Origin of the sequence: Pseudomonas sp. CJQ_9, assembly GCF_043106615.1 — a bacterium.
Lineage (GTDB): Bacteria > Pseudomonadota > Gammaproteobacteria > Pseudomonadales > Pseudomonadaceae > Aquipseudomonas > Aquipseudomonas juntendi.
This window is the reverse complement of record NZ_JBICMS010000012.1, coordinates 1-92489: the sequence shown is the minus strand read 5'-3', so window position 1 is coordinate 92489 and position 92489 is coordinate 1. Positions and strand designations below refer to the sequence as shown.

Genomic DNA, 92489 nt, shown 5'->3' with positions numbered 1-92489 from the left:
CCGAAACAAACGTAGGAGCGGGTTTACCCGCGAAGCGCCGCGCGGGCGGCGCTCGGTCTCCCAGGCGCTGCATATCTTCTGACAAACACCTGTCAGCCCTAATGCGATCCCTGTGGCTTCCCTGCGATGGGCCGCAATGCGGCCCCAGTTGCTTGAGCGAGCAGCATTACCGGTTTACCGGGGCGTTTTTATTGGCCGCTCCATGCCCTCGGCGTGCAAGCCTGAACGGGCGATAAGTCCGCTGAATACCTGCCCAAACCCGCCCCTGCCGCCGTGTCCATCAGCCATGTCGCTTTTTGTCGCAGTCTTTTCGACGGCAATTGTTTCCATCACCTTCAAATGCGTAGCGTTACCGGCTAGTCTCGCAGGCATCCATATCGCCGTAGTCTTCCAACCAGAACGAGCCGGCCATGACAGAGTTGTCCCGCACGCATGGATTCGCGACTCAGGCCTTGGGCCTGCTGGACGGGCGTTTCTTCCGGCCGCCATTGCCGGACGGGCACGTGCTGCGCCCGCGTTTGTGCCAGCGCTTGCACGCCGGCCTTGGTGGGCGCTTGCTGCTGGTCAGCGCGCCGGCCGGCTTCGGCAAGAGCTCGCTGGCCATCGAGTTCTGCGAGGCGCTGCCCGATCACTGGCGCAGCCTCTGGCTGGGCCTGAGCCAGCGCGATGCCGACCCTGGGCGCTTTCTCGAGCGGCTGCTCGAAGGCCTGCAGCAGTACTGCCCGGCGTTGGGCGGCCAGGCCATGGGCCTGTTGAAAATGCGCCAGCGCCATCAGCCATTCGCCTTCGAGGAGTGGCTCGATGGCCTGCTCGACGAGCTGGCGCAGTACCTGCGTGCTGATACGCCGTTGCTGCTGGTGCTCGACGACTATCACCTGGCCCAGGGGCCGGTACTCGACCGCTGCCTGCAGTTTTTCCTCAACCATTTGCCGCCGGGCCTGGTGTTGCTGGTTACCAGCCGGCAGCGGCCGGACTGGCACCTGGCACGTCTGCGCCTGTCACGGCAGTTGGTCGAGCTCAACGAACAGGAGCTGCGGCTGACCGCCGAAGAAGCGCTGGCGGTGATCGGTCGCCAGCCCAACGGCTTGCGAGGCCAGGCGCTGGACAACCTGATCCAGCGCAGCGACGGGTGGGTGGCGGGGTTGCGCTTCTGGCAACTGGCGGTCAGCGAGAGCGCCGACGAACAGGCTCTTCCGCAGGCCCTGCACGGGGGCGAGGGCCTGATCCGCGACTATCTGCTCGAAGAGGTCATCGACATGCTGCCTGCCGACGTGCAGGCCTTCCTCGATGAAACCGCCTGCCAGGAGCGCTTCTGCGCCCCGCTGTGCGATGCGCTGCGGGGGCGCGACGACAGCGCCGCGATCCTGCGCTTCTTGCAGGCACACCAGGTGTTCCTGGTACCGCTGGACGAGCATGGCCACTGGTTCCGCTACCACCACCTGTTCTCCGACCTGCTGCGCAGCCGCCAGGCCAGTGAGCCACTGGCCGACCTGCACCTGCGTGCCTGCCGCTGGTTCGAGCGCCAGGGGTTGCTGGATGAAGCCGTGGAGCAGGCCCTGCGTGCCGGCCACCTCGATGTCGCTGCCGACCTGGTACAGAGCCTGTCCGAGGAACAACTGCTGGCCGAACAAAATGTCGGCATGCTGCTGCGCTGGAAGATGGACCTGCCCGACAGCCTGCTGATCAGCACCCCGCGGCTGATCGTGCTGTACAGCTGGGCGCTGGGCCTGGCCTGCCAGCTGGATGCGGCTGAAGAACTGGCAGGCCACCTCAGCCGCTTCCTGCCTGCACCTTCGGCGACCGCGCAAAAGTCCATGCTGGCCCAGTGGTTGGCACTGAGCGGTGTCATCGCCCGTGGCCGCGGTGATCGTGAGCGCACCCTGGCCTATTGTGGCGAAGCCCTGCAGAGCCTGCCCGGCAAGCGCTATGGGCAGCGCCTGGTCTGTTTGTCGACGTTGTCCAACCTGGCGATTGCCGATGGCGACTTCTGGCGCGCCCGTGGCTGGAACCGTGAGGCGCTGGAGCTGGCCCAGCGGGTCGGCAACCCGTTGTTCGAGGCGTTGGCGCATTATGACCGGGCGCGGGTGTTGCACGCCCGTGGCGAGGTGCTGCGCGCACTGGATGAAGTGCGCCAGGGGCTGCAGCGCCTGCAAGGGCTCTCGGCGCAGCGGCTGTATGCGGTGCGCGCCCGCCTGACGCTGTATGAAGGCTACCTGCTGGTCTCGCGCCTGCAACCGGCCCAGGGCCGGGCACGTTTGCGCGCGGGGTTGGGTGAGGCACGTGCCTGCCGCGACATCAGCGTGCTTATCGGCCACTGCGTGATTGCCACCCTCGATGGTCGCGAAGGGCAGTTCGCCGAGGCCTTTGCCGAACTGGCCGAGGCGGAACGGCTGATGCATATCTGGGACGTGCCGCCGGTTTACTACCTGGCCATGATCACCCTGGTCAAATGCGAGCTGTGGCTGGCCCAGGGGCGCGTCGACCTGGCCGAGTCCTGGTTGCTGCGCCTGGGCCAGACCTATGGCGGTGAGCAGCCGGCGGCGGCGCCAGAGTTTCACCCGCTGCTGCCGGTGCATATCGCCCTGCAGCAGGCGCTGCTCGAACGGGTGCTGTCACGTCGCACAGAGGCGCTCGAGCGCCTGGCCGGGCTGGTCGAACGCGGCCAGGCCAGCGGCGGCATGATGCTCACCGTCAGCGCGCTCAGCCAGTGGATGCTGCTGTTGCTGGACGAAGGCCGCGATGGCCAGGCCGCGCAGTTGTTGCCCGGCTTGCTGGAGGCCGCACGCGGGGGCGTGCTGCAACCGTTCCAGCCGTTGCTGCAGCGGCACCCGCAGTGGCTGCAGGACCAGTTGCTGGCCAGGGCTGGCTGCCCGGTGCAGGTCGACCTGTTGGGGCATTTGCCAGCGTTGCCAAGCGCCCCAGGCGGTTGCTGCGAGGCCCTGAGCGGCCGTGAGCTGGCTGTGCTCGAACTGATCGCCCAAGGTTGCTCCAACCAGCAGATCAGCGAGCGCTTGTTCATTTCCTTGCACACGGTCAAAACCCACGCCAGCCATATCAACAGCAAGCTGGGCGTGGAGCGGCGGACCCAGGCGGTGGCCAAGGCCAAGTCACTGGGGTTGCTGGCGTAGTGCTGGCGGTGCTGGCTACCGCCCGTTAAAGTAATGGCCTCGGGCCATGTTCGCGGCCGATAATGCTCGATGCTCATCTTTCCCGGCCAGCTGCCGATACAGCGATCGGTGGCATCGCCTCGCGCGATTTTTCAATCATTCCAGGGCAGGTCGTGTTGATGCTGCAGTACGGGCAAAAGAGCTTTCTGATCGTCGACGATTTCACCGACTTTCGCACGTCGACCCGTTCCATGTTGCGTGAGTTGGGTGTGCGCGACGTCGACACCGCCGACAGCGGCGAGCAGGCGCTGCGCATGTGCGCGCAGAAGCGCTATGACTTCATCCTGCAGGACTTCCACCTGGGCGATGGCAAGAAGAATGGCCAGCAGGTACTCGAAGACCTGATCATCGACAAGCACATCAGCCATGAGTGCGTGTTCATCATGGTCACCGCCGAGAGCAGCCAGGCCATCGTTCTCAGTGCCATCGAGCACGAGCCCGATGCCTACCTGACCAAGCCGTTCAACCGGGTGGGGCTGGCCCAGCGGGTCGAGAAGCTGTTCCAGCGCAAAACCCTGCTCAAGCCGATATTGCAGGCGCTGGACCGCAACCGCCCGGGCGAGGTGCTGGCGGCATGCGCCGAGCTGTGCAAAAGGGACCCGCGCCTGGCACCCCTGTGCCTGCGCTACCGGGCCGATGCCTTGCGCAACCTCAACCGCTTCGATGAGCTGGAGAAATTTCTCAAGGCCATTCTCGCCAGCCGCCCGCAACCGTGGGTGTACGCGGCGCTGGGGGCCTTGATGCACAAACGTGGCCAGAATGCCCAGGCCCAGGGCGTATACGAGCAGGCGCTCAAAGCCTTCCCGATCATGCCAGCCTTGTACGATGGCATGGCCGAAGTGCTGGTGGCCCAAGGCGAAAGCAAGCGTGCGCAGAGCCTGCTGGAAGAGGCAGTGCGCCTGTCGCCATTGTCGGTGCGGCGGCAGTCGACCCTGGGCAAGCTGGCGCTGGAAAACGAAGACTTCGAAAGCGCTTCCAAGGCCTTCCGCCATGCGGTGAACCAAGGGCAGAGTTCGCGCTACAAAGACCCGGAAAACAACTTGGGCCTGGTGCAGGCGCTGATGAGCAAGAATGCAGGCTTTGGCCTGGACGCCCGTACCCGCGTCGAGATCAACACCACGCTCAGTGAAGTGGCCAAGGAAAACCCCGAAGACCAAGGCTTGCAGGTGCGTGCGCGGATGATGAAGGCCGCCAGCCTGCAGCAGGCCGGTGACCCGGAAACGGCTGCCAAGCTGACCGATCAGGCCATTCTGCGCCTGGACAAGATGAACCAGTTCTTCTCGGTCGATTCGGCCCTCACCGTCGCCGCGCAGTTGCAGGCGATGGGCCAGGAGGCCGCCGCCATCGGCGTACTGAAAAGCTGTGTGGAAAGTTATGGCGATGACCCCAAGGTCATGGAAAAAGTGGGCAAGCTGACGGACGACCCGAGTGTGCTCAACGCCATTACCGAAGCGGTCACCCTCAATCGCCAGGGTGTGCGCAGTTACCAGGGAGGGCAGCTCGGCGAGGCGTTGCAACTGTTCCGCAAGGCGCTGGGTCTACAGCCCAGGAACATCAGCATCGCTCTGAACACCGCCCAGGCGCTGCTGCGCATTGGTGGTGAAAACCCCCAGCCCGCGATCATGCAGGAATGCCGCGACGCCTTGACCAGCGTGGCCGGTATCCCTGCCAGCGACAATCGCTATGACCGTTACCGCAAACTGCACATCCGAGTGTTCGGCGCATGAATCAAGACAATCAGGGGCTGGATTTTTCCACGGTGATCGCCTCCACCGTGCACGACCTCAAAAGCTCCCTCGCGGCGTTGATCCAGTGCCACGGCCAGTGGGTGGAGCGCCTGCCCGAGGAACTGCGCGGCGGCGCCGAGCAAGGGATCATGGAGCACGAGTTTCGTCACCTCAACGGCATGCTGGTGCAGCTGCTGGGGTTGTACAAGCTTGGTGTGAATCAGCTGCCGGTGTGCCCGGACTACCACGAACTGGACGATTTCATCGAGGCCCAGCTGGCGGCGCACGAGGAAGTGCTCAAGCACAACGATATTCTCGCCACCTGGCGCATCGACACCGATAACCCGCTGGGTTTCTTCGACCGCGAGCTGGTGGCCTCGGTGATCGCCAACGTCATCACCAATGCCACCCGCTTTGCCGGGCATGCCTTGTTGATCAGCATCGAAGAGGCCGACAACCAGCTGGCCATTTGCGTCAACGATGACGGCCCGGGTTATCCACAGCGCATGCTCGACCGCCAGGAGGAATATACCCAGGGTATCGACTCGACCAGCGGCAGCACCGGCCTGGGGCTGTACTTTGCCGCGCGCATTGCGGCGCTGCATGAAAGTGGCGGGGTGCGTGGGCGCATCGAGATCTCCAATGGCGGTGCACTGGGCGGTGGCTTGTTCAAGTTGTTTCTGCCGTAGGGATTTGGTGCACCTGCCTGCTTTTCCTGGCAGGCTTTGCGCAGAAACCCGGCTTTACCTGCGAGAACACCATGACCCAACCCCTGCCTGCGCTCATCCGCGAAACCTTCCCTGTCGGGCCTTTGCAGTGCAACTGCACGCTCATCGGCGACCCGTTGAGCAAAAAAGCCATCGTCGTCGACCCGGGCGGTGATCCAGACAAGATCCTTGCTCGCCTGCAGGCCCATGGCCTGACGCTGGTGAGCATCATCCACACCCACGCCCACTTCGATCATTTTCTTGCCTCGGGCAAGCTCAAGACGCTGACTGGCGCCACGCTGCATCTGCACAAGGATGATCAGGCACTGTGGGACAACCTGGAGATGCAGTGCCAGATGTTCGGCGTGCCCTATACCCCGGTGCCGTCGCCTGATCGCTGGCTGGCCGATGACGAAGAACTGGCGTGCGGCTGCGGCGTGGCCTTGCACACCCCCGGGCACACGCCTGGCTCGATGAGCTTCTGGTTCGCCGACGCCAAGCTGTTGATCGCAGGTGACACCTTGTTCCGCCGGGGCATAGGCCGCACCGACTTGTGGGGTGGCGACCAGCGGGCTATCGTGCGCTCGATCAAGGAGCGGCTGTACCGGCTGGACGAGGAGGCCACCGTGGTCACCGGCCATGGGCCTGATACACGGCTGGGTGACGAGATGCGCGAAAACCCGTTCGTGCGTGCCTGACGGCACATGAAGGCGCTTTCATGGAATTTTTCGTTGCCGGTGCGTTCCAAGGCTGGCATAGATGCATTTGCGATCTGTCGCATTCATGAATTGAGTAGGAGCTTGTCCATGTTCACCATGCGTCGTCTGATTATCGTCGCAACTGCCGCTGCCCTGATGACCGGCTGTGCCAGTCAGAACCCTTACGACAACCAAGGGCAGGCGCAGGGCTCTACCGGGATGAGCAAGACTGCCAAGTACGGTGGCCTGGGTGCGCTGGCCGGTGCGATCGCCGGTGCCGCCATCGACCACAACAACCGTGGCAAGGGCGCCCTGATCGGCGCTGCCGCCGTGGGCGCTGCCGCCGCCGGTTATGGCTACTATGCCGACAAGCAGGAAGCCGAGCTGCGCGCGCAAATGGCCAACACCGGTGTGGAAGTGCAGCGCCAGGGTGACCAGATCAAGCTGATCATGCCGGGCAACATCACCTTTGCCACCGATTCGGCCAACATCGCGCCAAGCTTCTACCAGCCGCTGAACAACCTCGCCAGCTCGTTCAAGCAGTTCAACCAGAACACCATCGAAGTGGTCGGTTTCACCGACAGCACCGGCAGCCGCCAGCACAACATGGACCTGTCCCAGCGCCGGGCGCAGGCTGTCAGTACCTACCTGACTTCGCAGGGTGTGGATAGCTCGCGCCTGTCGGTACGTGGCATGGGCCCTGACCAGCCAATCGCCAGCAACGCCGATGCCAATGGCCGTGCGCAGAACCGCCGTGTCGAAGTGAACCTGAAGCCGATTCCAGGCCAGCAGTATGACCAGCAGCAGGGCCAGGTGCAGCAGTATCCCTGAATAGGCATGGGGCCGCGTTGCGGCCCCGTTTGTTTCAGCGCCCTACGCTGGCCTGAATCGCCGTCAGGGCAATGGTATGGACGATATCGTCCACCTGCGCCCCGCGTGGCAGATCGTTCACCGGCTTGCGCAGGCCCTGCAGCATTGGCCCCAGGCTGACCCCGTCGGCACTGCGCTGTACCGCCTTGTGCGTGGTGTTGCCGGTGTTCAGGTCGGGGAATACGAAGACCGTGGCGCGCCCGGCCACCTGGCTGGTGGGCGCCAAGTCCCGGGCAATTGCCGGGTTGGCTGCAGCGTCGTATTGCAGCGGCCCATCGATCAGCAAGCCTTGCGTGGCGGCCTGCGCCAGGCGGGTCGCCTCGCGCACTTTCCCCACTTCCTCATCGCTGGCCGAATCGCTCGAATAACTGATCATCGCCACCCGTGGCGCGATGCCGAAGGCTTGCGCCGATTCGGCACTTTGCCGGGCAATCTCCGCCAGTTCGGCGGCGCTTGGGTGAGGGTTCATCACGCAGTCGCCGTACACCAGTACCTGCTCGGGGAACAGCATGAAGAATACCGACGATACCAGGCTCGCCCCCGGCGCGGTCTTGATCAACTGCAGGGCAGGGCGGATGGTGTTGGCGGTGGAATGCACCAGCCCCGACACCAGGCCGTCCACCTCATCCAGGGCCAGCATCATGGTGCCGATCACCACCGGGTCTTCCAGTTGCTGCTCGGCCATTGGCGCGTTGAGGTTCTTGCTTTTGCGCAGCTCCACCATCGGTTCCACATAGCGCCCGCGAATCAGCTCCGGGTCCAGTATTTCCAGGCCTGGTGGCAGGGTGATGCCCTGCGCGCGGGCGACCGCGTCGACATCCTCGGGCTTGGCTAGCAGCACGCAGCGGGCGATGCCACGGGCCTGGCAGATGGCCGCTGCCTGCACCAGCAGCGGCTCTGCACCTTCTGGCAGAACAATGCGCTTGTTTGCCTGCTGCGCGCGCTGGATCAATTGGTAGCGGAACACCGCCGGTGACAGGCGCAGCTCGCGCGGGGTGCCACAACGTTGGTGCAGCCAGGTTGCGTCGAGGTGGCTGGCGACAAAGTCGGTGATGAACTCGGCGCGTTCGCGGTCGTCCACCGGGATTTCCCGGTTGAGCGAATTGAGCTGGTTGGCGGTGTCGTAGGAACCGGTACTGACCGACAGGATCGGCAGGCCCGCCTGCAGCGCCCCGCGGCACAGCCCGAGGATGCGAGCGTCCGGTTTGCTGTCACTGGTCAACAACAGGCCGGCCAGCGGTACGCCATTGATCGCAGCCAGGCTGACGGCCAGGATGATGTCGTCGCGGTCGCCCGGTGTGACGACCAAGGTGCCGGAGGTGAGCAGCGGCACGGTATTGGCCACGGTGCGCGCGCAGATGATGATCTTGCTCATGCGCCGTTGTTCGTAATCGCCGGCATTGAGCACCTGGGCGCCAAGCAACTCGGCCACGTCGCGGGTGCGCGGTGCGTTCAGCTCGGGCTGATAGGGGATGCAGCCCAGCAGGCGAAAGTCATTGCCGCGCAGCAGCGGCGAGTGTTCGCGCAGGCGGGTGGCGAAGTCGGCCATGCTTTCGTCGGTGCGGACCTTGTTGAGGATCACCCCCAGTACTTTCGGGTCGCGTGGGCCGCCAAACAGTTGCGCCTGCAGTTCGACCCGCCCGGACAGCTCGCTGAGCACTTCGTTTTCCGGCGCCGAGACCAGGATCACCTCGGCATCCAGGCTCTTGGCCAGGTGCAGGTTGACCCGCGCGGCATAGCTGGCGTGGCGCGTGGGCACCATGCCTTCGACCACGACCACGTCATTGCCGATGCAGGCTTGCTGGTAAAGCCGGATGATTTCTTCCAGCAGTTCGTCCAGTTGGCCATCGCCGAGCATGCGCTCGACCTGGGCCAGGCTCATGGGCACGGGGGGCTTGATGCCGTGGGTACGGGCGACCAGTTCGCTGGAGCGTTCGGGGCCGGTGTCGCCCGGGTGGGGCTGGGCGATGGGCTTGAAGAAACCCACCTTCAGCCCGGCCCGTTCCAGGGTACGCACCAGGCCCAGGCTGATCGACGTCAGGCCGACACCAAAGTCGGTCGGCGCAATGAAAAATGTCTGCATGCGTGCTTCTCGAAATAAGCGGTGCAAGAAATTAACGGCCAAGGGTAGCGCTATCGGCCCCTTGTGCGCACCAGCCACATGCGAACGGCTGGCCGATACGTTGCAGGCGCTGGGCCGGGTCGAGCACCCACGGGCGTGCCTGCCACGGCGGTTGGTGGCGCAGGTGCTGGGTGTGGCCGCAGGACAGCTCGGCTACCCAGTGGCCTTCTTCGTCCTGGTGAAAGCCGATGATCCGACTGATGGACCGTTGCTGCACGCCAGTGCGTTCGCAATCGGGCGGTGGCTTGGTTACACTGGTGCGCTCTACATTCTTTTGCAAAAGGTCTTGCCCCATGCTGATCGCCGCCAACAAGGCTGTCTCCATCGACTATACCCTGACCAACGACGCCGGGGAGACCATCGACAGCTCCGCCGGTGGCGCGCCGCTGGTTTACCTGCACGGTGCCGGCAACATCATCCCAGGCCTGGAAAAAGCCCTGGAAGGCAAGCAAGCCGGTGACGAACTGGAAGTTGCCATCGAGCCGGAAGACGCCTACGGCGAATACCTGGCCGAGCTGGTCAGCACCCTGAACCGCAGCCTGTTCGAAGGCGTCGACGAGCTGGAAGTGGGTATGCAGTTCCACGCTTCGGCGCCGGATGGCCAGATGCAGATCGTGACCATCCGCGACGTGGACGGCGACGACATCACCGTTGACGGCAACCACCCGCTGGCTGGTCAGCGTCTGAACTTCAAGGTCAAGGTCGTCAACGTGCGTGACGCCAGCGACGAAGAAATCGCTCACCGTCACATCCACGGTGAAGGTGGCCATCACCACTGATTTTCTGCGCTAAGCTCAGAAAGTCGCCAGGCGCTCGGGCAAGCCGATCTGCCTTCCTACGGGAGGTGGGCGGTTTGAACGGGCGCCTTTTTAGTGGGCGCGATTTGCCTGCGCGGCAACCCGGAAGCTGAGAGGGGGTTCATCATGAGTGCATTTCACGAGCTGAAACTGGAGGCGCTGAACGGCGGGGAACTGCCCCTCGCACCGTTCAAGGGCCAAGTGGTGCTGGTGGTCAACGTGGCTTCCAAATGTGGTCTCACACCGCAATACAAGGCGTTGGAAAACCTCTACCAGGTCTACAAGGACAAAGGCTTCAATGTGCTTGGCTTGCCGTGCAACCAGTTTGCCGGGCAGGAACCTGGCAGCGCAAAGGAAATCCAGGAATTCTGCAGCCTCAACTACGGGGTGAGCTTCCCGCTGGCGGGCAAGCTTGAGGTCAACGGGGCGCAGCGCCATTCGCTGTATCGCCTGCTGGCGGGTGAGGGCGCCGAGTTCCCCGGCGACATCACCTGGAACTTCGAAAAGTTTCTGGTGGGCAAGGACGGCCGGGTGCTGGCGCGTTTTTCTCCCCGCACGGCGCCAGATGACCCGGCGGTGGTGCAGGCCATCGAGAAAGCGTTGGCCTGACGCGGTCCCTGTGTAGGAGCGGCCTCGTGTCGCGATCGGGCTGCAGAGCAGCCCCTCGATAGCTGCAACAATGCCGATATCCGGGGGCCGCCTTGCAGCCCGATCGCGACACGAGGCCGCTCCTACACAGATCGCATAGCACCCAGCCTCGAAGCTGGTGAAGTCGCAGCCTGGTTCCGGGCCGCATGCAGATACCCCTCGAACTGTTCGACAATCGCCGGCCAGCCCTGGCGGCTGGCATGCTGCCGTGCATTCAGGCGCACGCGACGCAGCGTTTCCTCTTCCTCCAGCAGCCAGCAGGCGGCTTCGATGAATGCGGGCTGGTCGCCCGGCATGGCCAACGCACCGTTGTGGCCATGGTGGATATGTTGCGCAGCTGCCGCCTGGTCACAGGCAACCACCGCCAACCCCGAAGCCATGGCCTCGAGCACTACGTTGCCGAAGGTTTCGGTTGTGCTGGGGAACAGGAACAGGTCGCCACTGGCGTAATGTTCTGCCAACAGTTCGCCGCGCTGGGCGCCGCAGAAGAGCGCCTCGGGGAGCTGCTGCTGGAGGGCGGCGCGCTGCGGGCCGTCACCCACCAGGACAAGGCGCAGGCGTTTGTGTGGGTAGGTTTGCTGCAAGGCCTGCAGGCAAGGCTGTAGCAGGCGTAGGTTCTTTTCTGCCGCCAGGCGCCCGACGTACAGCACGGCGATGTCGTCTGCCCCCAGCCCCCAGCTTTCGCGCAAAGCCTGGCTGCGCCGGGCTGGGTTGAACAGGCAGGCGTCGACCCCGCGGGCCAGCAACCCCAGGTGCTGGAAGCCGCGGCGCTCAAGCTCAAGGCGCTGGCTTGCGCTGGGCACCAGGGTGACCGCCGTGCGCCGGTGGAACCAGCGCAGGTAGAGGGTGAGCAAGCGGCTCAGCAAGCCCAGGCCGTAGTGGCCGGAGTACTGCGGGAAGTTGGTGTTGAAGCCACTGACCACCGCCAACCCCAGGCGCCGGGCAGCGCGCAGCGCGCTCAGCCCCAACGGCCCCTCGGTGGCGATGTAGAGCACATCCGGGGGCTGCCGGCGCCAGCGGCGTAGCAGCGTGTGCATCGACACCTCGCCCCATTGCAAGCCTGGGTAACCCGGCAGGCCCCAGCCGCGGCACAGCACCAGCTGTGGATCATGCTGTGCGTGGTTATCGCCGGCCTGGCGTGGGCGTACCAGCTCAACCTGATGGCCGCGCTGGCGCAACCCTTCGCTCAAGCGCCCAAGGGTGTTGGCCACGCCGTTGATTTCGGGTGGGAAGGTTTCGCTGACGAGGGTAATGCGTAGTGCAGGTGTGTTCATGGCAAAAGTTTCTGCCTGCCCGATTGCGTCAATGTGACGGTCACGTGGCGCGCAGGTGACAGCTGACCATCGGCTTGTGCAGCGTGCAGATTATTTCCTGGTGCGCCGCTCAAGGGGCCGTGCCGTCGGCCGATGAAGATGCATTCGACCACCTGTTGCGCTCCAGGAGAGCGGTGATGTTCAACAACAAGCTCAAGCAAGAAAACCGGCAACTGCGCGAAGACCTGATGTGTATCGAACAGGTCAAGAGCAGCCTCGACAGCGAGATGCTGGTGCTGCAACTCGACCCCCAGGGACGGATCGAGATGGTCAATGGCAACTTCGAGAGCGAGATGCTCTACCGGGCCGACCAACTGCTTGGACGCAACATCGAGGACATCGTCCCCGCCCATGTGCGATCGCTGGACTTCTACCAGCGGATGAAAGTTGCCATCACCCGTGGCGAGCACCTGAACGGTGCTTTTCGCCTGTTGCGCGGCAATGGCCAGGAAGCCTGGCTGCGCTCGATCCTGCAACCGGTCAAGAACAGCGAGGGGCGCATTCGGTACTTCACCCTGCATTCCAGCGACCTGACCCGCACCATCGAGGCTTCGCGCGAACATGAGAGCCTGATCAAGGCGCTGATGCGCTCCACGGCGGTCATTGAGTTCGACCTCGACGGTAACGTCCTCACCGCCAACGAGCGCTTCCTGGCCACGGTCGGCTACCGCCTGGAGCAGATTCGCGGCAAGCACCATCGTCTGTTCTGCACGCCGGAAGAGGCCAACTCAACCGCTTACCAGGCATTCTGGGACAGGCTGCGTCGTGGCGAGTACGTGGCTGACCGCTTCAAGCGCATCGATGCCCACGGCCGGGTGGTCTGGTTGGAGGCCTCCTACAACCCGATCTTCGATGCCCACGACGTGCTGTACAAGGTGGTCAAATTCGCCACCGTGATCACCGACCAGGTCAACCAGGAACAGGCGGTGGCCGAAGCGGCGGATGTGGCCTACACCACCTCGCTGGGCACCGATGCCAGCGCGCGCAAGGCTACCGGGGTGGTCACCCAGAGTGTCAGCGTGATGCGCGGCCTGGAAGCTTCGATGCAAGAGGCGGCCGAGGGTATCCAGGCGCTGGACACGCAGTCGCGGGTGATCGGCTCGATCATCAAGACCATCAGCGATATTGCCGGGCAGACCAACCTGTTGGCGCTCAACGCGGCCATCGAGGCCGCCCGTGCAGGCGAGCAGGGGCGCGGGTTTGCCGTGGTTGCCGACGAAGTCCGGCAACTGGCGTCGCGTACCAGCAGCGCCACCGAGGAAATCGCCCGGGTGGTGCAGCAGAACGAGCAGTTGGCGCAAGCGGCGGTGACGATCATCGACACCAGCAAGCGCCAGGCCGAACAGGGGCTGGCGCTGGCCGATCAGACGGGCAACGTGATTGTCGAGATCCAGGACGGGGCGAAGCGGGTGGTGGATGTGGTGGGGCAGTTTTCCAGCCGGTTGGGGCACTGAAACCCAAACCAGACGCGCTCTGCTTTTTGTAGGAGCGGCCTTGTGTCGCGATAGGGCCGCAAAGCGGCCCCAACAATTTGTGCATTAACGTTGAGATCCTGGGGCCGCGTTGCGGCCCTATCGCGACACAAGGCCGCTCCTACAGAGATCGCATAACGCCCAGGGATCAGTCCCGCTCCCGCACCCAGAACAACGTAGCCCCGGCCACCGCCGCCGGCATCATCAGCACGTTCACCCCCGGGATCAGCAACGCCAGGTACGTCACCCCGCCAAAGCCCAGGCTCTGCCAGCGCTTCTGGCGCAGCCAGGCGAGCATGTCCTGCCAGCTCATCTTGTTGTTGTCTGCCGGATAGTCGATGTACTGGATGGCCATCATCCATACACCGAAGATCAGCCACAGCGGCGCAGCTACCACGTTGACCACCGGAACCAGCGAGAGGATGAACAGGCCGATGGCCCGTGGCAGGAAGTAGCCCAGCTTGCGCATTTCGCGACTGAGGGTACGCGGTACCATTGCCAGCAGTTCGCCCCAGCTGAACGCCGGGAAGTTGTCTTCGCCACGTACCACCACTTCAACCTTTTCGGCGAGAAAGCCGTTGAACGGCGCGGCGATGACGTTGGCGGCAAGCGTGAAGGTGAAGAACACCATCAACACCACCAGGGCGACGAACAACGGCCAGAGAATGTACGTGAGAAAGCTCAACCAGCTGGGCAAGGTCGGCATCAGGGTATCCACCCACAGGCTGAACTGGTGCCCGGCGAAGTAGATCAGGCCACCGAACAGCAGCAGGTTGACCGCCAGCGGCAGCAGCACGAACAAGCGCAGGTTGGGGCTGAGCACCAGTTTCAGGCCTTCGCGCAGGTATTGGGGGCCAGAGAGGACAGGGGCTTGCATCAGGGTACTCCGCAGAGAAGGGAAACGCGCTGACCTTACCGAGTTTGGCGTGCCGACGAAAGGCAGCATGGGGTCGGGAAACCGGCTGTAACAAAAGCATCGACAGTATGATCACCGATGAAATCGCAGCATAGACGATGCCTATGAGGTGGATTGTCGAAGGATATTTCCTTAATCTTTGCGACCTCGCTACAGTGCGTTCAACTTTCCGCTTTCTGGGCCTGCGCGTTGTAGCCTTCCCCAAGTGCTGCGTGGGTCCTTTTAAATTTTCCAGCTGGCGCCGCCGGTGTATCGAGACCGGCCCGCTCGACAGGAGTTCGACATGTCTGAAGTACGTCATTCGCGCGTCATCATTCTGGGTTCCGGCCCTGCCGGTTACAGCGCTGCGGTCTATGCCGCCCGTGCCAACCTCAAGCCGCTGCTGATCACCGGCATGCAGGCCGGTGGCCAGCTGACCACCACTACCGAAGTCGACAACTGGCCGGGCGACCCGCACGGCCTGACTGGCCCGGCCCTGATGCAGCGTATGCAGGAGCATGCCGAGCGTTTTGAAACCGAAATCGTGTTCGACCACATCAACGCTGTCGACCTGGCCAACAAGCCGTTCACCCTGCAGGGTGACAGCGGCAAGTACACCTGCGACGCACTGATCATCGCCACAGGCGCCAGCGCCCGCTACCTGGGCCTGCCGTCGGAAGAAACCTTCATGGGCAAGGGCGTTTCGGCCTGCGCTACCTGCGACGGGTTCTTCTACCGCAACAAGCCGGTCGCTGTGGTGGGCGGTGGCAACACTGCCGTGGAAGAGGCTTTGTACCTGGCCAACATCGCCAGCAAGGTGACCCTGGTGCACCGCCGCGAAACCTTCCGCGCCGAGAAGATCCTGGTCGACAAGCTCAACGCCCGTGTGGCCGAAGGCAAGATCGAGCTCAAGCTCAACGCCACCCTGGACGAAGTACTGGGTGACAACATGGGCGTGACCGGTGCGCGCCTGAAGAACAACGACGGCAGCAGCGATGAAATCAAGGTCGATGGCGTGTTCATTGCCATTGGCCATACCCCGAACACGTCGCTGTTCGAAGGCCAGCTGACCCTCAAGGACGGCTACCTGGTGGTCAACGGCGGCCGTGAAGGCAATGCTACCGCCACCAACGTCGAAGGCGTATTCGCGGCCGGTGACGTGGCCGACCACGTGTACCGTCAGGCGATCACCTCGGCCGGTGCTGGCTGCATGGCAGCGCTGGACGTCGAGCGCTACCTGGACGGGCTGGCCAACGCCTCGTTTTGATTCGCCAAGCGCCCCAACAGGAAATCGGCTCGAAAGCCTGATGCTGTCCACTCAAGTGTGATCGCAGACTGATTGGGGCTGCTGCGCAGCCCATCGCGACACAAGGCCGCTCCTACAAAATGTGGGAGCTGGCTTGCCTGTGATCAGCTCACAGGCTCAGCCGCATCGACAGGTCGACCGCCTTCACATCCTTGGTCATCGCCCCGATCGAGATGTAGTCCACGCCTGTTTCGGCAATCACCCGCAGGGTGCTCTCGTTGACCCCGCCGCTGGCCTCCAGCTTGGCCTTGCCTGCCGTGATGCGCACAGCCTCACGCATTTCTTCCAGGCTCAGTTCGTCGAGCATGATGATGTCGGCCCCCGCCGCCAGCGCCTCGCGCAATTCGCCAAGGCTTTCCACTTCTATTTCCACCGGTTTGCCCGGGGCAATGCGCTGCGCGGCCGCTACGGCTTGAGCCACGCCGCCGCTGGCGGCGATGTGGTTCTCCTTGATCAGGAAAGCGTCGTACAGGCCGATGCGGTGGTTGTCGCAACCGCCACAGGTCACCGCATACTTTTGCGCCAGGCGCAGGCCAGGCAGGGTTTTGCGCGTGTCCAGCAGGCGCACCTGGGTGCCTTCTACCAGGCTGGCAAGAAAGCGCGCACGGGTGGCGACACCCGACAGCAGTTGCAGGAAGTTCAGGGCACTGCGCTCACCGCTGAGCAGCGAACGGGCCGGGCCTTCGAGGTGAAACAGGGGCTGGTTGGCGCTGGCACGGTCACCGTCAGTGACTTCCCAGTGCACCGCCACCCGCGGGTCGAGCTGACGGAACACCGCATCGACCCAGGCAGTGCCGGCAATCACACAGTCCTCGCGGGTGATGATGGTCGCCTTGGCCAGGCGCTCGGCCGGGATCAACTGCGCGGTGATGTCGCCACTGCCGATGTCCTCCAACAGCGCACGGCGCACGTTGGCTTCGATTTCAGCGGTCAGGTCGGCTAGGCGTAGGTTCGGCATGGTCGGCTCCACAAGCAAGATGCCGGCGATTATAGGGCAGGGGGCTGGTGTGTACAGCCGCCTTGGCGACGACCTTTGGTCGGCGGGTGGCGGGCGCCTGCCTGGGCTGAATCCGTGCTGGCAGCGCTGCGGGTTTTTGCTGATAATGGCGACCAGTATTTGGCGTCATAGCTTTGACGACACCTGCTACGGCGGGCCACACACCCTGCAAGGAGTCCAGGATGCATGAAGAAGGCAAGGTGGTGCCCCTGGCGGCAGCCATCGACCGAGGCCGGCGTGCGCCTCTGCCTTGCCTTCCGGTATTGCTGTTGCAAGTACGCGACAAGGCCGCCCTGCAGTTGCGGCTGGGCTTGCAGGCGCTGTTCGACAACGCTGACGACACCCTGTTCGAGATGGCTGACAAAGCCTTCGAGCACGCCGACCAGAACTTGTATTTCGAGGCCATGCGCGACCTGCGCCTGAAGCGCAAAAGCATCGAGCGTGGCTTTCTCGACATCTTCCATGCCACCTTCGCCCGCATCGGCCAGGCGGACCTGTTGCAGTACCTGGCCCTGCCGGGGAACACATGCGGCAAAGCGCAGGCCGAGCGGGGCGCTGCTGTCGAAGGCATGGTGGAGCGGGTGCTGGCCCGTCACCGCCCGGCCTTGCAACAGCTGGGGCTACGCTTGCAGGTGGTGCTCGACCGCCCCGTGTACGAGCGCGACAACCCGCTGGGGCCCGCTGCATTATGCGGTTACTTCCTCGATGCCGGGCGTAGCCTGGGGGTTTGCCTGCGGGTGAAGCTGGTGTTGCTCACGCTGTTCGAGCGCTATGTGCTCAGTGATGCCGATGTGATCTACGGCGAGGCCAACCAGCTGCTGGCGGCCGCCGGTGTGCTGCCCGAACTGCAACCGCTTCCGCGCCGGCCTGCCGAGCAGCGGCGCATGGGCGCGCGACGCTGCCCGCCCATGCCAGGCCAGGATGTGGGCGCGGACGCGGCCGGGCAGGCGTTTTTTGCCTCGTTGCAAACCCTGCTGGCGCCGGTGCGGGGGCAATTTGCCCCACGTTTGCAGGCGGTGGCTGCCGCCCAGCCGATCAGCACTGCCGACCTGCTGCGGTTACTGACCCACTTGCAGCACTACGTGCCTGCCACGCACGAGGCAGATGATTTCGAGCTTGGCCAACAGCTTGAGCAATTGCTGCTGCGGGTCAGCGTGCGCAGTGGTATACGCAGGCGCATCGCGGTCGCCGACGAAGACATGATCAACCTGGTGAACCTGCTGTTCCGGTTCATTCAGCAGGACGACAACCTGCCGGCCAGCCTGCGGGCGCTGATCATCCGGCTGCACATTCCCCTGCTGAAGGTGGCGCTGCTGGACAAGGGGTTGTTCAGCCGGGCTGGCCACCCCGCGCGTCGGCTGCTCAACGAAATCGCAGCGGCAGCGATCGGCTGGGAGAGCGGCCGCGAAGATGTGCGTGACAGTCTGCACGTGCGGGTGGCGCTGATCGTGCAACGCGTGCTCAGTGATTTTGACGAAGACACCCGCGTGTTCGACGACCTGCTGCAAGATTTTCTGGCGTTCAGCCAAGAAGAGCGGCGGCGCAGCGATTTGCTCGAGCAACGTACCCGCGACGCCGAAGAGGGCCGCGCACGCACCCTGCAGGCCAGGCACCAGGTGCAGCAATTGCTCAACCAGCGTCTGCGCGGCCAGGTGTTGCCCCAGGTGGTGGTGCAGATGCTGGTACAGGCCTGGAGCCAGGTCCTGTTGCTGGCCTGGCTGAAGCACGGCGAGGGCTCCAGGGCGTGGTGCGATGCCGTGCAGACCATGGACACCCTGCTGCACAGCGTGACCCCGGGGCGTGAGCCGCAAACCTTGTTGCAGCAGGTGCCAGGCCTGCTCAAGGCGTTGCGCGACGGCCTGGCCAGCGTGGCGCAGGACTCGCTCACTACCCGCGCGTTCTTCCAGCAGCTTGAGCGGTTGCACCTGTGCGCCTGCGGGGGAGGCCAGTGGCAACCCCTGGACCAGGTGCGGGTGACGCAAGCGATTGTCCTGGCAAGTGCCGAAGAACCAGGCTGCCCGCCGCCAGGGGGCGACAGCGGGCACGCTGCGGCAGTGCGCCAGGCGCAGCGCCTGCGCGTCGGAACCTGGGTCCAGGTGCTGGATGAAGACCCACCGCTGCGCTGCAAGCTGGTAGCACGTGTCGAGAACAGCGACAGGCTGGTGTTCAGCAACCGCACCGGCCTGAACGTGCGAGAGTGGAGCAGCGCCAGCCTGGCCAGGGCACTGCAGCGCGGCGAAGTGCGGGTGCTGGGTGACGGGCTGTTGTTCGAGCGTGCACTGGAGGCCGTACTTGACGGCCTGCGCCCGTGATCTTTCACCTGCACAGGGCGTGAGCCGCAAGGCATACTGTTGTCCTGTTCAAGGCGTTTTCAGGATCTGCCCCATGCAATTGGACCGTGCCACTGGCTGGTTCCACGGAAACGGAATCACCCATTGCCCTTCGCCCAACTTCAATGCTCGGCCGGAAGGTGAAGCGATTTCCCTGCTGGTAATTCACAACATCAGCTTGCCGCCGGCGTGTTTCGGTACCGGCAAGGTTCAGCAGTTTTTCCAGAACCGCCTGGACCCCCAGGAACACCCGTACTTTGCCAGCATCAGCCACCTGACCGTGTCTGCCCACCTGTTCGTCGAGCGTGATGGCGCGGTGACTCAGTTCGTGTCGTTGTGCGACCGCGCCTGGCATGCAGGTGTTTCGTGCTTCGACGGCCGCGAGGGCTGCAATGACTTTTCCATCGGCATCGAGCTGGAAGGCACTGACGACCTGCCCTATACCGATGCCCAGTACACTGTCCTGGAACAGCTCACCCGGCACATCTGCTGCGCCTGGCCGGCCATCGACCTGGGCCGTATCCAGGGTCATAGCGACATTGCCCCGCAACGCAAGACCGACCCCGGCCCGGCATTCGACTGGCCGCGCTACCGTGATGCGCTGCAGCACAACGAGGACAAGGCATGAGTTTTCTGGTGTTGGTGCTGGCGCTGTGGGTCGAGAAGTTCTCGGCCCTGCGCCATCAGGTGCAACGTGACGGTTTTTTCCTTGGTGAGCTGGTGCGCCTGGAGCGCAGCGGCAAGGTTCACCCGTGGTGGACGCTGACGCTTCTGGTGCTGGCACCGGTCGCCCTGCTGGTCTTGCTGTTGCACGTACTGGAGCCGGTGGCCTATGGCCTGCTGGCGCTGCCGGTGCATCTGCTGGTGTTGGTCTACAGCCTGGGCCGCGGTGACGCCAAGGCGTCGCTTGGCCCGTTCCGTGACGCTTGGCGCCGGGGCGATGACCAGGCCGCCTTGCACGGGGCAGAGCGCGACCTTGGCCTGGCGGCCGATGAGCCGCACACGTTGTTGGTGCGGGTGCAGGGCCACTTGCTGTGGCAGGTGTACCAGGGCTTCTTCGCCGTGATCTTCTGGTATTTCGTGCTGGGGCCGGGGGCAGCGTTGGCGTATCGGTTACTGGCGCTGTGCGCTGGGCACAGCGGGCAAGCGGTGCTGAAGGCGCGCGCCGAGCAGTTGCGACACATCATGGACTGGCTGCCGGTGCGCGTGCTGGCGTTGAGCTTTGCCTTGGTGGGTAATTTCCTGGCGGTGACGCGGGTGATGCTGCACGAGGTGCTCAACTGGCACATCAGCGCCGCACACCTGGTGGCCCGGGTCGGGCGCGTTGCCGACGACATTCCCGACGATGAAGACAGCCAGCGTGGGTTGGGGCGCCTGGACAGCCTGTGGGAGCTGCTGCTGCGCTGCGCGGTGTTGTGGTATGCCGCGTTTGCGCTGTGGACGGTGCTGGCCTGAAATCAGGCGGGCGGCAGCGCGGCTACCAGCCGAACAGCTCACACGCGTTGCGGGTACTCGCTGCAGCCAGCTCGCCGGCCTCGACACCCATCACTTGCGCCAGCGCACCGGCTATCTCGGGCAAATGCTCCGGGCTGTTCCTTACCCCTGGGAACATGGCCGGGGCCATGTCTGGCGCATCGGTCTCCAGCACCACGCTGTCCAGCGGCAGGCGCGCCAGGGTCTTGCGCAGCCGCAACGCCTGCGGCCAAGTCGCTGCACCGCCCAGCCCCAGCCGAAAGCCCAGCTTGATGTACTCGCGGGCCTCTTCATAACTGCCGGCAAAGGCATGCACCACCCCCGCCCGTGCCGGTTTGTAGCGCTTGAGCGTGGCAATTACCTGGGCATGGCTGCGGCGCACGTGCAGCAGCGCCGGCAGCTGGAAATCACACGCCATCTGCAGTTGTGCTTCGAACAACGCCTGTTGGCGGGCCTTGTCCAGGTGTTCGAGGTAATAGTCCAGGCCAAATTCGCCCACTGCACACAGCTGTGGGTCACCGCGCAGGCGCTCCAGCCACTCGCGCAATTGCTGCAGGTGCTCGGGCCGATGCTGCTCCAGGTAGACCGGGTGCAGGCCCAGCGCGGCGAACAGGCCTGGTTCGCCGCTGGCCAGCGCCCACACCCGCTGGAAGTTCGCCTGGTACACCCCAAGCACGACCATTCGTTTCACCCCGCGGGCCGCCGCGTTGGTCAGCACGCGCGGGCGGTCGGCGTCGAAGTCGGGGAAGTCCAGGTGGGTGTGGGTGTCAATCAGCTGCATGTTCAGCCTGCGGCGATACGTTGTTTGAACGTACGGCCTATGGCATGCACGCCAGGTTCGTAGCGTTTTTCCTCGATGGCGGCCAGCGCCAGTTCCAGCGCGGTGGCGGCGATCAGGCCGTGCTGCTGGGCCATGGCATTGACCGGCAGGGGCAGGAAGTCGAGCAGCTGGTTGTCGCCAAACGTGCCCAACTGCAGCTGTCGGGAGTCGGCGGGGCGCGCTTGCAGCGTGTCGAATACCCCTTGCAGCAGCACATACGAGGTGGTCACCAGGGCATCGGGCAGGCCCCCCAGGTCGTCGATCAATTGCTGCATCAGGCGCTGGCCGCATGCCCGGCTGAAAGCTTCGCCCTGGTAGCGGCGCACGTCACCGGCATAGCCTTGCAGTGCTTCATCGAAACCACCGGCACGGGCCTGGCTGACCGACAGCTCCGGGCGGGCGCCGAGCAAGGCAATGCTGCGTGGCGCAGCGCGCAGCAGGCTGGCGGCCAGCTGGCGGCTGGCGTCGCGGTCGTCGCTGATCACCGAACAGAAATGCGCAGGGTTCAGGCGGCGGTCGATGGCGATCACCGGCATGCCTTTGTTCTGCAGTTCGCGGTAGCTGTCATCTTCGGCTGGCAGGCAACTGGCAACGAACAGCGCATCGCAACGACGGGCGCGGAACAGTTGCTGCAACTGGCGTTCGCTTTCGGGTTGGTCATCGCTGCTGGCGATCAGCAACTGGTAGCCGCGGGCGCGGGCGCCCTGTTCCAGTTGCTTGGCAATGCGCGCGTAGCTGGGGTTCTCCAGATCCGGGAGAATGAACCCCAGGGTACGGGTATGCCGGCTGCGCAGGCCAGCAGCCTGTGGGTTGGGGGTAAAGCCGTGGGCCTCGACCACCGCGCGCACCCTGTCGACCGTGCTGCTGCTGATGCGTTGCTGTTCAGCCTTGCCATTGATGACGTAGCTGGCGGTGGTCACGGACACACCGGCCAGACGGGCGATATCGCTGAGTTTCACCGAATTTTCCTTGTTGTTACCGGGGCTGGCGGGCAGGCCGGGCCGGCTAGTTTGACCGGCTACCGGCCATCCGCGCAGACGACTATTGTCGCAATTGTCCGACAAGATGGGGCTTTTTCCTTGGCAGATTATCGAGTAACGTGGCCGCCTGGTCAGATTAAACGTTTCAGCTGCCGATTTTCTGCCTCGGCCGAGAAAGCTGCAAGCGTTAGGCTGGCAGCCCCAAGCTGCAAATTTCAACTTGCAAGCTATAAGAAAAAGCGTGTCGGTGCACTGCCTGCTTTCGCTTGCAACGCGCAGCTCGAGGCCTGCAGCCAGCCCCTGGCCGTTACGTGAATTTCACAACAATACTCCAGTACCCCCAACGGGAACTGCATAAGGAGAAGGTCATGCTCGAGCTCGCCAAGGAGCAGATAGCCATGGGTCAGACGGCAGCCGACAAGGCTGAGGCCCTGCGCCTGCTGGCCGACCGGCTGGTTACCGATGGCCTGGTTGCCGACGGGTACTTGCAAGGGCTGCAAGCCCGTGAGGCGCAAGGCTCTACCTTCCTTGGCCAGGGCATCGCCATTCCCCATGGTACGCCGCAAACCCGTGACCTGGTGTATGCCACCGGCGTACGCCTGTTGCAGTTCCCTGAAGGGGTGGACTGGGGTGATGGGCAGATGGTCTACCTGGCCATCGGCATCGCTGCGCGTTCCGATGAACACCTGCGCCTGCTGCAACTGTTGACCCGTGCACTGGGCGAAACCGACCTGGCCGAAGCGCTGCGCCGGGCCAGCTCCGCCGAGGCGTTGCTCAAGCTGCTGCAAGGCGCGCCGCAAGCGCTGGCCCTGGATGCGCAACTGGTCGGCCTGAACCTGCCGGCCGAAGACTTCGACGAGCTGGCCTGGCGTGGGGCCCGGCTGTTGCAGCGCGCCGACTGCGTCGACAGCGGTTTTGCCGCCGTGCTGCAGCAGGCCGAGCCGCTGCCGCTGGGCGAAGGCCTGTGGTGGTTGCACAGCGAGCGCCAGGTGCGCCAGCCAGGCCTGGCCTTCGTCACCCCGCAACAGCCGCTGCGCTACCGTGACCAGCCGCTCAATGGGCTGTTTTGCCTGGCCAGCCTCGGCGCGGCCCACCAGGCCTTGCTGGAGCGGCTGTGCGAAGTGCTGATCGAAGGCCGCGGGCAGACGCTCTACCAGGCCACCAGTAGCCGTGCGGTGCTGGAGGTTCTGGGAGGCGAGGCGCCGCCAGACTGGCCCTGCGCCCGCGTGGTGCTGGCCAACCCGCATGGGCTGCATGCCCGCCCGGCCAAAGTGCTGGCGCAACTGGCCAAAGGCTTTGAAGGGGACATCCGCGTGCGCCTGGCCGACAGCGCCCAGCCAGCGGTGTCGGTGAAGAGCCTGAGCAAGCTGCTCAGCCTGGGCGCCCGCCGTGGCCAGGTGCTGGAATTGCTGGCCGAACCCGCGGTTGCCGCCGATGCCTTGCCAGCGCTGCTGGCCGCCATCGAGCAGGGCCTGGGCGAGGAAGTCGAGCCGCTGCCACAGGGCACCAGCGCTGAACCGGAGGCCGCGCCCGAGGAGGTACAAGCGCCACCGGCCGGGAGCCGCATTCAAGGCGTGGGCGCCGCCCCAGGCATCGCCAGCGGCCCCGCGCACGTGTGTGTCGAGCGCGAGTTCGACTACCCCCTGCGTGGCGAGTCGTGCACGCAGGAGCGGCAGAAGCTGCGCGACGCCCTGGCGGTCGTGAGCAGTGAACTGCAGGCGCTGGTGCAGCGCAGCGACAAAGCCATTGGCGAGATTTTCGTCACCCACCAGGAGATGCTTGCCGACCCCGCCCTGACCGACGATGTCGAACAGCGCCTGGCCCAAGGCGAGAGCGCCGCCGCCGCGTGGATGGCGGTCATCGAGGCTGCGGCCCGCCAGCAGGAGGCCTTGCACGATGCCTTGCTGGCCGAGCGCGCCGCCGACCTGCGTGACGTGGGCCGTCGCGTGCTGGCGCAGTTGTGCGGGGTGCAGGCGCAAGTGGAACCCGAGCAGCCCTACGTGCTGGTCATGACCGAAGTGGGCCCCTCCGATGTCGCCCGGCTGGACCCGAGCCGGGTGGCCGGTATCGTCACCGCCCAGGGCGGCGCGACCGCGCACAGCGCCATCGTCGCCCGGGCCCTGGGTATCCCCGCCGTGGTTGGCGCAGGGGCCGCAATACTGCTGCTGCAAAGCGGTACACCGCTGCTGCTCGATGGCCAGCGCGGTACGGTCAGCGTGGCGCCGCCGGCCGATGAGCTGCAACGCGCGCTGGCCGAGCGCGACCAGCGCGAGCAGCGTTTGCAGGCTGCCTGGGCCAGCCGTTTCGAGCCCGCGGTTACCCGTGATGGGCATGCAGTCGAGGTGTTTGCCAACATCGGCGAAAGCACTGGCATCGCCAAGGTGGTGGACCAAGGTGCCGAGGGCGTGGGCCTGCTGCGCACCGAGCTGATTTTCATGGCGCACCCTCAAGCGCCGGACGTGGCCACCCAGGAGGCCGAGTACCGCCGTGTGCTCGATGGCCTGGACGGGCGACCGCTGGTAGTACGTACCCTGGATGTCGGCGGTGACAAACCGTTGCCCTATTGGCCGATTGCCGCCGAAGAAAACCCGTTCCTTGGCGTGCGCGGCGTGCGCTTGACCCTGCAGCGCCCGCACGTCATGGAAGACCAGTTGCGCGCGTTGCTGCGGGCCGCCGACCAGCGGCCGCTGCGTATCATGTTCCCCATGGTCGGCCAGGTGCACGAATGGCGTGAGGCGCGGGCCATGGTCGAGCGTTTGCGTGCCGAAATCCCGGTCGCCGACCTGCAACTGGGCATCATGGTCGAGGTCCCCTCGGCAGCCCTGCTGGCGCCACAGCTGGCCCGCGAAGTGGACTTTTTCAGCATCGGCACCAACGACCTGACGCAGTACACCCTGGCCATCGACCGTGGCCACCCGAGCCTCTCGGCCCAGGCCGACGGCCTGCACCCGGCGGTGCTCAGCCTGATCGACATGACGGTGCGTGCCGCCCATGCCCATGGCAAATGGGTAGGTGTGTGCGGGGAGCTGGCGGCCGACCCGCAAGCGGTCGCCGTGCTGCTGGGCCTGGACGTGGATGAACTCAGCGTCGCCGCGCGCAGCATTGCCGAAGTCAAGGCCCTGGTCCGCCAGGCCGATCACCAGACGGCCCGCGCCCTGGCGCGCGAGGCCCTGCAACAGGACAGCGCGGCAGCGGTACGCGCGCTGGTGGAGCGTTACTGAATGGCCAAGATCCTCACCCTTACCCTGAACCCGGCGCTGGATATCACCATCGGCCTGGGCACCTTGCGCCCAGGGCAAGTCAACCGCAGCCAGGCGCAGCACAGCCACGCCGCCGGCAAGGGGCTGAACGTCGCCCAGGTGCTGGCCGACCTGGGGCACAGCGTAACCGTGGGCGGCTTCCTCGGGGGCGACAACCTGCAACCGTTCGAGGCGCTGATTGAAACGCGCGGCTTCGCCGACTGCTTTGTCCGCGTGGCGGGTGAAAGCCGCAGCAACATAAAGCTGGTCGAAGCCGATGGCCGCGTGACCGACATCAACGGCCAAGGCCCGCAGGTGGACCAGGCGGCGCGCGATGCCTTGCTCAGCCGCCTGGCCCAGGTCGCGCCAGGCCACGATGCGGTGGTGGTGGCCGGCAGCCTGCCGCGTGGGGTCAGCGCCGAGTGGTTCCAACAATTGCTCGAACAGCTCAAGGCCCAAGGCCTCAAGGTGGCCCTGGACAGCAGCGGTGAAGCTTTGCGGGCTGGTTTGCAAAGCGCGCCGTGGCTGGTCAAGCCCAACACCGAAGAGCTGGGCGAAGTGCTCGGTGAGGCTGTGGTTACCCAGGCGCAGCAAGGCGCCGCTGCCGAGCGCCTGTTGGCCAGCGGCATCGAACACGTCGTGGTGTCGGCGGGTGAGCAGGGGGTCAGCTGGTACATGCGCGACCGCGTGCTGCACGCAGTTCCGCCCACGGTGCGGGTCGCCAGCACGGTGGGGGCTGGGGATTCCCTGGTCGCCGGCATGGTGCATGGCCTGCTGCAGGGCGAAGCACCCGCGCAGACCCTGTCCCGGGCCACCGCCATCGCCGCCCAGGCCGTCACCCAGGTTGGCTTCGGCATCTGCGACCGTGAGCAACTGGCTCGGCTGCAGGCGGCCGTGCAACTGACAGAACAACAAGAGGGTTGCCGATGAACATTGCCATTGTCACCGCCTGCCCTAATGGCCAGGTGTCGAGTTTGCTGAGTGCCCGCTTGCTGTCTGCCGCAGCCCAGCGGCGCGGTTGGAGCACCAGTGTCGAGGTGCAGGATGCCGAACACCCCGAGCGGCAACTGAGCGCGACGCAAATTGCCGAGGCCGACTGGGTGCTGGTGGTCAGCACCGGCCCGGTTGACCTGTCCCGCTTTGTCGGCAAGCGCCTGTTCCAGAGCACGCCGTCGCAGGCCCTGGCCGACCGCGAAGGTTTTCTCGATGAGGCGGCGGCCAACGCCCGCTTGCTCACGGATGCCCCAGGCAAGCCGGCGCTGGAAGAGCGTTCTGCCGGTGTGCAGATTGTTGCAGTCACAGCCTGCCCGACCGGTGTCGCCCACACCTTTATGGCCGCAGAGGCTTTGCAGCAGGCCGCGCAACAAGTGGGCTACCAGCTCACCGTGGAAACCCAGGGCTCGGTCGGCGCACGCAACCCGTTGTCTGCCGAAGCCATCGCCCAGGCCGATGTGGTGCTGCTGGCCGCCGACATCGAGGTGCCCACCGCCCGCTTTGCCGGCAAACGTATTTACCGCTGTGGTACCGGGGTCGCCCTCAAGCAGGCGCGGGCCACGCTGGACAAGGCCTTGGCCGAAGGCAAGGTGGAAAACAGCGCCGATGCCGCGGCGGCCGCGCCCGCCAAGGGTGAAAAGACTGGGGTGTACAAGCACCTGCTGACTGGCGTGTCGTTCATGCTGCCGATGGTGGTGGCGGGCGGCCTGCTGATCGCGCTGTCATTCGTGTTCGGCATCGAGGCCTACAAGGAGCCCGGCACCTTGCCGGCGGCGCTGATGCAGATTGGTGGCGAGGCGGCCTTCAAACTGATGGTGCCACTGCTGGCGGGCTATATTGCCTGGTCCATCGCCGACCGCCCTGGCTTGGCGCCGGGCATGATCGGTGGCCTGCTGGCGAGCACCCTGGGTGCCGGCTTCATTGGCGGCATCGTGGCCGGTTTCCTGGCGGGCTACAGCGCCAAGGCCATCGCCCGCTGGGCCCGTTTGCCCAGCAGCCTGGAGGCGCTCAAGCCGATCCTGATCATCCCGTTGCTGGCAAGCCTGTTCACCGGCCTGGTGATGATTTACGTGGTCGGCCAGCCGGTTGCAGCCATGCTGGAAGGCCTTACCCGCTTCCTTGACAGCATGGGCACCACCAACGCCATTCTGCTGGGGCTGTTGCTGGGCGGCATGATGTGCGTCGACCTTGGCGGGCCGATCAACAAGGCCGCCTATGCGTTCTCGGTGGGGCTGCTGGCCTCGTCGAGCTACGCCCCCATGGCCGCGACCATGGCGGCGGGCATGGTGCCGCCCATCGGCCTGGGTATCGCCACCTTCATTGCCCGACGCAAGTTCGCGCAAAGCGAGCGCGAGGCCGGCAAGGCGGCCCTGGCGTTGGGGCTCTGCTTCATCTCGGAAGGGGCGATCCCGTTTGCTGCCAAAGACCCGCTGCGGGTCATCCCGGCCAGTGTCGCCGGTGGTGCGTTGACCGGGGCATTGTCGATGTACTTCGGCTGCAAGCTGATGGCCCCGCATGGCGGCTTGTTCGTGCTGCTTATCCCTAATGCGATCAACCACGCGCTGCTGTACCTGTTGGCGATTGTCGCGGGCAGTTTGCTCACGGCGGTGGTCTATGCCGTGATCAAGAAGAGTGAGCGGGTGGAGCTGGCCGTGGCGCCGGTTAAAGGCTAGCGGTTTGTATAGGCAGTACTGGCCTCTTCGCGGGTAAACCCGCTCCTACAGGATTCGCGCAGGCTTGCAGATTGTGCGGGCCAGCCTGAGGGAGCGGGTTCACCCGTGCTTTTGCCGCAATGGCTTTAGCAGATCACCCAGGCCGTTATGGTCGATCTCATGCATCAACGCCAGCAACCCCCCCAGTTCCCCTGTAGGGAAACCCTTGCGTGCGAACCAGGCCAGGTAGTCTCCCGGCAAGTCGGCAATGCATCGCCCCTGGTATTTGCCGAAGGGCATCGTGCGGGTCACCAACAGTTCCAGGGTTTCGGGTTTCATCAGAAGAGACCGGGTTATGACGAAGCGCCGACCATACTGCAATCTGCACGAGCGCCCAAGCGGTAATCATGCAGAACACCGGTATCCGGCTTTTTGGGCTCTTATGTAAGCTGTTGATATTAAAGGGTATCCAAGATCATTCCAGGTTGGCACGAACGCTGCTCCTATCCAGATGACTATCACCTGCCAAGGAGCTTTACCATGAGCAACCCGAACAAAGACGTGATCGATGTACTGAACGACCTGATCGAGTACAGCAAGGATGGTGAGAAAGGCTTCAAGGCCTCGGCCGATGATGTGAAGAACCCTGAGCTGAAAGCGTTCTTCGTCCAGCGCGCCGGCGAATGCGCCAATGCGGCCGGTGAACTGCAAAGTGAAGTGCGCCGCCTGGGTGGCGACCCGGAAACCTCCACCAGCATCACCGCCGACTTGCATCGCGGCTGGGTCAACCTCAAGTCGATGCTCACCGGCAAAGATGAGGAAGCAGTGCTCAACGAAGTGGAGCGCGGTGAGGACCATGCCCTGAAGGCCTACAAGGAAGCCCGCGAGAAGCTGGTAAAACTGGGCCGTATTGCTTCCGACAATTCCTATGCCCTGGTGGAAAAACAGCTGCAAGGCGTGCAGCGCAACCACGACCAGGTGAAGGCACTGCGCAACGCTGCTCGCGCCCGCTCTTAAGCCTCTGGCCCGTCTACCCGGTTACGGCCCTTGGCCTTGGCCCGGTAGAGGGCCTCGTCCGCAGCACCCAGCAACCTCGCCAGGTCGTACTGGGTGCCAGACAGACCGATGCCGATGCTGACCGTGACCCCACGGGCATCATCGGCAAACGGTACAAGTTCCTCTACGCTCCGACGGATGCGCTCAGCCATCACTTGAGCACCTGAAAGGTCGGTCTCCGGTAGCACTACCTGAAACTCCTCCCCACCGTAGCGAGCAGCCAGATCTGCAGGGCGCCTCAGGCATGCCTCGATTGCCTTGGCCACCTCGCGCAGGGCATGGTCGCCACCGGCATGACCATGGCGCTGGTTGAATGCCTTGAAGTGGTCGACATCCACCATCAGCAATGCCAGTGGCGTGTGATTGCGCTGCGCCCGGGCCCATTCCTGGCGCAATACCTGATCCAGTCGACGGCGATTTGCCAGGCCGGTCAGGCTGTCGGTCGCTGCCAGTGTCGCCAAGCCCTGTTCGGCTTCATGGCGGCGGCGCAACTCCCGGCCCAGCAGCAAGGTGAGCCAGAGGATGCCGATGCACAACACACCCGTGGCGACACTGACCACCGTGGCCGTGCGCCGCCACGACTGGAATACCTCGTCAGCTGAATGCTGCACCACTACGATCAGCGGTAACTGCGCCACCCGAGCGAAGGTGAACATGCGTGGCTGGCCGTTACTGGTCGCGGGTGCGGTGAAACTACCGTTTTGCTCGTGGAGAATGCGTTTGAAATTCGGCCGAGCGGCAAAATTGGTACCGATCCCAAGCGTTTCTGGGCGTGGGGTTTGGCGGGCGAGCAGCTGCCCATCCGTGTTCAACAGGCTGATGCTGCTATCGTCGCCGATATCAAGGCGCCGGAACAAGTCGTTGAAATACGACAGGCGCAGCGCCCCGGCGGCGACCCCGGCAAACTCACCTTGCGGGCCGGAAATACGCCGGCTGAAGCTGATGCACCAGTCCAGGTCACCCAGTTTGGCCTTGAATGGCGGGCCCACAAGCAGCCCCAGGTGAGCATCGCGCTGGTGGGCCTTGAATACCCCGGTATCGCTGAAGTTGGCGTGGCGCGGCACGCTGCTGGTGGAGTCACCGACCACGTTGCCTTGCTTGTCCAGCCAGAGCACGTCACCGCGTTGGCGGTCGACGAACGCCTCGTTGAACAGCAGGCGCTGGCGCAACGGGCCGGGAATTTCCGCAAGCTCCTCGCGCCCAACGGCCCAGATCAACCCTTTGAGCGATTGGTCGTACAGCTCGGCATTGCGCAGAATGTCGCTTTCGATCAGTTGCACGATGTTATTGGCTGAACGCATTGCCGACTGCTCGACGCTGTCCCGCTCGCGGGCCAACAGGTAGCTGACAATCGCCACGATAGCGAGCACGGCAAGGCAACTGCCCAGGTTGAGGGCCAGCTCGGGGTGCGACCTGTAGAATGCTCGAGGCGGGGATTGGGTGGGCATGCTCGCTACTGCAAGGGCAGGGCCATTCGCGGCGGCGGTATTCTAGGGAAGCATGGATTGTCGGACAAGATTTCTCCGACGGAATCACGCTGTCCTGCATATTGGATTTACGCTAAACCCTGTGGGAGCGGGCGCGCCCGCGAAGCAAGCGCCGCGGTGTATGGCACCGGCTTTGCCGGTGTTCGCGGGCATGCCCGCTCCCACAGGCGTTCAGGTGTGCTGCCTATAAAGGCGGGTCAAAACACGTTCACGGGGTAATCGACGATCACCCGCAGTTCGTCGTTGTCGCTGTTGCTGTCGATCGAGGCATAGCCCTGGCTGCCACGGTGGGTGGCATAGCGCACCAGCACCGACAGGTCCTTCAGGTCACCCTCCTGGAACACGTACTTCAGGTCCAGGTCGCGTTCCCAATGCATAGCGTTCTTGCCATCGGCACGGTAGTAGTCGTAATGGGTGGTGTCCTGGGTGGCCTTGGTCAGGTCCGCTTCGCCGCGCGAATAGGACAGCGAGCTGGTCAGGCCAGGCACGCCGACACCTGCGAAGTCATAGTTGTACTGCAGCTTCCAAGACCGCTCGTTGGGGGCGTTGAAGTCCGAGTACATGCGCGAGTTGTCCAGGTACACGCTGTCGCCCAGGTTGATGTAGTCGAACGGGGTGTTGCCATTGACCCGCTGGTAGGCGGCGGTGACGCTGTGGTACCCGGCGTTGACGGTAAAGTGCACGCTGTAGGTGTTGTTGTCGATCTTGCCCAGCAGGGCCTGGCCGGTGTCCTGGGTGTGATAGAAGTGCACACCGGGGTTCAGGCTGACCAGATCGCTGACCACGTAGGTGTAGTCGAAATCAGCGTAGTACTGGTTCCAGATGTCCTTCAGTTCGGCGGCGTACAGGTTGGCGGTGATGTTCGGCGTACCGCTCCACGAAGCACCGGCCCAGTTCAGGTGCTTGCTCTTGTCGTGTTCGTCGAGCGAGCCGTAGTAGGTGTCGATGCGGCGGTGGCCACTCTGGTTGTACGGGTGGGTGAAGCTCACCTGGCCGCCTTCGAGCAGCAAACCGTCGACGCTGGTGTTGGTCAGGCTCACACCGCGGAAGGTTTGCGGCAGCATGCGGGTTTCGCCGCCGGCAATCACCGGGTTGGTGAGGAACAGGTCACCGGCCTTCAGTTCGGTGTCGAAGGCTTTGAGCTTGACTGCAGCGCCAGCGGTGGAAAACGAATGGGGTGCAGCGCCCAGTTCGCCGTCGTCCTTGATGTGCGCGGGCAGGATGCTGGTGCCGGCATGGCCACCGCCGCCGTCGAGCTTCAGGCCCAGCATGGCATGGGCGTCCAGGCCAAAACCGACCGTGCCCGGGGTGTAGCCCGACTCGAACCGCGCTACTGCGCCCTGGCCCCACTCGCGGGTATCGCGCACGCCGGCGTTATGGTTGTCGCGGTTGAAGTAGGCATTGCGCAGATGCAGATTGAAGGACGACCCTTCGATGAAGCCATCAGCCTTGTCTTCATCTGCCTGGGCGGCGCACGGGATCGTTACAGTCAATGCAATGAAAAACGGGGTAAAACGAAACGCGGAAGGCACCGGTAGAAGCTCCTTTGGTCTGGCGGTGGGGCAGTTTTTATTTTGAATGTGCGTCTTTCTTATGGGTGAACGTTACAGCCGGGCTGAGAGTTATGGGCACATAAAAAAAGCCGCTGATGGGCAGCGGCTTTAAAAGGCTAACATATCGGCACAGGCTGTGCCCATGGCGTAGCCAAGGGAAAGTGGAAGCAACAACAGCGCCTGATCAGCTGTCGGCTTTGGCATCGACAGAGGCCTTGGAAGCTGTCTGTTCAGCATCTTTCATCACGTCGGCCTTGTGTGCGGCAACGCTTTCGCGGGCCTCCTGGTGCACGGCGGCGAGCTCGTTGTTACGGTTGACGAACGCCGGCGATTCTTCGGCCATGGCCAGGGGCGACAACAACAGGGACGACAGGACGAAAACGCTGGCAATACCCATACTGTTGGACATTTGAAACTACCTTCTTGCTGTGCAAGTGCTAATGAGGACGGGCTAAAGTTAGTCCTTTCATTGCACTTGAAACAGAGCGAAGTGCGATAAGCACTGTTGCGCAAAAGGTAACGATGTACGCAAAAGCAACAGGACTTTCGTCTGAAAGCCGCAGGCTAGACGCTGCCTTTGCAGCAGCGGCCTTGTGTCTCGATGAGCTGCATGCCAGCCCGCGACAATTGCGGCCCGGTCATTGAACCAGGGGCTGCTCCGCACCCCATCGCGACACAAGGCCGCTCCTACAGGTCGGGAGCTGGATACCGAATGTATTGGCCCCCGCTTCACTGCGCACGAACACGTCCCCGCCATGCATCAGCGCAATCGCCTTGACGATGGCCAGGCCCAAGCCATGGTTACCGCCCCCACTGTTGCTGCGCGCCGCATCCACCCGGTAGAAACGCTCGAACAGCAGCGGGAGGTGCTCGTCGGCAATCGCCGGCCCCGGGTTGCTCACGGTAATGCTGACCTGCTGCGGCCCGGGGACGATCCTTACCTGGATCACCTGGTGCGGCGCCGTATGCTGCACGGCATTGTTCAGCAGGTTGATCAACGCCCGGCGCAATTGGGCTTTTTCGATGGGAACCTGGGCATCGCCACTGACGCTGACGCTGACCTGCGCGTCTTCGAGAATGTAGTCAAGGTAGTCCAGGGTGGTCGCCACCTCTTCGGCCAGCGATGCCTGGGTCAGGGCAGTGGCTTTGCTGCCCTGGTCGGCACTGGCCAGGAACAGCATGTCGTTGATGATGCTGCGCAGGCGCTCCAGCTCTTCCAGGTTCGATTGCAGCACTTCGAAGTAGTGCTCGGCGCTGCGCCCGCGGGTCAGCGCCACCTGGGTCTGGCCGATCAGGTTGGTCAGCGGCGAACGCAGCTCGTGGGCAACGTCGGCATTGAACGCCTCCAGCCGTGAATAGGCCTGGCTGACCCGGTCGAGCGCGGCGTTGAAGGCACTGGCGAACTGCGCCAGCTCAGGGGCCAGGGCCTGGGTTTGCAGGCGCCCGTCCAGGCGTGGCGGGGCCAGTGCCTGGGCTTCCCTGGAAAGCGCCAGCAAAGGGCGCAAGCCGATGCGCGCGACCCAGTAGCCCAGCACCGAGGCCAGCAGCACGCCAAGCACCGCCAGCCCGATAATCGCCAGCAGCAGGCTGTGCTGGGCCTGCCAGAAGGTTTCGGTGTCGATGCCAATCAAGAACCGCAGTGGCGGGCGCTGGCCTAGCGCCGGCAGCTCGCTGACCAGCACTTTGTACGGGTAGGGGTGGTCCGGCAGGCGCAGGTCGCGCATGCCCTGCGCGCCCTCGGCGAACTGGCGCACCCGCGCGCTGGGCTGGCCATATTCATAGCCGGGGTCGCTACCGACCACCCAGAAACGGATGCGCTTGTCTTCCTCGCTCAGCAGGTTCAGCTTGTTGATGATCTTGGCCCAGTGCTCGGGCGTGCCGTAGCGGTTGAGTGTGGATTCGAGCACGCTGAAGCGCGCCTCCAGCTCGGCTTGCGGCAGCAGGTCGAGGCTGCGGTCGACCTGGCGATACAGGGCCGAGCCGATCAGCAGGAACACGGCCAACGCCACCAGGATGAACAACGCCGACAAACGCAGCGCAATGGAGTTACCCCGCACGGTTTTCCAGGACATAACCCATGCCTCGAATGGTGTGCAGCAGTTTCTGGTCGAACGGCCCGTCGAGCTTGGCCCGCAGGCGTTTGATCGCGACCTCGACCACGTTGGCGTCGCTGTCGAAATTGATGTCCCAGACCAGTTCGGCAATTGCCGTCTTCGACAGGATTTCCCCCTGCCGGCGGGCCAGCACGCTGAGCAGCGAGAACTCTTTGGCGGTCAGGTCCAGGCGCTTGCCGGCCCGCGTGGCCTTGCGTGCCATCAGGTCGATCCACAGGTCGGCCACCTGAACCTGCAGGGGCTCATGGCTGCTGCTGCGGCGGGTCAGTGCCTGCAACCGGGCCACCAGTTCCAGAAACGAAAAGGGCTTGCCCAGGTAGTCATCGGCGCCTTCGCGCAGGCCACGGATACGGTCTTCGACCCGCTCACGGGCGGTCAGCATGATCACCGGGGTCTGCTTGCGCGCACGCAGGGCGCGGAGCACGCCGTAGCCGTCCAGCCCGGGCAGCATCACATCCAGCACAATGACGGCATAGTCGCCCTCCAGTGCCAGGTGCAGGCCATCGATGCCATCGCGCGCCAGGTCCACACTGAAGCCTTGCTCGGTGAGGCCGCGATGCAGGTAGTCGGCGGTTTTCTCTTCGTCTTCGATGATCAGCACACGCATGGTCTTGTCCTAGCTGGCACTTGGCGCTGCCGCGCGGGCAGCCTGACGGCGATGGAACAGGCGCTCCAGGGCCAAGTATATGACCGGGGTGGTGAACAGCGTCAGCGCCTGGCTAACCAGCAGGCCGCCGACCACTGCAATGCCCAGTGGCTGGCGCAATTCGGCGCCGGTGCCAAAGCCGAACATCAGCGGTACCGCGCCGAGCAGCGCGGCCAGGGTGGTCATGATGATCGGCCGGAACCGCGTCAAGCAGGCCTGGTGAATCGCCTGCTCCGGTGAAAGGCCCTGCTGGCGCTGGGCTTGCAGGGCAAAGTCGATCAGCAGGATGCCGTTTTTCTTGACGATGCCGATCAGCAGCACGATGCCGATCAGCCCCATGATGCTGAAATCCTGGCCCATGGCCCACAGCAGGATCAACGCGCCAAGGCCCGCCGAGGGCAGGGTGGAGATGATCGTCAGTGGGTGGACAAAACTTTCGTACAACACGCCAAGAATGATGTACACCGCCACCAGCGCCGCCAGGATCAGCCAAGGCTGGCTCGCCAGCGAGCTTTGGAAGGCCTGCGCCGCGCCCTGGAAGTTGCCGCTGATCGAATCGGGCATGCCCAGCTCGCGCTGGGTGCGTTCAAGGATGCTCACCGCATCGCCAAGGGCCACGCCGGGGGCCAGGTTGAACGACAGGTTGGCGGCCGGGAACAGGCCGTCGTGGCTGATCGACAGCGGCCCGGTACTGGGCGGCGCCACATGGGCCACGGCCGCCAGGGGCACCATTTCATTGCTCAGGGGCGAACGCAGGTAGAAGTAGTTGAGGCTCTCGGCTTTACCACGCTGGCGCGCATCCAGTTCCAGAATGACCTTGTACTGGTTGGTGTCGGTCTGGAACTCGCTGATCTGGCGCTGGCCGAAGGCGTCGTACAGTGCCTGGTCGACGTCTGTAGTGTTCAGGCCGAAACGGGCGGCGGCCTGGCGGTCGATGTCGATGCGCGTGACGCTGGCCCCCAATTGCAGGTCATTGGACAGGTCGCGCAGCGCCGGGTTGTTGCGCAGCCGCTCGGTCAGGCGCTGGGTCCACAGGTTGAGCGCCTCGGCGTCGTTGCTCTTGAGCACGTACTGGTACTGGGTGCGTGAAGGGCCGGAGCTGAGGTTGATGTCCTGGCCGGCGCGCATGTACAGCACGATCCCCGGCACCTGGGCCAGCTTGGGGCGCAGGCGGTCGATCAGTTCGCTGGCCGAGACATCCCGCTCGCCACGGGGCTTGAGGGCAATCCAGAAACGGCCGTTGGCGATGGTCTGGTTGCTGCCGGTAACGCCCACCGAATGCGAGAACGCGCGCACCGCCGGGTCGGCGCCGATGATTTTCGCCAGCGCCTGGTGTTTCTCGATCATCGACGGGTACGACACATCCGCGGCCGCCTCGCTGGTGCCAAGGATGAAGCCGGTGTCCTGCAGCGGGAAAAAGCCCTTGGGGATGGCCACGTAGCCCACGACCGCCAGCGCCAGGGTCACTGCGAACACGCCCAGCGTTACGCGCTGGTGGGCGAGGGCACGGTCCAGGCCCCGCTCGTACCAGTTGACCAGGCGTTCGCCGAAACCGCCCTGGTGCCCGCCAGGTGGGCGGTGCATGAACAGCGCACACAAGGTCGGCGCCAGGGTCAGCGACACCACCACTGAAATCAGGATGGTGGATGTGGCGGTCAGGGCGAATTCCTTGAACAGCCGGCCAACCACCCCGCCCATGAACAGCAGTGGGATGAACGCTGCGATCAGCGACAGGCTGATCGAGACCACGGTGAAGCCGATTTCCCCGGCACCCTTGAGCGCTGCGGTACGGCTGTCGTCGCCGGCTTCCAGGTGGCGGTGGATGTTCTCCACCACCACGATGGCATCGTCCACCACGAAACCCACGGAAATGACGATGGCCACCAAGGTCAGGTTGTTCAGGCTGAAGCCCAGCACGTACATCAGTGCGCAACTGGCGATCAGCGATACACCGAGTACGCTGGATACCACCAGCGTCGCTGACCACTGGCGCAGGAACAGCGCCATCACCCCGATGACCAGCGCCACGGCGATCATCAAGGTCAGTTCCACCTCATGCAGCGAGGCGCGGATGGTTTGCGTGCGGTCCTGCAGCACCGACACCTCGACCGAGGCCGGTAGCATTTCCTGCAGCTTGGGCAGCGCGGCCATGACCCGGTCCACGGTGTCGACGATATTGGCGCCGGGCTGGCGGAAGATCACCAGGTTCAGCCCCGGCTGGTCGCCGGACCAGGCCTTGACGTAGGCGTTTTCCGCGCCGCTGACGACCGTGGCCACGTCCCGCAGGTACACCGGTGCACCGTTGCGGTACGAGACGATCAGTTGCGCGTAGTCTTCGGGGTGGAACAGCTGGTCATTGGCGGCCAGGGTCGACACGCTGTGTTCGCCGTACAGGGCGCCCTTGGCCAGATTCAGGCTGGTTTGCTGAATTGCCTGGCGCAGGTCAGCCAGGGTCAGGCCGATGGCGGCGAGTTTTTCCGGCTGTGCCTGCACGCGGATCGCCGGGCGCAGTTGCCCGGTGATGTTGATCAAGCCGACCCCCTCGATCTGGCTCAACTGCCGAGCCAGCAGGGTTTCGGCGTAGTCGCTGAGGTCGTTGCCGGGCATCTGGCTGGAGCTGACCGTCATCACCAGCACCGGGCTGTCGGCCGGGTTTACCTTGCGCCAGGTGGGCGGGTTGGGCAGGTCTTGCGGCAGGCGCGCAGTGGCGGTGTTGATCGCCGCCTGCACTTCCTGCGCGGCCGTGTCGATGTTCTTGTCGAGGGTGAACTGCAGCACCAGGGTGGTCGAGCCCAAGGCGCTGCTGCTGGTCATCTGGGTCATGCCGGGGATGGCGCTGAATTGCACCTCCAGCGGCGTTGCCACCGACGAGGCCATGGTTTCCGGGCTGGCGCCGGGCAGTTGCGCGGTCACCTGAATGGTGGGGAAATCGGCCTCGGGCAAGGGGGCCACCGGCAGCCGTGGGAAGGCGATGGCGCCCAACAGCACCAGGGCGAAGGTCAGCAGCAAGGTGGCGATGGGGTGGTCGATGCACCAGGCCGAAACACCGTTGCGCGTGTTCATGGCTGGCTCCGCTGGTCTGCCATGGCCGGGGCTGTAGGCGCAGCGGGGCTGACCTCTACCCGTGAACCGGGCTTGAGCCGCGACTGACCATCGAGCACCAGGCGCTCACCCGGCTCGACCCCGGCAATAACGTTCAGCTCGCTGTCCTGGTACAGCACCTTGACCGGCACGCTGGTGACCTTGTCGCCGTCCAGGCGGTAGACGAAGTGCCCATCCACCCCGCGTTGCACTACCGGCGGGGGTACCACCAGGGCGTTTTCTTCCACGGCCGTGCGCAGGCGAATGGTGACCAACTGGCCCGGCCACAGACGGCCGTCCTTGTTATCGAACTCAGCTTTCACCCGCACGGTGCCGGTGGTAGCGGAAACCTGGTTGTCGATCAGCGCCAGGTGGCCTTCGCCAAGCAGGCTGCGTTCGCCGTCAGCGTCCATGTACGCCTGCACCAGCGCAGGTGCCGGTGCCGTGAGCAGGCGTTGCAGGGTTGGCAGCATTTGCTGGGGCAGGGCGAACTCGACGGCGATCGGGTCGATCTGCGTCACGCTGAACAAACCTTGCGTGTCGCTGGTGCGTACCAGGTTGCCCGGGTCGACGTTGCGAATGCCTACTCGGCCCGTCACCGGCGAGCGGATCCGCGTGTACGACAGCTGCACCTGAGCGTTGGCGATGGCTGCCTGGTTGCCTTTGACGGTGGCCTGCAACTGGTTGACCAGCGCCTGTTGCTGGTCGAGCTGTTGCCTGGACACGCCGTTATCGCGGCTGAGCAGGCGGTAGCGCCGCAGGTCGAGAGCCGCCACCTGGATCTGCGCCTGGCTTTGGCCAAGTTGGGCGCGCGCCTGGTCGAGCTGGGCCTGTATGGCGCGGTCGTCGAGGGTGGCGAGCAAGTCGCCCTGCTTGACCCACTGGCCTTCCTTGACCAGGACCTGGGTCAGTACCCCCTCGACCTGCGGGCGCACCTCGACGCTGTGCAGCGACAGCACCGAGCCGATGGCGCTGGCATAGCGGGGTACGTCCTGTTGGGCGACGGTTACCACCCGCACCGGGATGGCCGTTTGCGTGCGGGCGGCGGGGGCAGGCTGGCGCTGGGTGAACCAGGTTCCCGCTGCTACCAGGATGAGTACCAAGGCGGCAAGCAAGGCAGAGCGGAACGGACGTCGCATTGGCGCGGGCACCTTGGCCAGAGGGGAAGGGTGGTCAGTCATTCAATCTTATAGCCGCCGAACCGGGTCGGCAGCGTGACCGCTGGCTGACAGCCGTGTCAGTTTCAGATAACCGGCTGCACGGTCTGCTCCTTCGCGAGTGAACCCCCTCCCACCACCTGCAGAGCTAGAAACCGATAAAGGCGTAGTACACCGGGGCCTCGCTGGTCGTGCGCAAACCATGCGCCTGCAAGCCCGCCGCCAGCGTTTCATCCTCCACATGCAAGGTCCACTGTGTACCGTCATCATTCGGCACCTGCGCCAGCGCTCCGGCAAACGCGCCCATGTCCGGCAGGTAGGCGGTAAACCCGTTGCCCTTGAGCGCACTGGTGGTCATGCCCAGTGCCTGGCACACCGCCACCTTGGCGGCAATGTCGTCACGGTCGGCCTGGCGTGAAGCCTGCACCAGCGCTTCCAGCCCGGCATCCACCAATTGCGTGCCGTGAAGCAGCGCAGGCCCCTGCTGCCAGGCTTCTGGCGGGCAGTCCTTGGCCTCTGGGCGCAGGGGGAGGTGCGGGTTGATTTCCACCGGGTAGATGCGGCAAACCAACGGCCGTTGCTCATAGATACTGCAGCGGTCGTTGTCGTCCAGGTTGCGGCAGCGGCCGGGGTTGAACGCGGCAAAGGTCACCGACACCCGCGCCTCGCCATTGCCGCAGGCTACCGGGTACGACCGGCGCAGCACATGCTCACGTTGCTCCACCGGCATGCCCGGGCCATCGGTGACGAAGGCTTCGATCAGCACAACCACCTGACCGCCGTCAGTTGCCCAGCGGCCCGCCTCGGCCAGGGTCAGGGGGACATGGTGGCCGCTGCAGCACTTGCCGCATCCGGTGCAGCCAAAACGCAAGGTGGCGGTCACTTGGCTTGCGGGCTCCATTCGCTGACAAAGGCACGCTGCTGTTGGCGGTCGTACAGGCACAGCTCGGTGCCAGTGCGCTGCTGCATGTGCTTTTGCGGGTAGACACCTTCGACCAGCAAGGCGCTCATGCCTACCTGGTCGTCGAATTCGGCGGGCTTGCCGCGGGCGTGGGCGTCCTTGAACTGGCTGGCCGCCAGGCAGGCTTTGAGCATCTGCTGGCGCTGCGTGTTCCAGGCCTGGCTGCTGGAAGCCTGGGCGATACCGCTGAAAAGGGCGCAGCCGAGCAGGATGGAGCTGAGATACTTCATGGCGGGTTCCGGCAAATTTTTTGCGAGGGCGCGAATTATGCCCGACTTACCCCCGGCAGCAAGCCGGGGAGTTTGTCGCTGAATATATCAGGGCTCGGCGAACACCACGGCACGTGCTGCCACCACCAGACAATCGGTCAGCTCCGGCGAGGAAAACTTGGTGAGGATGGCATTCGCCCCGGCCTGGGTTGCCTTCTCGCTGCTCATGGCGCTGTCCAGCGAGGTGTGCAGCAGCACGTACAGGTGCTGGAAGTCGGGGGTTTCACGCAGTGTTCGGGTGAAGGCGTAGCCATCCATCTCGCTCATTTCGATATCGGAGACGACCACGTTGATCTCCTGTGCAGTGCCTTGCAGTTCCAGCAGCACATTGATCGCGTCCTTGGCGCTGCGCGCGGTGTGGCATTCGATGCCCAGGTTGCGCAGGGTGTGCACCGACTGCTGCAGGGCCACCTGGCTGTCGTCCACCACCAGGATATTGGTGGCGGCCAGCAGGCTGGCGTCCTCTGCGCTTACTGAGCCGCGCGCGGGCTCTGGCGCAGGCGGGGCAATGCCGTGGATGACCTTCTCGATATCCAGCACCTGCACCAAGGTGTTGTCGACGCGGGTAACACCGGTGATGAACGAGCGGTTGCCCGAGGCATAGGGCGGCGGTTTGATGTCGGTGCTCAGGCAATGCACGATGCGGCTTACGGCCTGCACGTGCAGGCCCTGGCGCGAACGGCTGATCTCGGTGACGATCAGGCAACCGCCTTGCGGGTCCTCCAGCGGCTGCTCGCCGATGGCGCGGGACAGGTCGATGACCGACAACGAATGGCCACGCAAGGTCGCTACGCCTTTCACGTGGGGGTGCGACTCGGGCAGCTTGGTCAGCGGCGGGCAGGGGATGATCTCGCTGACCTTGAGCAGGTTGATTGCCATCAGCTTGCCGCTGCGCAGGGTGAACAGCAGCAGCGACAAGGAGTCCGCGCGGGCTTTTTGCGTGGCCATGGTGACCTTCGGTGGGAAACAGGGGGATAACCGGTTATCGGCCAGGTCAGGCTGGGCTTTAGGGCGCAATCCGCCGCAGATCAAGAAGGCTGAGCAACCCTGTAGGAGCGGCCTCGTGTCGCGAAAGGGCTGCAAAGCAGCCCCGGGGTTTCAGCACAGATGCACAAACTGCAGGGGCTGCTTTGCAGCCCTTTCGCGACACGAGGCCGCTCCTACAAGGGCCAGCGCTTGGCAGCAGTGTGGATCAGCGCTCGCGCAGGGCCTCCTTGGCCCGGTTCAGCGGCTTGATCAGGTAATCGAGGATGGTTTTCTCGCCAGTGCGGATATCCACCGTGGCAATCATGCCCGGGACAATCGCGAAGTGCTTGCCGGCCTTGTTCTTCAGGCTGTCCTGCTCGGTACGGATGAACACGCGGTAGTAGTAGATTTCCGGTTTCACCTCGTCTTGCAAGGTATCCGGCGAAATACCCACCACCTTGCCATCCAGCCCGCCATACACCGAATAGTCATAGGCACTGATCTTGACCTTGGCCGCCTGGTCGGGGTGGATGAAGGCAATGTCGCGGGGGGCGATGCGGGTTTCGATCAGCAGGCGCTCGTCCATCGGCACGATCTTCATCACCTGGCCCCCGGGCTGTACCACGCCGCCCAGGGTGTTCACCTCGATGTCCTTGACGATGCCGCGCACCGGCGAACGCAGGGTCAGGCGGGTGAGCGAGTCGCTGCGCCCGCGGATCACCTCTGACAGGCTGTCGGCCTCGGCGCTGGCCTTGGCCAGCTCCTCCCGGGCGCGCACCAGGTAGTCGGACCGGGCCTCGTTGGCTTTGAGTTCAAGCTCCGAACGCTGGCGGTTCAGGCGGATGACCTCGACCCGGCTGGAGGCGCCCATTTTCGCCAGGTTTTCGGTGATCTTCAGCTCGCTGCGCACCAGCCTCAGCGAATCCTCGATGCCGGCCAGGGTCTGCTCCAGGCCGCGGCGGCGTGTCTGGTACAGCGCCGTTTCCGCTTCGATCAGCTCGGGCGAGTCGCGCAGGCTGGCCGGGAAGACCAGCGGCTTGCCGGTCACCTCGGCCTGCAGCCGGGCCTGGCTGGCCTTGGCGGCGCGGTACTTGGCCTCGCTTTCGCCCACGCTGGAGGCCGTCTTGGTCGGGTCGAGCTGGGCCAGTACCTGGCCGCGCTCGACCAGGTCGCCTTCGGCCACGTTCATCTGCGCGACGATACCCCCTTCGAACGACTGGATCACCTGCTCCCGGGAGCTGGGGATGACCTTGCCGGTGCCGGTGGAAACCTCGGTCACCTCGAACCAGGCGGCCCAGGCCAGGAACGCGGCCAGCATCAGCGCGCTGAGAGTGATGATGCGCCCGGCGCGGAAAACGGCCTGGTCGTCCTGCCCGTCCAGGTAGGATGCCGGGAGTTCGTGGTTGCTCATGCCTGCGCTCCTTGCAATTTGGCCAATGCGGCATCGCGGGTGTCATCGATCACGATGCGCCCGCCGTCGAGCACCACGATGCGCTCGACCCGTTGCAGCACGCTCAGGCGGTGGGTAGCGATCACCAGCGTGCGGCCCTGGCAGAAGCGCTCCAGGTTATCCAGCAGTTTGCGCTCGGTCATGTCGTCCAGCGATGCCGTGGGTTCATCCAGCAGCAGCACCTGTGGCTGGCGCACCAGTAGGCGCGACAGCACCAGCGCCTGGCGCTGGCCGCCAGACAGGCCCAGACCGCCTTCGAGGATCAGGTGGTCCATGCCCTTGGGCAGGCGGCGGACAAAGTCCAGCGCCCCGGTAGCAGCCAGCGCGGCCACCAGTTCCTGGTCGCTGGCCTGGCCGGCGCCGAGGGTCAGGTTTTCCCGCAGGGTGCCGTGGAACAGCCGCGCGTACTGCGGCAGCAGGCCTACGTCGCGGCGCAGGTCCGCAGGGTCGAGGTGGGCCAGGGCGATGCCGTCCAGGCTGACCTCGCCCTGTACCAGGTCCATGGCCCCGCCCAACGCCTGCAGCAGGGTGGACTTGCCCGCGCCGTTGCGGCCGAGCACTGCAATGCGTTCGCCCGGCTGAATATCCAGTTGGCCAATGTTGAGCACCGGGGGGGACTCTTCGCTGTAGCGGAAGTTGGCCTGGCGCAGGCGGTATTCACCGCGGATTGCCGGCAGGTGCACGCGTGCTTCGCCTTCGGGGTGGTCGACCGCCGACTGCATCAGCTTGTCCAGGCCTTGCAGGGCGACCTTGGCCTGCTGCCAGCGGGTCAGCACATGGGTCAGCTGGGCCAGCGGCGCCATCATTCGCGACGACAGCATCGACGCCGCCACCAGGCTACCGGTGGTAAGGTCGCCGGCGATCACCATCGGTGCACCGACCACGATAACCACGGCAAACACGGCACCTTGCACGTTCTGGGTCCAGGTCACCAGGCCGTTGGTGAGCGTGCGCAGGCGCAGGTTGGTGTGTGCACAGGCTGCGTTGTACTGGTTCCACTGGCGCTCGAAGCGTGCTTCGGCCTGCAGCGCCTTGATTTCGTCCAGGCCTTGGATGCTTTCCACCAGCATGGCGTTGCGCAACGCCGACTCGCGCATCGAGGCGTTGGCCAGCCGCGCCAGGCGCCGCTGCGCCAGCAAGCCTGGCAGCAGCATGGCCAGCAGCGCCACCAGCGGGATGAACACCAGCACGCCGCCGATCAGCCAGAACACGAACAAGAACAGCAGGAAGAACGGCAGGTCAGCCAACGCCGTGGCAGTACTGGAGGTGATCAGGTCACGGATCGACTCCAGCTCGCGCAGTTGCGAAATGAACGAGCCGGTGGACTTCGGCCGCACCGAGTTGCGCAGGCGCAAGGCATGGCCATAGACCAGGTCACTCACCCGCAGGTCGGCGCGCTTGCCGAGCAGGTCGGTGACCTTCAAGCGCAGCAGGCGCATGCTGAAGTCGAACACCAGCGCCAGCACCACACCGCCGAACAGCACGTACAAGGTGGGCAGCGATTCTGCCGGGATCACACGGTCGTAGACCTGCATCGAAAACAGCACCCCGGCCAGCGCCAGCACGTTGGCCACCAGCGAGGCGACCATCACCTGCCCGTAGGGGCGCAGGTCGCGCAGCACGATACGGGCGAACCAGTGGCGGTCGTAGGGGGCGGTGTAGTCATCGGTGCGTACATCGCGCAGTGGTCGCGCCGGGCGCAACAGCGCAACCCGGGTGATGCGACCCTTGAGCGTGTCGCGGGGCAGGCGTGTGGTCAGGCCCTGGTCCCCGGCGAACACCACCGCCAGGTCATCTTCTTCGGTGACTGCCTCGACCACGGCCAACTGGCCATCGTCCAGCTCCAGTACCAGCGGTGTACGCCATTGCCGCAGGCCCTTGGCATCGAAGCGCACGAAGCGCAGTGCCAGGCCGGCCTGGCGGGCCATGTGGCGAAGAATTTCGTCCAGCGGCCGGGCATCCTCCACCGCCGCCAGGCGAATACGCTGGGGCGACACGTCCAGACGGTAGTGGTGCGCCACCTGCAGCATCACCTCCAGCCACGGCCCCAAGTCTGGCCGGTGCGGCGCGTCCGGCGCTGCTGCCGCTGGCTGGGTGGGCAGGGTTACATTGATCGAATCGCTCATGGCTGGATCTCCACACCTTGCAGGTTGCGCCCCTCAAGGCCAAAGGCCGCGCGCAGCGCGCCGGTGTTGTACAGGCAGTCGACATCCAGGCGCAGCAGGTCGGAGCGGGTGCCGGCAAGTTCGAACCGTGACTGGTAGATCTCCTGCTCGGCGTTGAGCAGGTCCAGCAAAGGGCGTGTGCCCAGGTCCAGATACTGGCGGCCATAGAGCATGCGCGCTTCCTGGATGCTGACCTGGCGCGCTTCCAGCGAACTCAGCCGGCGGCCCAGCCCGGAGGTTTGTGCCTGGGCCTCGGCCAGGCCACGCCGTGCCTGCAGGCGCGCGGCATCTTCGGCGGAGTCGGCGGCGCTCAAGGCGTGGCTGGCAGCGCGGCTGCGAGCGCTGATCGCACCACCTTGGTAGAACGGTACCTCGACGTTGAGGTAGATGCCCGCCTGGGTGCGGTCCATGCGTGAGTTGTCGCGGTTGTAGTCGTTGTCCAGGTAATGGTTGACCTGGGGCTGCAGCGACACGGTCGGGTAGGCCTCTGCCTTGGCCTGGGCCAGCTCTGCCTGGCCTTGCGCACGCTGGGCCAGGGCCATCAGCACGGCCGGCAGGCGATCATCGCCTTGCGCAGGCCGCTTGCAGGCCTGGTTCAACGCCGCAGGCGACTGTTCGGCCAGGGCCGGCGGGGTCACGCGGCCCATCAGCGCGGCCAGGGTGGAGCGCCAGCGCTCGTACTGCGACTGGTATTCCTCCAGCGTGGCGCGGGCGCTTTCCACGCGGGATTCGGCCTGTACCACGTCGGAGCGGGTGCTGGCGCCCATGTCGCTGCGCTGGCGAGCCATCCCGGCAATGTCGCCCACCCCGCGGATCTGCTCGCGGGCAATGGCCATCAACTGTTCGTAGCGGCGGGTTTCGATCCAGGCATAGGCGGTGTCACGGGCCAGGTCGTCCACCACCAGCAGGATATTGGCCTGGGCCCGCGCGGCGGCGGCCTGCGCGGCGTTGACGGCGCTGTCGACCTTGCCGAAATCGTAGAGCATCTGCTTGAGCGACAGGTTGAGGGCCTGGCTGTTGCGATCGCCCCCGTAGCCAGTGTCATAACCGGTGCGGATGCCGCCGGAAATCTGCGGGTAGTAACCCGCGCGGGCTACGTTGATACCTTCGCCTTGTTTGTACAGGTTGCCGATCGCTTCGGCGATGCTGGGGTGCCATTGCGCGGCCTGCAACACCGCTTCGGTCAGGCCCAGGCGCTCGCCACTGGCGACCGGGGCCATGCCGGTCGGTGGCCGCGCAGGCACCGCGGCGGGCGTATCGCGTAGCAGCGATGGCCCGATGTGGCGCAGGTGGGGGTCTATATCATCGGCTGCCTGGGCAACCGGTTGGAGATTCAGGGCCAGGAGCCCGTAGGCTCCAAGCAACAACGGTGACAGCGGACTGCTTCGCTTCACATAGTTCCCTTACTGCTGGTCGTCCATGCCGCCGGGCTTTTGCCCGGCGGGTTTGCCGCGGCCTCAGACGACGTGGATGCCGTTCTGTACCCACAGGTGGTGGCTCGGGTCCTCCTGGGCCGTGTATTGGTTATAGTCGATCCCGTCGGCGGTCTGGTTGCCGACCAGGTTCCAGTTGTCAGTCATGTGCACCGAGTCATGGTTGTCGCCCTTGATGATCAACGTGTCGGTGCCGGTTTCGGTGATGGCCACCACGTCGGCCAGGTTGAGTGTCAGGGCCACCGCGCTGGTGTCGTTGAGGTCGATGGCCTCGATGCCGTGCACGCGGCCGACCAGGTTGCCCAGGTCGATGCTGACATCGCCGCCACCCCATTGCAGGGTGTCGGTACCCGTACCACCGTCGACGCTGGCGAAGTTCTGGTCGACGATCACCAGGGTGTCGTCACCGGCACCACCTTCAAGCGTGATGTGCCCGCCCTGGCTGCCCACCAGGTGGTCGTTGCCGTCGCTGCCGGCAACCACATCGCTGACAGCGGCGACACTGGCCAGGGCGACTGCCTCTTCACCGCTGTCGGCCAGCAGCGACGTGGTGCTGACCAGGCCAGCGGCGTTGTCCAGATTGATAGTCAACGTTGCCGTGTCGGTACTGCCGTTAGGGTGCGTCAGCTCGTAGGTGAAGGTATCGTGCTGGCCGACCGCCGCGGCGCTGACCCCCGAGTTGAGGGTGTAGGTGTAGCTGCCATCGGCCTGCACCAGCAACGTGCCGTAGGTGCCCGCCACGCTCACTCCGTTGTAGCCGGGTATGGTGTAGGTGTTGGCTGCGGTCAGTACGCTCAGCACGGTCAGTGCCGAACCTAGGGTATCGTCCGCCAGCAGGTTGCCGGTTGCCGCCGTGGCGCCACTGACCACGAACTCGTTCAGGTAAGTGGTGGTGGCATTGACACTGGTGGTGATCGAGCTGGCCAGGCCAATGCCGCCAGCGGTCACCCGCACGTGGTAGGTGCCGGCGCCCTGGTTCTGGAAGGTATACCCTGCGCCACCGCCCAACAGGCTGATCAACGAGCCACCGCCTACCGATTGCACCAGCACGTACTGGCCCGTGGCCGGGTTGAGCTTGAGCAGTTCAAGGGTGGTGCCGTTGAGCAGGCTTAGCAGGTTGGTGGAATTGAGTACCACTTGCAGGTTAGCCGTGGTATCGGCAGCCACCGTGGTAGTGTAGGTGGCCTGGCGGCTGCCGATCAGCGGCAGGGTCAACGAGCCCAGCGTACTGCTGCTGGTGTCTACCCGGTTGGCCAGGGTCAGGTTGCTGAAGCCTACGTCATTGACTGCGTCAAGTACCGTGGCTGGCGCCGCGTAGTTACTGTCGCTCCAGACTTCCGTGGCTTGTGGGCTATCGATGCGCACATACAGGTTGGCGCTGTCGGACAGGCCGTTGGGGTGCACCAGCTGGTAGCTGAACACATCCACTTTGCCGACGCTGGCGGGGCTGCCGTTTGGCGTGTAGGTGTAGCTGCCGTCGCCGCGGATCACCAGCGTGCCGTACAGGCCTTGCACCGTGGTGGCACTGCCGGCCGAGACGTAGCTGCCCCCTTTGAGCACCTGCAGCACCGCGGCGCTGTCCGGGCCCCGCGCATCCACCACGCCATCGGTGCCCACGTCGGTGATGACGTTGCCAGAGGTGGCTGTGCCAGTACCGGTGAACTCGGTCAGGCTGGTGGAGGTGATATCCAGCGAGGTGCTGACATTGGTGATCAGGCCAATGCCGCCGCTGCCCACCGTCAGGCGGTAATCGCCCGCCTGCAGCTCCCCGATGTCGACTCGCAGGCCTTGGCCCAACGGCAACAGGATCAGGTCCAGCAAGCCCTGGCTGTTACCGGTGGCCAGCGTGACCCAGGTTCCGCTGGCATTCTTCACCTGCAGGGTGAAGGTGGTGTTGTCCAGCAGGGCCAGTGCACTGCTGGTGGTCAGGGTCAGCGTGGGGTCGGCCGTGGTGCCGGCGGCTACCGTCCAGGTGTAGGTCTTGGTGAACCCTGCCAGCAGGGTGGTGAAGCTGTCGGTGTAGGTCCTGCTGGCGGTGACCGCGGCCAGGTCGACCGTCGCCGTGGCGAGGTTATCGCTGGCGATGACCGGGGCGTTGGCATCCACATCCGGTGCAGTGATGTTGGCGTTGCCCGACACGTTGCCGCGTGGGTCGCTCAGTGTCACCGCAAGCACCTGCCCGTTGTCCTGAGGGGGGCTGAGGGTCACGGTAAAGCTGCCATCGGCTTGCACGGTGGCGGTTTGCAGCACGGTGCCGCTGGCGCTGCGCACGGTCACCGTGGCACCCACTTCACCGGTACCGGTCAGGGTGCTGCCGTCGGCACTGATCGCCAGGTTGGCGGCCGCAGCAGGCGGGGTCAGGTCCGGGGCGGTCAGGGTGGTACCGGTAGACACGTTGCCGGCACTGTCGGTGAGGGTGACGCTCAGTGCCTGGTTGTCGATCTGCGCGGCATTCAGGCTGACCACGAACAGGCCGGTGCTGCCCACGGTTGCCGTACCCAGCACGGTCCCGGCACTGTTGCGCACGGTAACCGTGCTGCCAACCTGGCCAGAGCCACTGACCATTGTGCCGTTGGTATTGATGGTGGCCAGCGGCGCCGCCGGCGGGGTGGTGTCCGGGGCGTTGAGGTTGACGCTGCTGGACAGGTTGCCCGCAGCGTCCGCCTGGCGCACCACCAGCAATTGCCCGTCGTTCTGTGGCGTGGTCAGGGTGACGCTGAAGGTGCCGTCGGCTTGCACCACTGCACTGCCCACCGGACCGTTGGCGCCTTGCACGGTGACGGTGGCGCCGGCTTCACCATTACCGGTCACCACAGTCCCCGCGCCGTTGATGGTGACATTGGTCGGTAGCGCAGGCGGTTGCAGGTCGGCAGCGGTGTAGCGGGTGCTGCCGGACGTATTGCCCGCAGCGTCGGCCTGGCTCACCGCCAATACCTGGCCATTGAGCTGCGCGGCGTTGAGGTTGACGGTGTACACACCACCGCCATTGACCACGGCGCTGCCGAGCAGATTGCCACCGGCATCGCGCACGGTCACCGTGGCACCGGCCTCGCCGGTACCGCTCAGCACCAGGCCGTTGGTCGACAGGCTGGTCACCAGCGGGTCGGCCGGTGCTGTGCTATCAGCTGCCTGCAAGAAGGTGGGTTGCGACTCGCCGCCCACCAGGGCCACGGCGGTGACCTGCAGGTACTCGCCGTTGAGCTGTGCCGAGTTGAGCGTCAGCGTAAAGGTACCGTTCAATGTCGCGCCACCGGTACCGATCAGGTTGCCTGCGTCATCGTAGACACGGATGCCGACGCCGCTGGGCGCGTTACCCGACAAGGTCAGGCCGTCGCTGCCCAGCGTCACGTTGGTCGGCGGTGTTGGCGGAGCCACCAGCGGCGTGACATAGGTCGCCACCGCCGACGTATTGGTGCCGTCGGACTGGGTGATGGCCAACGTTGCCAGCGAGCCTGCCGCCGGCGTCAGGTTGATCTGGAAGTTGCCAGCGCCGTCTACCGTGCCAGTGCCTATCACGCTGCCGCCCAGGCTGACGGTGACCGTGGCATTGGCCTCGCCCTTGCCGGTGAGTACGTTGAAGCTGTTGTTGATTGCCAGGTTGGTCACCAAGTCAGGTGGCGAGGTGTCGTTGGCCTGGTAGGGCGCAGCAACCGAGACGTTGCCGGCGTCGTCGGTAGACACCACGCTGAGCAACTGGCCGTTGTTCTGCGCCGGGCTGATGGGCACGGTGAAGCGCCCGTCGGCACCGACTTCCACTTGGCCCACAAGGGTGTTGTCCGGGCCACGCACGGTGATCAGCGTGCCGGCCTCGGCAGTGCCGGTCATCGACGTACCGGCCGGGTTCAGCAGCAAGTCGCTTGGCTGCACCGGTGCGGTCAGGTCGGGGGCGCTCAGCTCCAGGGGGGGCGACGGGTTACCGGTGGCGTCCTGGGCAATGATGGTCAGCGTTTCGCCGTTGATCTGAGGCTGGCTCAAACCGAGGACGAAGGTGCCATCCAGGTCGACCGTCACCTGGCCCAGCAGGTCACCGTTGTTGTTTATCACCGTGACCCGGGTACCGGCCTCGGCGGTGCCGATCAACTGGGTACCGCTGTCGTTGATGCTGGCAATGACGATGGCCGGCGGCGTTACGTCGACTGCCGTGACGGTACTGATCGGCGACACGTTGTCACTGGCGTCGGTGAGGGTTACCTGCACCTGCTGGCCATTGAGCTGGGCGGTGTCCAGGCCGACGCTGAAGGTGCCGTCGGCAGTGACCGTGGTGGTGCCGACTTGCGTTGTACCCACATAGACGCGCACCGTGGTACCCGCTTCGCCAACCCCGGTCAGCACATCGCCTGCCGTATTGAGCCGCAACTCGGTTGCAGCAGCGGGGGGCGTGAAGTCCGGCGCCTGCACGCTGACGGGCGCGCTGACGTTGCCGGGCGGATCGGCCTGCAGTACCGACAGCACTTGGTTGTCGATTTGTGCAGGCGACAACTCGACGCTGAAGCTGCCGTCGGCCAGCACCGTACCGGTTCCCAGAACGGTACCGGCGGCGTTGCTCACGATCACGGTGGCGCCGGCCTCACCCAGGCCAGTGACCACACTGCCGTCGGCGTTGATCACCACCTGGGTGAGCGGTGCAGGTGGGGTGAAGTCTGGGGTCTGCAGGGTCGCTGCTGCCGACACGTTACCGGCGGCGTCGGCCTGGGTGAAGCTGAGCAGCTCGGCGTTGCCCAGTGCCGGGTTCAGGGTAATGGTGAAGTGCCCGCTGGCATCGACGATGGCGCTGCCGATCGGGGCGCCGCTCGGGTCGGTCACGGTCACCTCGGCGCCGACTTCGCCGCGGCCGGTCAGGGTGACACCATCGCCGGAAACCGCCAGGTCGCTCGGCGCCGCAGGTGGCGTAGTGTCTGGCGCGGTTATGGGGCTGGCGGCCGACTGGTTGCCGGCCGCATCGGTCAGGAGCACCTGTAGCGGCTGGCCGTTGGCTTGCGGCGAGGCGAGCACGACCTGGAAGCTGCCGTCGGCGCGCACCACGGCCGTGCCCAGCACGCTGCCATCGGCAGCCATTACCCACACGCTGGCGCCGGCCTCGCCGCTACCGTTGAGCAGGCTGCCGCCCCCGGCGAATGCCAGGTCTGCGGCGGCATCCGGTGCCAAGCGGTCAGGGGCGGTGATGCTGACGCTGTTGGACTCGTTGCCGGCGGCATCGGCCTGGCTGGCGCTGAGCTGTTCGCCGTTGAGCTGGACGCTGCCCAGGGTGGCGCTGAAGTTGCCACTGGCATCGACCACTGCCGTGCCCAGGTCGATACCGCCTTCACCGACCACGGTAACGGTGGCGCCTGGTTCGCCGCGCCCGGTCAGGACCAGGCCGTCGCTGGACAGCATCAGGTTGCTGAGCGGTTGTGGCGCCGTGGTGTCTGGCGCCTGCAAGGTGGCCGGCAGCGACAGGCTGCCATCGCTGGCCATTGCGCTCACATGCAGCACCTCGCCATTGGCCTGGGCACTGCCCAGGTTGACGGTGAAGGTGCCGTCGTTGGCGACCGGGCTGCTGCCCAGCACCGCGCCGTTGGGGCCGTAGACAGTGACCGTGCTGCCCGCTGTGGCGGTGCCGGTGACCGATAGACCGTCTGCAGCCAGCAACAGGTTGTCTGGCGTGGCGGGGGCCAGAATGCCCGGCGCAGTCACGTTTTGCTCAGGCGAGGCGTTCTGCGCGGCATCGGTTTGCAGCACGCCCAGGCGTTCACCGGTGAGCGCCGCAGGTGACAAGGCCACGCTGAAGCTGCCATCGGCCGCCACGGTTGCGGTACCCAGTACGGTCGCGTCCGGGGCGCGTACGGTGACCGTCGCACCTGCTTCGCCCTGGCCGGTAAGGGTCGCGCCGTCGGCAGACACCGCCAGGTTGCCGACCGCCGCGGGCGGCGTGGTATCGGCGGCCGTGTACGGCGCCGCTGGCGATACATTGCCCGCCGCATCGGTGGCGGTTACCTGCAGGGTCTGGCCGTTGGTCTGGGCACTGTTCAACGTGACCTGGAAAGTGCCATTGCTGCTGGCCACCGCGCTGCCCAGCACACTGCCGCCGGCATCGCGGACGGTCACGGTGCTGCCGGCTTCGGCGTTACCGGTCAGTTGCAGCCCGGTCGCCGACAGGGCCAATGCCGTGGGTGCTGCTGGCGGGGTGAAGTCCGGTGCGGTCACCGCCACGGCGCTGGAGGTGTTGTTGCCGGCATCGGTCTGGGTCACGCTCAGTTGCTGGGCGTTGAGCTGGGCAGTGGTCAAGGTCAGGCTGAAGCTGCCGTTGGCCGCGACCAGGCCGGTGCCGATGATGGTGCCGTCAGGCCCGCGCACGGTCACGCTGGCGCCGGCTTCGCCCAGGCCACTGAGGGTCAGGCCGTTGTTGTTCAGCACCACATTGGTCAGCGGTGCTGGCGGGGTCAGGTCTGGCGTGGCCACGGTCACCGCTGGCGAGGTATTGCCGGCGGCGTCTATTTGCGCCACGCCAATGGCCTGACCACTGTTTTGCGGCGTGTCGAACGTCACGGTGAAGCGGCCATCGGCGCCCACCGTAGCGCTACCCAGCACAGTACCGGCGGCATTGCTGACCTGTACCGTAGCGCCCACTTCACCGCTACCGGAAAGCTGCCTGCCGTCGGCACTGAGCAGCGGGTCGACAATGGCGGCAGGTGGCGTGCGATCCGGGGTAGCCAGGCTGGCGGGGCCTGATACGTTGCCTGCGGCATCACTGAGGGTGACCTGCAGCGGGCTGCCGCTGACTTGCGCGCTGGGCAGGGTGATCTGGAACTGGCCGCTTTGGTTGACGGTGCCGGTAGCCAGAATGGCGCCACTGGCATCGCGCACAGTGACACTGGCACCGGCTTCGCCCTGGCCGCTGACCACGGTGGCGGCGGCGTTCAGGCTGAGGTTGCTGGCGGCGGCAGGGGCCTGCAGGTCAGGTGCCTGCAGGCTGGCGGCCAGCGACACGTTACCCGCAGCATCGGCCTGGGTGACGATCAGGTTCTGGCCGTTGGCCGCCGCCGGCGACAGAGTGATGCTGTACAGGCCATTGCTGCCGACCACGCCGCTACCCAGCACATTGCCCTGGGCGTCGGTGACCCGCACGTTGGCGCCCACTTCGCCTTGGCCGGTCAGCGTGCTGCCGGTGCGGTCGATGGTGGCGCTCGGGGCTTCGGGTGCAGTGGTATCGTTGGCGACCACGGTGGCCGGTACCGATGGCTGGCCGTCGGTGCCTATCCGTGCGCTGACCTGCAAGGTCTGTGCATTGAGCTGGGCGTTGCTGAAGAACACCCGGAAGACACCATCGCTGCCCACCGTCGCGGTGCCCAGCGTGGTACCGGCGGATGTCACGGTGATCAACGCACCCACGGTACCGGTACCCGTCAGCACGAAGCCGTCGGCGCTGATGTCAAGGTCCGCCGGGGTGGCCACTTCGCTGCCGGTCGGGCCAGTCAGAGTCACACCGTCGGATTCATTGCCGGCCGGGTCGATGACCACCACGCTGACCTCTTCGCCAGCGGCCAGCGGCGGGTCGACCGGCACCACGAAGGTACCATCCGGCCCTGCGGTGGTGGTGCCACGGTCACTGTTGTCCGGGTTGCGGATGACCACGGTGCTGCCCGGCTCTGCAGTGCCGCCGACGCTGCTGCCGTCGGGGCTCACAGTCACGCCGCTGGCAGGTTCCGGGTCGGTGGTGTCGGGTGCGGTAACGGTAACCGGTGCCGAGCTGTTGCCCGCCGGGTCGGTGACGATCACGGTCACGCTTTCGCCGTTGTTCTGCGGGGTTGGCAGTGGCACGTTGAAGCTGCCGTCGGGGTTCACTTCAACCGTGGTTTCCACGCCTGCGCCGTCACGCACCGTCACGGTATCAGCGCCCGGTGCATTGCCGCTGACCGTGCTGCCGTCTTCGCTGACCACCACCCCGGTGGGCAGGGCCGGCGGGGTGAGGTCGGGTGCAGTGATCGGGGTGCTGTCGGAGACATTGCCCGCCACATCGGTCAAGGTCACCTGCAGCGCCTGGCCATCGAGCTGGGCCGGGCTGACCGCGACAGTGAAGCTGCCGCCAACCGGCACCACCACACTACCCAGCAGGTCGCCGGCGGCGTTGCGTACCTCCACGGTGCTGCCCGCTTCGCCCGTGCCCTGAAGGGTATTGCCGCCCGCGCTTATGGTCAGGCCACCCGGTGCTTGCGGTGCGGTGCTGTCGTCGGCGGTGAACGCCACGGATGGCGACGTGTTGCCGCCGGCGTCGATCACCACCACGGACACGGTTTCGCCGTTGGTCTGGGCGGGGGCCAGGGGCACGCTGAAGCTGCCGTCCTCGTCCACCTGCGCGGTGCCCAGCAGGTCGCCGGCGCCGTTGCGCACCTCCACGGTACTGCCTGGTTCGGCCTGGCCGCTGAGTGCCGTGCCCGTGCCATTGATGCCCAGGCCTTCAGCGGCTACCGGGGCTTCCAGGTCCGGCGCAGTGACGCTGCCGGCAGTGGAGGTATTGCCGGTCGCGTCCGCCTGGGTGACGGCCAAGGTCTGGCCATTGAGCTGCGGTGGGTCGATGGTCACCTGGAAGCTGCCGTCCGCTTGTACGGTGGCAGTGCCCAGCACGGCGCCGCCGGCGCCGGTCACGGTTACCTGCGCCCCCGGCTCGCCGCTACCGCTCAGGCTGCCTCCGTCACCCGCCAGAACCAGGCCGGTGGGGGTGTCGGGGGCCTGGGTATCCGGTGCCGACAAGTCAACCGCGGTCGACAGGTTGCCACTGGCGTCGCGCTGCTCGACGGTCAGGGCCTGACCGTTGGTTTGCGGGGTATCGAGGGTGATTTCGAACGCACCACCGGCGCCTACCACGATGCTGCCCAGTACGCTGCCGTCCGGCCCGCGTACGGTCACGGTCGCACCCGGTTCACCGTTGCCGGTGACCGTGACGCCGTCGCCATCGATGGCCGGGTTGGTCACTGCTTGCGGCGGGGTACTGTCTGGTGCGGTGAAGTCCACTGGCCCGGCGCTGTTGCCTTGGCTGTCGGTGGCTTCCACGGTCAGGCTTTCGCCATTGCGCTGCGGTGCGTTGAGGGTGACGTCGAAGCGCCCGTCCCCGCCCACGGTGGCGGTCCCCAGCACATTGCCGTCGGCATCGCGCACGGTGACCAGCGAGCCGCTCTGGCCCTGGCCGGTGAGGTGGATGCCGGCGCTGTCGATGGCCAGACCCGACGGTTGCAGCGGGCCATCCAGGTCAGGTGCGATAACGGTGGCGGTCGAGCTGTTGCCAGCGGCGTCACGCAGCACCACGTCCAGCTCCTGGCCATCGGTTTGCGCCGGGTTCAGGACCACGCTGATCACGCCATCGGCGCCCACCTGGGCATTGCCCAGTACGTTGCCCTGGGCGCCCACCACCTGCACGCTGGTGCCGGGTTCGCCACGGCCGGTCAATACGCTGCCATCGTTGCTCAGTTGCAACTCGCTGGCCTCGTTGGGCGGGGTGATGTCCGGTGCGCCGATCTGGGTCGGCAGTGAGCTGTTGCCATCCGCGTCGATGGCTACCACATCCAGCAGCTCGCCGTTCGCCTGGGCAGGGCTGAGGGGGATGTTGAAGCTGCCGTCGTTGCCGACTTGCACGCTACCCAGCACACCGCCTTGGGCATCCCGCACTTCCACCAGGCTGCCAGCCGGGGCCCTACCACTGATGGCGCTGCCATCGGCAGCTACCACCAGCCCCGTCGGGCTGTCCGGCACGGCAATGGCCGGTACGGTGACCGTCAGGGCAACCGAAGGGTTGCCGGCGGCATCGGTCTGTTGCAACGCAATGGTGTCGCCTGCGGCCAGTGGGCTGTCGAGGTCGATCAGGAAGGTGCCATTCGCTGCCACCACCCCGGTGCCGATCACGTTGCCATCGCCATCCCGGATTTCTACCGTGGCACCCGCTTCACCGCGGCCGGAAACGACCAGGCTGCCAGCACCCAGCACCACATTGCTGATAATGCCGGGCGGGGTGATGTCCGGGGTTACGTAGCTCAACGGCAGAGAGGTGTTGCCTGCGGCGTCGGTCACCCGCACGCTGACCGTTTCGCCATTGGCCTGCGCCGGGTCGAGGGTGAGGCTGAAACTGCCATCCGCTTCGGCGAGGGTACTGCCGATCACGTTGCCAGCAGCGTCGCGTACCTCTACCCGGGCACCGGCCTCGGCATTGCCGGTCAGGCTGACGCCATCGACCAGCGCCAGGTCGGTGGGTTGCAATGGCGCCACCTGATCCGGTGCGGTCAGCGGGCTTGGGCTGGACACGTTGCCAGCAGCATCGGTCAAGGTCACTTGCAGTGACGAGCCATCCACCACCGGGGTGGGCAGGGTAACGTTGAAACTGCCGTCCTGCTGCACGGTGCCGCTGACCAGCAGCTGGCCCTGGTCGTTGCGTACCTCTACGGTGGTGCCGGCTTCGCCGCGGCCCGACACGGTGCGGCCGTCATTGCTGATCGCCAGGTTGGTGGCAGGCTCTGGTGGCGTGGTGTCGCCGCCGTTGTCGATGACCGGTGCGGTAAGGGTGCCGGCCTGCGAGGCATTGCCGGCTGCGTCGGTAGCAACCACTTGCAACTGTTCGCCCGCCACCTGGGCAGGGCTAAGGGTGATTTCAAACGCACCACTGGCGCCTACCACCACGGTGCCAAGTACGGTGCTGCCATCGGCCGCCAGCACGCGCACGGTGCTGCCAGGTTCGGCACGGCCGCTGACGGCGGTGCCGTCGGCGGCAATGGCCAGTTCGCTTGGCGCCACCGGTGGCGTGATGTCTGGTGCGCTGACCTGTACCGGCAGCGACGAGGTGCCGTTGTTGTCGATGGCTACCACATCCAGCAGTTGGCCATTGGCCTGGGCCGGGTCGAGGACGACGGTGAAGGTGCCTTCGGCGCCTACCACCACGCTACCGATCAGCGCACCCTCGGCATCATGCACTTCCACGCGGCTGCCCACGGGGGCCGAGCCACTGACGCTGGTACCGTCTTCGGCGACCACCAGGTCGCTTGGGCTGAGCGGTATGGTTACCAGCGGCACGTCATAGTCCAGCGCCAGCGAGGCGTTGCCGCTCGGGTCGGTCTGGACCAGGCTCAAGCGTTCACCCGGCAACGCGGCCGGGTCGAGGTCGAGCAGGAAGGTGCCGTTCGCGGTCACCACGCCGCTGCCGATCAGGGTGCCGTTGGCGTCGCGCACCTGCACGGTAGCGCCGGCTTCGCCACGCCCGCTCAAGGCCAGGCCATCGGAGCCGACCACGATATCGCTGACCTGCGCCGGCGCAGTGGTGTCTGGCGCCTGATACTGCAGTGGCGAGGAAATGTTGCCGGCAGCATCCACCAGGCGAATGTCCAGCACTTCGCCGTTGGCCTGTGCTGGTGTCAGGGTCACGCTGAACGTGCCGTCGTCGTTGACCTGAGCGCTGCCCAGCAGGGTGCCCGCGGCATCGCGCACCTGCACGCTGGCGCCTGGCTCGCCGCTACCGCTGAGGGTGACGCCGTCGACCAGCGCCAGCCCGGTGGGCTGCGCAGGCGCCTGCAGGTCCGGCGTTACCACCGACGCAGGGGCGGAGGCATTGCCGGCGGCGTCGGTCAGCACCACTTGCAAGGTGCTGCCGTCCTTGACTGCAGGTTCCAGCATCAGAGTGAAGCTGCCATCCGGGTTGACCGTGCCGTTTGCCAGCACGTTGCCTTGGGCATCGCGCACTTGCACGCTGGTACCGGCTTCACCGCGGCCGCTGAGCTGGGCACCGGCCAGGCCGACAAGCAGGTTGGTGGCGGCTTCCGGTGGCGTGTTGTCGCCACCGTCAATGTCTGGTGCGGTGAGGCTGCCGGCAGTTGAAGCATTGCCGGCGGCATCGGTAGCGGTAACTTGCAGCACCTCGCCGTTCACCTGGGCGGGGTCGAGGGTGATGCTGAAGCTGCCGGTGGCACCGACCACCACGGTGCCGAGCAGCGTGGTACCGTCGGCCGCCAGCACGCGTACGGTGCTGCCGACTTCTGCGCGGCCGGTGACCACGCTGCCGTCGGCGCTGATCACCAACTCGCTGGGGGTGACCGGTGGGGTGATGTCCGGTGCGGAGACCTGGGCTGGCAGGGACGAAGCACCGCTGCCATCGATGGCCACCACCTCCAGCAGTTCGCCATTGGCCTGGGCCGGGTTGAGAATGACCGTGAAGGTGCCGTCCTGGCCAACCTGCACACTGCCAACCAGCGTTCCGTCGGCACCGTAGACCTCCACGCGGCTGCCGGCCGGCGCGGCGCCGCTGATGCTGCTGCCATCTTCGGCGACTATCAAGTCGCTCGGGCTGGCAGGGGCAGGGGTGACCGGCACCTCGAACTGCAGCGCTTCGGAGGCATTACCGCTCGGGTCGGTTTGCACCAGGCTCAACTGAGCGCCGGGCTGCGCGCCGGGATTCAGGTCGATCAGGAAAACGCCATTGGCAGCGACCACGCCGCTGCCGATCACGGTGCCATCGGCGTTGCGCACTTCAACGGTGGCGCCGGCTTCGCCACGCCCACTCAGCGCCAGGCCATCGGCGCCGACCACGATGTCGCTCACAGCCGCCGGTGGCGTGGTGTCGGATGCGGTGAATGCCAGCGGTGTCGAGCTGTTGCCGGCAGCATCGACCAGGCGCACATCCAGGGCTTCGCCATTGGCTTGGGCAGGTGACAAGGACAGGCTGAACGCCCCGTCCGCACCGACCACGCCGCTGCCGATAAGGGTGCCATCCGCATTGCGCACCTGCACGGTGGCGCCAGGTTCGCCACGGCCAGTGAAGGTGATGCCATCGGCCAGGGCCAGGTCGGTCGGCTGGGCCGGGGCCTGCAGGTCCGGTGCGGTAACCGTACCAGGTTGCGAAACGTTGCCGGCAGCGTCGGTCAGGGTTACTTGCAGGGCGCTGCCGTCGTTGACGGCTGGGCTCAGGGTGAGGACGAAGCTGCCATCCGGGTTGACCGTGCCGTTGGTCAGCACATTACCTTGGGCGTCACGCACCTCCACGCGGGTGCCGGGTTCGCCGCGACCGCTCAGCTGGCCGCCGGCCAGGCCGATCACCAGGTCTGTGGGTGCCAGCGGTGGTGTGTTGTCGCCACCGTCAATGTCTGGGGCGGTGACGGTGCCGGCCGCAGAAGCATTGCCGGCATTATCGGTAGCGGTAACTTGCAGCACCTCGCCGTTTACCTGGGCGGGGTCGAGGGGGATGCTGAAGCTGCCGGTGGCACCGACTACCGCGGTGCCAAGCACCGTGGTGCCGTCGGCCGCCAGCACGCGTACGGTGCTGCCGGCTTCGGCACGGCCGGTGAGCACGCTGCCGTCGGCGCTGATCACCAGCTCGCTGGGGGTGACCGGTGGGGTGATGTCCGGTGCGGAGATCTGGGCTGGCAGGGACGAAGCACCGCTGTCATCAATGGCCACCACGTCCAGCAGTTCGCCATTGGCCTGGGCGGGGTCGAGGGTGACGGTGAAGCTGCCATCGTCGCCTGCAACCCCACTGCCAAGCAGCGTGCCATTGGCATCATGGACCTCCACACGGGTGCCAGCCGGCGCGGTGCCGCTGATGCTGCTGCCATCTTCGGCAACCACCAGGTCGCTGGGGCTGGCGGGCGCAGGCGTGGTCGGCACTGCGAACTGCAGCGCCTCGGAGGCATTGCCACTCGGGTCGGTCTGCACCAGGCTCAGTTGCGCGCCGGGCTGCACGGCCGGTTCGAGGTCGATCAGGAAGGTACCGTTAGCGCTGACCACGCCGCTGCCGATCACGGTGCCGTCGGCATCTCGCACTTCAACGGTGGCGCCGGCTTCACCACGCCCACTCAGCGCCAGGCCATCGGCGCCGACCACGATGTTGCTCACAGCCGCCGGTGGCGTGGTGTCGGGTGCGGTGATTGCCAGCGGTGTCGAGCTGTTGCCGGCAGCATCGACCAGGCGCACATCCAGGGCCTCGCCATTGGCCTGGGCAGGTGACAAGGACAGGCTGAACGCTCCGTCCGCACCCACCACGCCGCTGCCGATAAGGGTGCCAGCCGCGTCGCGCACCTGCACGGTGGCGCCGGGCTCGCCGCGGCCATTGAAGGTGACCCCACCAAGCAGGGCCAATTCGGTTGGCGGCGCAGGTGGTTGCAGGTCGGGTGAGGTGACCGAGCCGGGAGGCGACAGGTTGCCGGCAGCATCGGTCAGGGTCACTTGCAGGGCACTGCCGTCATTCACCGGCGGGTCCAGGGTGATGGTGAAACTGCCGTCGGCACCTACGCTGCCGGTGGCCAGGATATTCCCGGCCGCGTCACGGACTTGCACGCTGGCGCCCGGTTCGCCGCGGCCGCTCAGCTGGCTACCGGCCAGCGCTATGGCCAGGTCGGTCGGCGCTGTCGGTGGCGTGGTATCGACCCCATCGAGGTCCGGCGCGGTCACCGCGCTGGTGGCTGAGGTGTTGCCCGCGGCATCGGTGGCGGTGGCTTGCAGCACTTCACCGTCAGTCTGTGGTGGGGCCAGCTCGATGCTGAACACCCCGGTCGGGCCGACCACGGCGCTGCCCAGTTCGGTACCATCGGCTGCGACGATGCGCACGGTGCTGCCGGGTTCGGCGCGGCCGGTGATCACGCTGCCGTCGGCACTGACTGCCAGCTCGGCAGGTGCCGCGGGTGCCGTGATATCGGGCGCGGTGATCTGGGTGGGCACGGAGGACACGCCCTCGGCATCGAGGGCCAGTACGTCCAGCAGTTCGCCGTTGGCCTGGGCAGGGGTGAGTTCGATACTGAAGCTGCCGTCGGCGTTGGCTGTGGCGCTGCCAATCAGCGTGCCGCTGGCATCGCGTACTTCCACTCGGCTGCCGGCAGGGGCGCTGCCCGTGAGGGTAGTGCCATCGGCATCGATGGCCAGCCCGCTGGGGCTGGCCGGGGCAGGGGTGAGGGGGACATCGTACTCGACGGCCACCGAAGCGTTGCCGCTGGGGTCCACTTGCAGCAGGGTCAGCTGGTCGCCGGGTTGCACGGCCGGGTCGAGGTCGATCAGGAAGGTGCCGTTGGCCGTGACCAGGCCACGACCCAGCAGGTTGCCGTCGGCATCCCGCACTTCCACAGAAGCCCCTGCTTCGCCATGGCCACTGAGGCTGGTGCCGCCCGCACCGACCAGGATATCGCTTACGGCATCCGGCGCAGTAATGTCCGGGGCGTTGAATTGCAGGGGCGTCGAGCTGTTGCCGGCGGCGTCGACCAGGCGTACGTCAAGCGCTTCACCGTTGGCCTGGGCAGGGGACAGGTTGAGGCTGAACGTTCCGTCCTGGTTGACCTCCGCCGAGCCGAGCAGGTTACCGGCAGCGTCGCGCACCTGTACGGTGGCACCCGGTTCGCCGCGGCCGGTGAAGGTCACGCCGTCCGCCAGTGCCAGGTCGGTGGGCTGTGCCGGTGGCAGCAGGTCGGGCGACGTCACTGCGCCTGGCTGCGACACGTTGCCGGCAGCGTCGGTGAGGGTGACTTGCAGGGTGCTGCCATCCTTGACGGCCGGGTCCAGGGTAATGGCGAAGGTGCCATCCGCGCCGACGGTGCCGGTTGCGATGACCGTGCCTGCGGCATCACGCACCTGCACGGTGCTGCCGGCTTCGCCACGGCCGCTGAGCTGGCTGCCGGCCAGGCCGATGGCCAGGTCGCTCGGTGCTTCGGGTGGGGTGGTGTCGCCGCCGTCGACGCTCGGCGCGGTCACCGAACTGGCGGTAGAGGTGTTGCCAGATGCGTCGGTGGCCGTGGCTTGCAGTGTTTGGCCATCCACTTGCGCCGGGCTGAGGGTGATGCTGAATACGCCCGTGGCGCCGACCACTGCGGTGCCCAGCTCGCTGCCGTCGGCGGCGAGGATACGTACGGTGCTGCCGGGTTCGGCACGGCCGGTGAGTACCGTACCGTCCTCGCTGATCACCAGTGCGCTCGGCGCAGCCGGGGCGGTGATATCCGGGGCTGTGAACGCCAAGGGTGTCGAGCTGTTGCCGGCGGCATCTACCTGGCGTATGTCCAGGGCTTCACCGTTGGCTTGTGCGGGGGAAAGGGTGAGGCTGAAAGTGCCGTCGGCGTTGACCACGCCGCTGCCGATCAGGTTACCGGCAGTATCGCGCACCTGTACGGTGGCACCCGGCTCGCCGCGACCGCTGAGGGTAACGCCGTTGGCAAGGGCCAGGTCGCTCGGCTGGTCGGGGGCCGTGGTGTCGGGCGTGTCGATGTCTGGCGCATTGATGCTGGCCGGTGGTGAAACATTTCCGGCAGCATCGCTGGCACTGACCTCCAGGGCCTGACCATCGGTTTGCGCAGGTTGCAGGGTGATGCTGAACTGGCCGTCGGCGCCGGCTACGGCAGTGCCCAGCACCGCGCCGTCGGCCCCGCGTACGGTTACCGTCGAGCCGGCTTCGGCACGGCCGCTCAGGCGCAGGCCATCGGGCGATACCAACAGGTCGATGGGCGTGGCCGGTGGGGTAGTGTCCGGGTCGGAGCCACCCCCGCCACCGCCACCCCCGCTGCCGGCCGCCGCCGCCGCACCGCCGGCACCGAGCAGGCTGAGCCCGGCAATCGCCCAGGTGGGCATGGCGCTGCCAGCGGTACCCAGGCCTGCAACCAGCTCATCCAGGGAGTTTACGTCTTCGAAGGTGAAGCCCTCGAATGCCGCCGCATTGTACTGGGCGTGCCACAGGGTGCCGTCCTCGCCAACGAAGACAATGTCGCTGCCGACACCGGCCTGGTCCACTGCGAAGAAATTGCCGATGGTGATTTTTTCCCCGGACTTCAGGGTGAGGACCAAGTCCTGCCCGCGCTGGGTGACGGTGGCCAGCTGATCGGGAGCCACGGGCATCTGCACGACGCCTGGCCCTTTGAGATTGATATTGCCCCAGGCGCTCTGAGTGGCGACTTCAGTTTGCTTATCGGCGACGACGATGTTGTCCATGGATGCTCCCTGCTGGTGTCCGGAACCCCCAGCCCGTTATCGGGCTACAACCGCAGTAACAGGACCCGTGCAGGGGTGTTACGCACAGCCTCGACCAGGCAGCCGAGAGTGGGGTGGTTAGGGAGATATAGCAGCCAGGCGGGAAGCAACCAGATGGCTTTCTGGGTTAATCCTTTTGTAGATAAACCTCAGCGAAGCCCCAGCCGACGGGCCAATCGGCTGAGGTTGGCACGGTCCAGACCCAGCTCGCGCGCCGCTGCCGCCCAGTTGTCCTGATGCCGTTGCAGGCACGCTTCGATCACCTGGCGCTGGTAGCTGTCGACGGCCTCGCGCAGGCCACCCTCGGGCAGGTTGGCTAGCGACAGCGGCGGGGCAGGGAGGGGCGTGGCTGCGGCCGCCGGTGCCGTTGTACGCACGTCCAGGTCGCTGGCCTCAAGGGTCAGGATACGTGGTCGGTCGGGGTGTTGGCCCAGCGCCTTGAGCGCCGAACGGCCGATCAGGTGTTCCAGTTCGCGCACGTTGCCAGGCCAGGCATACGCCAGCAGCGCGGCCTGGGCCTCACTGCTCAGGCGCAGGCTGTTCAGGCCCAGGCGCGAACGGTTCTGTTCGAGGAAGTAGCCGGCCAATAGCAGCACATCACGCCCACGTTCGCGCAGTGGCGGTACCTGCAGCGGGTACACGCTGAGGCGGTGATAGAAGTCGGCGCGGAAGTTGCCGTTGCGCACCTCGGCCGCCAGGTCACGGTTGGTGGCGGCGATCAGGCGCACGTCCACGCGGTGCTCGCGGTCCGACCCCAGGCGTTGCAACTGACCGCTTTGCAAAACGCGCAGCAGCTTGGCCTGCACGGTCAGCGGCAGTTCGCCGACTTCGTCGAGGAACAGCGTGCCGCCGTTGGCCAGTTCGAACTTGCCGCGGCGCTCGCCGTGCGCGCCGGTGAAGGCCCCGCGCACATGGCCGAACAGCTCACTTTCCACCAGTGTGTCCGGCAGGGCTGCGCAATTGAGGCTGACCAGCGGCTGGTTGGCGCGGCTACTGGCCTGGTGCAGGGCTTGTGCCACCAGCTCCTTGCCAACACCGGTCTCGCCGGTGATCAGTACGGTCAGGTCGCTGCCACCGACCAGGCGGATCTCTTCCACCAGGCGTTTGTGGGCCGGGCTTTGGCCGATCAGCTCCTGGTTCTGGCCACTGGCCTGGCGGTAGATTTCGGCGCGGTGATGTTCGTCTTCGGCGCGCAGGGCCAGGTGTTGGATACGCTCGGCCACGGTTACGGTCGCGGCGGCCAGGCTGGCGAAAGCTTGCAGGGCGTCCAGCTCCAGGCTCTGGAACTGCCCCGGCGTCAGCGCATCGAGGGTGACCAGGCCCCATGGGCGCTCATCGACCATCAGCGGGCAGCCCATGCAGTCGTGAACTTCGAGCGAGGCCGCGACCGCGGTCACCAGGCCATCGTAGGGGTCGGGCAGCTCGGAATCGCTGGCGAAGCGGGTGGGCTCCGGGCGGCTGAGCAGGACCTGGAAGCGCGGGTGTTCGCTCACCCGGAACCGCCGGCCGAGGGTATCGGGGCTCAGCCCGTCCACGGCCAGTGGCACCAGCCATTCCCCGTCCAGGCGCAGCAGCGCGGCGGCATCGCATGGCAACAGGCTGCGCATGGCCTGCAACAGGCGGCGGTAGCGCTCCTGGTCGGGTAGTTCGCGGGACAGGTCGCTGACCAATGGCAGCAACGTGGTGAGCAATGGCTTTGAGGTCATATGGACTCCATTAGGTCGATATGACTATACGTCGTGGTGAGTCGTTTTGACATGGCAATACGCAAGTGACTGATTTAATTGGAAATTTAAGTTGGCACGATTGCTGTAATGACCCAGGCAGTCATTTTAAGCCCTAGGCCCAGGAGTCACCGTAATGCTCAATGCCGACCAACGCGCGATCATCAAGGCCACCGTCCCCCTGCTGGAAAGCGGGGGGGAAGCGCTGACCACTCACTTCTACAACATGATGCTCAGCGAGTACCCGGAGGTGCGTCCGCTGTTCAACCAGGCCCACCAGGCCAGCGGCGACCAGCCGCGCGCGCTGGCCAACGGCGTGCTGATGTATGCCCGTCACATCGACCAGCTGGAGCAACTGGGTGGCCTGGTCGGGCAGATCATCAACAAGCACGTCGCCCTGCAGATTCTGCCGGAGCACTACCCGATCGTCGGCAGTTGCCTGCTGCGGGCCATCGAGGAAGTGCTGGGCAAGGACATTGCCACCCCGGCGGTGATCGAGGCCTGGGGCGCTGCCTATGGTCAGTTGGCCGACATCCTGATCGGTGCCGAAGAAAACCTTTACCAGCAAAAGGAAGCGGCCGAGGGTGGCTGGCGCGGGAACCGCGAGTTCCGCCTGGTGCGCCGCGAACAGGAAAGCAGCGAAATCGTTTCGTTCTACTTCGCCCCTGTGGACGGCAAACCGGTGCTCAAGGCTGAGCCCGGGCAGTACATTGGCCTGAAACTGAACATCGACGGTGCCGAACAGCGCCGCAACTATTCGCTGTCGGCGTTGTGTGACGGCAAGGAGTACCGCATCAGCGTCAAGCGCGAGGCGGGCGGCAAGGTGTCCAACTACCTGCATGACCAGTTGCAGGTTGGCGATACCCTGCAACTGTTCCCGCCAGCAGGTGACTTCACCCTGGCAGCCAGTGCCAAGCCGCTGGTACTGATCAGTGGCGGTGTGGGCATTACCCCGACCCTGGCGATGCTGCAGGCCGCCCTGCAAACCGGCCGTCGGGTGCATTTCATTCACTGCGCACGCAATGGTGCGGTGCATGCCTTCCGCGACTGGATCGATGGCCTGGCGGCGCGCCACCCGCAGCTCAAGCGCTTCTACTGCTATGCCGAGCCGGATGGTAGTGCGGCCGATGCCGTCGGTGTGCTGAGCGAAGACCTGCTGGCCGAGTGGCTGCCGCGTGAACGGGACGTGGATGCTTACTTCCTCGGGCCAAAGGGCTTCATGGCGGCGGTCAAGCGCCAGCTCAGGGGCCTGGGCGTGCCGGAACAGCAGAGCCGCTACGAGTTCTTTGGGCCGGCGGCGGCGCTGGAGTGATGTAGCGGCTGTACGGGCCTATCGCCGGCAAGCCGGCTCCCACAGGGACTGAACAGCTTTTGGGGCTTGTAATGTTCCCTGTGGGAGCCGGCTTGCCGGCGATAGGGCCGGTGCAGGCTTATGCATTTCCAGCGGCATGCCCCGCATCGCACCTTTGTGCCTATATATAAAGGAAAGATGAAAGCACCAGCGCCGCTTTCATTCTTAATCATCCTTTAATCACGGTATCCTTCACTCCCGGGTGTCGAGGGGCTAACCCCTGCGCGGCGCTCGGGCAGTGGTTTTTTGCCGCCCGCCGTTGAACCGACCTCGTTCTGGCCGGTCTCAGCCACACCGGATAGCCCTGCGCAGCGCTATCACGCCGCTTCCTCGACACGCTCACAGGCCCCGCCCAGCGTGTAGACTTGCGCCAGGGCAGGCGGACCACGCTGCCACTTTCCATCGAAGGAACCGGTAATGAACGAACAAACATCGCGCCTGAATCGGGAACGGCGCTTTCTGGTGCTGCTGGGCCTGATCTGCATTTCGCTGATCGGCGGCGCGCTCTACATGCAGGTGGTACTGGGTGAGGCGCCGTGCCCATTGTGCATCTTGCAGCGCTATGCACTGCTGTTCATTGCCGTGTTCGCTTTTATCGCGGCGGCCATGCCTGGGCGCAGTAGCCTGACCTTCTTCGAGGCCCTGGTCGTGCTCAGTGCTATCGGCGGAATGATTGCGGCCGGCAACCATGTGTATATACTCGCCAACCCGATGGTCAGTTGTGGTATCGATACGCTCCAGCCGATCGTCGATGACCTGCCGCTGGCCAAGCTGTGGCCATTGGCATTCCAGGTCGATGGCTTCTGCAGCACGCCATACCCACCGATCCTCGGTTTGTCGCTGGCGCAATGGGCGCTGGTTGCCTTCGTTCTGACCGCTGTGCTGGTGCCGCTCGGCATCTACCGAAACCGCCGCCAGGCTTAGACAAAAGTCCCGATTTGGGTGGGGTCTTTTACAGGCCGCGAGAACAGGGAAAAGTTGCCGACCGCTTGATCTGGATCAATCTCAAAGCCTTGCAGTATGCGGCTTTGAGGCCTGGCAAGCGGGGTGCGACAAACTGTCGCGAAGTTGAATAATCAGTCGTCATTGTTGCAGATTCTGTAAAAGACTGTTGCTCAATAAGTCATAGTCAAGGGTTGGCGACCTAACTACAATCGCCCCCAATTCCCGTTCGGCACTGCTTGCGAGTCGCAGGATTGAAGGAAGCCCCAGCGCTTCTTTTTGCTGACTTCGTCAAGTTTCGCCCAACGGCGATACCGGGCGGACCCCCCTCCGCGTTTTCCCGCACCAAATGGACTTGGTCTGAAGTACAGGCCTGTTGCCTACGAAACCATAAGCACCGCTAACCCGCTTGAGCCAAGGTCCTGCAGTCAGACCCAGGCAGGAGCGAGTACGGGCGCGACATGCCTCACTTGGCAGGACGAAGTGTTGGCTACCAAAACACAAATTGCATTGAAGCAAGCTGATCTAGAGGTCGTGAGATGAGTAAAAAGCGTTACCCCAGACTGTTTGGCATATTGCCCTTTTTAGGCATGCTTTTACTCAGTGGGTGCAACTGGACCCTGCTCGACCCGAAGGGCCAGGTCGGCATTGAGCAAAAGAACCTGATCCTGATCGCTACCGGGCTGATGCTGCTGGTGGTGGTGCCCGTGATCATCATGACCCTGGCGTTCGCCTGGAAGTACCGTGCTTCCAACAAGGCTGCCACCTACACCCCTGACTGGTCGCACTCGACCAAGATCGAGGCCGCGGTGTGGATCATCCCGATCCTGATCATCATCGCCCTGGGTTACGTCACCTACAAGTCCACCCACAAGCTGGATCCGTACCGTCCGCTGGACTCTGACGTCAAGCCGGTACAGATCGACGTGGTCGCGCTGGACTGGAAGTGGCTGTTCATCTACCCGGAGCAGGGCATTGCCACGGTCAACAAGATCGTCTTCCCGGCTAACACCCCGGTCAACTTCCGCGTCACCTCCGACGCCGTGATGAACTCGTTCTTCATCCCGGGTCTGGGCGGCCAGATCTACGCCATGGCCGGCATGACCACCAAGCTGCACCTGATCGCCAACGAAAACGGCGAATTCGACGGTATCAGCGCCAACTACAGCGGTGCTGGCTTCACCGGCATGAAATTCAAGGCTACTGCCACTTCCCAGGAAGACTTCGACAAGTGGGTCGCCGAGGTCAAGCAGTCGCCGAAGAAGCTGGACAAGGCCGAATATGAAGCCTTGGCCAAACCAAGCGAAAACAACCCAGTCGCGCTGTATAGCGAGGCCTCGCCAGAGCAGTTCCAGCTGATCGTAGACAAGTACGAAGGCATGAACCGCGGCCGTAGCCACGAAGAAGCTGGCAGCAAAGATCTGGCCACAACCAAGGGTGTGGAATCGAGTATGCAACCAGCTGCCGGTGCAGAGGAGTAAGAGATGTTCGGTAAATTAAGCCTGGAGGCGATACCCTATCACGAGCCGATAGTCATGGTGACGCTTGCCATGATCGCGCTCGGCGGTATCGCTGTCGTCGGTCTTATCACCTATTTCCGCAAGTGGACCTACTTGTGGAGCGAGTGGCTGACTACTGTCGACCACAAAAAGATCGGCGTGATGTACATCATCGTCGCGATGGTCATGCTGCTGCGCGGCTTTGCCGACGCCATCATGATGCGTACCCAGCTGGCTGCCGCAACCGGTGGCTCCGAAGGCTACCTGCCGCCTGAACACTATGACCAGATCTTCACCGCCCACGGTGTGATCATGATCATCTTCATGGCGATGCCGTTCTTCACCGGCCTGATGAACCTGGCGGTTCCTCTGCAGATCGGTGCACGTGACGTTGCCTTCCCGTTCCTGAACTCCCTGAGCTTCTACCTGCTGCTGGCAGGCGTGCTGCTGGTCAACATCTCGCTGGGCGTTGGTGAATTCGCCAAGACCGGCTGGGTTGCCTATCCGCCGCTCGCAGGCATCCAGTACAGCCCTGGGGTAGGTGTCGATTACTATATCTGGGCGCTACAGCTATCCGGATTGGGTACGACGCTTACCGGCGTGAACTTCCTCGTCACCGTGATGAAGATGCGCGCACCTGGCATGAAGCTGATGGACATGCCGATCTTCACCTGGACCTGCACCTGGGCCAACGTCCTGATCGTTGCATCGTTCCCGATCCTGACTGCTGCACTTGCGCTGCTGACTGTTGACCGTTATCTGGACTTCCACATTTTCACCAACGAGCTTGGTGGGAACCCGATGATGTACGTCAACCTGTTCTGGGCGTGGGGTCACCCTGAGGTTTACATCCTGATCCTACCGGCCTTCGGCGTGTTCTCGGAAGTGACTTCGACGTTCTCTGGCAAACGCCTGTTCGGCCACCACTCGATGATCTACGCATCGGGCGCGATCGCCATCCTTGGCTTTGCGGTATGGCTGCACCACTTCTTCACCATGGGTGCCGGTGCCAGCGTCAACACCTTCTTCGGCCTGGCGACGATGCTGATCTCCATCCCGACCGGTGTGAAGCTGTTCAACTGGCTGTTCACCATGTACCAGGGCCGTGTGCGCTTCACCCCGCCAATGCTCTGGACCCTGGGCTTCATGGTCACCTTCTCCATCGGTGGCATGACCGGCGTACTGCTGGCCGTTCCGGGTGCTGACTTCGTTCTGCACAACAGCCTGTTTGTTATTGCGCACTTCCACAACGTGATCATCGGTGGCGCGGTATTCGGCTACATCGCCGGTTTCGCCTTCTGGTTCCCGAAAGCCTTCGGCTTCACCCTGAACGAGAAGTGGGGCAAAGCTGCCTTCTGGTTCTGGCTGTCGGGCTTCTACGTTGCGTTCATGCCGCTGTACGCCCTGGGCTTCATGGGCATGACTCGTCGTCTGAACCACTCCGACAACCCACTGTGGGAACCCTACCTGTACGTAGCCGTTGTCGGCGCCGTGCTGATCCTGTTCGGTATCGCTTGCCAGCTGATCCAGCTGTACGTTTCGGTCCGCGACCGCAACCAGAACCTGGACGTGACCGGCGACCCATGGGGCGGCCGTACTCTGGAATGGTCGACTTCTTCGCCACCTCCGTTCTACAACTTCGCTCACATGCCTGAGAAAGTTGGCCTGGACTGCTGGCACGAAGCCAAGGAAGAAGGCGTTGCGTACAAGGTTCCGGCCAAGTACGAAGCCATCCACATGCCGAGCAATACTGCTACCGGTCTGTTCATGGGCCTGTTCCTGACCGTCTTCGGCTTCGCATTCATCTGGCACATCTGGTGGCTGGTGGGCGCGAGCCTGGTTGCAACCATCGCTGTCTTCGTTCGCCACGCTGCACGTGACGACCAGGGCTACATGGTTCCGGCCGAAGAAGTGGCGCGCATCGAAGGCGAGCGTATGAAAGCGCTGGCCAAAGCAGGTGCTCTGCCTGCCGGCGCACGTGTCGAATCGTTTGAGCGGGTGTAATCAATGTCCAGTCAAGTAATGCACGGCGGCGCAGCTCATGGTCACGACCATGGGCATGACGACCACCACCACGACTCGGGCCAGATGACCGTATTGGGTTTCTGGCTGTACCTGATGACCGACTGCATCCTGTTTGCGTCGCTCTTCGCCACCTACGCGGTGCTGTCCGGCAGTTTTGCCGGCGGCCCGTCGGGTCACGACATCTTCCAGCTCGACTTCGTAGCTGTTGAAACGCTGTTCCTGCTGCTGTCCTCGATCACCTTCGGCTTCGCCATGCTGAAGATGTTCGATGGCAAGAAAGCAGGTGTACTGGGCTGGTTGGCTGTGACCTTCCTGTTCGGTGCAGGCTTCATCGCGATGGAAATCTATGAATTCCATCACCTGATCGGCGAGGGCTTCGGCCCGCAGCGCAGTGGCTTCCTGTCGGGCTTCTTTGCCCTGGTAGGTACCCACGGTCTGCACGTGACTGCTGGTCTGATCTGGATGGCAATCATGATGTACCAGATCAACAAGCACGGCATCACGCCGACCGCCAAGACCCGCATGAGCTGCCTGAGCCTGTTCTGGCACTTCCTGGACGTGGTCTGGATCTGCGTATTCACCGTCGTTTACCTGCTGGGGGTTCTGTAATGGCTAACGCACACGACACTCATCACGAAGGTAATCACGGCAGCGTCAAGTCGTACATGATCGGTTTCGTACTGTCGATCATCCTGACCGCGATCCCGTTCGGCCTGGCCATGACCGCCAGCCTGCCGAAGAACCTGACCGTTCTGATCATCGTTGCCATGGCCGTGATTCAGGTAGTTGTGCACCTGGTGTACTTCCTGCACATGGACCGCTCGAAAGAGCAACGCAACAACGTATCGACGTTCCTGTTCACCACGCTGGTGATCGCACTGCTGGTCGGCCTGTCGCTGTGGATCATGTTCAGCATCCACTTCGAAATGCTGGCCAAGTGAGGTAAGACTGCATGTCCGTTAAGCACTTTATCCAAATCACCAAACCGGGGATCATTTTCGGTAACGTGCTTTCCGTGGCAGGCGGTTTCTTCCTTGCCTCGAAGGGCCATGTGGATTTCGCCCTGTTCCTGGCGGCGGTGATCGGTACTTCGCTGGTGGTGGCGTCCGGGTGCGTGTTCAACAACTGCATCGACCGTGACATCGACCACAAGATGGAGCGCACCAAGAACCGCGTGATGGTTCAGGGCGGCATGTCGCTGCCCCTCGCGCTGATCTACGCCACCCTGCTTGGGGTGGCGGGTTTCAGCCTGCTGTATGTCCAGGCCAACCCGCTGTCGGCGTTCTGCGCAGCAGTAGGGTTCGTCGTCTACGTCGGCTTCTACAGCCTGTGGCTGAAGCGCAAATCGGTGCACGGCACCTTGGTCGGCAGCCTGTCGGGTGCCATGCCTCCGGTGATCGGCTACTGCGCCGTGAGCAACAGCTTCGACCTGGCTGCGGTAACCCTGCTGGTGATGTTCAGCCTGTGGCAAATGCCGCACAGCTTTGCCATTGCCATCTTCCGCTTCAAGGATTACAGCGCTGCCAACATTCCGGTGCTGCCGGTGGCACGCGGCATTCTCGCGGCGAAGAAGCAGATCGTGCTGTACGTACTGGCTTTCGTGCTTGCTACCTTGATGCTCACCCTCGGCGGTTACGCCGGCCTCGGCTACCTGGCCGTGGCAGCTGCCATGGGCCTGTACTGGCTGTACATGGCCTGGGGTGGCTACAAGGCCGAGGACGACAGCAAGTGGGCGCGCAAGGTGTTCGGCTTCTCCATCCTCACCGTCACTGCCCTGAGCGTGATGATGGGTGTGGACAGCCAAACCGCTGCGGACGTGCTGATGACATACGCACGCTGAAATAGCTGCCTGTTTCACGAAAACCCCGGCCATGTGCTGGGGTTTTTTTATGGGTGTTTTTCCTGTGCCGGCCTTTTCGCGGGCTTGCCCGCTCCCACAGGTACGGCGCAGGTCCCAGGGGCTGCGGGTAACCCTGTGGGAGCGGGCGAGCCCGCGAAGAGGCCAGCGCAGGAAAACATAAATCCTGTATTTTCAAAAAATACTTCTGAAAAGATCCAAAAAAACAGGAATTTGTCCTTTACAGGTATCCTGTCTCGGCACTATCTTCTGATCCAGGCCGCCACATCGGCCAGCGTCGCTCGGACGGTTCCGGGCGCTTACGTTCTCAGAGGAAACCATGGCCAACCCAAGTTCGCCGCGCCGCTTTGCGCGCATCGATCGTCTCCCCCCTTACGTCTTCAATATCACTGCCGAGCTCAAGATGGCTGCCCGCCGCCGTGGCGAGGACATCATCGACCTGAGCATGGGTAACCCCGATGGCGCCACGCCGCCGCACATCGTCGAGAAGCTGGTGCAGGTTGCCCAGCGTGAAGACACCCACGGCTATTCCACCTCGCGCGGAATTCCGCGCCTGCGCCGGGCCATCTCCAACTGGTACAAAGAACGCTACGACGTCGACATCGACCCGGAGCACGAAGCCATTGTCACCATCGGCTCGAAGGAAGGCCTGGCGCACCTGATGCTGGCCACCCTCGACCAGGGCGACACCGTGCTGGTGCCCAACCCCAGCTACCCGATCCACATCTACGGCGCGGTGATCGCCGGCGCCCAGGTGCGCTCTGTGCCGCTGGTGCCGGGGGTGGACTTCTTCAACGAGCTTGAGCGCGCCATTCGCGAGTCGATACCCAAGCCGAAGATGATGATCCTTGGCTTCCCGTCCAACCCCACCGCGCAGTGCGTGGAGCTGGACTTCTTCGAGCGTGTGGTGGCACTGGCCAAGCAGTATGGTGTGCTGGTGGTGCATGACCTGGCCTATGCCGACATCGTCTATGACGGCTGGAAAGCCCCGTCGATCATGCAGGTGCCGGGCGCCAAGGACATTGCGGTGGAGTTCTTCACCCTGTCCAAAAGCTACAACATGGCGGGTTGGCGCATTGGCTTCATGGTCGGCAACCCCGAGCTGGTCAATGCACTGGCGCGGATCAAGAGCTACCACGACTACGGCACCTTCACCCCGCTGCAGGTGGCGGCCATCGCTGCCCTGGAAGGCGACCAGCAGTGCGTGCGCGACATTGCCGAGCAGTACCGCCAGCGCCGCAACCTGCTGGTCAAAGGCCTGCACGAGCTGGGCTGGATGGTCGAGAACCCCAAGGCGTCGATGTACGTCTGGGCGAAGATCCCGCCGGCGTATGCGCACTTGGGGTCGCTGGAGTTTTCCAAGAAGCTGCTGGCCGAGGCCAAGGTATGCGTGTCGCCGGGCATCGGTTTCGGTGATTACGGCGATGATCATGTGCGCTTTGCCCTGATCGAGAACCAGGACCGCATTCGCCAGGCCATTCGCGGCATTCGGCAGATGTTCCGGGCCGACGGGCTGGCTCGCAAGTAAGCTTTAGGGGCCGCTTTGCGGCCCATCGCGACACAAGGCCGCTCCCACAGGGACCACGCAGCATCCGGAAGCTGCGCTGTACCTGTGGGAGCGGCCTTGTGTCGCGAAAGGGCTGCAAAGCAGCCCCAGGGTCTTCAGCCGGGCGAGCTTTCCGCCTGCATTCCAAACCTCAGCCAACCTACCTTCGGCACTCATTTCTCACCAAAGAGATCGCCCCCATGAGTGTCTTCACCGCCTATTTCTGCGGCACCGGCTCGCACCGCTTCGACCACGCCAACCCCAACTTCTGGAACGGCGAGCTGGTTTCGACCCTGGCCAGCAACGAGCAGGGCCACGAGTTCGCCCATTGGATTGCTGTCGATGGTCCAGGCAGCGGCAACCTTCAGGATGATAACCTGTTCGTGGAACCTGGTGGCTATTACAACTGGACCGGGCAGCTGTTTGGCCGCGGCTGGGAAGAAAACGTCAACCACGTGCTGCAGGTGATCAAAGGCGAAAGCAACTGGCAGCGCAACGAACTGAGCAAGGAAGAATACGAGCGACTGAAGCAAGCCGGGGTGCCGATACCGGATGCCGGGTCTGCGGCCTCATGGTTCTGGCGCAACTACAGCTACGGCGCCCGCCACCCAACACCGCAGCAATTGCAGGAGGGCATCATCAGTATGTTCCGCAAGCCGCGCCTGCCGACCCAGGTCAACCTGGTGGGCTGGAGCAGGGGAGGGATCAGTTGCCACATGCTGGCCAATGCCATGGCACAAGACCCTGTAGTGCGCGACATACCGGTGAACATCTTTGCCATCGACCCGGTACCGGGGGTTGGCAATGTGCAGCAGCAGCGGGTCAGCCTGGCCGGCAACGTGAAGGAGTACGTGGGGTTCTATTCGCGGGATGAGCGTTCCAAAGGGTTTGCCTGCGTGGTTCCTGCCGTGGCGAGCACCACACGCATCTGCATTTATCCAATGCCTGGCCGGCATGCCACGCTGGTAGGCAACGCCTCGGTTGACGGCGCGGGCGCGGGCAAGGCGTTGGCTGAACCGGGGTTGATCGTTCGCCACTTCGCCGAAGTCTGCCTGGCCCGCTGGGGTGTGCAGTTGGGCAAGCGCCTGGCGTTGACCGACAGCCAGTTGATGCAATATCACCAGCAAATGGCAGCGGCGGATGACCAGTACCAGGCCATGCGAAATGCGTCCTATACCGTGCTCACCGAGGGTGAGAAGGACGACCGCCTGGTGCACTGTGGTCAAGCGCCCATGCGCTTCAGCGAGGTGCAGGGCGCAGCCTACGAACCCAGCACGGGCCTGGCCTTGCAGCGCTGGGACGCCGACACTTACAAAGCCATCTGCTAGCGGTGCCAGGCGGCCGGATCAGCGGCAATTTTTTTGCATTGCCCCCCTATCCAGCCGCCCCTGCTTGGACTGAGAATGGCGCCGCGGGCCAGACCCGATAACAACAACCTTCCCTCCGTGCCATCATGTCCGAATACAACCCTTGCCTTGACTGCGGCGCCTGCTGCGGGTACTTCCGTGTGTCTTTCTTCTGGGGCGAATGCCAGTCTGCCGGGGGCGTTGTCCCGGATGACCTGGTGGTGCAGGTCAACCCTACCCGTGTGGCCATGATCGGCACCGATGCCAAGCCTTGCCGCTGTATCGCCCTTCAGGGCGAGGTTGGCAAAGAGGTGGCCTGTACCATTTATGCCAACCGCTCCAGCCCCTGCCGTGAGTTCGAGGCGTCGTGGGAGGGTGGGGTACATAACCCCAGTTGTGACGCTGCCCGGGCAGCATATGGCCTGCCACCGCTGACACCGCCTGGGGCCAACGAGCCGCATTGGCCGGATGATGGGGCCGAGGTGGCCTGACGCTTTTTCGCTGGCCTGCACTGGCCCTATCGCCGGCAAGCCAGCTCCCACAGGTACTGCGCAAAGCTCAGGTCTTGGGTCGCCATGGGCTGCGCAGCAGCCCCGGGATGCCGTAACCTCGCGCTTGACGTTAAACTGTCATCTCCCCAGCAATGGACAGGAGATCCGGCGTGACCCCACCCCGCAGTTTCCCCAGTGACCTCTGCCTCGACAGCCCGCGCCTGCAACTGCGCCCCATGCGCCATGCCGATGCCGCGCAGTGGCTGGCGATCATGGCCGACCCCGAGGTCATGCGTTATTGGCACCATGCCCCTTGGCAAAACCTGGCCGAGGCCGAAAGCGCCCTGGCCGCCGACCGCGAAGCCTATGCCAATGGCGACCAGCTCAAGCTGGGTATGTACCGCCGTGACAATGGCGAGCTGATCGGCATGGTCCAGCTGTTCAACATCGACGATGTTTCCCGCCGCGGCGAGATCGGCTACTGCCTGGCCAGCGCCGTACAGGGTAGGGGCTACATGGACGAAGCGCTCACCTGCTTCATCGATTACCTGGCGAACACCCTGCACATGCGCCGCCTGGAAGGCGAGATCGACCCGCGTAACCAAGGCTCGGCGCGCACCCTCGAACGTCAGGGCTTTGTGTTGGAAGGCACCCTGCGGGCGCGCTGGTGCGTGGCCGGTGAGTTGTCCGACTCCGGCATCTATGGTCTTCTGCTTGAGCCTCCGGTCGCCTAGGAATTTGCCCTTTGCCCGTTTTCTACCTGAGCATCAGCCTGCTGCTGTACTTGCTCGCCCTGTTCTTCAACGGCGCGCACATGAATGGCGGGCATCACATGCCGGCGCTGCAGATGCTGCTGTACGGGCCATGGGGCTTGCCCTTCGGCTTGCACCAATGGTTTGCCAACCCCCTGCTGGCGTTGGCCATCCTTGCCCACCGGCGCTTTCGCCGGCTGGCATTGCTGGCCGGGTTGGCGGCGGCTTACCTGGCGGGCAGCAGCTTCGGCATCACCCGTCTGCCGGATAACCAGACTTATGAATTCCATGACCTGAGCGGGTTTGGTGCCGGCTTCTACCTGTGGCTGGCGGCGATGGGCGTGTTTTGCCTGGGTCAGGCCTGGCATTGCTGGAAGGCCCGCAGCGCTGAGGACATGCCCGGTTGGAACTGGCTTGATGTGGCCTTGATTGCGGCGTTGGGTGTGGCGGTTTATGCCGCCACACAGATGCCAGCGCTGCAATTCGAGCCGGGCAAGGTGCTGATGCCGCCGGTGCAACCCCAGACGCTTTGATACCTAAAAGGAGAGTTGGCATGTGCAAGCAATACCTGGCAGGGCTGGCACTGACCTGCGTGCTGCCATTGGCGGTGGCCGATGACTACACGGCGACGTACGTGCAGTGCATGGACAAGGCCTCCAGTACGGTGGCCATGAGTGAGTGCATCGGGGCCGAGACGCAGGTGCAGGACCAGCGGTTGAACCGGGTGTACAAGCAACTGATGGGCAAGCTGGATGCCGGGCAGCAGAAAATTTTGCTCGATGTGCAGCGCAAGTGGCTGGCGTACCGCGATGGCAATTGCCAGTTCCATGTACAGGCCAGTGGCGGGACCATGGCGCAGCTGGAGGGTGGTACCTGCATGATGAGCATGACCCGCGACCGCGCGGCGGAGCTGGAGCGGGTGCTTAGCCCGGGGCAGTGAATTGTCTGTACGGGCCTCTTCGCGGGCATGCCCGCTCCCACAGGTGTAGTGTTGGGAGCAACTGTCTTGTATTGCCTGGACTGGCCTCATCGCCGGCAAGCCAGCTCCCACAGGGATTGCGCCAGCTTATGGCTTTTGAGCACGACAGTTGCCCCCCACAGGGATTGCACAGGATGTGAAGTCGATGCGATCGAGGTGGGAGCTGGCTTGCCTGCGATGGGGCGCGAAGCGACCCTGGTTTTACAAGTGTGGCTGGCGCAGTGCCCGGGCCTTGAGGTACTCGCGCACTTCCACAGCATCCCCGGCAAACTCGATGCGCTCGGCCTTGGCGGCCCGCTGGTAGGCATACATCGGGTCGTAGTACTCGTTCAGCAAACCCTCGATCCAGCCCCGGTGCAGGTCCACCGCGCCGCTGCGCTGCTGTTCTGCCAGGGCCAGGCGCAGAATTTCCGATAGCCGTTGGTAGCGTTCGCCACCCAGGCGCTTGTGGATGTTGGCCATGCTCTGCAGCATGCGCTCGGCAAACAAGCGGCGACCGTCTTCCTCGCCATGCACGGCCACAAACTCGGCACTCAGGTTGATCACATAGTCGCGAAGAATGCGCGCCACGCGGTTAGCGAAGCTGTCCTCCAGCCACACCAGCGGATACCGCTGCATGCCTTGGTACAACTCCAGCGGCAACGTGCAACTGCCGACAATGCGGCCTTCATCTTCCAGCACGAACTGCTCGACCCCTCGGGCACGCTTCTTCAGCACATCGATGGCCAACTGGTTCTCGAAATCGATCTGCGCCGGCTGCGCTGTGGCGCGCTTGCCGAAGCTGGAGCCGCGGTGATTGGCGTGGCCTTCCAGGTCGAGCACGTTGTCCAGTTGCTGCAGCACATCGGTCTTGCCGGTGCCGGTCAGGCCGCCGACCAGCACGAAATCGCATTGGGCCACCGCCTGTTGGGTCGTCCCCAGCAGATAGTTACGCATGGCCTTGTAGCCACCTTTGACGCGTGGGTACTGGATGCCCGCTTCATCGCGCAGCCAGCCCTGCACGATCTGCGAGCGCAGGCCGCCCCGGAAGCAGTACAGGTAGCCCTCGGGATGCGCCTGGGTAAAGGCTACCCAGGCTTGCAGGCGGGCCTGCTTGGTAGCACCGCTGACCAACTGGTGGCCCAGCGCGATGGCGGCGGCCTGGCCCTGTTGCTTGAAGCAGGTGCCGACCTTCTGCCGTTCCTGGTCGTTCATCAGCGGCAGGTTGAGCGCGCCAGGGAAGGCGCCCTTGGCGAATTCGACCGGCGCGCGCATGTCCATCATCGGCACGTCGTCGAGGAACAGCTGGCGAAAATCGGTGCAGTCGGGGCGCATCAGATCACCTCGACCGCATGGCTCTGTCGCTCGACCAGCTTGCCGATCGGAGACAGTTTCAGGCCCAGTTCGGCGGCCACCGCCAGGAACTCTGCTTCACCTTCCGGGGTAACTGCCACCAGCAGGCCACCGCTGGTTTGCGGGTCGCACAGCAGGTGCTTCTGGTCGTCGCTGAGCGTACCGATCTTGTGCCCGTAGCTGTCGTAGTTGCGCAGGGTGCCGCCGGGGATGCAACCCTCGGCCAGGTAGTGGTCGACACTGGGCAGGCGCGGTACAGCGGCGTAGTCCAGGTGCGCGGTAAGGCCGCTGCCTTCTGCCAGTTCGACCAGGTGGCCGAGCAGGCCGAAGCCGGTGACGTCGGTCATGGCCTTGACCCCGTCCAGCTTGCCAAAGCGGCTGCCGGGGGTATTGAGGGTGCACATCCAGTCACGGGCCAGCCCTTGGTCCTGCGCGCGCAGCTTGGCCTTTTTTTCGGCAGTGGTGAGGATGCCGATGCCCAGTGGCTTGGTCAGGTACAGCTGGCAGCCGGCGCTAGCGGTGTCGTTGCGCTTGAGGTGGCGCTTGCTGACCACGCCGGTGACAGCCAGGCCGAAGATGGGCTCGGGAGCGTCGATGGAGTGGCCGCCGGCCAGAGGAATACCGGCTTCAGCGCACACGGCACGGCCACCGCGGATGACTTCGCGGGCGACTTCCGGTGGCAGCACGTTGACAGGCCAGCCAAGGATGGCGATGGCCATCAGCGGGTCGCCGCCCATGGCATAGATGTCGCTGATGGCGTTGGTGGCGGCGATCCGACCGAAGTCATAGGGGTCATCGACGATCGGCATGAAGAAGTCGGTGGTCGAAACCACGCCACGGTCGTCGTCCAGTGCGTATACCGCGGCATCATCGCGTGAGGCGTTGCCGACCCACAGTTTCGGGTCCAGGGCCTGGGTGCCGCTTTCAGCGAGGATCACGTCCAGCACCTTGGGGGAGATCTTGCAGCCACAGCCGGCACCGTGGCTGTACTGGGTCAGGCGAATCGGCTCGCTCATGCGTACCTCAGCAGGTCAATTTGTTGCGCGATTGTAGCAAAGCTGGCCTTTGCGCCTGTGCCTCTTATAATTCCTTGGGCCAGCTGCGAGCTTCAAGCTTCAAGCTTCAAGCTTCAAGCAAAAGCAAAAGCAAAAGCCACATGCAGGCTGCTTTTGCTTGCAGCTTGCAGCTTGCAGCTTGCGACTTGCGACTTGCAGCCTCTTTTCCCCGCCATTGAACCGGAGAACACCCCATGCTCAAACGCCCCCTGGCGCTCGCCGCTGGCCTTGTGCTGTCCTGCTGTGCCGTTGTCGTGCAGGCCGCTGAAACTTTGCGGGTCAGCGCCATCCCCGACGAAGCACCCACCGAACTGCAGCGCAAGTTCAAGCCGTTGGGCGAGTACCTAGCCAAGCAGTTGGGCATGGAAGTGAAATTCGTGCCGGTGGCCGATTACCCGGCTGTGGTCGAGTCGCTGGCTTCCGACCGCCTCGACCTGGCCTGGCTGGGTGGGTTCACCTTCGTCCAGGTACACCTGAAGGACCCGACCGTCACGCCGTTGGTGCAGCGTGAGCAGGATGCGCAGTTCACCTCCAAGTTCATCACCGCCGACCCCAACGTGAAAAGCCTGGCCGACCTGAAGGGCAAGTCGTTTGCCTTCGGCTCCATCTCGTCCACGTCGGGGAGCCTGATGCCGCGCTACTTCATGCTTAAGCAAGACAACATCAAGCCTGAGGACTACTTCAGTCGTGTGGCCTATTCCGGTGCCCATGACGCCACCGTGGCGTGGGTGCAGGCGGGCAAGGTCGACGCAGGTGTGCTCAATGCCAGCGTCTGGCAGAAGCTGGTGGACGCCGGCAAGGTCGATACCAGCAAGGTGAAGGTATTTGCCACCACCCCGACCTATTTCGACTACAACTGGACCGTGCGCGGCAACATGGACCCGGCGCTGAAAGAGAAGATCAAACAGGCCTTCCTCGCCCTCGACCCGGCCAACCCGGCGCACAAGGCGATTCTCGACCTGCAGGCCGCCAGCCGCTTCATCGAGACCAAGGCCGAGAACTACGTGGGCACCGAGCAAGCGGCGCGTGAGGCCGGCCTGCTCAAGTGACAGCCTCGAACGCAGCCATCCACCTGCATGGCGCCGGCCTGCGCCACGGCCAGGTGCGCGCACTCGATGCGGTCAACCTGCAGATCGACCACGGCGAGCGCGTGGCCATCATCGGGCCTTCGGGCGCGGGCAAGTCCAGCTTGCTGCACCTGATGGCCACAGCCGTGCGGCCTGACAGCGGGCGCCTAGAACTGCTCGGCGAGCAGCCCTGGGCGTTGTCGGTACGGGCGCGTCAACGCTTGCGTGCGCGGGTCGGCCTGGTACACCAGGCGCCACCCTTGCCGCCGCGCCAGCGCGTGGTCACGGCAGTGCTGGCAGGGCGCCTGGGGCAGTGGGGGCTGTCACGCGGCTTGTTCAACCTGCTGTACCCCAGCGATGTTGCGGGCGCTCGGCAGGTTCTGGCTGAGCTGGGCCTGGCCGACAAGCTGTTCGTGCAATGTGGGCAACTGTCCGGCGGGCAGTTGCAACGGGTCGGTATCGCGCGCGCGTTGTATCAACGGCCGCAGGTGCTGCTCACCGACGAACCCGTGTCGGCCATGGACCCGGTGCTGGCCGACCACAGCCTGGCCTTGCTCAACCGCCACGCCCAGCGCCATGGCGTGACCCTGGTGGCCAGCCTGCATGCGGTGGAGCTGGCGCTGGCGCATTTCCCTCGGGTGGTCGGTATTCGCGAGGGGCAGGTGGCGTTCGACTGCCCGGCCACTGCGGTTACCAGGCAGATGCTGGATGCACTGTACGCCAACGAACACCTGGCTTCGCCGCCAGCCCCTGGGGCACCCCTGACCGTGCAGATTCCGCGATGCTGAAAGCCAGCACCCGCGACCCGGCCTTATTGCCGCGGTTGCTGCTGGCCGTGCTGGCTGTGGCAGTCCTGTGGCCGGGTATACGGTTGAGCGAGCTGAACCCCGGTGTGCTGCTGCAGGCAGAGAACCGGCAGCAGATCGCCCAGTTCACCCGCGCGTTCTGGCCACCGGCCCACGACGCCGATTTTCTTGCATTGCTGTACGACGCCACGTTGCAGACCTTGGCCGTGGCGACTGCCGGCATGGCGCTGGCATTGCTGCTGGCAATCCCGGCTGGCTTGCTGGCCAGCCGGGCGTTGTCGTTGCGCGCTGCATCCAGGGGCGGACGGGCCGGGTTAGGGTCACGGGTGGTACGCCTGCCTGTGCGCGGGGTGCTGATTTTCCTGCGCAGCGTGCCCGAGATTGTCTGGGCGTTGCTGTTCGTGCGTGCGGTGGGGTTGGGGCCGACGGCAGGGGTACTGGCCATTGCCATCACCTACAGCGGCATGCTCGGCAAGGTCTATGCCGAGATTTTCGAATCGGTCGACCAGCGCCCGGCACATGCCTTGTTGCAGGCGGGCAGCGGGCGCTTGGCTGCGTTCCTCTACGGCATCCTGCCCAATGCCGCCGCCGAGGTGGTGTCGTACACCGTGTACCGCTGGGAATGCGCGGTACGGGCGTCGGTGGTGATGGGCTTTGTTGGCGCCGGGGGGCTGGGGCAGCAAATCGACCTGTCGATGCGCATGTTTGCAGGTGCCGAGGTCGCCAGCATGCTGCTGACCTTCCTGTTGCTGGTGATCCTGGCCGACCTGCTCAGCCGCTTGCTGCGTTGGAGGTTGGCGTGAACCGGGTGATCAACCTGCTACTGCTGGGGGGCATCGTGGCGGCGGTAGCGGCCTCGTTTGCCTACCTGCAGCTGGACTTGCACGCGCTGGTCGGCAATGGCGGCCTGGGGCAGATGGGCGAATACGCCGGGCGCTTCCTGCACCCTGACTGGTCTGCCGGGCACCTGAAGGCGGTATGGCGCGGCGCGCTGGAGACCCTGGCCATGTCCGGGCTGGGCACCCTGTTGGCGATGGTGTTTGGGCTGCTGCTGGCGCTGCCGGCGGCGGGCCGCTTCGGGTGGCCATTGCAGGGCGCCGCGCGGTTGCTGCTCAATGCCCTGCGCGCCATTCCGGAGCTGGTGTGGGCGGCGCTCACCGTGCTGGCTGCCGGGCTTGGGCCCAATGCCGGCACCCTGGCCCTGGCGCTGCACACTGCCGGGGTACTGGGGCGGTTGTTTGCCGAGGCGCTGGAGAACGCGCCGCCAGAGCCTGCGGCGGCGATCCGTTTGCAGGGGGGGAGCCAGGTGGCGGCCTTCTGCTTTGGCACCTTGCCCAATGTGTGGCCGCAGTTGCTGGCGTACAGCTTGTACCGCTGGGAGAACAACATTCGCATGGCCAGCGTGCTGGGGTTTGTCGGGGCGGGGGGGCTGGGGCAGATGCTGTACACCACCTTGAGCCTGTTCCAGGAAGCCCAGGCCAGCACGGTGATCCTTGGCATGCTGGTGCTGGTGTTGCTGGTGGACCTGCTCAGTGATGTGTTGCGCCAGCGTTATGTGCGGGCCTGACCGATAGCCAGGGCCGCAAGGCAGCCCGAAAATCCATCAGGCTCCCACAACCTCGCCACACTGCGCCTCGCGCTGCATCGATTCCAGGTTGCGCTCGATCGTCTCGCAAATGGTGTCCATCTGAATCTGGTGCTCACTGAACCTGAACGGGCTCTGCAAGTCGGTACCGATCCGCTCGATGGCCAGCAACATGAACCCCACCACTGTCGAGGCCAGCGGTGTGAACCAGCCCAGCGACTCCACCAGGCCCACGGGCACGATCAGGCAGAACAAGGTGATGAACAGGCGCGGAAAATACACATAAGGGTACGGCAGCGGCGTATTGGCAATCCGTTCCATGCCGCCCTGGGCATTGGACAGGTCCACCAGGGTGGCCTCCAGCCGCGCCAGGCGAATGCTGTCCAGCCGCCCGGCCTGGTATTCCCGGGCCAGCAAGGCCGCCGAGCCGCTGAGGATGTCGTTGGCGAAGTTGTTCGAGCGGTTGCGCCGTTCGAACTCCGCCGGCGGGATAAAAGCCATCAGTTCCTCCGGGCAGGGTTCACCTTTCAGGTGGGCCGCCAGGCAGTTCACATAGGCGATATGCCGTCGCAGCAGGGTGGCCTTGACCGGGTTCAGGCCGTCGACCGTGTCATCGATCAGGGTCAGCGTCTGCCGGGCAAAACTGCGCGAGCTGTTCACCAGCGCGCCCCATAACGTGCGTGCTTCCCACCAGCGGTTGTAGGCACTGCTGTTGCGAAAGCTCACCAGCACCACCAGCGCCGAACCCAGCAGGGTCAGTGGGATCAGCGGCAAGGTGAACTTGCTGTTGAAGAACAGCATGAAGTCGATGGTGACCAGCACATCCCAGATCAGCAGCCAGAACAGCGACCAGCCGATATAGCCGATGGTCTTCACCACCAGGCGGTACTTGCGGGCGATGACGTTTTTCACGCGAGAGTACCTCGAAACGCGGGGGGATGCAGGATGGGACGTCGAGGGGCGCCGAAGGTTCGCCATCCTTGAGCGGGTGTATCCATAAGGATACGATTGGGTGGCCACTTGATGATGCCGAATGGTTTCAAGCCCAGCTGTGGATAGACAGCAGGCCGGCGGTGTTGTGATCAAAGCATGGCACTCGGGCCTCCCGAGCGCAGGCTCAAATCCCGCGCAGGCCCTGTAGGAGCGGGTTTACCCGCGAAGAGGCCATCAGCCTCACATCATAGGCCGCTTTCCATCCAGCACCGCGCCCCGATTCACGGCTTGGCGGCCACCGCCACGTAGCCTTTGACCGCGGCCGGCCCCCTCGGCTTGGCCTTGTGCGCCAACAGGTACTGATAGCGCCGCCACTCCTTGTCGATCTCGTTGAACGACATGAATACGCTGATGCGTTCCTTGCCGATCAGGTCGGGGCGCCTGCCAGCGTCGATCTCGCTGGTCGGGATGATGGCCACGTTGATGCCCACGACCTTGCCATCGTCGGCAAACACCGGCCCACCCGACATGCCTTTGGTGATCGGGCCATCGTGTACCGAGTAGAAGACACTGCCAGGCGTACCTTCCAGCCGAACCAGCGACGGCAGGGCATGGCCCTTGCCTTGCATCGGCATCATCAAGCTGTTGTAGCCGACCGCCGTCACGGCCTCGCCCGGCACATACTGGCGCCAGCCCGGTACCGTCGCAGCCTTGTGCTTGAAGAACACCACATCACCGAGGCCTTCGTGAACCACGTTGGGCAGGAAGGGGGTGTGTTTGGCGGTTACTGCGTAATCCTCGTTCCACTGGATGGCGCTGGCCATCAGCAGCATTGGCAGCGGAGCACCGGAGGTGACCACGAATGCCTGGCTGTAGACGGGATCGGAAACGTACGACGTTGGCACTCCATTGCACCCACCCAGCAGCATCATTGCTGCCACACAGGGCGCTATAGCTTTCATGGTTCACACAGGATTGAGGGGAAGGGTGCGCAACTATGGCTAAGTGCCATTATTCGGACAATGCTTTCGTGATATATCCGACGAATGACAGCTTAAGTGCTAATCAGAAGGGTAGCCAATAGAATCGGGGTATCGGGGTGAGGCCCGGCGCCGTGGCGGTGGCGTCAAGACGAGGGGTAGTTTTGCGAGGCGAAAAAAAACCGACCATACGGTCGGTTTTTTCCGGATTTTGGTGCCCCGAGGGAGACTCGAACTCCCACTCCTTTCGAAAACGGATTTTGAATCCGCCGCGTCTACCAATTCCGCCATCAGGGCGTGTGGCGCGCAGTATAGAGAGCTGCCGCTGGTCGGTCAATCGGCTTTCATGGTCAATTTTCACACATTGGGCTAAACTTCCCGGCCCTGCCGAACCGAACATCATCATGCGCGTCGCCGATTTTTCCTTCGAACTCCCCGATTCCCTGATCGCCCGCCACCCACTGGCCGAGCGCCATGGCAGCCGTCTGCTGGTCCTCGATGGGCCGAGCGGCGTGCTGGCACACCGGCAATTCCCCGATTTGCTCGAGTACCTGCGCCCCGGCGACCTGATGGTGTTCAACAACACCCGGGTCATTCCGGCCCGCTTGTTCGGCCAGAAAGCGTCTGGCGGTAAGCTGGAAGTGCTGGTCGAACGCGTGCTCGACAGCCACCGGGTGCTGGCTCACGTAAGGGCCAGCAAGGCGCCGAAAGAGGGCGCGGTCATCCTCATCGATGGCGGTGGCGAGGCCGAAATGGTCGCCCGCCACGACACACTGTTCGAGCTGCGCTTCACCGAAGAGGTGCTGCCACTGCTCGACCGCGTCGGGCACATGCCGTTGCCGCCCTATATCGACCGCCCCGACGAGGGCGCCGACCGTGAGCGCTACCAGACCGTCTACGCCCAGCGTGCCGGTGCAGTGGCCGCGCCCACCGCCGGTCTGCACTTCGATGAAGCGCTGCTGGAAAAAATTGCCGCCAAGGGCGTGGAACGCGCCTTCGTCACCCTGCACGTGGGCGCTGGCACGTTCCAGCCGGTGCGTGTCGACAAGATCGAAGACCACCATATGCACAAAGAGTGGCTCGAAGTGAGCCAGGAGGTGGTCGATGCCATCACGGCCTGTCGCGCTCGCGGTGGCCGGGTGATCGCCGTGGGCACCACCAGCGTGCGTTCGCTGGAAAGTGCCGCGCGCGACGGCGTGCTCAAGGCGTTCAGCGGCGATACGGATATTTTCATCTACCCAGGTCGGCCGTTCCATGTGGTCGACGCGCTGGTCACCAACTTCCACCTGCCGGAGTCCACGCTGCTGATGCTGGTCTCGGCCTTCGCCGGCTACCCCGAGACCATGGCCGCCTATGCCGCGGCGGTGGAGCAGGGGTACCGCTTCTTCAGTTACGGTGATGCCATGTTCATCACCCGCAATCCGGCGCCACGCGGCCCCGAGGATCAAGCATGAGTCGCACCTGTCGAATGTCCTTCGAACTGCTGGCCACCGACGGCAAGGCCCGTCGCGGTCGCATCACTTTCCCTCGTGGCACCGTGGAAACCCCGGCGTTCATGCCGGTGGGCACCTATGGCACTGTCAAGGGCATGCTGCCACGCGATATCGAGGCCATTGGCGCCGAGATGATCCTTGGCAACACCTTCCACCTGTGGTTGCGCCCCGGCACCGAGGTGATCAAGAAGCACAACGGCTTGCACGATTTCATGCAGTGGAAGGGCCCGATCCTCACCGACTCCGGTGGTTTCCAGGTGTTCAGCCTGGGCGCCATGCGCAAGATCAAGGAAGAGGGTGTGACCTTCGCCTCGCCGGTCGATGGCTCCAAGGTGTTCATGGGCCCGGAAGAGTCGATGCAGGTCCAGCGTGACCTGGGGTCGGACGTGGTGATGATCTTCGACGAGTGCACCCCGTACCCGGCCGAGCACGATGTCGCGCGCACCTCCATGGAGCTGTCGCTGCGCTGGGCCCAGCGCTCGAAGAACGCCCACGCCGACAACACCGCCGCGCTGTTCGGCATTGTTCAGGGTGGCATGTACCAGGACCTGCGCATGCGCTCGCTCGAAGGCCTGGAAAACATCGGCTTCGATGGCCTGGCCATTGGTGGCCTGTCGGTTGGCGAGCCTAAGCACGAAATGATCAAGGTGCTGGATTACCTGCCTGACCAGATGCCGGCTGACAAACCTCGTTACCTTATGGGGGTAGGCAAACCGGAAGATCTCGTTGAGGGTGTGCGCCGCGGCGTCGACATGTTCGACTGCGTGATGCCAACGCGCAACGCGCGCAACGGGCATCTGTTTGTCGATACAGGGGTGATCAAGATCCGCAATGCGTTCCATCGCCACGATGAATCGCCGCTGGATCCGACCTGTGACTGCTACACCTGCACCAACTTCTCGCGCGCCTATCTGCACCATTTGGACAAGTGCGGCGAAATGCTGAGCAGCATGCTGAATACCATCCACAACTTGCGCCATTACCAGCGCTTGATGGCCGGTTTACGCGAGGCCATTCATCAGGGTAAATTGGCCGCCTTTGTCGACGCCTTCTACGCCAAGCGCGGGCTTCCTGTGCCGCCCTTGGACTGACTGTCTGCATCCATTATTAGAAAATTACATTAGGAGTGCCCAATGAGCTTCTTGATCCCCGCCGCATACGCGGACGCTGCAGCACCTGCCGCCGGCCCAGCCGGTACCGGCTTCGAGTGGATTTTCCTGGTCGGTTTCCTGGTCATCTTCTACCTGATGATCTGGCGCCCACAGGCCAAGCGCGCCAAAGAGCAGAAGAACCTGCTGAGCAACTTGCAAAAAGGTGACGAAGTTGTCACCAACGGCGGTATCGCCGGCAAGATCGTCAAGGTTTCCGATGACTTCGTGGTACTGGAAGTGTCCGACACTGTCGAACTGAAGTTCCAGAAGGGCGCCATTGCTGCGACCCTGCCAAAAGGTACGCTCAAGGCTATCTGAGTTACCGGTTTTATTTTCCAGTCGGGGCGCGCAACGCGCCCCGCGTCTTGAACGGGCGGCGTGATGCTGAACAAATACCCTCTGTGGAAATATGCACTGATCGTGCTGGTACTGGTGGTCGGTTTCATTTATTCCGCACCCAACCTTTACCCGGACGACCCGGCGGTGCAGATCAGTGGTGCCAGCTCGGCGCTGCAGGTGAACCAGGCCGACCTCGACCGCGTCAGCAAGGCGTTGGTCGATGCCAAGATCGCAGTCAAGGGCACCAGCCTGGGCGAGAAGGGCAGCGGGCTGATCCGCCTGACCAACCAGGAAGACCAGCTGCCGGCCAAGGATGTGGTACGCAAGGCGCTGGGCGATGATTACGTCGTGGCCCTGAACCTGGCCCAGACGACCCCGCAATGGCTGCGCAACCTGGGTGCAAGCCCGATGAAGCTGGGCCTGGACCTGTCCGGTGGTGTGCACTTCCTGCTGGAAGTGGACATGGACAAGGCCATGAGCGCCCGCATGAAAGTCTACGAAGGCGAGGTCAAGACCTTGCTGCGTAAAGAGCGTGTGCGCTACCGCAGCCTGCCTCAGCAGGATGGTGGCATCATGCTGGGCTTTGCTGACGATGCAACCCGCGAACAGGCGCGTGCCCTGATCCGCAAGAATTTCAATGACTTCGAGCTGACCACCACCGAGCGCAACGACCTTGCGGTGCTGCGCCTGGCGCTGACCCAGGCGAAGGTCGCCGAAATCCGCGAATACTCGATCAAGCAGAACCTCACCACCGTGCGCAACCGCGTCAACGAGCTGGGCGTGGCCGAGCCGCTGGTACAGCGTCAGGGCGCCAACCGCATCGTGGTCGAGTTGCCAGGTGTGCAGGACACTGCCGAAGCCAAACGTATCCTGGGTAAAACCGCCAACCTCGAGTTCCGTTTCGGTGCCGAACCGGGCGCGTCCAAGGCCACTACCGAGGTGTTCGAGTTCCGCGAAGGCGGCCGGTCCGCTGCGGTCGAGCGTGGGCTGATCATTACCGGTGACCAGGTTACCGACGCCCAGGCAAGCTTCGATGAACACGGCCGCCCACAGGTGAATATTCGCCTGGATGGCCACGGTGGCGAGCTGATGAGCCGCGCTACCCGCAGCAACGTTGGCCGTAGCATGGCGGTGATCTTCATCGAGCAGAAGCCGGTTACCCGCTACGTCAAGCAAACCGTCGACGGCGTCGAGAAAGACGTGGCCGTGCAAAGCTTCGTCGAAGAGAAGAAAATCATCAGCCTGGCCACCATCCAGTCGCCGCTGGGTAGCCAGTTCCGCATCACCGGCCTCAACGGCCAGGGCGAATCGTCCGAGCTGGCGCTGTTGCTGCGTGCCGGTGGTCTGGCTGCACCGATGTACTTCGCAGAAGAACGTACTATCGGCCCAAGCCTGGGTGCCGACAACATCACCAAGGGTATCGATGCATCGCTGTGGGGCATGCTGTTCGTCTCGCTGTTCATCATCGCCATCTACCGTGGTTTCGGCGTGATCGCCACCGTCGCCCTGGCGGGCAACATGGTGCTGCTGCTGGCACTGATGTCGCTGCTGGGGGCCACCCTGACCCTGCCAGGCATTGCCGGTATCGTGTTGACCATGGGTATGGCGGTAGACGCCAACGTGCTGATCTTCTCGCGCATACGCGAAGAGCTGAAGGCCGGCATGTCGGTCCAGCGCGCCATCCACGAAGGTTTCAACCGCGCCTATACCGCGATCATCGACGCCAACCTGACCAGCCTGCTGGTCGGCGGCATCCTGTTCGCCATGGGTACCGGCCCGGTCAAGGGCTTTGCGGTCACCATGTCCCTCGGGATTTTCACCTCGATGTTCACCGCCGTCATGGTGACCCGCGCAATGGTCAACCTGACCTGTGGCGGGCGTGACATCAAGAAGCTGTGGGTTTGAGGGAGCTGCGATGAAAACCATCAACTTCATGGGCGTGCGCAATGTCGCGTTCGCCATTACCGTGCTCCTCACCGTGCTGGCGCTGTTCAGCTGGTGGCAGAAAGGCCTGAACTTCGGCCTGGACTTCACCGGTGGTACGCTGATCGAGCTGACCTACGAGCGCCCGGCAGACCTCAAGGCGGTACGCGCCGAGCTGGTCGACTCCGGTTTCCACGAGGCCGTGGTGCAGAGCTTTGGTGCTACCACCGACTTGTTGGTGCGTATGCCGGGCGATGACCCGCAACTGGGCAACAAGGTAGCTGCCGCACTGCAGAAGGCAGGCGGTGACAACCCGGCCACGCTCAAGCGCGTCGAGTTCGTTGGCCCGCAGGTGGGTGAAGAACTGCGCGACCAGGGTGGCATGGGCATGCTGCTGGCGCTGGGCGGCATCCTCATCTACCTGGCTTTCCGCTTCCAGTGGAAGTTCGCGGTGGGGGCGATCGTCTCGCTGATTCACGACGTGGTGGTTACGCTGGGTATCCTGTCGTTCTTCCAGATCACCTTCGACCTGACGGTGTTGGCGGCAGTGCTGGCGATCATCGGCTACTCGCTGAACGACACCATCGTCGTGTTCGACCGGGTGCGGGAGAACTTCCGCGTCATGCGCAAGGCATCGTTGATCGAGAACATCAACGTGTCCACCACCCAGACCTTGCTGCGTACCATCGCCACCTCGGTTTCGACCTTGCTGGCCATCGCGGCGCTGTTGTTCTTCGGTGGTGACAACCTGTTCGGCTTCTCGCTGGCCTTGTTCATCGGGGTGCTGGCAGGTACCTACTCGTCGATCTACATCGCCAACGTGGTATTGATCTGGCTGAACCTGAACAGTGAAGACCTGATCCCGCCGACCAAGGCAGAAGGCGTGGACGATCGTCCGTAACGGGTAGCTCAACACCGCCTGGCGGTGCAAAAGGCGCGAGTATTGAACTCGCGCCTTTTTTTTTGCTCCAAGGCTGGGAGAAGCGCGGGTTGCGACCCGCTGGTACGATCAGGAGGTTGACGTGAATAAATCAATGCTGGTGGGTGCGGTACTGGGTGCTGTCGGTGTGACTGCCGGAGGTGCTGTCGCGACCTACAGCTTGGTCAACAAGGGGCCTGAATATGCCCAGGTCACCGACGTGCAGCCGATCAAGCAGCAGGTGAAGACCCCGCGTGAAGTGTGCAAGGAGGTTGCCGTAACGCGCCAGGCGCCGGTCAAGGACCAGCACCAGATCGCCGGCACCGTGGTAGGCGCCCTGGCGGGCGGCTTGCTCGGCAACCAGATTGGTGGCGGCACCGGTAAGAAGATCGCCACCGTCGCCGGTGCGGTGGGTGGTGGTTATGCCGGTAACAAGGTGCAGGAAGGCATGCAGCAGCGTGACACCTACACCACCACGCAAACCCGCTGCAATACGGTCAACGACGTCAGTGAGAAGGTGGTGGGGTACAACGTGAAGTACACCCTGGGTGATCAGGTAGGTCAGGTGAAGATGGACCGCGAGCCAGGGTCGACCATTCCGGTGGACAAGAACGGCAAGCTGATCCTGAGCGAAGCTGGCCAGTAAAGCCAGGCGTGGTTTGCTTTGTGTAGGGGCGGCTTTAGCCGCGAATGCGGCAGTGGCGGCAACGGTGAATGCCCAGGAAATCCCGGCGGCAGGCCCGGCCACTTCGCGGGTGAACCCGCTCCTACATCGGGCGTTGCCGCCCCGCAGATAAGTGCCCACCACTGCCCCATGTAGGAGCGGCTTTAGCCGCGAATGCGGCAGTGGCGGCAACGGTGAATGCCCAGGAAATCTCGCCAGCAGGCCCGGCCCCTTCGCGGGT

Annotated in this window: 66 protein-coding genes, 1 tRNA gene and 1 pseudogene; 40 read left to right on the top strand and 28 right to left on the bottom strand. The window is 64.5% G+C overall.

All coding sequences use genetic code 11. The features are described from left to right. Positions 1 to 410: 410 nt before the first annotated feature. The 5 genes from ACF8SD_RS02080 (at position 411) to ACF8SD_RS02060 (ending at position 7130) form a co-directional block, all read left to right on the top strand. Positions 411 to 3128 (top strand): LuxR C-terminal-related transcriptional regulator, encoded by a 2718-nt coding sequence (locus ACF8SD_RS02080; protein WP_392483480.1) that lies wholly within the window; start codon positions 411 to 413, stop codon positions 3126 to 3128. Between the two features lie 158 nt (positions 3129 to 3286). Continuing rightward, entirely contained in the window at positions 3287 to 4894 is a 1608-nt protein-coding gene (locus ACF8SD_RS02075) for a response regulator (RefSeq protein WP_392483479.1), read from the top strand. Further along, positions 4891 to 5583: a sensor histidine kinase KdpD gene (locus ACF8SD_RS02070; protein WP_009682688.1), complete on the top strand. Its 693-nt coding sequence runs from the start codon at positions 4891 to 4893 to the stop codon at positions 5581 to 5583. The genes ACF8SD_RS02075 and ACF8SD_RS02070 overlap by 4 nt, the downstream gene beginning before the upstream one ends. 71 nt (positions 5584 to 5654) lie before the next feature. Next, a complete protein-coding gene (locus tag ACF8SD_RS02065; protein ID WP_392483478.1) occupies positions 5655 to 6299 on the top strand; it encodes an MBL fold metallo-hydrolase in 645 nt (214 codons plus the stop codon). Positions 6300 to 6407: 108 nt separating this feature from the next. Further along, on the top strand, positions 6408 to 7130 hold the full coding sequence (locus ACF8SD_RS02060) for an OmpA family protein (RefSeq protein WP_029887746.1): 723 nt from the start codon (positions 6408 to 6410) through the stop codon (positions 7128 to 7130). A 34-nt stretch (positions 7131 to 7164) separates the two neighbouring features. Here ACF8SD_RS02060 and pta read toward each other — a convergent pair whose 3' ends face one another. Together pta and ACF8SD_RS02050 are read right to left on the bottom strand one after the other, a co-directional pair. Beyond that, positions 7165 to 9252: a phosphate acetyltransferase gene (pta, locus tag ACF8SD_RS02055; RefSeq protein ID WP_173887599.1), complete on the bottom strand. Its 2088-nt coding sequence runs from the start codon at positions 9250 to 9252 to the stop codon at positions 7165 to 7167. A gap of 31 nt (positions 9253 to 9283) precedes the next feature. Beyond that, the gene (locus ACF8SD_RS02050) at positions 9284 to 9586 is read right to left on the bottom strand and encodes a DUF3565 domain-containing protein (RefSeq protein WP_173887600.1); all 303 of its coding nucleotides are present in this window, start codon (positions 9584 to 9586) and stop codon (positions 9284 to 9286) included. Here ACF8SD_RS02050 and ACF8SD_RS02045 point away from each other — a divergent pair. Beyond that, the gene (locus ACF8SD_RS02045) at positions 9585 to 10070 is read left to right on the top strand and encodes a peptidylprolyl isomerase (protein WP_173887601.1); all 486 of its coding nucleotides are present in this window, start codon (positions 9585 to 9587) and stop codon (positions 10068 to 10070) included. The two genes, ACF8SD_RS02050 and ACF8SD_RS02045, sit on opposite strands and share 2 nt — an antisense overlap. A 144-nt stretch (positions 10071 to 10214) precedes the next feature. Next, the gene (locus tag ACF8SD_RS02040) at positions 10215 to 10697 is read left to right on the top strand and encodes a glutathione peroxidase (RefSeq protein WP_392483477.1); all 483 of its coding nucleotides are present in this window, start codon (positions 10215 to 10217) and stop codon (positions 10695 to 10697) included. Positions 10698 to 10819: 122 nt separating this feature from the next. On the opposite strand, the gene ACF8SD_RS02035 is transcribed toward ACF8SD_RS02040, so the two are convergent. Continuing rightward, positions 10820 to 12010, bottom strand: a complete 1191-nt coding sequence (locus tag ACF8SD_RS02035; RefSeq protein WP_392483476.1) for a glycosyltransferase family 4 protein — start codon at positions 12008 to 12010, stop codon at positions 10820 to 10822. 176 nt (positions 12011 to 12186) lie between these two features. On the opposite strand from ACF8SD_RS02035, the pseudogene ACF8SD_RS02030 reads away from it, so the two are divergent. Together ACF8SD_RS02030 and ACF8SD_RS02025 are read left to right on the top strand one after the other, a co-directional pair. Then, a pseudogene (locus ACF8SD_RS02030) lies at positions 12187 to 12963 on the top strand (PAS domain-containing protein); the annotation flags it as partial. A 108-nt stretch (positions 12964 to 13071) separates the two neighbouring features. Next, positions 13072 to 13503, top strand: coding sequence for a methyl-accepting chemotaxis protein (locus ACF8SD_RS02025; protein ID WP_370649550.1), 432 nt, complete (start codon positions 13072 to 13074; stop codon positions 13501 to 13503). A 166-nt stretch (positions 13504 to 13669) separates the two neighbouring features. Here ACF8SD_RS02025 and cysZ read toward each other — a convergent pair whose 3' ends face one another. Then, on the bottom strand, positions 13670 to 14398 hold the full coding sequence (gene cysZ / locus ACF8SD_RS02020) for a sulfate transporter CysZ (protein WP_392483475.1): 729 nt from the start codon (positions 14396 to 14398) through the stop codon (positions 13670 to 13672). A gap of 322 nt (positions 14399 to 14720) precedes the next feature. On the opposite strand from cysZ, the gene trxB reads away from it, so the two are divergent. Beyond that, on the top strand, positions 14721 to 15683 hold the full coding sequence (trxB, locus tag ACF8SD_RS02015; protein ID WP_003247318.1) for a thioredoxin-disulfide reductase: 963 nt from the start codon (positions 14721 to 14723) through the stop codon (positions 15681 to 15683). A gap of 148 nt (positions 15684 to 15831) precedes the next feature. Here trxB and nadC read toward each other — a convergent pair whose 3' ends face one another. Continuing rightward, a complete protein-coding gene (nadC, locus tag ACF8SD_RS02010) occupies positions 15832 to 16680 on the bottom strand; it encodes a carboxylating nicotinate-nucleotide diphosphorylase (RefSeq protein WP_173887607.1) in 849 nt (282 codons plus the stop codon). 221 nt (positions 16681 to 16901) lie between these two features. On the opposite strand from nadC, the gene ACF8SD_RS02005 reads away from it, so the two are divergent. The 3 genes from ACF8SD_RS02005 to ampE all read left to right on the top strand — a co-directional run bounded on the left by ACF8SD_RS02005 (position 16902) and on the right by ampE (position 20504). Then, on the top strand, positions 16902 to 19031 hold the full coding sequence (locus ACF8SD_RS02005; protein ID WP_392483474.1) for a DUF1631 domain-containing protein: 2130 nt from the start codon (positions 16902 to 16904) through the stop codon (positions 19029 to 19031). A gap of 73 nt (positions 19032 to 19104) precedes the next feature. Then, positions 19105 to 19677, top strand: coding sequence for a 1,6-anhydro-N-acetylmuramyl-L-alanine amidase AmpD (gene ampD, locus ACF8SD_RS02000; RefSeq protein WP_173887609.1), 573 nt, complete (start codon positions 19105 to 19107; stop codon positions 19675 to 19677). After that, on the top strand, positions 19674 to 20504 hold the full coding sequence (gene ampE / locus ACF8SD_RS01995; protein WP_392483473.1) for a regulatory signaling modulator protein AmpE: 831 nt from the start codon (positions 19674 to 19676) through the stop codon (positions 20502 to 20504). The genes ampD and ampE overlap by 4 nt, the downstream gene beginning before the upstream one ends. Before the next feature lie 22 nt (positions 20505 to 20526). Here ampE and ACF8SD_RS01990 read toward each other — a convergent pair whose 3' ends face one another. Further along, complete coding sequence (locus ACF8SD_RS01990; RefSeq protein ID WP_392483472.1) at positions 20527 to 21303, bottom strand: TatD family hydrolase; 777 nt, start codon at positions 21301 to 21303, stop codon at positions 20527 to 20529. Between the two features lie 2 nt (positions 21304 to 21305). Continuing rightward, the gene (cra, locus tag ACF8SD_RS01985) at positions 21306 to 22301 is read right to left on the bottom strand and encodes a catabolite repressor/activator (RefSeq protein ID WP_392483470.1); all 996 of its coding nucleotides are present in this window, start codon (positions 22299 to 22301) and stop codon (positions 21306 to 21308) included. Positions 22302 to 22690: 389 nt separating this feature from the next. Here cra and ptsP point away from each other — a divergent pair, with 389 nt between their 5' ends. The 3 genes from ptsP to ACF8SD_RS01970 are packed head-to-tail and all read left to right on the top strand — an operon-like array spanning position 22691 to position 28227. Continuing rightward, positions 22691 to 25543, top strand: a complete 2853-nt coding sequence (gene ptsP, locus ACF8SD_RS01980; protein WP_173887612.1) for a phosphoenolpyruvate--protein phosphotransferase — start codon at positions 22691 to 22693, stop codon at positions 25541 to 25543. Beyond that, positions 25544 to 26491, top strand: a complete 948-nt coding sequence (gene pfkB / locus ACF8SD_RS01975) for a 1-phosphofructokinase (protein WP_173887613.1) — start codon at positions 25544 to 25546, stop codon at positions 26489 to 26491. Further along, entirely contained in the window at positions 26488 to 28227 is a 1740-nt protein-coding gene (locus ACF8SD_RS01970; protein ID WP_173887614.1) for a PTS fructose-like transporter subunit IIB, read from the top strand. The genes pfkB and ACF8SD_RS01970 overlap by 4 nt, the downstream gene beginning before the upstream one ends. Positions 28228 to 28326: 99 nt before the next feature. On the opposite strand, the gene ACF8SD_RS01965 is transcribed toward ACF8SD_RS01970, so the two are convergent. Further along, the gene (locus ACF8SD_RS01965; protein ID WP_009682711.1) at positions 28327 to 28545 is read right to left on the bottom strand and encodes a DUF3820 family protein; all 219 of its coding nucleotides are present in this window, start codon (positions 28543 to 28545) and stop codon (positions 28327 to 28329) included. A 201-nt stretch (positions 28546 to 28746) separates the two neighbouring features. Between ACF8SD_RS01965 and ACF8SD_RS01960 the strand changes: the two genes are divergently transcribed. After that, positions 28747 to 29223, top strand: a complete 477-nt coding sequence (locus tag ACF8SD_RS01960; RefSeq protein ID WP_392483469.1) for a PA2169 family four-helix-bundle protein — start codon at positions 28747 to 28749, stop codon at positions 29221 to 29223. On the opposite strand, the gene ACF8SD_RS01955 is transcribed toward ACF8SD_RS01960, so the two are convergent. The 15 genes from ACF8SD_RS01955 to norR form a co-directional block, all read right to left on the bottom strand. Beyond that, entirely contained in the window at positions 29220 to 30710 is a 1491-nt protein-coding gene (locus ACF8SD_RS01955; RefSeq protein WP_392483468.1) for a diguanylate cyclase domain-containing protein, read from the bottom strand. The genes ACF8SD_RS01960 and ACF8SD_RS01955 overlap by 4 nt on opposite strands. Before the next feature lie 236 nt (positions 30711 to 30946). Next, positions 30947 to 32281, bottom strand: a complete 1335-nt coding sequence (locus ACF8SD_RS01950; RefSeq protein ID WP_173887618.1) for an OprD family porin — start codon at positions 32279 to 32281, stop codon at positions 30947 to 30949. A gap of 205 nt (positions 32282 to 32486) precedes the next feature. After that, the gene (locus ACF8SD_RS01945) at positions 32487 to 32711 is read right to left on the bottom strand and encodes a hypothetical protein (RefSeq protein WP_173887619.1); all 225 of its coding nucleotides are present in this window, start codon (positions 32709 to 32711) and stop codon (positions 32487 to 32489) included. A 229-nt stretch (positions 32712 to 32940) separates the two neighbouring features. Continuing rightward, positions 32941 to 34374, bottom strand: coding sequence for a heavy metal sensor histidine kinase (locus ACF8SD_RS01940; RefSeq protein ID WP_173887620.1), 1434 nt, complete (start codon positions 34372 to 34374; stop codon positions 32941 to 32943). Next, positions 34349 to 35023 (bottom strand): heavy metal response regulator transcription factor, encoded by a 675-nt coding sequence (locus tag ACF8SD_RS01935; RefSeq protein WP_173887621.1) that lies wholly within the window; start codon positions 35021 to 35023, stop codon positions 34349 to 34351. The genes ACF8SD_RS01940 and ACF8SD_RS01935 overlap by 26 nt, the downstream gene beginning before the upstream one ends. A 9-nt stretch (positions 35024 to 35032) precedes the next feature. Then, positions 35033 to 38125, bottom strand: a complete 3093-nt coding sequence (locus ACF8SD_RS01930; protein WP_392483467.1) for a multidrug efflux RND transporter permease subunit — start codon at positions 38123 to 38125, stop codon at positions 35033 to 35035. After that, positions 38122 to 39282, bottom strand: a complete 1161-nt coding sequence (locus tag ACF8SD_RS01925; protein WP_392483466.1) for an efflux RND transporter periplasmic adaptor subunit — start codon at positions 39280 to 39282, stop codon at positions 38122 to 38124. Before ACF8SD_RS01925 ends, ACF8SD_RS01930 begins: the two co-directional genes overlap by 4 nt. A gap of 166 nt (positions 39283 to 39448) precedes the next feature. Continuing rightward, positions 39449 to 40183, bottom strand: coding sequence for a YkgJ family cysteine cluster protein (locus tag ACF8SD_RS01920; RefSeq protein ID WP_173887624.1), 735 nt, complete (start codon positions 40181 to 40183; stop codon positions 39449 to 39451). After that, on the bottom strand, positions 40180 to 40491 hold the full coding sequence (locus ACF8SD_RS01915) for a hypothetical protein (RefSeq protein WP_173887625.1): 312 nt from the start codon (positions 40489 to 40491) through the stop codon (positions 40180 to 40182). Before ACF8SD_RS01915 ends, ACF8SD_RS01920 begins: the two co-directional genes overlap by 4 nt. Positions 40492 to 40578: 87 nt before the next feature. Next, on the bottom strand, positions 40579 to 41478 hold the full coding sequence (locus ACF8SD_RS01910) for a chemotaxis protein (protein WP_173887626.1): 900 nt from the start codon (positions 41476 to 41478) through the stop codon (positions 40579 to 40581). 244 nt (positions 41479 to 41722) lie between these two features. After that, positions 41723 to 42907 carry an HlyD family type I secretion periplasmic adaptor subunit gene (locus tag ACF8SD_RS01905; protein WP_173887627.1) on the bottom strand — a complete coding sequence of 395 codons (1185 nt, stop codon included), beginning with the start codon at positions 42905 to 42907 and terminating at the stop codon, positions 41723 to 41725. Beyond that, positions 42904 to 45072 carry a type I secretion system permease/ATPase gene (locus ACF8SD_RS01900; protein ID WP_054890296.1) on the bottom strand — a complete coding sequence of 723 codons (2169 nt, stop codon included), beginning with the start codon at positions 45070 to 45072 and terminating at the stop codon, positions 42904 to 42906. The genes ACF8SD_RS01905 and ACF8SD_RS01900 overlap by 4 nt, the downstream gene beginning before the upstream one ends. Beyond that, positions 45069 to 46505, bottom strand: a complete 1437-nt coding sequence (locus ACF8SD_RS01895; protein WP_392483465.1) for a TolC family outer membrane protein — start codon at positions 46503 to 46505, stop codon at positions 45069 to 45071. The genes ACF8SD_RS01900 and ACF8SD_RS01895 overlap by 4 nt, the downstream gene beginning before the upstream one ends. 63 nt (positions 46506 to 46568) lie before the next feature. Beyond that, a complete protein-coding gene (locus tag ACF8SD_RS01890; protein ID WP_392483464.1) occupies positions 46569 to 63449 on the bottom strand; it encodes a BapA/Bap/LapF family large adhesin in 16881 nt (5626 codons plus the stop codon). A 188-nt stretch (positions 63450 to 63637) separates the two neighbouring features. Beyond that, the gene (gene norR / locus ACF8SD_RS01885; protein ID WP_392483463.1) at positions 63638 to 65194 is read right to left on the bottom strand and encodes a nitric oxide reductase transcriptional regulator NorR; all 1557 of its coding nucleotides are present in this window, start codon (positions 65192 to 65194) and stop codon (positions 63638 to 63640) included. 154 nt (positions 65195 to 65348) lie between these two features. On the opposite strand from norR, the gene hmpA reads away from it, so the two are divergent. From hmpA to ACF8SD_RS01820, 13 genes are all read left to right on the top strand, one after another. After that, positions 65349 to 66524 carry an NO-inducible flavohemoprotein gene (hmpA, locus tag ACF8SD_RS01880; RefSeq protein WP_392483462.1) on the top strand — a complete coding sequence of 392 codons (1176 nt, stop codon included), beginning with the start codon at positions 65349 to 65351 and terminating at the stop codon, positions 66522 to 66524. A gap of 456 nt (positions 66525 to 66980) precedes the next feature. Continuing rightward, on the top strand, positions 66981 to 67487 hold the full coding sequence (locus tag ACF8SD_RS01875) for a disulfide bond formation protein B (protein ID WP_173887633.1): 507 nt from the start codon (positions 66981 to 66983) through the stop codon (positions 67485 to 67487). A 557-nt stretch (positions 67488 to 68044) separates the two neighbouring features. After that, the gene (cyoA, locus tag ACF8SD_RS01870) at positions 68045 to 68986 is read left to right on the top strand and encodes a ubiquinol oxidase subunit II (protein WP_054890292.1); all 942 of its coding nucleotides are present in this window, start codon (positions 68045 to 68047) and stop codon (positions 68984 to 68986) included. A gap of 3 nt (positions 68987 to 68989) precedes the next feature. Next, on the top strand, positions 68990 to 71008 hold the full coding sequence (gene cyoB / locus ACF8SD_RS01865) for a cytochrome o ubiquinol oxidase subunit I (RefSeq protein ID WP_009685201.1): 2019 nt from the start codon (positions 68990 to 68992) through the stop codon (positions 71006 to 71008). Between the two features lie 3 nt (positions 71009 to 71011). Continuing rightward, positions 71012 to 71638: a cytochrome o ubiquinol oxidase subunit III gene (gene cyoC / locus ACF8SD_RS01860; protein WP_029886722.1), complete on the top strand. Its 627-nt coding sequence runs from the start codon at positions 71012 to 71014 to the stop codon at positions 71636 to 71638. Beyond that, entirely contained in the window at positions 71638 to 71970 is a 333-nt protein-coding gene (gene cyoD, locus ACF8SD_RS01855; RefSeq protein WP_003248599.1) for a cytochrome o ubiquinol oxidase subunit IV, read from the top strand. The genes cyoC and cyoD overlap by 1 nt, the downstream gene beginning before the upstream one ends. Before the next feature lie 11 nt (positions 71971 to 71981). Next, on the top strand, positions 71982 to 72869 hold the full coding sequence (gene cyoE, locus ACF8SD_RS01850; protein WP_029886721.1) for a heme o synthase: 888 nt from the start codon (positions 71982 to 71984) through the stop codon (positions 72867 to 72869). Between the two features lie 337 nt (positions 72870 to 73206). After that, complete coding sequence (gene alaC, locus ACF8SD_RS01845; protein ID WP_392483461.1) at positions 73207 to 74415, top strand: alanine transaminase; 1209 nt, start codon at positions 73207 to 73209, stop codon at positions 74413 to 74415. Positions 74416 to 74633: 218 nt separating this feature from the next. Next, entirely contained in the window at positions 74634 to 75761 is a 1128-nt protein-coding gene (locus ACF8SD_RS01840; protein WP_392483460.1) for a hypothetical protein, read from the top strand. 125 nt (positions 75762 to 75886) lie between these two features. Further along, positions 75887 to 76270: a YkgJ family cysteine cluster protein gene (locus tag ACF8SD_RS01835; protein ID WP_029886718.1), complete on the top strand. Its 384-nt coding sequence runs from the start codon at positions 75887 to 75889 to the stop codon at positions 76268 to 76270. Positions 76271 to 76440: 170 nt separating this feature from the next. Beyond that, entirely contained in the window at positions 76441 to 77004 is a 564-nt protein-coding gene (locus tag ACF8SD_RS01830; RefSeq protein ID WP_009681616.1) for a GNAT family N-acetyltransferase, read from the top strand. Positions 77005 to 77015: 11 nt separating this feature from the next. After that, positions 77016 to 77555 carry a hypothetical protein gene (locus ACF8SD_RS01825; RefSeq protein ID WP_125855768.1) on the top strand — a complete coding sequence of 180 codons (540 nt, stop codon included), beginning with the start codon at positions 77016 to 77018 and terminating at the stop codon, positions 77553 to 77555. A gap of 20 nt (positions 77556 to 77575) precedes the next feature. Next, positions 77576 to 77962, top strand: coding sequence for a lysozyme inhibitor LprI family protein (locus ACF8SD_RS01820; RefSeq protein ID WP_392483459.1), 387 nt, complete (start codon positions 77576 to 77578; stop codon positions 77960 to 77962). A gap of 240 nt (positions 77963 to 78202) precedes the next feature. Here the strand turns inward: ACF8SD_RS01820 and mnmH are convergent, their stop codons facing one another. Beyond that, positions 78203 to 79315, bottom strand: a complete 1113-nt coding sequence (gene mnmH / locus ACF8SD_RS01815; RefSeq protein ID WP_173887640.1) for a tRNA 2-selenouridine(34) synthase MnmH — start codon at positions 79313 to 79315, stop codon at positions 78203 to 78205. Then, positions 79315 to 80349 (bottom strand): selenide, water dikinase SelD, encoded by a 1035-nt coding sequence (selD, locus tag ACF8SD_RS01810; protein ID WP_392483458.1) that lies wholly within the window; start codon positions 80347 to 80349, stop codon positions 79315 to 79317. The genes mnmH and selD overlap by 1 nt, the downstream gene beginning before the upstream one ends. Positions 80350 to 80582: 233 nt before the next feature. On the opposite strand from selD, the gene ACF8SD_RS01805 reads away from it, so the two are divergent. From ACF8SD_RS01805 to phnE, 4 genes are read left to right on the top strand one after another with little or no spacing between them, the layout of a single operon-like run. Beyond that, positions 80583 to 81437, top strand: a complete 855-nt coding sequence (locus ACF8SD_RS01805) for a putative selenate ABC transporter substrate-binding protein (RefSeq protein WP_054906265.1) — start codon at positions 80583 to 80585, stop codon at positions 81435 to 81437. Next, positions 81434 to 82243, top strand: coding sequence for a phosphonate ABC transporter ATP-binding protein (locus ACF8SD_RS01800; RefSeq protein WP_173887642.1), 810 nt, complete (start codon positions 81434 to 81436; stop codon positions 82241 to 82243). Before ACF8SD_RS01805 ends, ACF8SD_RS01800 begins: the two co-directional genes overlap by 4 nt. Next, positions 82237 to 83064, top strand: coding sequence for an ABC transporter permease (locus tag ACF8SD_RS01795; RefSeq protein WP_054890553.1), 828 nt, complete (start codon positions 82237 to 82239; stop codon positions 83062 to 83064). The genes ACF8SD_RS01800 and ACF8SD_RS01795 overlap by 7 nt, the downstream gene beginning before the upstream one ends. After that, the gene (phnE, locus tag ACF8SD_RS01790; RefSeq protein ID WP_392483457.1) at positions 83061 to 83828 is read left to right on the top strand and encodes a phosphonate ABC transporter, permease protein PhnE; all 768 of its coding nucleotides are present in this window, start codon (positions 83061 to 83063) and stop codon (positions 83826 to 83828) included. The genes ACF8SD_RS01795 and phnE overlap by 4 nt, the downstream gene beginning before the upstream one ends. Positions 83829 to 83864: 36 nt before the next feature. On the opposite strand, the gene ACF8SD_RS01785 is transcribed toward phnE, so the two are convergent. From ACF8SD_RS01785 to ACF8SD_RS01775, 3 genes are all read right to left on the bottom strand, one after another. Continuing rightward, on the bottom strand, positions 83865 to 84758 hold the full coding sequence (locus ACF8SD_RS01785; RefSeq protein ID WP_392483456.1) for a bestrophin family protein: 894 nt from the start codon (positions 84756 to 84758) through the stop codon (positions 83865 to 83867). 302 nt (positions 84759 to 85060) lie between these two features. After that, positions 85061 to 85708 (bottom strand): trypsin-like peptidase domain-containing protein, encoded by a 648-nt coding sequence (locus ACF8SD_RS01780; protein WP_173891645.1) that lies wholly within the window; start codon positions 85706 to 85708, stop codon positions 85061 to 85063. A gap of 263 nt (positions 85709 to 85971) precedes the next feature. Beyond that, positions 85972 to 86056: transfer RNA gene (locus ACF8SD_RS01775), tRNA-Leu, on the bottom strand. A gap of 107 nt (positions 86057 to 86163) precedes the next feature. Here ACF8SD_RS01775 and queA point away from each other — a divergent pair. From queA to ACF8SD_RS01745, 6 genes are all read left to right on the top strand, one after another. Continuing rightward, positions 86164 to 87213 (top strand): tRNA preQ1(34) S-adenosylmethionine ribosyltransferase-isomerase QueA, encoded by a 1050-nt coding sequence (queA, locus tag ACF8SD_RS01770; RefSeq protein WP_392483455.1) that lies wholly within the window; start codon positions 86164 to 86166, stop codon positions 87211 to 87213. Positions 87214 to 87227: 14 nt separating this feature from the next. Next, positions 87228 to 88343: a tRNA guanosine(34) transglycosylase Tgt gene (gene tgt / locus ACF8SD_RS01765; RefSeq protein ID WP_009682049.1), complete on the top strand. Its 1116-nt coding sequence runs from the start codon at positions 87228 to 87230 to the stop codon at positions 88341 to 88343. A gap of 42 nt (positions 88344 to 88385) precedes the next feature. Continuing rightward, on the top strand, positions 88386 to 88721 hold the full coding sequence (yajC, locus tag ACF8SD_RS01760; RefSeq protein ID WP_008092587.1) for a preprotein translocase subunit YajC: 336 nt from the start codon (positions 88386 to 88388) through the stop codon (positions 88719 to 88721). Between the two features lie 63 nt (positions 88722 to 88784). Continuing rightward, the gene (secD, locus tag ACF8SD_RS01755) at positions 88785 to 90647 is read left to right on the top strand and encodes a protein translocase subunit SecD (protein WP_173887645.1); all 1863 of its coding nucleotides are present in this window, start codon (positions 88785 to 88787) and stop codon (positions 90645 to 90647) included. 10 nt (positions 90648 to 90657) lie between these two features. Further along, positions 90658 to 91566, top strand: a complete 909-nt coding sequence (secF, locus tag ACF8SD_RS01750) for a protein translocase subunit SecF (RefSeq protein WP_392483454.1) — start codon at positions 90658 to 90660, stop codon at positions 91564 to 91566. 121 nt (positions 91567 to 91687) lie between these two features. Next, positions 91688 to 92230: a glycine zipper 2TM domain-containing protein gene (locus tag ACF8SD_RS01745; protein WP_173887647.1), complete on the top strand. Its 543-nt coding sequence runs from the start codon at positions 91688 to 91690 to the stop codon at positions 92228 to 92230. The last annotated feature ends 259 nt before the right edge of the window (positions 92231 to 92489 follow it).

Bases quoted from the DNA above. Each gene is read 5' to 3' on its own strand.
- ACF8SD_RS02080 (WP_392483480.1), top strand. From the start codon at position 411: ATGACAGAGTTGTCCCGCACGCATGGATTCGCGACTCAGGCCTTGGGC.
- ACF8SD_RS02075 (WP_392483479.1), top strand. From the start codon at position 3,287: ATGCTGCAGTACGGGCAAAAGAGCTTTCTGATCGTCGACGATTTCACC.
- ACF8SD_RS02070 (WP_009682688.1), top strand. From the start codon at position 4,891: ATGAATCAAGACAATCAGGGGCTGGATTTTTCCACGGTGATCGCCTCC.
- ACF8SD_RS02065 (WP_392483478.1), top strand. From the start codon at position 5,655: ATGACCCAACCCCTGCCTGCGCTCATCCGCGAAACCTTCCCTGTCGGG.
- ACF8SD_RS02060 (WP_029887746.1), top strand. From the start codon at position 6,408: ATGTTCACCATGCGTCGTCTGATTATCGTCGCAACTGCCGCTGCCCTG.
- pta (WP_173887599.1), bottom strand. From the start codon at position 9,252: ATGCAGACATTTTTCATTGCGCCGACCGACTTTGGTGTCGGCCTGACG.
- ACF8SD_RS02045 (WP_173887601.1), top strand. From the start codon at position 9,585: ATGCTGATCGCCGCCAACAAGGCTGTCTCCATCGACTATACCCTGACC.
- ACF8SD_RS02050 (WP_173887600.1), bottom strand. From the start codon at position 9,586: ATGGGGCAAGACCTTTTGCAAAAGAATGTAGAGCGCACCAGTGTAACC.
- ACF8SD_RS02040 (WP_392483477.1), top strand. From the start codon at position 10,215: ATGAGTGCATTTCACGAGCTGAAACTGGAGGCGCTGAACGGCGGGGAA.
- ACF8SD_RS02035 (WP_392483476.1), bottom strand. From the start codon at position 12,010: ATGAACACACCTGCACTACGCATTACCCTCGTCAGCGAAACCTTCCCA.
- ACF8SD_RS02025 (WP_370649550.1), top strand. From the start codon at position 13,072: ATGCGCGGCCTGGAAGCTTCGATGCAAGAGGCGGCCGAGGGTATCCAG.
- cysZ (WP_392483475.1), bottom strand. From the start codon at position 14,398: ATGCAAGCCCCTGTCCTCTCTGGCCCCCAATACCTGCGCGAAGGCCTG.
- trxB (WP_003247318.1), top strand. From the start codon at position 14,721: ATGTCTGAAGTACGTCATTCGCGCGTCATCATTCTGGGTTCCGGCCCT.
- nadC (WP_173887607.1), bottom strand. From the start codon at position 16,680: ATGCCGAACCTACGCCTAGCCGACCTGACCGCTGAAATCGAAGCCAAC.
- ACF8SD_RS02005 (WP_392483474.1), top strand. From the start codon at position 16,902: ATGCATGAAGAAGGCAAGGTGGTGCCCCTGGCGGCAGCCATCGACCGA.
- ampD (WP_173887609.1), top strand. From the start codon at position 19,105: ATGCAATTGGACCGTGCCACTGGCTGGTTCCACGGAAACGGAATCACC.
- ampE (WP_392483473.1), top strand. From the start codon at position 19,674: ATGAGTTTTCTGGTGTTGGTGCTGGCGCTGTGGGTCGAGAAGTTCTCG.
- ACF8SD_RS01990 (WP_392483472.1), bottom strand. From the start codon at position 21,303: ATGCAGCTGATTGACACCCACACCCACCTGGACTTCCCCGACTTCGAC.
- ptsP (WP_173887612.1), top strand. From the start codon at position 22,691: ATGCTCGAGCTCGCCAAGGAGCAGATAGCCATGGGTCAGACGGCAGCC.
- pfkB (WP_173887613.1), top strand. From the start codon at position 25,544: ATGGCCAAGATCCTCACCCTTACCCTGAACCCGGCGCTGGATATCACC.
- ACF8SD_RS01970 (WP_173887614.1), top strand. From the start codon at position 26,488: ATGAACATTGCCATTGTCACCGCCTGCCCTAATGGCCAGGTGTCGAGT.
- ACF8SD_RS01965 (WP_009682711.1), bottom strand. From the start codon at position 28,545: ATGAAACCCGAAACCCTGGAACTGTTGGTGACCCGCACGATGCCCTTC.
- ACF8SD_RS01960 (WP_392483469.1), top strand. From the start codon at position 28,747: ATGAGCAACCCGAACAAAGACGTGATCGATGTACTGAACGACCTGATC.
- ACF8SD_RS01955 (WP_392483468.1), bottom strand. From the start codon at position 30,710: ATGCCCACCCAATCCCCGCCTCGAGCATTCTACAGGTCGCACCCCGAG.
- ACF8SD_RS01945 (WP_173887619.1), bottom strand. From the start codon at position 32,711: ATGTCCAACAGTATGGGTATTGCCAGCGTTTTCGTCCTGTCGTCCCTG.
- ACF8SD_RS01940 (WP_173887620.1), bottom strand. From the start codon at position 34,374: ATGTCCTGGAAAACCGTGCGGGGTAACTCCATTGCGCTGCGTTTGTCG.
- ACF8SD_RS01935 (WP_173887621.1), bottom strand. From the start codon at position 35,023: ATGCGTGTGCTGATCATCGAAGACGAAGAGAAAACCGCCGACTACCTG.
- ACF8SD_RS01930 (WP_392483467.1), bottom strand. From the start codon at position 38,125: ATGAACACGCGCAACGGTGTTTCGGCCTGGTGCATCGACCACCCCATC.
- ACF8SD_RS01925 (WP_392483466.1), bottom strand. From the start codon at position 39,282: ATGCGACGTCCGTTCCGCTCTGCCTTGCTTGCCGCCTTGGTACTCATC.
- ACF8SD_RS01915 (WP_173887625.1), bottom strand. From the start codon at position 40,491: ATGAAGTATCTCAGCTCCATCCTGCTCGGCTGCGCCCTTTTCAGCGGT.
- ACF8SD_RS01910 (WP_173887626.1), bottom strand. From the start codon at position 41,478: ATGGCCACGCAAAAAGCCCGCGCGGACTCCTTGTCGCTGCTGCTGTTC.
- ACF8SD_RS01905 (WP_173887627.1), bottom strand. From the start codon at position 42,907: ATGAGCAACCACGAACTCCCGGCATCCTACCTGGACGGGCAGGACGAC.
- ACF8SD_RS01900 (WP_054890296.1), bottom strand. From the start codon at position 45,072: ATGAGCGATTCGATCAATGTAACCCTGCCCACCCAGCCAGCGGCAGCA.
- ACF8SD_RS01890 (WP_392483464.1), bottom strand. From the start codon at position 63,449: ATGGACAACATCGTCGTCGCCGATAAGCAAACTGAAGTCGCCACTCAG.
- norR (WP_392483463.1), bottom strand. From the start codon at position 65,194: ATGACCTCAAAGCCATTGCTCACCACGTTGCTGCCATTGGTCAGCGAC.
- hmpA (WP_392483462.1), top strand. From the start codon at position 65,349: ATGCTCAATGCCGACCAACGCGCGATCATCAAGGCCACCGTCCCCCTG.
- ACF8SD_RS01875 (WP_173887633.1), top strand. From the start codon at position 66,981: ATGAACGAACAAACATCGCGCCTGAATCGGGAACGGCGCTTTCTGGTG.
- cyoA (WP_054890292.1), top strand. From the start codon at position 68,045: ATGAGTAAAAAGCGTTACCCCAGACTGTTTGGCATATTGCCCTTTTTA.
- cyoB (WP_009685201.1), top strand. From the start codon at position 68,990: ATGTTCGGTAAATTAAGCCTGGAGGCGATACCCTATCACGAGCCGATA.
- cyoC (WP_029886722.1), top strand. From the start codon at position 71,012: ATGTCCAGTCAAGTAATGCACGGCGGCGCAGCTCATGGTCACGACCAT.
- cyoD (WP_003248599.1), top strand. From the start codon at position 71,638: ATGGCTAACGCACACGACACTCATCACGAAGGTAATCACGGCAGCGTC.
- cyoE (WP_029886721.1), top strand. From the start codon at position 71,982: ATGTCCGTTAAGCACTTTATCCAAATCACCAAACCGGGGATCATTTTC.
- alaC (WP_392483461.1), top strand. From the start codon at position 73,207: ATGGCCAACCCAAGTTCGCCGCGCCGCTTTGCGCGCATCGATCGTCTC.
- ACF8SD_RS01840 (WP_392483460.1), top strand. From the start codon at position 74,634: ATGAGTGTCTTCACCGCCTATTTCTGCGGCACCGGCTCGCACCGCTTC.
- ACF8SD_RS01835 (WP_029886718.1), top strand. From the start codon at position 75,887: ATGTCCGAATACAACCCTTGCCTTGACTGCGGCGCCTGCTGCGGGTAC.
- ACF8SD_RS01820 (WP_392483459.1), top strand. From the start codon at position 77,576: ATGTGCAAGCAATACCTGGCAGGGCTGGCACTGACCTGCGTGCTGCCA.
- mnmH (WP_173887640.1), bottom strand. From the start codon at position 79,315: ATGCGCCCCGACTGCACCGATTTTCGCCAGCTGTTCCTCGACGACGTG.
- selD (WP_392483458.1), bottom strand. From the start codon at position 80,349: ATGAGCGAGCCGATTCGCCTGACCCAGTACAGCCACGGTGCCGGCTGT.
- ACF8SD_RS01805 (WP_054906265.1), top strand. From the start codon at position 80,583: ATGCTCAAACGCCCCCTGGCGCTCGCCGCTGGCCTTGTGCTGTCCTGC.
- ACF8SD_RS01795 (WP_054890553.1), top strand. From the start codon at position 82,237: ATGCTGAAAGCCAGCACCCGCGACCCGGCCTTATTGCCGCGGTTGCTG.
- ACF8SD_RS01780 (WP_173891645.1), bottom strand. From the start codon at position 85,708: ATGCTGCTGGGTGGGTGCAATGGAGTGCCAACGTCGTACGTTTCCGAT.
- queA (WP_392483455.1), top strand. From the start codon at position 86,164: ATGCGCGTCGCCGATTTTTCCTTCGAACTCCCCGATTCCCTGATCGCC.
- tgt (WP_009682049.1), top strand. From the start codon at position 87,228: ATGTCCTTCGAACTGCTGGCCACCGACGGCAAGGCCCGTCGCGGTCGC.
- yajC (WP_008092587.1), top strand. From the start codon at position 88,386: ATGAGCTTCTTGATCCCCGCCGCATACGCGGACGCTGCAGCACCTGCC.
- secD (WP_173887645.1), top strand. From the start codon at position 88,785: ATGCTGAACAAATACCCTCTGTGGAAATATGCACTGATCGTGCTGGTA.
- secF (WP_392483454.1), top strand. From the start codon at position 90,658: ATGAAAACCATCAACTTCATGGGCGTGCGCAATGTCGCGTTCGCCATT.